Origin of the sequence: Citrobacter sp. Cpo090, assembly GCF_030332665.1 — a bacterium.
In the GTDB taxonomy this organism is placed as follows: Bacteria; Pseudomonadota; Gammaproteobacteria; order Enterobacterales; family Enterobacteriaceae; genus Citrobacter; species Citrobacter portucalensis.
In genome coordinates, this window is sequence record NZ_JAOWHK010000030.1 from 1 (window position 1) to 114715 (window position 114715).

At 52.4% G+C, this 114715-nt stretch carries 107 protein-coding genes, 1 rRNA gene, 1 pseudogene and 1 other annotated feature (1 of these 110 cut by a window edge); of the genes and pseudogenes, 71 read left to right on the top strand and 38 right to left on the bottom strand.

Going from position 1 to position 114715, the window contains the following annotated elements:
• Positions 1–10: 10 nt before the first annotated feature.
• Positions 11–1552 (bottom strand): 16S ribosomal RNA (locus OGY83_RS12800).
• Between the two features lie 478 nt (positions 1553–2030).
• On the opposite strand from OGY83_RS12800, the gene OGY83_RS12805 reads away from it, so the two are divergent.
• Both OGY83_RS12805 and mdtD read left to right on the top strand, forming a co-directional pair.
• Positions 2031–2735, top strand: coding sequence for a FadR/GntR family transcriptional regulator (locus OGY83_RS12805; protein WP_079938796.1), 705 nt, complete (start codon positions 2031–2033; stop codon positions 2733–2735).
• A 1-nt stretch (position 2736) separates the two neighbouring features.
• Positions 2737–4164 (top strand): multidrug transporter subunit MdtD, encoded by a 1428-nt coding sequence (mdtD, locus tag OGY83_RS12810; protein WP_194212617.1) that lies wholly within the window; start codon positions 2737–2739, stop codon positions 4162–4164.
• Here the strand turns inward: mdtD and rbsR are convergent.
• From rbsR to kup, 7 genes are all read right to left on the bottom strand, one after another.
• A complete protein-coding gene (rbsR, locus tag OGY83_RS12815) occupies positions 4130–5122 on the bottom strand; it encodes a ribose operon transcriptional repressor RbsR (RefSeq protein WP_123269079.1) in 993 nt (330 codons plus the stop codon). The two genes, mdtD and rbsR, sit on opposite strands and share 35 nt — an antisense overlap.
• A gap of 3 nt (positions 5123–5125) precedes the next feature.
• Positions 5126–6055 carry a ribokinase gene (rbsK, locus tag OGY83_RS12820; RefSeq protein WP_003023758.1) on the bottom strand — a complete coding sequence of 310 codons (930 nt, stop codon included), beginning with the start codon at positions 6053–6055 and terminating at the stop codon, positions 5126–5128.
• A 141-nt stretch (positions 6056–6196) separates the two neighbouring features.
• The gene (rbsB, locus tag OGY83_RS12825) at positions 6197–7087 is read right to left on the bottom strand and encodes a ribose ABC transporter substrate-binding protein RbsB (RefSeq protein WP_003023760.1); all 891 of its coding nucleotides are present in this window, start codon (positions 7085–7087) and stop codon (positions 6197–6199) included.
• Between the two features lie 24 nt (positions 7088–7111).
• Positions 7112–8077, bottom strand: a complete 966-nt coding sequence (gene rbsC, locus OGY83_RS12830; RefSeq protein ID WP_003826999.1) for a ribose ABC transporter permease — start codon at positions 8075–8077, stop codon at positions 7112–7114.
• A gap of 5 nt (positions 8078–8082) precedes the next feature.
• A complete protein-coding gene (gene rbsA / locus OGY83_RS12835) occupies positions 8083–9588 on the bottom strand; it encodes a ribose ABC transporter ATP-binding protein RbsA (RefSeq protein ID WP_286636004.1) in 1506 nt (501 codons plus the stop codon).
• Between the two features lie 7 nt (positions 9589–9595).
• On the bottom strand, positions 9596–10015 hold the full coding sequence (rbsD, locus tag OGY83_RS12840) for a D-ribose pyranase (protein ID WP_079938802.1): 420 nt from the start codon (positions 10013–10015) through the stop codon (positions 9596–9598).
• A gap of 192 nt (positions 10016–10207) precedes the next feature.
• Positions 10208–12076: a low affinity potassium transporter Kup gene (kup, locus tag OGY83_RS12845; RefSeq protein WP_003827003.1), complete on the bottom strand. Its 1869-nt coding sequence runs from the start codon at positions 12074–12076 to the stop codon at positions 10208–10210.
• A gap of 329 nt (positions 12077–12405) precedes the next feature.
• Here kup and ravA point away from each other — a divergent pair, with 329 nt between their 5' ends.
• Together ravA and viaA are read left to right on the top strand one after the other, a co-directional pair.
• Positions 12406–13902 (top strand): ATPase RavA, encoded by a 1497-nt coding sequence (ravA, locus tag OGY83_RS12850; protein ID WP_286636005.1) that lies wholly within the window; start codon positions 12406–12408, stop codon positions 13900–13902.
• Positions 13896–15347 carry an ATPase RavA stimulator ViaA gene (gene viaA, locus OGY83_RS12855; protein WP_286636006.1) on the top strand — a complete coding sequence of 484 codons (1452 nt, stop codon included), beginning with the start codon at positions 13896–13898 and terminating at the stop codon, positions 15345–15347. The genes ravA and viaA overlap by 7 nt, the downstream gene beginning before the upstream one ends.
• A 3-nt stretch (positions 15348–15350) precedes the next feature.
• On the opposite strand, the gene asnA is transcribed toward viaA, so the two are convergent.
• Positions 15351–16343: an aspartate--ammonia ligase gene (gene asnA / locus OGY83_RS12860; protein WP_286636007.1), complete on the bottom strand. Its 993-nt coding sequence runs from the start codon at positions 16341–16343 to the stop codon at positions 15351–15353.
• 151 nt (positions 16344–16494) lie between these two features.
• Between asnA and asnC the strand changes: the two genes are divergently transcribed.
• From asnC to phoU, 20 genes are all read left to right on the top strand, one after another.
• Complete coding sequence (asnC, locus tag OGY83_RS12865; RefSeq protein WP_003023780.1) at positions 16495–16953, top strand: transcriptional regulator AsnC; 459 nt, start codon at positions 16495–16497, stop codon at positions 16951–16953.
• A gap of 88 nt (positions 16954–17041) precedes the next feature.
• On the top strand, positions 17042–17491 hold the full coding sequence (mioC, locus tag OGY83_RS12870; RefSeq protein WP_003827013.1) for an FMN-binding protein MioC: 450 nt from the start codon (positions 17042–17044) through the stop codon (positions 17489–17491).
• Positions 17492–17863: 372 nt separating this feature from the next.
• Complete coding sequence (mnmG, locus tag OGY83_RS12875; protein ID WP_079938809.1) at positions 17864–19753, top strand: tRNA uridine-5-carboxymethylaminomethyl(34) synthesis enzyme MnmG; 1890 nt, start codon at positions 17864–17866, stop codon at positions 19751–19753.
• A gap of 102 nt (positions 19754–19855) precedes the next feature.
• Positions 19856–20479, top strand: a complete 624-nt coding sequence (rsmG, locus tag OGY83_RS12880; protein WP_079938810.1) for a 16S rRNA (guanine(527)-N(7))-methyltransferase RsmG — start codon at positions 19856–19858, stop codon at positions 20477–20479.
• 614 nt (positions 20480–21093) lie between these two features.
• Positions 21094–21474 carry a F0F1 ATP synthase subunit I gene (atpI, locus tag OGY83_RS12885; protein ID WP_191213664.1) on the top strand — a complete coding sequence of 127 codons (381 nt, stop codon included), beginning with the start codon at positions 21094–21096 and terminating at the stop codon, positions 21472–21474.
• Positions 21475–21481: 7 nt separating this feature from the next.
• A complete protein-coding gene (gene atpB, locus OGY83_RS12890; RefSeq protein WP_003023792.1) occupies positions 21482–22297 on the top strand; it encodes a F0F1 ATP synthase subunit A in 816 nt (271 codons plus the stop codon).
• Between the two features lie 46 nt (positions 22298–22343).
• Positions 22344–22583, top strand: coding sequence for a F0F1 ATP synthase subunit C (gene atpE / locus OGY83_RS12895; protein ID WP_003023794.1), 240 nt, complete (start codon positions 22344–22346; stop codon positions 22581–22583).
• A gap of 59 nt (positions 22584–22642) precedes the next feature.
• Positions 22643–23113 (top strand): F0F1 ATP synthase subunit B, encoded by a 471-nt coding sequence (atpF, locus tag OGY83_RS12900; protein WP_003827022.1) that lies wholly within the window; start codon positions 22643–22645, stop codon positions 23111–23113.
• Between the two features lie 14 nt (positions 23114–23127).
• Complete coding sequence (gene atpH / locus OGY83_RS12905; RefSeq protein WP_003827024.1) at positions 23128–23661, top strand: F0F1 ATP synthase subunit delta; 534 nt, start codon at positions 23128–23130, stop codon at positions 23659–23661.
• Positions 23662–23673: 12 nt separating this feature from the next.
• The gene (atpA, locus tag OGY83_RS12910) at positions 23674–25215 is read left to right on the top strand and encodes a F0F1 ATP synthase subunit alpha (protein ID WP_003827026.1); all 1542 of its coding nucleotides are present in this window, start codon (positions 23674–23676) and stop codon (positions 25213–25215) included.
• 50 nt (positions 25216–25265) lie between these two features.
• A complete protein-coding gene (gene atpG, locus OGY83_RS12915) occupies positions 25266–26129 on the top strand; it encodes a F0F1 ATP synthase subunit gamma (protein WP_003023804.1) in 864 nt (287 codons plus the stop codon).
• 26 nt (positions 26130–26155) lie between these two features.
• Positions 26156–27538: a F0F1 ATP synthase subunit beta gene (gene atpD / locus OGY83_RS12920; RefSeq protein WP_003023806.1), complete on the top strand. Its 1383-nt coding sequence runs from the start codon at positions 26156–26158 to the stop codon at positions 27536–27538.
• Positions 27539–27558: 20 nt separating this feature from the next.
• Entirely contained in the window at positions 27559–27978 is a 420-nt protein-coding gene (locus OGY83_RS12925) for a F0F1 ATP synthase subunit epsilon (RefSeq protein ID WP_003023809.1), read from the top strand.
• 672 nt (positions 27979–28650) lie between these two features.
• Positions 28651–30021: a bifunctional UDP-N-acetylglucosamine diphosphorylase/glucosamine-1-phosphate N-acetyltransferase GlmU gene (gene glmU / locus OGY83_RS12930; RefSeq protein ID WP_008786550.1), complete on the top strand. Its 1371-nt coding sequence runs from the start codon at positions 28651–28653 to the stop codon at positions 30019–30021.
• A gap of 226 nt (positions 30022–30247) precedes the next feature.
• Positions 30248–32077 (top strand): glutamine--fructose-6-phosphate transaminase (isomerizing), encoded by a 1830-nt coding sequence (gene glmS, locus OGY83_RS12935; RefSeq protein ID WP_003827031.1) that lies wholly within the window; start codon positions 30248–30250, stop codon positions 32075–32077.
• Positions 32078–32405: 328 nt separating this feature from the next.
• A complete protein-coding gene (gene pstS, locus OGY83_RS12940) occupies positions 32406–33446 on the top strand; it encodes a phosphate ABC transporter substrate-binding protein PstS (protein ID WP_003827033.1) in 1041 nt (346 codons plus the stop codon).
• Between the two features lie 192 nt (positions 33447–33638).
• The gene (pstC, locus tag OGY83_RS12945; protein WP_008786549.1) at positions 33639–34598 is read left to right on the top strand and encodes a phosphate ABC transporter permease PstC; all 960 of its coding nucleotides are present in this window, start codon (positions 33639–33641) and stop codon (positions 34596–34598) included.
• The gene (gene pstA / locus OGY83_RS12950) at positions 34598–35488 is read left to right on the top strand and encodes a phosphate ABC transporter permease PstA (RefSeq protein ID WP_079938814.1); all 891 of its coding nucleotides are present in this window, start codon (positions 34598–34600) and stop codon (positions 35486–35488) included. The genes pstC and pstA overlap by 1 nt, the downstream gene beginning before the upstream one ends.
• 46 nt (positions 35489–35534) lie before the next feature.
• Positions 35535–36308 (top strand): phosphate ABC transporter ATP-binding protein PstB, encoded by a 774-nt coding sequence (gene pstB / locus OGY83_RS12955; RefSeq protein WP_003023821.1) that lies wholly within the window; start codon positions 35535–35537, stop codon positions 36306–36308.
• A 14-nt stretch (positions 36309–36322) separates the two neighbouring features.
• Positions 36323–37048: a phosphate signaling complex protein PhoU gene (phoU, locus tag OGY83_RS12960; RefSeq protein WP_003023824.1), complete on the top strand. Its 726-nt coding sequence runs from the start codon at positions 36323–36325 to the stop codon at positions 37046–37048.
• Between the two features lie 121 nt (positions 37049–37169).
• On the opposite strand, the gene yieH is transcribed toward phoU, so the two are convergent.
• Positions 37170–37835, bottom strand: coding sequence for a 6-phosphogluconate phosphatase (gene yieH, locus OGY83_RS12965; RefSeq protein ID WP_123269074.1), 666 nt, complete (start codon positions 37833–37835; stop codon positions 37170–37172).
• Positions 37836–38002: 167 nt separating this feature from the next.
• On the opposite strand from yieH, the gene adeP reads away from it, so the two are divergent.
• Positions 38003–39340, top strand: coding sequence for an adenine permease AdeP (gene adeP / locus OGY83_RS12970; RefSeq protein ID WP_003827042.1), 1338 nt, complete (start codon positions 38003–38005; stop codon positions 39338–39340).
• A 56-nt stretch (positions 39341–39396) separates the two neighbouring features.
• On the opposite strand, the gene OGY83_RS12975 is transcribed toward adeP, so the two are convergent.
• The 4 genes from OGY83_RS12975 to OGY83_RS12990 all read right to left on the bottom strand — a co-directional run bounded on the left by OGY83_RS12975 (position 39397) and on the right by OGY83_RS12990 (position 43016).
• A complete protein-coding gene (locus OGY83_RS12975) occupies positions 39397–39963 on the bottom strand; it encodes an NADPH-dependent FMN reductase (RefSeq protein ID WP_286636008.1) in 567 nt (188 codons plus the stop codon).
• Between the two features lie 30 nt (positions 39964–39993).
• Entirely contained in the window at positions 39994–40740 is a 747-nt protein-coding gene (locus OGY83_RS12980; RefSeq protein WP_079938824.1) for a 4'-phosphopantetheinyl transferase family protein, read from the bottom strand.
• A 166-nt stretch (positions 40741–40906) separates the two neighbouring features.
• Complete coding sequence (yidZ, locus tag OGY83_RS12985) at positions 40907–41866, bottom strand: HTH-type transcriptional regulator YidZ (protein WP_286636009.1); 960 nt, start codon at positions 41864–41866, stop codon at positions 40907–40909.
• Complete coding sequence (locus OGY83_RS12990; RefSeq protein ID WP_286636010.1) at positions 41835–43016, bottom strand: MFS transporter; 1182 nt, start codon at positions 43014–43016, stop codon at positions 41835–41837. The genes yidZ and OGY83_RS12990 overlap by 32 nt, the downstream gene beginning before the upstream one ends.
• A 184-nt stretch (positions 43017–43200) precedes the next feature.
• Here OGY83_RS12990 and OGY83_RS12995 point away from each other — a divergent pair, with 184 nt between their 5' ends.
• Positions 43201–45252 carry a lipase family protein gene (locus OGY83_RS12995; protein ID WP_286636011.1) on the top strand — a complete coding sequence of 684 codons (2052 nt, stop codon included), beginning with the start codon at positions 43201–43203 and terminating at the stop codon, positions 45250–45252.
• On the top strand, positions 45239–46006 hold the full coding sequence (locus OGY83_RS13000) for a hypothetical protein (protein WP_286636012.1): 768 nt from the start codon (positions 45239–45241) through the stop codon (positions 46004–46006). The genes OGY83_RS12995 and OGY83_RS13000 overlap by 14 nt, the downstream gene beginning before the upstream one ends.
• A 68-nt stretch (positions 46007–46074) precedes the next feature.
• Here OGY83_RS13000 and mnmE read toward each other — a convergent pair whose 3' ends face one another.
• The 6 genes from mnmE to OGY83_RS25305 form a co-directional block, all read right to left on the bottom strand.
• Positions 46075–47439 (bottom strand): tRNA uridine-5-carboxymethylaminomethyl(34) synthesis GTPase MnmE, encoded by a 1365-nt coding sequence (gene mnmE / locus OGY83_RS13005; protein WP_003844431.1) that lies wholly within the window; start codon positions 47437–47439, stop codon positions 46075–46077.
• A gap of 105 nt (positions 47440–47544) precedes the next feature.
• Positions 47545–49191 (bottom strand): membrane protein insertase YidC, encoded by a 1647-nt coding sequence (gene yidC, locus OGY83_RS13010; protein ID WP_125363078.1) that lies wholly within the window; start codon positions 49189–49191, stop codon positions 47545–47547.
• A gap of 2 nt (positions 49192–49193) precedes the next feature.
• The gene (gene yidD, locus OGY83_RS13015) at positions 49194–49451 is read right to left on the bottom strand and encodes a membrane protein insertion efficiency factor YidD (protein WP_003023846.1); all 258 of its coding nucleotides are present in this window, start codon (positions 49449–49451) and stop codon (positions 49194–49196) included.
• Positions 49415–49774 (bottom strand): ribonuclease P protein component, encoded by a 360-nt coding sequence (gene rnpA, locus OGY83_RS13020; RefSeq protein ID WP_003844432.1) that lies wholly within the window; start codon positions 49772–49774, stop codon positions 49415–49417. Before rnpA ends, yidD begins: the two co-directional genes overlap by 37 nt.
• Before the next feature lie 17 nt (positions 49775–49791).
• The gene (rpmH, locus tag OGY83_RS13025) at positions 49792–49932 is read right to left on the bottom strand and encodes a 50S ribosomal protein L34 (protein WP_003023858.1); all 141 of its coding nucleotides are present in this window, start codon (positions 49930–49932) and stop codon (positions 49792–49794) included.
• A gap of 228 nt (positions 49933–50160) precedes the next feature.
• Positions 50161–50316: a hypothetical protein gene (locus tag OGY83_RS25305; RefSeq protein WP_418219453.1), complete on the bottom strand. Its 156-nt coding sequence runs from the start codon at positions 50314–50316 to the stop codon at positions 50161–50163.
• A 222-nt stretch (positions 50317–50538) separates the two neighbouring features.
• Here OGY83_RS25305 and dnaA point away from each other — a divergent pair, with 222 nt between their 5' ends.
• The 5 genes from dnaA (at position 50539) to yidA (ending at position 57725) form a co-directional block, all read left to right on the top strand.
• Positions 50539–51942 carry a chromosomal replication initiator protein DnaA gene (gene dnaA, locus OGY83_RS13030; protein WP_003827078.1) on the top strand — a complete coding sequence of 468 codons (1404 nt, stop codon included), beginning with the start codon at positions 50539–50541 and terminating at the stop codon, positions 51940–51942.
• Between the two features lie 4 nt (positions 51943–51946).
• Entirely contained in the window at positions 51947–53047 is a 1101-nt protein-coding gene (dnaN, locus tag OGY83_RS13035; RefSeq protein WP_003023863.1) for a DNA polymerase III subunit beta, read from the top strand.
• Between the two features lie 138 nt (positions 53048–53185).
• Positions 53186–54259 (top strand): DNA replication/repair protein RecF, encoded by a 1074-nt coding sequence (recF, locus tag OGY83_RS13040; RefSeq protein ID WP_267454391.1) that lies wholly within the window; start codon positions 53186–53188, stop codon positions 54257–54259.
• Between the two features lie 28 nt (positions 54260–54287).
• Positions 54288–56702 (top strand): DNA topoisomerase (ATP-hydrolyzing) subunit B, encoded by a 2415-nt coding sequence (gene gyrB, locus OGY83_RS13045; protein WP_079938829.1) that lies wholly within the window; start codon positions 54288–54290, stop codon positions 56700–56702.
• A gap of 210 nt (positions 56703–56912) precedes the next feature.
• Positions 56913–57725: a sugar-phosphatase gene (gene yidA, locus OGY83_RS13050; RefSeq protein WP_003023871.1), complete on the top strand. Its 813-nt coding sequence runs from the start codon at positions 56913–56915 to the stop codon at positions 57723–57725.
• Positions 57726–57769: 44 nt separating this feature from the next.
• On the opposite strand, the gene OGY83_RS13055 is transcribed toward yidA, so the two are convergent.
• Positions 57770–58339: a YidX family protein gene (locus tag OGY83_RS13055; RefSeq protein ID WP_491700941.1), complete on the bottom strand. Its 570-nt coding sequence runs from the start codon at positions 58337–58339 to the stop codon at positions 57770–57772.
• 82 nt (positions 58340–58421) lie between these two features.
• Complete coding sequence (gene cbrA / locus OGY83_RS13060; protein ID WP_286636013.1) at positions 58422–59567, bottom strand: colicin M resistance lipid reductase CbrA; 1146 nt, start codon at positions 59565–59567, stop codon at positions 58422–58424.
• A 99-nt stretch (positions 59568–59666) separates the two neighbouring features.
• Here cbrA and OGY83_RS13065 point away from each other — a divergent pair, with 99 nt between their 5' ends.
• Entirely contained in the window at positions 59667–60893 is a 1227-nt protein-coding gene (locus tag OGY83_RS13065) for a YidR family protein (RefSeq protein WP_079938837.1), read from the top strand.
• A 1-nt stretch (position 60894) separates the two neighbouring features.
• Here the strand turns inward: OGY83_RS13065 and OGY83_RS13070 are convergent, their stop codons facing one another.
• Positions 60895–61227, bottom strand: coding sequence for a YceK/YidQ family lipoprotein (locus tag OGY83_RS13070; RefSeq protein WP_003023879.1), 333 nt, complete (start codon positions 61225–61227; stop codon positions 60895–60897).
• Positions 61228–61465: 238 nt separating this feature from the next.
• Positions 61466–61538, top strand: a sequence feature (ROSE (Repression Of Heat Shock gene Expression) occurs in the 5'-region of heat shock genes and acts as an RNA thermometer to modulate expression.).
• Between OGY83_RS13070 and ibpA the strand changes: the two genes are divergently transcribed.
• The 4 genes from ibpA (at position 61532) to OGY83_RS13090 (ending at position 65204) form a co-directional block, all read left to right on the top strand.
• Positions 61532–61945, top strand: coding sequence for a small heat shock chaperone IbpA (ibpA, locus tag OGY83_RS13075; RefSeq protein WP_003023882.1), 414 nt, complete (start codon positions 61532–61534; stop codon positions 61943–61945). It overlaps the preceding feature by 7 nt.
• 92 nt (positions 61946–62037) lie before the next feature.
• On the top strand, positions 62038–62466 hold the full coding sequence (gene ibpB / locus OGY83_RS13080) for a small heat shock chaperone IbpB (protein ID WP_003827096.1): 429 nt from the start codon (positions 62038–62040) through the stop codon (positions 62464–62466).
• Between the two features lie 135 nt (positions 62467–62601).
• Positions 62602–63432, top strand: a complete 831-nt coding sequence (dinD, locus tag OGY83_RS13085) for a DNA damage-inducible protein D (protein ID WP_191227983.1) — start codon at positions 62602–62604, stop codon at positions 63430–63432.
• A 110-nt stretch (positions 63433–63542) separates the two neighbouring features.
• On the top strand, positions 63543–65204 hold the full coding sequence (locus tag OGY83_RS13090) for a putative transporter (RefSeq protein WP_286636014.1): 1662 nt from the start codon (positions 63543–63545) through the stop codon (positions 65202–65204).
• Between the two features lie 2 nt (positions 65205–65206).
• Here the strand turns inward: OGY83_RS13090 and OGY83_RS13095 are convergent, their stop codons facing one another.
• On the bottom strand, positions 65207–65923 hold the full coding sequence (locus OGY83_RS13095; RefSeq protein WP_191234440.1) for a GntR family transcriptional regulator: 717 nt from the start codon (positions 65921–65923) through the stop codon (positions 65207–65209).
• Positions 65924–66146: 223 nt separating this feature from the next.
• Between OGY83_RS13095 and OGY83_RS13100 the strand changes: the two genes are divergently transcribed.
• The gene (locus OGY83_RS13100; protein WP_191234441.1) at positions 66147–67766 is read left to right on the top strand and encodes an alpha-glucoside-specific PTS transporter subunit IIBC; all 1620 of its coding nucleotides are present in this window, start codon (positions 66147–66149) and stop codon (positions 67764–67766) included.
• Positions 67763–69085, top strand: coding sequence for a 6-phospho-alpha-glucosidase (locus OGY83_RS13105; RefSeq protein ID WP_191234442.1), 1323 nt, complete (start codon positions 67763–67765; stop codon positions 69083–69085). The genes OGY83_RS13100 and OGY83_RS13105 overlap by 4 nt, the downstream gene beginning before the upstream one ends.
• On the opposite strand, the gene OGY83_RS13110 is transcribed toward OGY83_RS13105, so the two are convergent.
• The gene (locus tag OGY83_RS13110; RefSeq protein ID WP_286636016.1) at positions 69082–69975 is read right to left on the bottom strand and encodes an AraC family transcriptional regulator; all 894 of its coding nucleotides are present in this window, start codon (positions 69973–69975) and stop codon (positions 69082–69084) included. The genes OGY83_RS13105 and OGY83_RS13110 overlap by 4 nt on opposite strands.
• Before the next feature lie 166 nt (positions 69976–70141).
• Between OGY83_RS13110 and OGY83_RS13115 the strand changes: the two genes are divergently transcribed.
• From OGY83_RS13115 to OGY83_RS13135, 5 genes are all read left to right on the top strand, one after another.
• The gene (locus tag OGY83_RS13115) at positions 70142–71857 is read left to right on the top strand and encodes a solute:sodium symporter family transporter (protein ID WP_286636018.1); all 1716 of its coding nucleotides are present in this window, start codon (positions 70142–70144) and stop codon (positions 71855–71857) included.
• On the top strand, positions 71854–73347 hold the full coding sequence (locus OGY83_RS13120) for a sulfatase-like hydrolase/transferase (protein ID WP_191234445.1): 1494 nt from the start codon (positions 71854–71856) through the stop codon (positions 73345–73347). Before OGY83_RS13115 ends, OGY83_RS13120 begins: the two co-directional genes overlap by 4 nt.
• A gap of 98 nt (positions 73348–73445) precedes the next feature.
• Positions 73446–73793 (top strand): YidH family protein, encoded by a 348-nt coding sequence (locus OGY83_RS13125; RefSeq protein ID WP_003023888.1) that lies wholly within the window; start codon positions 73446–73448, stop codon positions 73791–73793.
• Positions 73783–74145: a DUF202 domain-containing protein gene (locus OGY83_RS13130; RefSeq protein WP_194212580.1), complete on the top strand. Its 363-nt coding sequence runs from the start codon at positions 73783–73785 to the stop codon at positions 74143–74145. Before OGY83_RS13125 ends, OGY83_RS13130 begins: the two co-directional genes overlap by 11 nt.
• Positions 74142–75254 carry an anaerobic sulfatase maturase gene (locus OGY83_RS13135; RefSeq protein WP_286636019.1) on the top strand — a complete coding sequence of 371 codons (1113 nt, stop codon included), beginning with the start codon at positions 74142–74144 and terminating at the stop codon, positions 75252–75254. Before OGY83_RS13130 ends, OGY83_RS13135 begins: the two co-directional genes overlap by 4 nt.
• A gap of 12 nt (positions 75255–75266) precedes the next feature.
• On the opposite strand, the gene dsdA is transcribed toward OGY83_RS13135, so the two are convergent.
• Together dsdA and dsdX are read right to left on the bottom strand one after the other, a co-directional pair.
• On the bottom strand, positions 75267–76589 hold the full coding sequence (dsdA, locus tag OGY83_RS13140) for a D-serine ammonia-lyase (protein WP_286636021.1): 1323 nt from the start codon (positions 76587–76589) through the stop codon (positions 75267–75269).
• A 17-nt stretch (positions 76590–76606) separates the two neighbouring features.
• A complete protein-coding gene (gene dsdX / locus OGY83_RS13145) occupies positions 76607–77944 on the bottom strand; it encodes a D-serine transporter DsdX (RefSeq protein ID WP_003827107.1) in 1338 nt (445 codons plus the stop codon).
• A 230-nt stretch (positions 77945–78174) separates the two neighbouring features.
• Here dsdX and dsdC point away from each other — a divergent pair, with 230 nt between their 5' ends.
• Both dsdC and OGY83_RS13155 read left to right on the top strand, forming a co-directional pair.
• A complete protein-coding gene (gene dsdC / locus OGY83_RS13150) occupies positions 78175–79101 on the top strand; it encodes a DNA-binding transcriptional regulator DsdC (RefSeq protein WP_003827110.1) in 927 nt (308 codons plus the stop codon).
• 78 nt (positions 79102–79179) lie between these two features.
• Positions 79180–80262 (top strand): cellulase family glycosylhydrolase, encoded by a 1083-nt coding sequence (locus OGY83_RS13155; protein ID WP_286636023.1) that lies wholly within the window; start codon positions 79180–79182, stop codon positions 80260–80262.
• Here OGY83_RS13155 and emrD read toward each other — a convergent pair.
• The 3 genes from emrD to tisB form a co-directional block, all read right to left on the bottom strand.
• Positions 80189–81373, bottom strand: a complete 1185-nt coding sequence (emrD, locus tag OGY83_RS13160) for a multidrug efflux MFS transporter EmrD (protein WP_123269060.1) — start codon at positions 81371–81373, stop codon at positions 80189–80191. The genes OGY83_RS13155 and emrD overlap by 74 nt on opposite strands.
• A 191-nt stretch (positions 81374–81564) precedes the next feature.
• Entirely contained in the window at positions 81565–82398 is an 834-nt protein-coding gene (locus tag OGY83_RS13165) for an EamA family transporter (protein WP_048227355.1), read from the bottom strand.
• A gap of 123 nt (positions 82399–82521) precedes the next feature.
• Positions 82522–82611 (bottom strand): type I toxin-antitoxin system toxin TisB, encoded by a 90-nt coding sequence (gene tisB / locus OGY83_RS13170; protein WP_003023909.1) that lies wholly within the window; start codon positions 82609–82611, stop codon positions 82522–82524.
• 522 nt (positions 82612–83133) lie between these two features.
• Between tisB and ivbL the strand changes: the two genes are divergently transcribed.
• The 3 genes from ivbL to ilvN all read left to right on the top strand — a co-directional run bounded on the left by ivbL (position 83134) and on the right by ilvN (position 85322).
• Positions 83134–83232 (top strand): ilvB operon leader peptide IvbL, encoded by a 99-nt coding sequence (gene ivbL, locus OGY83_RS13175; RefSeq protein ID WP_003827118.1) that lies wholly within the window; start codon positions 83134–83136, stop codon positions 83230–83232.
• A gap of 107 nt (positions 83233–83339) precedes the next feature.
• Positions 83340–85028: an acetolactate synthase large subunit gene (gene ilvB / locus OGY83_RS13180; RefSeq protein ID WP_286636024.1), complete on the top strand. Its 1689-nt coding sequence runs from the start codon at positions 83340–83342 to the stop codon at positions 85026–85028.
• A 3-nt stretch (positions 85029–85031) separates the two neighbouring features.
• Complete coding sequence (gene ilvN / locus OGY83_RS13185; RefSeq protein ID WP_003023914.1) at positions 85032–85322, top strand: acetolactate synthase small subunit; 291 nt, start codon at positions 85032–85034, stop codon at positions 85320–85322.
• Between the two features lies 1 nt (position 85323).
• Here ilvN and OGY83_RS13190 read toward each other — a convergent pair whose 3' ends face one another.
• Positions 85324–86109, bottom strand: a complete 786-nt coding sequence (locus tag OGY83_RS13190; RefSeq protein WP_003827122.1) for a DeoR family transcriptional regulator — start codon at positions 86107–86109, stop codon at positions 85324–85326.
• 324 nt (positions 86110–86433) lie between these two features.
• On the opposite strand from OGY83_RS13190, the gene rbsK (OGY83_RS13195) reads away from it, so the two are divergent.
• The 7 genes from rbsK (OGY83_RS13195) to uhpT all read left to right on the top strand — a co-directional run bounded on the left by rbsK (OGY83_RS13195) (position 86434) and on the right by uhpT (position 94841).
• A complete protein-coding gene (gene rbsK, locus OGY83_RS13195; RefSeq protein ID WP_003827124.1) occupies positions 86434–87354 on the top strand; it encodes a ribokinase in 921 nt (306 codons plus the stop codon).
• 27 nt (positions 87355–87381) lie between these two features.
• Entirely contained in the window at positions 87382–88698 is a 1317-nt protein-coding gene (gene fucP / locus OGY83_RS13200) for an L-fucose:H+ symporter permease (RefSeq protein WP_079938846.1), read from the top strand.
• An 11-nt stretch (positions 88699–88709) separates the two neighbouring features.
• Positions 88710–89723 (top strand): aldose 1-epimerase family protein, encoded by a 1014-nt coding sequence (locus OGY83_RS13205; protein WP_286636025.1) that lies wholly within the window; start codon positions 88710–88712, stop codon positions 89721–89723.
• A gap of 153 nt (positions 89724–89876) precedes the next feature.
• The gene (gene uhpA / locus OGY83_RS13210; RefSeq protein ID WP_003023923.1) at positions 89877–90470 is read left to right on the top strand and encodes a response regulator transcription factor UhpA; all 594 of its coding nucleotides are present in this window, start codon (positions 89877–89879) and stop codon (positions 90468–90470) included.
• Complete coding sequence (uhpB, locus tag OGY83_RS13215; RefSeq protein ID WP_286636026.1) at positions 90467–91969, top strand: signal transduction histidine-protein kinase/phosphatase UhpB; 1503 nt, start codon at positions 90467–90469, stop codon at positions 91967–91969. Before uhpA ends, uhpB begins: the two co-directional genes overlap by 4 nt.
• 9 nt (positions 91970–91978) lie before the next feature.
• Positions 91979–93307 (top strand): MFS transporter, encoded by a 1329-nt coding sequence (locus OGY83_RS13220; RefSeq protein WP_123269055.1) that lies wholly within the window; start codon positions 91979–91981, stop codon positions 93305–93307.
• A 142-nt stretch (positions 93308–93449) separates the two neighbouring features.
• Positions 93450–94841, top strand: a complete 1392-nt coding sequence (gene uhpT, locus OGY83_RS13225) for a hexose-6-phosphate:phosphate antiporter UhpT (protein ID WP_047407748.1) — start codon at positions 93450–93452, stop codon at positions 94839–94841.
• Positions 94842–94888: 47 nt separating this feature from the next.
• Here uhpT and OGY83_RS13230 read toward each other — a convergent pair whose 3' ends face one another.
• Positions 94889–95794 (bottom strand): LysR family transcriptional regulator, encoded by a 906-nt coding sequence (locus OGY83_RS13230; protein ID WP_265639068.1) that lies wholly within the window; start codon positions 95792–95794, stop codon positions 94889–94891.
• A gap of 105 nt (positions 95795–95899) precedes the next feature.
• On the opposite strand from OGY83_RS13230, the gene OGY83_RS13235 reads away from it, so the two are divergent.
• From OGY83_RS13235 to nepI, 3 genes are all read left to right on the top strand, one after another.
• Positions 95900–96352, top strand: a complete 453-nt coding sequence (locus OGY83_RS13235; RefSeq protein WP_003827141.1) for a DUF1198 family protein — start codon at positions 95900–95902, stop codon at positions 96350–96352.
• A gap of 99 nt (positions 96353–96451) precedes the next feature.
• Entirely contained in the window at positions 96452–96976 is a 525-nt protein-coding gene (locus tag OGY83_RS13240; RefSeq protein ID WP_123269052.1) for an SRPBCC family protein, read from the top strand.
• 141 nt (positions 96977–97117) lie between these two features.
• Positions 97118–98311, top strand: coding sequence for a purine ribonucleoside efflux pump NepI (gene nepI, locus OGY83_RS13245; RefSeq protein ID WP_003827145.1), 1194 nt, complete (start codon positions 97118–97120; stop codon positions 98309–98311).
• A 46-nt stretch (positions 98312–98357) separates the two neighbouring features.
• On the opposite strand, the gene gmuD is transcribed toward nepI, so the two are convergent.
• Both gmuD and OGY83_RS13255 read right to left on the bottom strand, forming a co-directional pair.
• Positions 98358–99740: a 6-phospho-beta-glucosidase GmuD gene (gene gmuD / locus OGY83_RS13250; RefSeq protein ID WP_286636029.1), complete on the bottom strand. Its 1383-nt coding sequence runs from the start codon at positions 99738–99740 to the stop codon at positions 98358–98360.
• Between the two features lie 94 nt (positions 99741–99834).
• The gene (locus tag OGY83_RS13255; protein WP_123269050.1) at positions 99835–100128 is read right to left on the bottom strand and encodes a YicS family protein; all 294 of its coding nucleotides are present in this window, start codon (positions 100126–100128) and stop codon (positions 99835–99837) included.
• A 130-nt stretch (positions 100129–100258) separates the two neighbouring features.
• Here OGY83_RS13255 and OGY83_RS13260 point away from each other — a divergent pair, with 130 nt between their 5' ends.
• The 10 genes and pseudogenes from OGY83_RS13260 to nlpA all read left to right on the top strand — a co-directional run bounded on the left by OGY83_RS13260 (position 100259) and on the right by nlpA (position 110161).
• Positions 100259–100675 (top strand): GNAT family N-acetyltransferase, encoded by a 417-nt coding sequence (locus OGY83_RS13260; RefSeq protein WP_079938856.1) that lies wholly within the window; start codon positions 100259–100261, stop codon positions 100673–100675.
• Between the two features lie 90 nt (positions 100676–100765).
• Positions 100766–103564, top strand: a complete 2799-nt coding sequence (gene dagR / locus OGY83_RS13265; protein ID WP_123269049.1) for a transcriptional regulator DagR — start codon at positions 100766–100768, stop codon at positions 103562–103564.
• A 120-nt stretch (positions 103565–103684) separates the two neighbouring features.
• Entirely contained in the window at positions 103685–104110 is a 426-nt protein-coding gene (locus OGY83_RS13270; RefSeq protein WP_079938862.1) for a PTS sugar transporter subunit IIA, read from the top strand.
• A 12-nt stretch (positions 104111–104122) separates the two neighbouring features.
• Positions 104123–104608 carry a PTS sugar transporter subunit IIB gene (locus OGY83_RS13275; protein ID WP_003023959.1) on the top strand — a complete coding sequence of 162 codons (486 nt, stop codon included), beginning with the start codon at positions 104123–104125 and terminating at the stop codon, positions 104606–104608.
• Between the two features lie 25 nt (positions 104609–104633).
• Positions 104634–105383: a PTS mannose/fructose/sorbose/N-acetylgalactosamine transporter subunit IIC gene (locus tag OGY83_RS13280; RefSeq protein ID WP_003023960.1), complete on the top strand. Its 750-nt coding sequence runs from the start codon at positions 104634–104636 to the stop codon at positions 105381–105383.
• Positions 105380–106240, top strand: a complete 861-nt coding sequence (locus OGY83_RS13285) for a PTS system mannose/fructose/sorbose family transporter subunit IID (RefSeq protein ID WP_005121522.1) — start codon at positions 105380–105382, stop codon at positions 106238–106240. Before OGY83_RS13280 ends, OGY83_RS13285 begins: the two co-directional genes overlap by 4 nt.
• 3 nt (positions 106241–106243) lie before the next feature.
• Positions 106244–107353 (top strand): D-glucosaminate-6-phosphate ammonia lyase, encoded by a 1110-nt coding sequence (gene dgaE, locus OGY83_RS13290; RefSeq protein WP_286636031.1) that lies wholly within the window; start codon positions 106244–106246, stop codon positions 107351–107353.
• Positions 107340–108083 carry a 2-dehydro-3-deoxy-phosphogluconate aldolase gene (gene dagF, locus OGY83_RS13295; protein ID WP_286636033.1) on the top strand — a complete coding sequence of 248 codons (744 nt, stop codon included), beginning with the start codon at positions 107340–107342 and terminating at the stop codon, positions 108081–108083. Before dgaE ends, dagF begins: the two co-directional genes overlap by 14 nt.
• A gap of 210 nt (positions 108084–108293) precedes the next feature.
• A pseudogene (locus OGY83_RS13300) lies at positions 108294–109219 on the top strand (Rpn family recombination-promoting nuclease/putative transposase).
• A 123-nt stretch (positions 109220–109342) separates the two neighbouring features.
• Positions 109343–110161 (top strand): lipoprotein NlpA, encoded by an 819-nt coding sequence (gene nlpA / locus OGY83_RS13305; RefSeq protein ID WP_123269047.1) that lies wholly within the window; start codon positions 109343–109345, stop codon positions 110159–110161.
• A 28-nt stretch (positions 110162–110189) separates the two neighbouring features.
• On the opposite strand, the gene OGY83_RS13310 is transcribed toward nlpA, so the two are convergent.
• Positions 110190–111092, bottom strand: coding sequence for a carboxylate/amino acid/amine transporter (locus tag OGY83_RS13310; RefSeq protein ID WP_003827166.1), 903 nt, complete (start codon positions 111090–111092; stop codon positions 110190–110192).
• Positions 111093–111117: 25 nt separating this feature from the next.
• Complete coding sequence (locus tag OGY83_RS13315) at positions 111118–112062, bottom strand: LysR substrate-binding domain-containing protein (RefSeq protein WP_079938873.1); 945 nt, start codon at positions 112060–112062, stop codon at positions 111118–111120.
• 146 nt (positions 112063–112208) lie between these two features.
• On the opposite strand from OGY83_RS13315, the gene OGY83_RS13320 reads away from it, so the two are divergent.
• Positions 112209–112985 (top strand): SDR family NAD(P)-dependent oxidoreductase, encoded by a 777-nt coding sequence (locus OGY83_RS13320; protein WP_286636036.1) that lies wholly within the window; start codon positions 112209–112211, stop codon positions 112983–112985.
• A 39-nt stretch (positions 112986–113024) separates the two neighbouring features.
• Here OGY83_RS13320 and OGY83_RS13325 read toward each other — a convergent pair whose 3' ends face one another.
• Together OGY83_RS13325 and OGY83_RS13330 are read right to left on the bottom strand one after the other, a co-directional pair.
• A complete protein-coding gene (locus tag OGY83_RS13325) occupies positions 113025–113330 on the bottom strand; it encodes a putative quinol monooxygenase (protein ID WP_079938875.1) in 306 nt (101 codons plus the stop codon).
• Position 113331: 1 nt separating this feature from the next.
• Positions 113332–114339, bottom strand: a complete 1008-nt coding sequence (locus OGY83_RS13330) for a zinc-binding alcohol dehydrogenase family protein (protein ID WP_191234457.1) — start codon at positions 114337–114339, stop codon at positions 113332–113334.
• Between the two features lie 104 nt (positions 114340–114443).
• On the opposite strand from OGY83_RS13330, the gene OGY83_RS13335 reads away from it, so the two are divergent.
• On the top strand, positions 114444–114715 hold the 5' end (the start) of the coding sequence (locus tag OGY83_RS13335) for a LysR family transcriptional regulator (protein ID WP_286636039.1). It continues 631 nt past the right edge of the window; the window shows 272 of its 903 coding nt (coding positions 1–272); its start codon is at positions 114444–114446; the stop codon falls past the right edge of the window.

Consider the following 114715-nt stretch of genomic DNA (forward strand, 5'->3'; position numbering starts at 1 on the left):
TTCTTTAAGGTAAGGAGGTGATCCAACCGCAGGTTCCCCTACGGTTACCTTGTTACGACTTCACCCCAGTCATGAATCACAAAGTGGTAAGCGCCCTCCCGAAGGTTAAGCTACCTACTTCTTTTGCAACCCACTCCCATGGTGTGACGGGCGGTGTGTACAAGGCCCGGGAACGTATTCACCGTGGCATTCTGATCCACGATTACTAGCGATTCCGACTTCATGGAGTCGAGTTGCAGACTCCAATCCGGACTACGACATACTTTATGAGGTCCGCTTGCTCTCGCGAGGTCGCTTCTCTTTGTATATGCCATTGTAGCACGTGTGTAGCCCTACTCGTAAGGGCCATGATGACTTGACGTCATCCCCACCTTCCTCCAGTTTATCACTGGCAGTCTCCTTTGAGTTCCCGGCCGAACCGCTGGCAACAAAGGATAAGGGTTGCGCTCGTTGCGGGACTTAACCCAACATTTCACAACACGAGCTGACGACAGCCATGCAGCACCTGTCTCAGAGTTCCCGAAGGCACCAAAGCATCTCTGCTAAGTTCTCTGGATGTCAAGAGTAGGTAAGGTTCTTCGCGTTGCATCGAATTAAACCACATGCTCCACCGCTTGTGCGGGCCCCCGTCAATTCATTTGAGTTTTAACCTTGCGGCCGTACTCCCCAGGCGGTCGACTTAACGCGTTAGCTCCGGAAGCCACGCCTCAAGGGCACAACCTCCAAGTCGACATCGTTTACGGCGTGGACTACCAGGGTATCTAATCCTGTTTGCTCCCCACGCTTTCGCACCTGAGCGTCAGTCTTTGTCCAGGGGGCCGCCTTCGCCACCGGTATTCCTCCAGATCTCTACGCATTTCACCGCTACACCTGGAATTCTACCCCCCTCTACAAGACTCTAGCCTGCCAGTTTCGGATGCAGTTCCCAGGTTGAGCCCGGGGATTTCACATCCGACTTGACAGACCGCCTGCGTGCGCTTTACGCCCAGTAATTCCGATTAACGCTTGCACCCTCCGTATTACCGCGGCTGCTGGCACGGAGTTAGCCGGTGCTTCTTCTGCGAGTAACGTCAATTGCTGCGGTTATTAACCACAACACCTTCCTCCTCGCTGAAAGTACTTTACAACCCGAAGGCCTTCTTCATACACGCGGCATGGCTGCATCAGGCTTGCGCCCATTGTGCAATATTCCCCACTGCTGCCTCCCGTAGGAGTCTGGACCGTGTCTCAGTTCCAGTGTGGCTGGTCATCCTCTCAGACCAGCTAGGGATCGTCGCCTAGGTGAGCCGTTACCCCACCTACTAGCTAATCCCATCTGGGCACATCCGATGGCAAGAGGCCCGAAGGTCCCCCTCTTTGGTCTTGCGACGTTATGCGGTATTAGCTACCGTTTCCAGTAGTTATCCCCCTCCATCGGGCAGTTTCCCAGACATTACTCACCCGTCCGCCACTCGTCACCCAAGGAGCAAGCTCCTCTGTGCTACCGTTCGACTTGCATGTGTTAGGCCTGCCGCCAGCGTTCAATCTGAGCCATGATCAAACTCTTCAATTTAAGTTTGATGCTCGTGAATTAAACTTCGTAATGAATTACGTATGTTCACTCAGAGACTTGGTATTCATTTTTCGTCTTGCGACGTTAAGAATCCGTATCTTCGAGTGCCCACACAGATTGTCTGATAAATTGTTAAAGAGCAGTGCCGCTTCGCTTTTTCTCAGCGGCGCGGGGTGTGCATATTACGCCATCCCGCTACGAAGTCAAGCATTTAATTTCACTTTCTTCGCCGAAGTTCTCAGTGGAACCCCGCTGACCCGGCGGCTTGTAATCCGTTGTTCCGTGTCAGTGGAGGCGCATTATAGGGAGTTATTTCAGGCTGACAAGGGGAAATTTAAAATAACTTTCTGAGTGCGTATTTTTTCACCAAAACAACCATTAACATGCCATAAAATAAGCAAATTGCCGTTTTTGCAGCCGCAATCACACTTCCAGGTGGCATACTAATGAATAAGAAAAAGAGTAAGGAAGAACATTCATGCCGTTAAATGCCCAACAGCTAGCCGCACAGAAAAACTTGTCCTACGTTCTGGCCGAAAAGCTGGCTCAGCGAATATTAAAAGGTGAATACGCGCCGGGCGCTATATTGCCTGGCGAAATAGAGCTGGGCGATCAGTTTGGCGTGAGTCGCACTGCGGTAAGAGAGGCGGTAAAAACATTAACGGCAAAAGGTATGGTATTACCGCGCCCACGTATTGGTACACGCGTTATGCCGCAAGCAAACTGGAACTTCCTCGACCAGGAGCTACTCACCTGGTGGATGACGGAAGATAATTTCCCGCAGGTTATTAAACATTTTCTGGTGATGCGTATCAGTCTGGAGCCTCAGGCGTGTTTACTGGCGGCGACCATAGGTACGGCTGAACAGAAAGCGCATCTCAACACGCTAATGGAAGAGATGGTCGAGCTGAAAAGAAACTTCAGACGTGAACGCTGGATTGAGGTTGATATCGCCTGGCATGAGCACATCTATGAAATGAGTGCGAATCCGTTCCTTATTTCCTTTGCATCTCTGTTCCATTCGGTTTACCAGACCTACTTTACCTCTATTACCTATAACGATGTGGTGAAACTAGATTTGCACCAGGCCATTGTCGATGCAATAGATGATAGCGATGGCGATCGCGCCTTTGCTGCCTGTCAGGCATTGCTGATAGCACCGAACGTGTTACCGGATAAATAATATGTCGGAAAAGAAATCACGCAGTATGGCCGGGCTACCGTGGATAGCAGCCATGGCCTTTTTTATGCAGGCACTAGACGCCACTATCCTCAATACCGCCCTACCCGCAATAGCACATAGTCTTAACCGCTCTCCACTCGCCATGCAGTCGGCCATTATCAGCTACACCCTGACGGTCGCAATGCTTATCCCGGTGAGTGGATGGCTTGCAGACAGGTTCGGCACTCGGCGCGTCTTTATGATTGCCGTTAGCCTGTTTACACTGGGATCGCTGGCCTGTGCGCTGTCCAGTTCCTTAAGCGAGCTGGTGATTTTCCGTGTCATTCAGGGTATCGGTGGCGCCATGATGATGCCCGTTGCCCGTCTGGCACTGTTACGCGCTTACCCCCGCAGCGAACTGCTTCCGGTGCTTAACTTCGTCACCATGCCTGGACTTGTGGGGCCAATTTTAGGTCCGGTATTGGGCGGTGTACTGGTTACATGGGCCAGTTGGCACTGGATCTTCCTGATTAATATTCCAATTGGCATTGCCGGTATCTTCTATGCCCGCAAATATATGCCGAACTTCACCACGCCACGCCGCGGTTTTGATATGACCGGTTTCTTTCTGTTTGGTTTAAGCCTGGTGTTGTTTTCCAGCGGCGTTGAATTGTTCGGTGAGAAGCTTGTCGAGACCTGGGTCGCACTCGGTATTATTCTTGCCAGTGTGTTGTTACTACTCGCCTATATTCGCCATGCGCGTCGTCACCCAACGCCGCTTATATCGCTTCCGATATTTAAGACTCGGACATTTTCTGTTGGGATCGCCGGAAACCTCGCCACTCGCCTGGGTACAGGGTGTGTGCCCTTCTTAATGCCGCTCATGCTGCAGGTAGGCTTTGGATATCCGGCTCTGATAGCCGGTTGCATGATGGCGCCAACGGCGTTGGGTTCAATTCTGGCAAAATCCATGGTGACGCAGGTTCTGCGCAAACTCGGCTACAGGACCACACTGGTGGGTGTTACGGTATTTATCGGCCTGATGATTGCGCAGTTCGCTTTGCAATCTCCTGCCATGCCGGTCTGGATGCTAATCCTGCCGTTGTTCATTTTAGGTATGGCGATGTCCACCCAGTTTACTTCAATGAATACCATCACTCTGGCGGATCTGACCGATGAAAACGCCAGCAGCGGCAACAGCGTATTGGCCGTTACTCAGCAGTTATCAATCAGTTTAGGGGTTGCCATCAGCGCCGCCGTGCTGCGTATCTATGAAGGTATGGAAGGAACCAATACGGTCGAGCAGTTCCACTACACCTTTATGACGATGGGCGCTATCACGGTAGTATCCGCGCTAATGTTCATGCTGCTAAAAGCCAAAGATGGACGTAACCTGATCAAAGATCGGCACAAACCTAAACCGACCCCCGCTCCATCAGAACAGGAGTAAGTTGCAAACGCTGTTGCTGTAATGCGGGCTGCGCCATCCGGTGAATTAATACATCGATGGCCAGTTCGCCCAGTTCATCTTTTGGTTGATGGATGGTCGTCAGGGGCGGCGTCATATAGCGCGCCAGCTCGATATCATCATACCCCACCACCGCCATATCCTGCGGAATGCGCAATCCCGACTGGTACAGAGCCTGATACGCGCCAACCGCCATTGCATCATTGCCGGTAAAAACGGCCTGCGGTCGCTGTTTATGCGACAGCAACGTTTGCATAGCTTCAAAGCCGCCACCAAACTCAAAGTCACCGGTAATCTCGTAGCCTTCCGGGACAGGCAACCCCGCCCGCTTCATTGCTGCCCGATATCCTTCCAGACGCAAACGCGCCGGGGTTTTATCCAGCGGGCCAGTGATGCAGGCAATGCGCGTAAAACCTTTTTCGATAAGATGTTGTGTGGCTAAATCCCCGCCCAGCAAGGAGTTATCCTGAATCAGATCGCTTTCACCATCAAAAGGCGACCAGTCCATCATCACGGTCGGTATAGAAGGATAACGCTGCATTATCTCTCTGGAAGGCTGATGTGTTTCCGTGCAGAGCAGCAGCAAGCCGTCCACGCGTTTTTGCATCAGCGTTTCCAGGTTACGGTTCATGCGCTGTTCATCGCCTTCGGTATTGCACAGTACCAGGCTGTAGCCGCGCTCAAAACAGCTACGTTCAACGCCGCGCACCAGCTCAGAATAGAAGGGGTTGGTACTGGCAGTGATTAACATGCCAATCGTGCGAGTCTGGTTTAACTTGAGGCTACGCGCCAGCGCGGAGGGCGCGTAGTTAAGCGCTTTAATCGCAGCTTCTACTTTGTCAGTGACAGCCTCACTGACAAAGCGATCTTTATTAATGACGTGAGAAACCGTCGACGTGGAAACACCCGCCAGGCGGGCGACGTCCTTCATTGTAGCCAAGCGTTACCTCTGTTGACTTAAAAACGCTTCTATTTCTTCGCGCCACGGAACGGAAGGCTGTGCGCCTTTACGAGTAACCGCAATCGCCGCAGCAGCATGCGCAAAACGGATCGCTTCAGGCAGCGGAGTCTCTTCCAGTAACGCTGTAATTAACGCGCCATTAAAGGTGTCTCCAGCGGCAATAGTATCAACGGCTTCCACTTTAAAACCGGGCACACGCTGACCTTCGCCATTAACGCTGGCCCATACACCGCGACTACCTAAGGTAATCAGTACAGTATGGATACCTTTAGCGTGCAATGCCTGCGCCGCCTTGGCCGCGTCTTCATCGTTTTCGACCCGGATCCCCGTCAGCTTTTCAGCCTCGGTTTCATTCGGGGTAATAATATCCACCAGCGCCAGCAGTTCATCAGAAAGTTCACGTGCCGGTGCAGGGTTCAGGGCGACCATGGTCTTATTTTGATGTGCAATCTTTGCCGCAGCCAGTACGCTTTCGATCGGCGATTCTAACTGCATAAGTAAGGCGGACGCCTGAGCAATACGCTCATGCTGTGCTTCCACCAACGCTGGCGAAAGAGCTGCGTTCGCTCCAGCATGAATTCCGATAACGTTCTCACCTTCACCATTCACAAAAATCAACGCCACACCGGTCGATTCCCCCGAAATTACGCTAATCGGCGCAATATCGATGTTGTCTTTGGCTAACTGTTTACGCACACTTTCGCCAATATCATCATCGCCCGTACAGGCAATGAATGCGATATTCGCGCCACTACGACCCGCAGCAACAGCCTGATTCGCGCCTTTACCGCCAAATGCGACCTGATAATGGCTACCGGTTACGGTTTCACCAGGAGTAGGGAAAGAGTTAAGGTTAAGGATGTGATCGGCATTGATGCTGCCAAGAACAACGAGGTTGCCTGCGGTTTTCATATTTGGTGTTCCAAGTCAAAGTGCGCCACCGGGTTAGGGTGGCGCGTGCCCTGCTTTTCTTTTTACGCTTTCATCTGCAGAACCGAGTTCAGGGATGGCGTATTTATGTCTCCATCAGGCCGCGAGCGACCTGAATCGGTATTACTGCTTGATGACCAGCTTCAGGTCAACCGGATATTTAGCCTGAACCTTCTCGCCTTTCAGGACCTTATCCGCAGTCTCAACGCCTTTCGCGCCGATCTGATCCGGCAGCTGAGCAATAGTCGCAGCCAGTTTGCCATCATTTACTGCTTTTTCGCCATCTGGAGTGCCGTCAAATCCAACCACCATCACATCAGATTTACCCGCGGTTTGCAGTGCGCGCAGCGCACCCAGCGCCATTTCATCGTTCTGGGCAAATACGGCTTGCACATCAGGATGCGCGGTCAGCAGGTTCTGCATGACGTTCAGACCTTTGGTGCGGTCGAAGTCTGCCGGCTGACTGGCCAGTACGTTAAATTTGTGTGCCGCAACGGCCTGCTGGAAACCTTCGCCACGCTCACGCGCCGCTGAAGTACCGGCAATACCCTGCAGTTCGATAACTTTCGCGCCTTCACCTGCTTTCTTCGCGATGTAATCACCCGCAATTTTGCCGCCCAGCACGTTATCAGACGCAATGTGGCTTACCACTTCACCTTTGGAGGCAACACGGTCAAGGGTAATAACCGGAATTTTTGCCTGGTTAGCCATTTTCACAGCGTTACCAACGGCATCAGAGTCGGTCGGGTTGATCAGCAGAATTTTAGTTCCACGAACCGTTAAGTCCTGAACGTTAGCCAGCTCTTTCGCCGGGTTGTTCTGCGAGTCCAGAATCACCAGGTTGTAACCCAGCTTATCCGCCTCTTTTTGCGCCCCATCCTTCAGAGAAACAAAGAACGGGTTGTTGAGGGTGGAGACCACCAGCGCAATGGTATCTTTCGCCATCGCATTCGCGCTCACGGTGGCGCTTAGCGCAACAGCAGAAACCAGGGTAGCCAGTTTTTTCATGTTCATATTTAAGATGTCCTGTAATCGTTGTTACTGCTTTTTGTTGTCTACCAGTACCGCCAGCAAAATCACCACCGCTTTGACGATCATCTGGTAATAGGAGGATACACCTAACAAATTCAAACCATTATTGAGGAAACCAAGAATCAATGCGCCGATCAGCGTCCCAACAATACGTCCTTTACCACCCGCCAGGCTGGTACCGCCTAACACTACCGCTGCGATAGCATCCAGCTCATAGCCAGTACCTGCCGTTGGCTGCGCAGAGGAGAGGCGCGCTACTTCAATGATGCCCGCCAGCGATGCCAGCAGACCGCACAGTGAGTAAACGATAATTTTGATTTTACTGACGCTGATACCGGACAAACGCGTTGCCGCTTCGTTACCACCCAGCGCATAGATATAACGACCCAGACGAGTGTGGTGCAACATGTACCACGCCGCGAGGAAGACAATCCCCATGATCCACACTGGCGTAGGGATGCCTAACGGACGACCAATACCAAACCAGCCAAACAGATCGGCATTGTCAGTAAACCCGGTATTAACCGGACTGCCGTTGGTGTACACCATGGTCACACCGCGCAGCAGCAGCATCATCACCAGCGTTGCAATAAACGCCTGCACCCGGCCTTTCGCAACAATCACTCCGGTTACTGCGCCAATGGCAGCGCCAAGCGCCAGGGCCGCAGCAACAGCCACCAGCGCATTGACCTCAATCCCTACAATCGAAGCCGCTACCGCGCCGGTAAGCGCCAGCAAGGAACCGACTGACAGATCGATACCCGACGTCAGGATAACCAGCGTCATACCGACGGCCATGATGGCGTTCACCGACGTTTGCTGGAGAATGTTGAACAGGTTATTAACGGTAAAAAAGTTAGGGCTCATGGTGGAAACAATCGCGATCAGCACTAACAGAGCGATGAGCGACTTTTGCTCCAGAAGCCATGCTTTAGTGAAATAACGGCGACCAGAAACAGCCTGGGTAGTCATCTTTTTTACTCCTGATTCACGCGATTAAGCTTGCCCACAGCGGCAGCCATTAATACTTCCTGAGTGGCCTGCTCGCGAGTGAACTCACCGCCGAGATGCCCTTCATGCATAACGATAATTCGATCGCTCATGCCCAATACTTCTGGCATCTCTGAGGAGACCAGAATGATGCTCAGCCCATCGGCCTTAAACTGGTTGATAAGCTGATAGATTTCTTTCTTGGCACCAACATCAACACCGCGCGTTGGTTCATCAAGGATCAGGACTTTTGGCCGGGTCATCAGACCGCGCGCAATCGCCACTTTCTGTTGGTTACCACCGGAAAGCAGGCCGATAGCCTGTTCCATTGATGGTGTTTTAACATTGAACAGACGAATAAAATCACCCACCGCCTGCTGCTCATCTTTATGTTTAAGGCTTCCACCGGCGCGGCTGAAATAACGCAGCGCGGTTAGTGACATGTTCTCTTTCACCGACATGCCCAGCACTAAACCATCGCGTTTACGGTCTTCAGAAATATAGACGATGCCGTTAGCCAACCCATCCTGCGGCGAACGGGTGACAACTTCATGGCCATCAAGCGTGACGTAGCCGCTGGTGCGTGGAAGTGCGCCGTACAAGACTTTCATCAGCTCGGTACGTCCAGCCCCCATCAGCCCCGATACGCCAAGGATCTCGCCTTTACGCAGCGTGAACGAGACATCGTTTACGCCAGGGCCGCACAGGTTATCGACCTTCAGGCGAATATCACCCGGTCCTTTTTCCAGGCGCGGGTACTGATCTTCCAGCTTACGTCCCACCATCATTTCAATCAGCGAGTCTTCGGTAAGCGAGGCGACTTCACGCTCGGCAATAAACTGCCCATCGCGGAAGACGGTTACGTCATCGCAAATCTCGAAGATCTCTTTCATGCGGTGAGAAATATAGACAATGCCGCGTCCCTGGGATTTCAGTTCGCGGATGACGCGGAACAGGGATTCGGTTTCGGTATCGGTGAGGGCATCCGTCGGTTCATCCATAATGATGACCTTCGATTCAAAGCTCAGCACTTTGGCAATTTCAACCATCTGCTGATCGCCAATCGACAGCTCACCAACCAGTTTGTCGCTTTTAAAGCGCAGATTCAGTTTGGCGAGCAGCAGATCGGCTTCGGCATACATCTTCTTCCAGTCAATTTTACCAAAGCGATTCACAAACTCACGGCCAAGAAAAATGTTCTCAGCGATGGTGAGTTGCGGGATCAGGTTCAGCTCCTGGTGGATGATGCCGATTCCAGCTTCCTGGGAGGATTTAGGGCCATTAAAGGTGGTTTCTTTCCCCAGCCACAATAAAGAACCAGCATCACGGGTATAGATCCCAGTCAGCACTTTCATCATGGTGGATTTGCCCGCGCCGTTTTCGCCCACCAGCGCCATTACACGGCCTGGATAGACATTCAGCGCGGCGCCGGACAGCGCTTTTACGCCCGGGAACGCTTTATCGATCCCTTTGAGTTGCAGTAATGCGTTCATGATGGCCTCAGAACGTGACGCCAGCACAGAGAATGATATTCGCATACGGAGAACACTCTCCGCTGCGAATTACCGCCTGACTGTCTGCGGTTTGTTTTTTGAATTGTTCATGCGTGGTGTAACGAATTTCTATGGTGTTTCCCTGGTGTTGTTGCAGTTGCTCAATATGGTTGAGCAACGTTTCGTGGAGTTGCGGATTATGTTGTTTAATTTCCGACGCGAGAATGGCCGCCTCGACCTGCATTTCACGTGTAACCACATCAAGTACCTGCATAAAAGAAGGTACGCCCTGGGTTAATGCCATATCGATACGCGTTGTGCTGTTCGGGATGGGTAAACCTGCATCACACACCACCAGCGTATCGGTATGCCCCAGACGGGAGATCACCGTTGAAATTTCAGAGTTGAGTACCGTGCCTTTCTTCATTTTCTTTCCCCACTAGCGAAACGTTTCGCTGGAGATAAGTGTAGTGCGAAGAGTGGACATAAAACCACCGCGACGTTACGAAAATGTGATCGTCATCGAAACGTTTCGCAAGGATTATCATTTGATGAAATGAAAACTGGGAGGGGCAAAACAAAACGCCCCCTTTCGCGATGAAAGAGGGCGTCGATGAGATTAAATCTCGACCTGAGTACCAAGCTCAATAACCCGGTTCGGTGGGATTTCAAACTGGTCCGGCGCACGCAGCGCGTTGCGCTGTAGCAGCAGATACAGCTTGCCGCGCAGACGCAGGTACCATGGCCGCTTACCAACAATCAACGACTCATGCGACATGAAGAAGGACGTTTCCATCATCCGGCAGCTTAAGCCTTCCAGACCGCAGCGATGGAACACTTCCTCCACATTCGGCGTTTCGCGCCAACCGTAGCTGGCCACCACGCGCCAGAAGGTAGGCGATAACTGCTCAATCTGTACCCTACGCACGTTGTGAACATAGGGCGCATCTTCCGTGCGCAGCGTCAGCAGAATAACGCGCTCATGCAGCACCTTGTTGTGTTTGAGGTTATGCAGAAGCGCAAACGGGATGACGTTCAGTGCGCGGGACATATACACCGCCGTTCCCGGCACGCGTACCGGTGGCGATTTCTCCAGAGAAGCTATCATCGCCTCCAGAGAGTTACCGTGCTCATGCATGCGACGCAGCAGACGGAAGCGTTCGCTTTTCCAGGTGGTCATGATGGTGAACATCACCAGACCCAGCGTCAGAGGCAGCCAACCGCCGGAAATCAGTTTATCGAGGTTCGCGGAGAACAGCGGAACATCGACGCACAAGAACGCCACCAGGATCAGGAAGACGAAGTATTTATTCCAGTGCCAGTTTTTGCGCGCCACGGTGGTCGACAAAATTGAGGTCAGCACCATCGTTCCCGTCACCGCAATCCCGTACGCTGCGGCAAGGTTACTGGAGTGTTCAAAGCTCACTATCACGATAACTACCGCAAAATAGAGCATCCAGTTAACGAAAGGAATGTAGATCTGGCCCGATTCCATTTCCGAGGTATGGATGATACGCATCGGCGATAAATACCCAAGACGTACGGCCTGACGCGTCAGCGAGAAGACGCCGGAGATAACCGCCTGAGAGGCGATGACCGTTGCCAGCGCGGCGAGGATCAACAATGGGATTAATGCCCAGTCCGGCGCCAGCAGGAAGAACGGGTTTTTGATCGCTTCAGGATGCTTTAACAGCAACGCGCCCTGCCCAAAATAGTTCAGCACCAGTGAAGGCAATACCACGGAGAACCACGCCAGACGAATCGGCAATTTACCGAAGTGGCCCATATCCGCATACAGCGCTTCAACACCGGTAATCGACAGCACCACCGCACCCAGTGCGATAAATGACAGCGTTTTGAATTCGAGGAAGAAATGCACCGCCCAATACGGATTGAGCGCCTGCAGCACTTCCGGATTGCCAATAATACTGCGTACGCCTAACACCGCGAGCGTCAGGAACCACAGCAACATAATCGGCGCAAACAGCTTACCGACCATGCCGGTACCGTGTTTTTGAATCAAAAACAGCAGGGTCAGCACAATTATTGAGAGCGGAACTATCCAGGTATCCAGTTGCGGGGCAACGATCTCCAGACCTTCAATCGCAGACATCACCGAGATGGCTGGCGTAATCACCACTTCACCATAGAAGAAGCTGCCGCCTATCAATCCCATAATGACCAGCATGGAGGTTGTTCGCGCCGAGGTATTGCGCCCGGCCAATGACATCAGCGTCAGGATCCCGCCTTCTCCGGCGTTATCTGCGCGCATGACAAACGTCAGGTATTTTATGGAGACAACAAAGATCAGCAGCCAGAAAATTAGCGAGAGAAAACCAAACACGGCATCACGTTCAACGCCAAAACCAAACTGGCCGGACAAACATTCACGAAGCGTATAAAGTGGGCTGGTACCAATATCACCGTAGACAACCCCAATGGCCGCAAGGGTAATCGCAGACAATGATTGTTTATTATCAGTGCTCATAGACTCGTCTTTCGTTTATACACATCATCTTTCAAGCCACTCCGTGTGGGCTGCATTCGTTATTCCCCCCATCCCAGAAGAAAACTCCATTGCCGCCTTGGTGCAGCTTGATTGATTTGGTGTATATATAAGAAATGTGTGCGTCGTCCCTTGGCCCACAAAAAGGCGCACAGTATGCACGATTAATCACAAAATCGTACCCCTAAATGAGACCAGATTAATCTGGCTCAAAGAAAAATAAGCGCACCTTCAGTCTATTACTGCAATGGTGTGAAGCATCTATACTCGCAGTTTATGCAGTACATTTGGCGAAAGGACGCCACTTCATTATGGCTCACCCACATTTATTAGCGGAAAGAATTTCCCGTCTGAGCAATGCGCTGGAAAAGGGACTTTATGAACGTAGCCACGCCATTCGTCTGTGTCTGCTGGCTGCGCTCAGCGGCGAGAGTGTTTTCTTATTAGGCCCCCCGGGGATCGCAAAAAGCTTAATAGCCCGCCGACTGAAGTTTGCCTTCCAAAATGCACGCGCTTTTGAATACCTGATGACGCGCTTCTCTACGCCGGAAGAGGTTTTCGGCCCGTTGTCTATTCAAGCCCTTAAAGACGAAGGTCGCTATGAACGCTTAACGGCGGGCTATCTTCCTGAAGCTGAAATCGTTTTTCTCGATGAAATCTGGAAAGCAGGCCCGGCAATTCTTAACACCCTGTTGACTGCCATCAACGAACGTCACTTCCGTAACGGCGCGTATGAAGAAAAAATTCCGATGCGTCTGCTGGTGGCTGCTTCCAACGAACTGCCTGAAGCCGACAGCAGCCTGGAAGCGCTGTACGACCGTATGCTGATTCGTCTGTGGCTGGATAAAGTTCAGGACAAGGCCAATTTCCGCTCCATGCTGCTAAGTCAGCAGGATGAAAGTGATAATCCGGTCCCGGCATCATTGCAGGTGACGGATGAAGAGTATCACCAGTGGCAAAAGGACATTGGTGCGATCAAGCTTCCCGATCGCGTGTTTGAGCTCATTTTCACGCTGCGCCAGCAGTTGGACGTGTTACCGAATGCTCCTTATGTGTCCGATCGTCGCTGGAAAAAAGCGATCCGCTTACTCCAGGCCAGCGCTTTCTTTAGCGGACGTGATGCCGTAGTACCTATCGACCTGATCCTGCTGAAAGATTGCCTGTGGTATGACGCGCAAAGCCTGAATCTGATGCAACAGCAGCTTGATATATTGATGACCGGACACGCCTGGCAGCAGCAAGCCATGCTGACGCGCCTGGGCAGCATTGTGCAGCGCCGCATTCAACTCCAGCAGCAACAAAGCGACAAAACGGCGTTCACGGTAATCCGTCAGGGCGGAATGTTCAGTCGCCGCCCTCATTATGATTTACCGCCAGAAGCTACGTCTTCAGTCGTGACATTACTGCTACAAAAGCCTTTAAAGCTGCATGATATGGAAGTTATCCATATTGCTTTCGAACGCAGTGCGCTGGAACTGTGGCTAACAAAAGGCGGTGAAATCCGCGGAAAATTAAACGGGATCGGCTTTGCCCAAACACTGAATATGGAAGTCGATAGCGCACAGCATCTGGTTGTGCGCGATGTCAGTTTACAAGGTTCTCGCCTGGCGCTGCCGGGTACTTCGCAAGAGAGTATGCCCGCAGAGATAAAACAGGAGCTTGAAGCGCTCGATAACGAGTGGCATCAGCAGCACAGCGCATTCAGCGAACAGCAAAAATGCCTGTTTATTCATAGCGACTGGTTAGGCCGTATTGAAGCCAGCCTTCAGGATGTCGGGGCGCAAATCCGCCAGGCGCAACAATGCTGACCCTTGATACACTCAACATCATGCTGGCAGTTAGCGAAGAGGCGATGATCGAAGAGATGATCGTCGCCCTGCTGGCTTCTCCAAAGATGGTGGTCTTTTTTAAAAAATTCCCGCGCCTCAAAAAAGCGATCGCTGAAGATATACCGCGCTGGCGTGAATCTTTGCGTAGCCGCCTCAAAGATACCCATGTGCCGCCAGAGTTGGCAGAAGAGGTCATTTGTTATCAACAAAGCCAGCTTCTCTCTCATGCGCAGTTTATCGTTCAACTACCGCAAATATTATCGCTATTGCATCGACTCCATTCGCCCTGGGCAGGGCAAGCGCAGCAACTGGTCAATGACAACAGCACCTTTACGCCCGCCCTACATACGCTTTTTCTCCAGCGCTGGCGCCTGAGCCTGGTGGTGCAAACCACAACGCTTAATCAGCAACTGCTGGAAGAAGAGCGCGAACATTTGCTCAGTGAAGTACAGGAACGGATGACCCTTAGCGGGCAACTGGAACCTGTACTGGCGGAAAATGACACCGCCGCAGGCCGGTTGTGGGATATGAGCGCGGGCCAAATCAAGCGCGGTGATTATCAGTTGATGGTGAAGTATGGCGAATTCCTGACGCAACAACCCGAACTCCAGCGCCTGGCCGAGCAGTTAGGTCGTTCCAGAGAAGCGAAATCCGTGCCGCGTAAAGATGCGCCAATGGAAACCTTCCGTACGCTGGTGCGCGAACCGGCAACCGTCCCGGAGCAGGTGGATGGCATCCAGCAAAGTGACGATATCCTGCGCCTGTTACCGCCAGAACTGGCCACCTTGGGCATTACCGAACTGGAATACGAGTTCTACCGACGGCTGGTGGAAAAGCAACTGCTGACCTACCGCCTGCACGGCGAAGCATGGCGTGAGAAAGTAACGGAACGTCCGGTGGTGCATCAGGATTTTGACGAGCAGCCGCGTGGGCCTTTTATCGTCTGCGTCGATACCTCGGGATCGATGGGCGGGTTTAATGAGCAGTGTGCGAAAGCCTTTTGTCTGGCGTTAATGCGCGTCGCTCTTGCCGATAACCGGCGCTGTTTCATTATGCTGTTTTCAACAGAAGTGGTGCGCTATGAGCTGTCCGGCCCGGAGGGAATCGAACAGGCGATCCGTTTTTTGAGTCAGCGCTTTCGTGGCGGCACTGACATTGCCAGCTGTTTTCGCGCCATTATTGAACGCATGCAGGGTCGGGAATGGTTTGATGCCGATGCGGTGGTGATCTCAGATTTTATCGCTCAGCGATTGCCCGATGAAGTCGTCAGCAAAGTGGGGGAATTACAGCGGGTGCACCAGCACCGTTTTCACGCGGTGGCGATGTCAGCACATGGCAAACCCGGCATCATGCGCATTTTCGATCATATCTGGCGCTTTGATACCGGGATGCGAAGCCGCCTGCTCAGACGCTGGCGGCGTTAATTATTACAGCAGAGAGGCGACGCTTTCACGTACCTGGGCCGGCCATACGCCACACTGAACCTGACCAATGTGCGGTAATTGCAGCAACAGCATGGTCAGACGCGACTGCCCAATCCCGCCACCAATTGTCTGCGGCATTTCACCACGCAGCAGCGCCTGGTGCCACTCCAGACTCAGGCGATCTTCATCACCGGTCAAAGACAGCTGGTGTTTCAGGGCGTCAGCATCCACACGGATCCCCATAGAAGACAGCTCAAATGCATCTTCCAGTACCGGGTTCCAGACCAGAATATCCCCGTTCAGACCGGCGTGACCCAGCTCGGACGCTGAACTCCAGTCATCATAATCCGGCGCACGTACGTCATGACTGTGACCGTCACTGAGCTTACCGCCGATTCCCACCAGGAATACCGCGCCCAGCTCTTTAGCGATCGCACGTTCACGACCTTTTGCATCAAGATCCGGATAACGAGTTAACAGCTCCTGGCTATGAACAAAGTGGATCTGCTCTGGCAGGAACGGTGCCAGACCAAACTCTTTGCTAACCGCAGCTTCAGTGGCCTTAATTCCCGCCCAGATAGCCTCTACCGTGCTTCTCAGAGTGGAGAATTGACGCTCACCGTCGCCCATCACGCGCTCCCAGTCCCACTGGTCAACGTACACTGAGTGCAGCGGGGAGAGGCGATCTTCATCGGGACGCAGGGCTTTCATGTGCGTGTACAGCCCTTCGCCTGCGCTAAAGTCGTGTTGTCCTAACGTTTGACGCTTCCACTTCGCCAGTGAATGAACCACTTCGAATTGAGCGTCTGGCAATGCTTTAACCTTCACCTGCACCGCTTTTTCACAACCCGACAAGTTATCCTGCGTGCCATCTCCAACGCGGCTGAGGATCGGAGCCTGAACTTCGATCAGGCCTAAACGCTCTTCCAGCTGGCGAGAAAAATGAGATTTTACGAAGCTAATTTGACGTTGTTTGGCAATGTAAGCGGTTTTCATTATGTGTACTCCTGTGTCCTGTTGCCTATGATTAAGCAACAGAATGGAGGTAATATTCAATAATCAACAAACAAAAAGCCGACTTCGATTTTGATTCGTTAAAAATTACGTCTAAAATAGAGAGAATCATTAATCTACATAAGAAAAACCTATGGAAAATTATCAGATCGACAATCTGGACCGCGGCATTCTTGACGCCTTAATGGAAAATGCTCGTACCGCCTACGCAGAATTAGCCAAACAGTTCGGCGTCAGCCCAGGAACAATTCACGTTCGCGTAGAAAAGATGAAACAGGCCGGGATTATTACCGGCGCGCGGATTGATGTTAGTCCCAAACAATTGGGTTATGACGTCGGCTGCTTTATCGGCATCATCCTGAAAAGTGCGAAAGACTATCCGTCAGCGCTGGCCAGACTGGAAAGCCTCGATGAAGTGACCGAAGCGTATTACACCACCGGACACTACAGCATCTTTATTAAGGTGATGTGCAAGTCGATCGACGCATTGCAGCAGGTACTTATCAACAAGATCCAAACAATTGACGAAATTCAGTCCACGGAAACTCTGATCGTCCTGCAAAACCCGATCATGCGTACCATCAAGCCATGATCGGGTTTTTTAATCCCCTATTTTTCCACAGGTAGATCCCAGCTCGCTCACAGCGTACAATACGCCCTCTTTATAAAGGTGGGCGATCATGGCAGACATCACTCTTATCAGCGGTAGTACGCTTGGCAGTGCGGAATATGTAGCAGAGCATCTGGCTGAAAAGCTGGACGACGCCGGTTTTTCCAGCGAAATACTGCATGGGCCAATGCTTGAAGAGGTTCCGACTGACGGGATCTGGCTGATTATCAGCTCCACGCACGGTGCGGGAGACATTCCTGACAATCTGCAACCTTTATATGATGCGTTACGCGAGCAAAAGCCGGACCTGTCACAAGTGCGCTTTGGTGCAATCGGGATCGGTAGTCGTGAATATGACACCTTTTGCGGCGCAATCGACAAGCTGGAAGCCGAATTGAAGGCCTGTGGGGCAAAACAGATCGGCGAAACGCTCAGGATCAACGTGCTGGAACATGAAATTCCGGAAGATCCGGCTGAAATTTGGCTGGGATCGTGGCATCCGTTGCTCAGAGATTTGTAAAGATCGTGCTTTTTTATGTGGATAACTCTGGTTAAAAGCTTGGATCAACCGGTAGTTATCCCAAGAACAACTATTGTTCAGTTTTTGAGTTGTGTATAACCCTTCATTCTGATCCCAGCTTATACGGACCAGGATCACCGATCATTCACAGCTAATGATCCTCAGCAACCTGTTGATCTTACTTAAAGGATCGTCCTTATCCACAGAAAGGTGCGATCCTAATAAGAGATCACAATAAAACAGATCTCTAAATAAAAAGATCTTCTTTTTAATACCCAGGATCCCAGGTCTTTCTCCATCGACTAAAGTTGAGTAGAATCCACGGCCCGGGCTTCAATCCATTTTCACACCGCGTTATGCGAGGCAATTACCATGTTTTATCAGGATCCTTTTGACGTCATCATCATTGGCGGGGGTCATGCAGGCACCGAGGCCGCAATGGCCGCGGCGCGAATGGGTCAACAGACTCTGCTTTTGACACACAATATCGACACTCTGGGGCAGATGAGCTGCAACCCGGCAATCGGCGGTATTGGGAAGGGACACCTGGTAAAAGAAGTGGATGCGCTTGGTGGGTTAATGGCAAAAGCGATCGACCATGCGGGTATCCAGTTTAGGATACTAAACGCAAGCAAAGGGCCAGCCGTTCGCGCTACCCGAGCTCAGGCCGATCGTGTGCTCTATCGTCAGGCGGTACGCACCGCACTGGAGAATCAACCCAATCTGATGATCTTCCAACAGGCGGTTGAAGATCTGATTGTTGAAAACGATCGTGTCGTGGGCGCAGTGACCCAAATGGGACTGAAGTTCCGTGCCAAAGCGGTCGTATTAACCGTGGGGACTTTCCTCGACGGCAAAATTCATATTGGTCTGGACAACTACAGCGGTGGCCGCGCTGGCGATCCGCCGTCAATCCCGCTGTCACGCCGTCTGCGTGAACTGCCGCTGCGCGTCAGCCGCCTGAAAACGGGTACACCGCCGCGTATCGATGCGCGCACGATTGATTTCAGCGTGCTCGGCCAGCAAAACAGCGATAACCCGATGCCGGTCTTCTCATTCCTGGGCGATGCTTCTCAACATCCGCGCCAGATGCCGTGTTACATCACGCATACCAATGAAAGAACCCATGACGTGATCCGCAATAACCTCGATCGTAGTCCGATGTATGCTGGCGTGATCGAAGGTATCGGTCCACGCTACTGCCCGTCGATCGAAGACAAAGTGATGCGTTTTGCCGATCGTAACCAGCATCAGATCTTCCTCGAACCGGAAGGACTGACCTCTAACGAAATTTACCCGAATGGCATCTCCACCAGCCTGCCGTTCGATGTGCAGATGCAAATTGTCCGCTCCATGCAGGGGATGGAAAATGCCAGAATCGTCCGCCCAGGCTACGCGATTGAGTATGATTTCTTCGATCCGCGCGACCTGAAACCCACTCTGGAAAGCAAATTCATCCAGGGTCTGTTCTTTGCGGGCCAGATTAACGGTACAACAGGTTATGAAGAAGCCGCCGCGCAAGGCATGCTGGCAGGTCTGAACGCTGCACGCTTGTCTGCTGAGAAAGACGGCTGGGCGCCGCGTCGCGATCAGGCTTATCTTGGCGTGTTGGTGGACGACCTGTGTACGCTGGGCACCAAAGAACCGTACCGTATGTTCACATCTCGCGCTGAATACCGTTTGATGCTGCGTGAAGATAACGCCGATCTGCGTCTGACCGAAATTGGTCGTGAACTGGGTCTGGTGGACGATGAGCGCTGGGCTCGCTTCAACGAGAAGCTGGAGCGCATCGAGCAGGAACGCCAACGTCTTAAATCAACCTGGGTGAATCCGTTAGCGGAGTCCGCAGCAGAAGTGAATGCTCACCTGGCGACACCTCTGTCACGTGAAGCGAGCGGTGAAGATCTGCTGCGTCGCCCGGATATGACCTATGCTCAGTTGACCTCTTTATCTGCGTTCGCACCCGCGCTTGACGATGCTCAGGCCGCGGAACAGGTTGAGATTCAGGTGAAATACGAAGGGTATATCGCCCGTCAGCTGGAAGAAATTGAAAGACAACAGCGCAATGAAAACACCTTGTTGCCTGCAACGCTGGATTATCGTCAGGTCTCTGGCTTGTCGAATGAAGTTATCGCTAAGCTGAACGATCACAAACCCGTCTCGATCGGTCAGGCATCGCGTATTTCCGGCATAACGCCTGCCGCCATCTCCATTCTGCTGGTATGGCTGAAAAAACAAGGTATGCTGCGCCGCAGCGCTTGATAACACTATTTTGGCGGGGGCGCTTCGCTTGCCCGCCGTACAAATTTGTAGGCCCGATAAGCGAAAGCGCATCGGGCATTTGATTATTAACAGGTAACGACCGTGCTCAACAAACTCTCTCGTCTGCTGGCTGATGCCGGTATTTCTCTTACCGATCACCAGAAAAATCAGCTGATTGCGTATGTCGATATGCTGCACAAATGGAACAAAGCGTACAACCTGACGTCGGTGAGGGATCCCAACGAAATGCTGGTGCGCCATATTCTGGACAGCATTGTCGTTGCACCGTATCTGAAGGGTGAGCGTTTTATCGATGTAGGTACGGGACCGGGCCTGCCGGGAATTCCGCTCTCTATCGTGCGCCCAGAAGCGCATTTCACACTGTTGGATAGTCTGGGAAAACGTGTTCGTTTCTTGCGTCAGGTGCAGCATGAGCTTGCGCTTACTAACATCACTCCAGTACAAAGCCGCGTTGAAGAATTTCCTTCAGAACCGCCGTTTGATGGGGTGATTAGCCGCGCTTTTGCGTCACTCAATGATATGGTGAGCTGGTGTCATCATTTGCCGGGCCAGGATGGGCGTTTTTATGCGCTAAAAGGGCAGTTGCCTGCAGATGAAATTGACTCGCTGCCAGCAGAATTCAGCGTTGAGTCCGTCGAAAAATTACGCGTTCCGCAGCTGGATGGTGAACGTCATCTGGTGGTTATTAAGCCAAACAAAATTTAATTTTCATCAAAAAAAATAGAGAAAAAACGGGTGCTCAGGTGTTAAAAGTCATAAGGAATAGTGTGGTTAAATGTCGTTACATTTCACCAGTGCCTTACGGTTTTGCATCATAACTATAACGTCCCGTTTTTTGTTAAAAGCGAAACAAGTCAGCTGTGAAAATATCAGTCTGCTAAAAATAGAACGTAAGAATCACCGCTCTTGTTAATTTTTTATTATAAATGTCAATGAGCGGTTTTTTTGTTGTTAGGCGTTGTTTTTGAAATAGTGGCTATTTTTACGCTTAAATATCAAAAAGATGAAAAGGCATCATTTGCCACGTAAATAAATTATGCGAAGGTGAATATGTTCAATATGTGATCTGGTGCACGCTTTGGCGCCAGTGTTTTCGCGGCATTTGCAGTTTTGCATGATCGTTCACAGTTTGCCTAAAAGTAATAAATGTGGGGCAGCGAAAAATATTTAAACATTTATTCACTTTTTAGCTACTTATTGTTTGAAATCACGAAGGCGCACCGTATAATTTGTCCGCTTTTTGATGCTTGACTCTAAGCCATAAAGAACGTTTTATACGACACGCGGCATACCTCGAAGGGAGCAGGAGTAAAAACGTGATGTCTATGTCGCTCTTGAGTCGAAACGTTGCTCGTAAGCTTTTGCTCACACAGCTTCTGGTAGTAATGGCAAGTGGATTGCTGTTTAGCCTCAAAGACCCTTTCTGGGGCATCTCCGCGTTGTGTGGAGGATTGGCAGTGCTACTGCCGAATGTGTTGTTTATGATATTTGCCTGGCGTCACCAGGTACATACACCAGCGAAGGGCCGAGTAGCCTGGTCGTTCGCTTTCGGCGAAGCCTTTAAGGTCTTAGCGATGCTGGTGTTGTTGGTGGTGGCGTTGGCTGTTTTGAAAGCGGTATTCATGCCGCTGATCGTTACGTGGGTTTTGGTGCTGGTGGTTCAGATACTGGCGCCGGCTGTAATTAACAACAAAGGGTAAAGGCATCATGGCTTCAGAAAATATGACGCCGCAGGATTACATAGGACACCATCTGAATAACCTTCAGTTGGACCTACGTACATTCTCGCTGGTGGATCCGCACAACCCCCCAGCCACCTTCTGGACGCTCAATATTGACTCCATTTTCTTCTCGGTGGTTCTGGGTCTGTTGTTCCTGCTTATGTTCCGTAGCGTAGCCAAAAAGGCGACCAGCGGCGTACCAGGTAAATTTCAGACCGCGATTGAGCTGGTAATCGGCTTTGTGCATGGTAGCGTGAAAGACATGTACCATGGCAAAAGCAAGCTGATTGCTCCGCTGGCCCTGACGATTTTCGTCTGGGTATTCCTGATGAACTTGATGGATTTGCTGCCTATCGACCTGCTGCCGTACATCGGTGAGCATATCTTTGGCCTACCGGCTCTGCGTGTGGTTCCGTCTGCTGACGTGAACATCACCCTGTCGATGGCGCTGGGCGTATTTATCCTCATTCTGTTCTACAGCATCAAAATGAAAGGCATCGGTGGCTTCGCGAAAGAGTTGACGCTGCAGCCGTTCAATCACTGGGCGTTCATCCCTGTCAACTTAATCCTTGAAGGGGTAAGCCTGCTGTCCAAACCAATCTCTCTTGGTCTGCGACTGTTCGGCAACATGTATGCCGGTGAGCTGATTTTCATTCTGATTGCTGGTCTGTTGCCGTGGTGGTCACAGTGGATCCTGAATGTGCCTTGGGCCATTTTCCACATACTGATTATCACGCTGCAAGCCTTCATATTTATGGTTCTGACGATTGTCTATCTGTCGATGGCATCTGAAGAGCATTAATTTACCAACACTACTACGTTTTAACTGAAACAAACTGGAGACTGTCATGGAAAACCTGAATATGGATCTGCTGTACATTGCTGCCGCTGTGATGATGGGTCTGGCGGCAATCGGTGCTGCGATCGGTATCGGCATCCTCGGGGGTAAATTCCTGGAAGGCGCAGCGCGTCAACCGGATCTGATTCCTCTGCTGCGTACTCAGTTCTTTATCGTTATGGGTCTGGTGGATGCAATCCCAATGATCGCTGTAGGTCTGGGTCTGTACGTGATGTTTGCTGTCGCGTAGTAAGCGTTGCTTGAATTAAGAGCAATATCAGAACGTTAACTAGATAGAGGCATTGTGCTGTGAATCTTAACGCAACAATCCTCGGCCAGGCCATCGCGTTTGTCCTGTTCGTTCTGTTCTGCATGAAGTACGTATGGCCGCCTTTAATGGCTGCCATCGAAAAACGTCAAAAAGAAATTGCTGACGGCCTTGCTTCTGCAGAACGAGCACATAAGGATCTTGACCTTGCAAAGGCCAGCGCGACCGACCAGCTGAAAAAAGCGAAGGCGGAAGCTCAGGTAATCATCGAGCAGGCGAACAAACGCCGCGCTCAGATCCTGGACGAAGCTAAAACTGAAGCAGAGCAGGAACGTACTAAAATCGTGGCACAGGCGCAGGCGGAAATTGACGCCGAGCGTAAACGTGCTCGCGAAGAGCTGCGTAAGCAAGTTGCTATCCTGGCTGTTGCTGGCGCCGAGAAGATCATCGAACGTTCCGTGGATGAAGCTGCTAATAGCGACATCGTGGACAAACTTGTCGCTGAACTGTAAGGAGGGAGGGGCTGATGTCTGAATTTATTACGGTAGCTCGCCCCTACGCCAAAGCAGCTTTTGACTTTGCCGTTGAGCACCAAAGCATTGACCGTTGGCAGGATATGTTGACGTTCGCCGCTGAGGTGACAAAAAACGAACAAATGGCAGAGCTTCTCTCTGGCGCGCTGGCGCCGGAAACGCTCGCTGAGTCGTTTATCGCCGTGTGCGGTGAGCAGCTGGACGAAAGCGGCCAAAACCTGATTAGGGTTATGGCTGAAAATAACCGTCTGAATGCGCTCCCGGATGTTCTTGAGCAGTTTATTCACCTGCGTGCAGCCAGTGAGGCTATCTCTGAGGTAGAAGTCACTTCTGCCAATGCACTGAGTGATGAACAGCTTACGAAGATTAGTGCTGCGATGGAAAAACGTCTGTCACGCAAAGTTAAGCTGAATTGCAAAATCGATAAGTCTGTAATGGCAGGCGTAATCATCCGAGCGGGTGATATGGTCATTGATGGCAGCGTACGCGGCCGTCTTGAGCGCCTTGCAGACGTCTTGCAGTCTTAAGGGGACTGGAGCATGCAACTGAATTCCACCGAAATCAGCGAACTGATCAAGCAGCGCATTGCTCAGTTCAGTGTTGTGAGCGAAGCTCATAACGAAGGTACTATTGTTTCTGTAAGTGACGGTGTTATCCGCATTCACGGCCTGGCCGATTGTATGCAGGGTGAGATGATTTCCCTGCCGGGTAACCGTTACGCTATCGCACTGAACCTGGAGCGCGACTCCGTAGGTGCAGTTGTGATGGGTCCATACGCTGACCTCGCCGAAGGCATGAAGGTTAAGTGTACGGGTCGTATTCTGGAAGTTCCGGTTGGCCGTGGCCTGCTGGGTCGTGTGGTGAACACTCTGGGTTCCCCGATTGACGGTAAAGGTCCGGTTGATAACGATGGCTTCTCGCCAATCGAAGTTATCGCACCAGGCGTAATCGAACGTCAGTCCGTCGACCAGCCAGTACAGACCGGTTATAAATCTGTTGATGCCATGATCCCAATCGGTCGTGGCCAGCGTGAGCTGATCATCGGTGACCGTCAGACAGGTAAAACTGCGATGGCAATCGATGCCATCATCAACCAGCGTGATTCCGGCATCAAATGTGTGTACGTGGCTATCGGCCAGAAAGCGTCCACCATTTCTAACGTGGTTCGTAAACTGGAAGAACACGGCGCACTGTCCAACACCATCGTTGTTGTGGCGACCGCGTCTGAATCTGCTGCACTGCAATACCTGGCGCCATATGCCGGTTGCGCAATGGGCGAATACTTCCGTGACCGCGGTGAAGATGCACTGATCGTTTACGATGACCTGTCTAAACAGGCCGTTGCTTACCGTCAGGTTTCCCTGCTGCTGCGTCGTCCGCCAGGACGTGAAGCATTCCCGGGCGACGTATTTTACCTCCACTCCCGTCTGCTGGAACGCGCATCCCGCGTAAACGCGGAATACGTTGAGAAGTTCACCAATGGTGAAGTTAAAGGTAAAACCGGCTCCCTGACCGCTCTGCCGATTATCGAAACCCAGGCGGGTGACGTTTCTGCGTTCGTTCCGACCAACGTAATTTCCATTACCGATGGTCAGATCTTCTTGGAAACCAACCTGTTTAACTCCGGTATTCGTCCGGCAGTTAACCCGGGTATCTCCGTATCTCGTGTAGGTGGTGCAGCGCAGACCAAGATCATCAAGAAACTGTCCGGTGGTATTCGTACCGCTCTGGCACAGTATCGTGAACTGGCAGCGTTTTCTCAGTTCGCTTCCGACCTGGATGAAGCTACGCGTAAGCAGCTGAGCCACGGTCAGAAAGTAACTGAACTGCTGAAGCAGAAACAGTATGCGCCAATGTCTGTTGCACAGCAGGGTGTGGTGCTGTTTGCGGCTGAACGCGGTTACCTCGAAGATGTGGAACTGGCGAAAATCGGTAGCTTCGAAGCCGCTCTGCTGGCTTACGTTGACCGTGACCACGCTCCGCTGATGCAAGAGATCAACCAGTCCGGTGGCTATAACGATGAAATCGAAGGCAAGCTGAAAGCTATCCTCGATTCCTTCAAGGCAACCCAGTCCTGGTAACGTCTGGCGGTCTGCTTTAGGGCGGACCGCAAGGCATTGAGGAGAAGCTCATGGCCGGCGCAAAAGAGATACGTAGTAAGATCGCAAGCGTCCAGAACACGCAGAAGATCACTAAAGCGATGGAGATGGTCGCCGCTTCCAAAATGCGTAAATCGCAGGATCGCATGGCGGCCAGCCGTCCTTATGCAGAGACCATGCGCAAAGTGATTGGTCACCTTGCGAATGGTAATCTGGAATATAAGCACCCTTACCTGGAAGAACGCGACGTTAAACGCGTGGGCTACCTGGTGGTGTCGACCGACCGTGGTCTGTGCGGTGGCTTGAACATTAACCTGTTCAAAAAGCTGCTGGCGGATATGAAAACATGGTCCGATAAAGGCGTTCAGTGCGATATCGCAATGATCGGCTCTAAGGGCGTGTCTTTCTTTAATTCCGTTGGCGGTAACGTGATCGCTCAGGTAACCGGTATGGGGGATAACCCTTCCCTGTCCGAACTGATTGGTCCGGTTAAAGTGATGCTGCAGGCCTACGATGAAGGTCGTCTGGACAGACTGTACGTTGTCAGCAACAAATTTATTAACACCATGTCTCAGACGCCAACCATCACCCAACTGCTGCCTCTGCCGGCATCAGATGATGATGAATTGAAGCGTAAATCCTGGGATTACCTGTATGAGCCAGACCCGAAAGCGCTGCTGGATACCCTGCTGCGTCGTTATGTCGAGTCTCAGGTTTATCAGGGCGTGGTAGAAAACCTGGCCAGCGAGCAGGCCGCACGTATGGTGGCGATGAAAGCCGCGACCGACAATGGCGGCAGCCTGATTAAAGAGCTGCAGTTGGTATACAACAAAGCTCGTCAGGCCAGCATTACTCAGGAACTCACCGAAATCGTCGGTGGTGCATCCGCGGTATAACCAGGTTAATTCGTAGAGGATTCAAGATGGCTACTGGAAAAATTGTCCAGGTAATCGGCGCCGTGGTTGACGTCGAATTCCCTCAGGATGCCGTACCGCGCGTGTACGATGCTCTTGAGGTTATGAATGGTAAAGAGAGCCTGGTGCTGGAAGTTCAGCAGCAGCTCGGCGGCGGTATCGTACGTACCATCGCCATGGGTTCTTCCGACGGTCTGCGTCGTGGTCTGGAAGTAAAAGACCTCGAACACCCGATCGAAGTCCCGGTAGGTAAAGCAACTCTGGGTCGTATCATGAACGTCCTGGGTCACCCTATCGACATGAAAGGCGATATCGGTGAAGAAGAGCGTTGGGCTATCCACCGCGCAGCACCTTCCTACGAAGAGCTGTCCAGCTCTCAGGAACTGCTGGAAACCGGCATCAAAGTTATCGACCTGATGTGTCCGTTCGCTAAGGGCGGTAAAGTCGGTCTGTTCGGTGGTGCGGGTGTAGGTAAAACCGTAAACATGATGGAGCTGATCCGTAACATCGCGATCGAACACTCCGGTTACTCCGTGTTTGCGGGCGTAGGTGAACGTACTCGTGAGGGTAACGACTTCTACCACGAAATGACCGACTCCAACGTTCTGGACAAAGTATCCCTGGTATATGGCCAGATGAACGAGCCGCCGGGAAACCGTCTGCGCGTTGCGCTGACCGGTCTGACCATGGCTGAGAAGTTCCGTGACGAAGGTCGTGACGTTCTGCTGTTCGTCGATAACATCTATCGTTACACCCTGGCCGGTACAGAAGTATCTGCACTGCTGGGTCGTATGCCATCAGCGGTAGGCTACCAGCCGACCCTGGCGGAAGAGATGGGTGTTCTTCAGGAACGTATCACCTCTACCAAAACCGGTTCTATCACCTCCGTTCAGGCGGTATACGTACCTGCGGATGACTTGACTGACCCATCCCCAGCAACCACCTTTGCTCACTTGGATGCAACCGTGGTACTGAGCCGTCAGATCGCATCTCTGGGTATCTACCCGGCAGTTGACCCGCTGGACTCCACCAGCCGTCAGCTGGATCCGCTGGTTGTTGGTCAGGAACACTACGACACCGCGCGTGGCGTACAGTCCCTGCTGCAGCGTTATCAGGAACTGAAAGACATCATCGCCATCCTGGGTATGGATGAACTGTCTGAAGAAGATAAACTGGTGGTAGCACGTGCGCGTAAGATCCAGCGCTTCCTGTCCCAGCCGTTCTTCGTTGCGGAAGTATTCACCGGTTCTCCGGGTAAATACGTTTCCCTGAAAGACACCATCCGTGGCTTTAAAGGCATCATGGAAGGCGAATACGACCACCTGCCAGAGCAGGCGTTCTACATGGTTGGTTCTATCGACGAAGCCGTAGAAAAAGCCAAAAAACTTTAACGCCTTAATCGGAGGGTGATATGGCAATGACTTACCACCTGGACGTCGTCAGCGCAGAGCAACAAATGTTCTCTGGTCTGGTCGAGAAAATCCAGGTAACGGGTAGTGAAGGTGAACTGGGTATTTTCCCGGGTCACGCACCGCTGCTCACCGCCATTAAGCCTGGTATGATCCGCATCGTTAAACAGTTCGGTCATGAAGAGTTTATCTATCTGTCCGGCGGCATTCTCGAAGTGCAGCCTGGCAGCGTGACCGTACTGGCTGATACCGCGATTCGCGGACAGGATCTCGATGAAGCGAGAGCCCTGGAAGCGAAGCGTAAGGCTGAAGAGCACATTAAGAGCTCTCATGGTGACGTGGATTACGCTCAGGCATCTGCGGAACTGGCCAAAGCGATCGCGAAACTGCGCGTTATCGAGTTGACCAAAAAAGCGATGTAACACCGGCTTGAAAATCACAAAGGCCAGTCTGGTTTCCAGGCTGGCTTTTTTTATGGATTTGTTTCAGTAAAAGTGGAACTAAAAAGCTGTTTTATTATTTCGTGATTTACATCACAAAAAATGTTGATCGGTTAAAAAATGAGGCGTAGACTCTTTTTATGTGATGTGTGTCACATAATTAACTCAGATAAAAACAGGATACCAACATGAAATTGTTTAACAAAATCATCGCCCTTTTCAGCAGCATGGACGTTTAGTCGTTCCCTACCTGCTCTGTGGCGCGATGCTTAATACGGTTTATCTGCTAGCGCCATCCGTTATAAAATCCCCCTCCTTCTCTGTATCATTTGTTCTCTATCTTTCTCCCTCTATTTTCCCTACCCGTTTTTCTGCTTCTCACTGAATCACATAAATAAAATCGTACTATGCTGATGTAATGCTTTATTCATGCGGTAAAAAAATAGCAAAAACATTAACCTAAGGCTTTAATAAGAGCAGACTCCGGGTTTTTGGGAGACAAAAGATGCCGAAATAGATGAAAATAGAGAGCTATCAGAGGGGAAATTTCCCCGATTGAACGTTTTATCTTCGGTCCATTTCACGCTGAAAAAAATGTAGTATTTTCAATGTGAAACGGTATAAATTCGTTCTCAAATTACAGTCAGGACGTGTATGTTGAATAATGCTATGAGCGTCGTGATCCTTGCCGCAGGCAAAGGCACGCGTATGTATTCCGATCTCCCTAAAGTGCTGCACACCCTCGCAGGAAAACCGATGGTTCAGCATGTCATTGATGCTGCTAATGAATTAGGTGCGACTCACGTACATCTTGTCTACGGACACGGTGGCGATCTGCTTAAACAGACTCTGAAAGATGGCAATCTGAATTGGGTTCTGCAGGCTGAGCAGTTAGGTACCGGCCATGCAATGCAGCAGGCGGCGCCATTCTTTAGTGATGACGAAGACATTTTAATGCTCTATGGCGATGTGCCGCTGATCTCTACCGATACCTTACGTCGCCTGCGTGAAGCCAAACCGCAGGGCGGTATCGGTTTGTTAACGGTAAAACTGGACGATCCATCCGGATATGGGCGTATTACCCGTGATAACGGCAAAGTTACTGGCATTGTTGAGCATAAAGATGCAACCGACGAGCAGCGTCAAATCCAGGAAATCAACACTGGCATTCTGATTGCCAACGGCGCTGACATGAAGCGTTGGCTGTCTAAACTGACCAACAACAACGTGCAGGGTGAATACTACATCACCGATATCATCGCGATGGCGTATCAGGAAGGACGTGAAATTGCTGCGGTACATCCGGCACGAATCAGTGAAACGGAAGGGGTAAATAACCGTCTTCAGTTATCCCGTCTGGAACGTGTTTATCAGTCCGAGCAGGCAGAAAAACTGCTGCTGGCGGGCGTGATGCTGCGCGATCCTGCACGTTTTGATCTTCGCGGTACGCTGATTCACGGGCGCGATGTTGAAATTGATACTAACGTTATCATTGAAGGTAACGTAACCGTTGGGGATCGCGTCAAGATTGGCGCTGGCTGCATCATCAAAAACAGCGTGATTGGTGAGGGTTGTGAGCTTAGCCCGTACAGCGTGGTGGAAGATGCCCATCTGGAAGCCGCTTGCACCATCGGTCCATTCGCGCGTCTGCGCCCGGGTGCTGAGCTGCAGGAAGGCGCACACGTGGGCAACTTCGTCGAAATGAAAAAAGCGCGTCTGGGTAAAGGCTCTAAAGCCGGTCATCTGACCTATCTGGGTGATGCGGAAATTGGCGATAACGTGAATATTGGCGCGGGTACGATTACCTGCAACTACGATGGCGCCAATAAGTTTAAAACCATTATTGGTGATGATGTGTTTGTGGGTTCTGATACTCAGCTGGTGGCGCCTGTCACCGTGGGTAAAGGTGCGACGATTGCCGCCGGAACCACAGTAACGCGTAATGTCGCCGATAACGAACTGGTATTAAGCCGTGTACCTCAAGTCCATAAACAGGGCTGGCAGCGTCCGGTGAAGAAGAAGTAATTTATTTTTGCCGGATGGCGGCCTACGTGCGATGACGTTCTGTAGGCCTGTTAAGCGTAAGCGCCATCAGGCAGACAAGAGATGAGGGGATAATATAATCCTCCGCTCAACAAGCAGTACCTATAAAAATAACCCCACTCTCTACAAGGCTCGGGGCGCCCGGAATACGGGTATCAGGTTGACCGACAACGACAGGCAAAATGCCTAAATTCGGAATCAAAAAAATATGTGTGGAATTGTTGGCGCTATCGCGCAGCGTGATGTAGCTGAAATCCTTCTCGAAGGTTTACGTCGTCTGGAATATCGTGGTTATGACTCTGCTGGTCTGGCCGTTGTCGATGCTGAAGGCAACATGACCCGTCTGCGTCGTCTGGGTAAAGTGCAGATGCTGACTGCTGCTGCGGAAGAACATCCGCTGCATGGTGGTACAGGTATCGCTCACACCCGCTGGGCGACACACGGTGAACCTTCAGAAGCGAACGCGCATCCCCATGTTTCTGAACACATTGTTGTGGTGCATAACGGCATCATTGAAAACCATGAACCACTGCGTGAGCTGTTGAAAACGCGTGGCTACACCTTTGTTTCTGAAACCGACACCGAAGTGATTGCTCACCTGGTGCACTGGGAGCTGGAACAGGGTGGTACGCTGCGTGAAGCCGTGCTGCGTACTATTCCGCAGCTACGTGGTGCCTACGGCACAGTGATCATGGATACCCGTAACCCGGAAACCCTGCTGGCGGCACGTTCTGGTAGCCCGCTGGTGATTGGGCTGGGTATGGGTGAGAACTTTATCGCTTCCGATCAGCTGGCACTGCTGCCGGTAACCCGTCGCTTTATCTTCCTGGAAGAGGGCGACATCGCGGAAGTGACCCGTCGTTCGGTCTCTATTTTCGACAAGTCTGGCGCGGAAGTGAAACGTCAGGATATCGAATCTAATCTGCAATACGATGCGGGCGAAAAAGGTATTTATCGCCACTACATGCAGAAAGAGATCTATGAACAGCCGAACGCAATTAAAAACACGCTGACCGGGCGCATTAGCCACGGTGAAGTGGATTTAAGCGAGCTGGGTTCTCATGCCAACGAGCTGCTGTCTCAGGTTGAGCATATCCAGATTATCGCCTGTGGTACGTCGTACAACTCCGGTATGGTGTCCCGCTACTGGTTTGAATCGCTGGCTGGCATTCCTTGTGATGTCGAAATCGCTTCCGAGTTCCGCTATCGCAAATCTGCCGTGCGTCGTAACAGCCTGATGATCACCCTTTCCCAGTCTGGTGAAACGGCGGATACCCTGGCGGGTCTGCGCTTATCTAAAGAGCTGGGCTATCTGGGCTCGCTGGCTATTTGTAACGTACCGGGATCTTCTCTGGTACGCGAATCCGACCTGGCGATGATGACCAATGCCGGTACCGAAATCGGCGTGGCCTCCACGAAAGCCTTTACCACCCAACTGACTGTTCTGCTGATGCTGGTGGCGAAACTGTCTCGTCTGAAAGGCCTGGATGTGGCCATTGAGCAGGAAATCGTTCACGGTCTGCAGGCACTGCCGAGCCGTATTGAGCAGATGCTGTCTCAGGACAAACGAATTGCCGCTCTGGCTGAAGGTTTCTCTGACAAACACCATGCGCTGTTCCTGGGTCGTGGCGATCAGTACCCGATTGCGCTGGAAGGCGCGCTGAAGCTGAAAGAGATCTCTTATATTCACGCTGAAGCATATGCCGCAGGCGAACTGAAACACGGTCCGCTGGCGCTGATTGATGCCGATATGCCGGTTATCGTGGTTGCGCCGAACAACGAACTGCTGGAAAAACTGAAATCCAACATTGAAGAAGTTCGCGCCCGTGGCGGTCAGCTGTACGTCTTTGCTGATCAGGATGCTGGCTTTACCAGCAGCGAAAACATGCACATCATCGAGATGCCGCATGTGGAAGAGGTTATTGCACCTATCTTCTACACCGTTCCGCTGCAGCTGCTGGCGTATCATGTGGCGCTGATTAAAGGCACCGACGTGGATCAGCCGCGTAACCTGGCGAAGTCGGTTACCGTAGAGTAATCCGTACTGAACTGAACATGCCCTGCTATAAGCGGGGCATTTTTTTAACTTGTTCTGTTTTTAATCAATTATCCCGCCTGTTTTATGTGACAAACCGTCATCTTCAGCTACTGTTTGCAGTGTCATAAAAAGAAAATTTTAGCGAAATGTTATTGTCATAGTAATGGATAACATTTTGTTTTAAATGTATTTCTTTCTAAAAAACTCTCTGTGTTTTTCATTGTCATAAAACTGTCATATTTCGTACATTTAACTGTCACCTGTTTGTCCTATTTTGCTCACAGTAGCAACTCAAACAACGATTTACGAAAACCGTGCAGGAGACATTATGAAAGTTATGCGTACCACTGTCGCAACTGTTGTCGCCGCGACCTTATCCATGAGCGCGTTCTCTGCGTTTGCAGCAGCGAGCCTGACAGGTGCAGGTGCAACCTTCCCTGCGCCAGTGTATGCCAAATGGGCAGATACCTATCAGAAAGAAACCGGTAGCAAAGTAAACTACCAGGGTATCGGCTCCTCCGGTGGTGTAAAACAAATTACGGCCAATACCGTTGATTTCGGCGCTTCTGATGCCCCGCTGTCTGACGAGAAACTGGCGCAAGAAGGCCTGTTCCAGTTCCCGACCGTTATCGGCGGTGTGGTGCTGGCAGTCAACATCCCTGGCCTGAAATCCGGTGAGCTGGTGCTGGACGGTAAAACGCTGGGCGACATTTACCTCGGCAAAATTAAGAAGTGGGATGACGAAGCCATCACCAAACTGAACCCGGGTCTGAAGTTGCCTTCGCAGAATATCGCCGTTGTGCGTCGCGCTGATGGTTCCGGTACTTCCTTCGTCTTCACTAGCTACCTGGCGAAAGTGAACGAAGAGTGGAAATCTAAAATTGGTTCCGGCTCCACCGTAAACTGGCCGACCGGTCTGGGCGGTAAAGGTAACGACGGTATCGCCGCGTTCGTACAGCGTCTGCCGGGTTCTATCGGCTACGTTGAGTACGCTTACGCTAAGCAGAACAACCTGGCGTACACCAAGCTGGTCTCTGCTGATGGCAAACCGGTAAGCCCGACCGAAGAAAACTTTGCCAACGCCGCTAAAGGCGCTGACTGGAGCAAAACCTTCGCTCAGGATCTGACTAACCAGAAAGGTGACGATGCGTGGCCAATCACTTCCACCACCTTCATCCTGGTCCATAAAGAGCAGAAGAAGCCTGAGCAGGGCGTTGAAGTGCTGAAATTCTTCGACTGGGCATACAAAAATGGCGGCAAACAGGCTAATGACCTGGATTACGCCAGCCTGCCGGACAGCGTGGTTGAGCAGATTCGTGCTGCATGGAAGACCAACGTGAAAGACAGCAGCGGTAAAGCGCTGTACTAAATACCCGTCATACTTCGAGCCGCAGCTGTGTTGGCTGTGCTTGTTCACCCCAGTCACATAGTGAATCTATGCTCCTGGGTATTCACAAGCTTGCCGCCTTGCTGCAACTCGAATTATTTAGGGTATGGCATTACGTTAGCCGGGAAGCACGATAAAATGCGTGCTTCCTGGCCCAAACTTAAAGAGTGATTTATGGCTGCAACCAAGCCTGCTTTTAACCCACCGGGTAAAAAGGGTGACATGATATTCAGCGCGCTGGTAAAACTGGCTGCGCTGATTGTGCTATTGATGTTGGGTGGCATTATTGTTTCTCTTGTTATCTCCTCCTGGCCAAGCATTCAGAAATTTGGTTTCTCCTTTCTGTGGACCAAAGACTGGGATGCGCCGAACGATATCTACGGCGCGCTGGTACCGATTTACGGTACGCTGGTCACCTCGTTTATTGCATTGCTGATTGCCGTTCCGGTGAGTTTCGGCATTGCGCTGTTCCTGACAGAACTTGCACCCGGTTGGCTGCGTCGCCCGCTGGGTATCGCTATTGAACTGCTGGCGGCTATTCCGAGTATCGTATACGGCATGTGGGGTCTGTTTATCTTTGCCCCGCTGTTTGCGACGTACTTCCAGGAGCCGGTCGGAAACATCCTTTCCAACATTCCGTTTGTTGGCGCACTGTTTGCCGGCCCGGCGTTTGGTATCGGTATTCTGGCGGCTGGTGTGATCCTCGCCATCATGATCATCCCGTACATTGCTGCGGTTATGCGTGATGTGTTCGAACAAACGCCGGTGCTGATGAAAGAGTCGGCCTACGGCATCGGCTGTACCACCTGGGAAGTTATCTGGCGTATCGTCCTGCCGTTCACCAAAAATGGTGTGATCGGCGGTGTGATGCTGGGTCTGGGCCGTGCGCTGGGTGAAACCATGGCGGTGACCTTTATCATTGGTAACACCTACCAGCTCGATAGCGCCTCGCTGTACATGCCGGGCAACAGTATTACCTCTGCGCTGGCGAATGAATTTGCCGAAGCGGAATCGGGGCTGCACGTTGCTGCATTGATGGAGCTGGGTCTGATTCTGTTTGTGATCACCTTCATCGTACTGGCGGCGTCTAAGTTCATGATCATGCGCCTTGCGAAGAACGAGGGGGCACGCTAATGGCTACGCTTGAAATGCAAAACACCACTGCGCTGGCGGAGTCCCGCCGTAAAATGCAGGCACGTCGCCGTCTGAAGAACCGCATCGCGCTGACGCTCTCTATGGCGACCATGGCATTCGGTCTGTTCTGGCTGGTGTGGATCCTGATGTCCACAATCACCCGCGGTATCGACGGTATGTCGCTGGCGCTGTTCACCGAAATGACGCCTCCGCCGAATACGGCGGGTGGTGGTCTGGCGAACGCCCTGGCCGGTAGTGGACTGTTAATTCTGTGGGCGACCGTGTTTGGTACACCGCTTGGCATTATGGCGGGTATCTACCTGGCAGAGTACGGACGTAAGTCCTGGCTGGCTGAGGTCATCCGCTTTATCAACGACATTCTGCTGTCTGCGCCATCAATCGTGGTCGGTCTGTTCGTTTACACCATCGTGGTAGCAAAAATGGAGCACTTTTCAGGCTGGGCGGGCGTTATCGCGCTGGCGCTGCTGCAGGTGCCCATTGTTATCCGTACCACGGAGAACATGCTCAAGCTGGTGCCGGATAGCCTGCGTGAAGCCGCCTATGCACTGGGTACGCCGAAATGGAAGATGATTTCTGCGATCACCCTGAAGGCATCTGTCTCAGGCATCATTACAGGGGTTCTGCTGGCTATTGCACGTATCGCAGGTGAAACGGCTCCGCTGCTGTTTACGTCGCTCTCCAACCAGTTCTGGAGCACCGACATGATGCAGCCTATCGCCAACCTGCCAGTCACTATCTTTAAGTTTGCGATGAGCCCGTTTGCTGAGTGGCAGCAACTGGCCTGGGCCGGGGTACTGATTATTACCCTGTGCGTACTGCTGCTGAACATTCTGGCGCGCGTCATTTTCGCGAAGAAGAAACACGGTTAATTTTTACGGCGTGGCTGATGCGGCGCCGGATGAGGAAAAGATTGAAATGAGTATGGTTGATACTGCCCCAGGTAAGATTCAGGTTCGTGATTTGAACTTCTACTATGGCAAATTCCATGCCCTGAAGAACATCAACCTGGATATTGCTAAAAACCAGGTAACGGCGTTTATCGGGCCGTCAGGCTGTGGTAAATCGACGCTGCTGCGTACGTTCAACAAAATGTTTGAACTGTACCCGGAGCAGCGTGCGGAAGGTGAAATCCTGCTGGATGGCGACAATATTCTCACCAATACCCAGGATATCGCTCTGCTGCGTGCCAAAGTGGGCATGGTATTCCAGAAGCCAACGCCGTTCCCGATGTCCATCTACGACAACATCGCTTTTGGCGTACGTCTGTTTGAGAAACTCTCGCGTGCGGATATGGACGAGCGTGTGCAGTGGGCATTGACCAAGGCCGCATTGTGGAACGAAACCAAAGATAAATTACACCAGAGCGGGTACTCTCTCTCGGGTGGTCAGCAGCAGCGTCTGTGTATTGCGCGTGGTATCGCCATTCGCCCGGAAGTGCTTCTGCTTGATGAGCCATGTTCAGCGCTCGACCCTATTTCTACCGGGCGTATCGAAGAGCTGATCACTGAGCTGAAAGAGGATTACACCGTCGTTATCGTTACCCACAACATGCAGCAGGCTGCGCGTTGTTCCGATCACACGGCATTTATGTACCTGGGCGAGTTGATTGAGTTCAGCAACACGGACGATCTGTTCACCAAGCCCGCGAAGAAACAAACTGAAGATTACATCACCGGTCGTTACGGCTGATTCAGGAGCTTGTTGTGGATAACCTTAACCTTAATAAACATATTTCCGGCCAGTTCAATGCAGAGCTGGAAAGCATCCGTACCCAGGTGATGACCATGGGCGGCATGGTCGAGCAGCAGCTTTCTGATGCAATCACGGCGATGCACAACCAGGACAGCGAGCTGGCAAAACGCGTCATTGAAGGCGATAAGAACGTCAACATGATGGAAGTGGCGATCGACGAAGCCTGCGTGCGTATCATTGCCAAGCGTCAACCGACAGCGAGCGACCTGCGTCTGGTGATGGCGATTATCAAAACCATCGCTGAGCTGGAACGTATTGGCGACGTGGCGGACAAAATTTGCCGTACCGCGCTGGAGAAGTTCTCGCAACAGCACCAGCCGCTGCTGGTAAGCCTGGAATCACTGGGCCGCCACACCGTACAAATGCTGCATGACGTGCTGGATGCGTTTGCGCGTATGGATCTGGACGAAGCAGTGCGTATTTATCGCGAAGATAAGAAAGTTGACCAGGAATATGAAGGCATCGTGCGTCAGCTGATGACTTATATGATGGAAGACCCACGTACCATTCCAAGCGTGCTGACCGCGCTGTTCTGCGCACGTTCCATCGAACGTATCGGTGACCGCTGCCAGAATATCTGCGAATACATCTTCTACTTCGTGAAGGGACAAGACTTCCGTCACGTGGGCGGCGATGAACTGGATAAGCTGCTGGCGGGCAAAGATCCGAAAGAATAAGCGGCTTGTTGCGTTCGCCGGGATCCCCCGGCGTCGCTATTGTAGGCCGGATAAGGCGTTACGCCGCATCCGGCATTCTGCGCCATTTACCTGATGGGGCTTTGCTTATCAGGCCTACTGTTTAATCGACGATATCCCAACCCCGCGCCTTCCACAATTCCGGCAACTGTGCCAGATCGGTAAACGTCGTCACTTTTGGATGATCAATCGGTTTGTTGTGCGGATCGGCGCAGAAGTAGAACACTTCCATCCCGGCTGCAATCCCCGCCTGCGCGCCTGCGCTGGAATCATCAACCAGAATGCAGTTCTCAACGTTAACGTCCATCGCTTTCGCCGCATGGAACATCAGGGCCGGATCGGGCTTCCAACGCTGAATATCGTAGCCGCTGAACAGTAAATCAGGGAAATGGTGCAACATGCCCAGCTTACCCAGCGAATGCTGCATTTTGCTGACCGGACCGTTAGATACCACACACATTGGTACGGCCATGCTGTCCAGTAGCGCATTGGCACCGGCAATCACCTCCAGTTCCGTATCGAACAGACGTGCGACCTCAGCGCGGTAAACCGGTTCTAAATCGGCTTTTGCCAGTTCGACACCGTGCTCTTCGTTGATAATGTCGATGATCTCGTACAGCTTTACCCCCTTGAAGCGTTTGAAAATTTCTTCAAGATCGAGCGTAATGCCAAACGCCTGGAACATGCTGACATACGCGCGAGAACAAATTACTTCACTGTCGACAAGGGTACCGTCACAGTCAAAAAATACGGCTTCTATCTGGGACATGTCATTTCCGTTTTAACAAGTTTAACGTTTTCGTAATGCATTATTGGGTGACGCAATCGTTGCCGTATAAGCAAAATCAATGAAAAAAGTTGCTCATAACCCAACCCTATTGTCGCATTTTGGTATAGGATAGCGACGAATTTTCCCTCCTTGTTCGGAAATTGATAATGAGTCAACAACACACAACCCAGGCTTCTGGTCAGGGGATGCTGGAACGCGTGTTCAAACTGCGCGAACATGGCACGACGGCACGGACCGAAGTGATCGCCGGTTTAACCACCTTCCTGACGATGGTGTATATCGTTTTTGTTAACCCGCAAATTCTTGGCGTGGCTGGCATGGATACCAGCGCTGTCTTTGTTACCACCTGCCTTATTGCTGCATTTGGTAGCATCCTGATGGGCCTGTTTGCCAACCTGCCGGTCGCACTTGCGCCTGCTATGGGCCTGAACGCATTCTTCGCTTTCGTGGTCGTTGGCGCGATGGGCCTGTCATGGCAGATTGGTATGGGCGCTATCTTCTGGGGCGCGGTAGGCCTGCTGCTGCTGACGATTTTCCGCGTACGTTACTGGATGATTGCCAATATCCCGGTTAGCCTGCGCGTAGGCATCACCAGCGGTATTGGTCTGTTCATCGGCATGATGGGGCTGAAAAACGCTGGTGTTATCGTCGCCAACAAAGACACGCTGGTGTCTATCGGTAACCTGACGTCTCACAGCGTACTGCTTGGTATTCTGGGCTTCTTTATCATCGCGATTCTGGCGTCACGTAACATTCACGCGGCGGTGCTGATTTCTATCATTGTAACCACGCTGCTGGGCTGGATGCTGGGCGATGTCCATTACAACGGTATCGTTTCTGCGCCACCGAGCGTGATGTCCGTTATCGGACATGTCGATCTGGCCGGTTCGTTTAACATTGGCCTGGCGGGTGTGATTTTCTCGTTCATGCTGGTTAACCTGTTCGACTCCTCCGGTACGCTGATTGGCGTTACTGATAAAGCCGGTCTGGCGGATGCGAAGGGCAAGTTCCCGCGCATGAAGCAAGCGCTGTATGTGGATAGCGTGTCGTCAGTTACCGGGGCGTTTATCGGGACTTCTTCCGTTACTGCGTATATCGAATCTTCTTCCGGCGTTTCTGTCGGCGGACGTACCGGTCTGACCGCTGTGGTCGTTGGTCTGCTGTTCCTGCTGGTTATCTTCCTGTCTCCGCTGGCAGGAATGGTACCGGGTTATGCTGCCGCGGGTGCGTTGATTTACGTTGGTGTCCTGATGACATCAAGCCTGTCGCGTGTGAAGTGGGATGACCTGACAGAAGCGGTTCCGGCGTTTATTACCGCCGTGATGATGCCGTTTAGCTTCTCGATTACCGAAGGTATTGCGCTGGGCTTTATCTCTTACTGCGTGATGAAGATTGGTACCGGACGTTTCCGCGACCTCAGCCCGTGCGTCATCATTGTCGCACTGCTGTTTGTGCTGAAGATTGTGTTTATCGACGCGCACTAATCGCTGTTTATTTGCCCATATATAAACAAGCCCGGCATATCGCCGGGCTTTTTCTTTTACGCTTTCACGCGCTGAATGTAGTCGCCAAATGCGGTCAATTGACCGGTCAGATGGTCTAGCGTGCTTTGGTCAATCACTTCACCCGTCTGCGGATCCACTTTGTTCTGAATGACGCCGCCCATAAATTCCGGCTTGTTCATTACCATGGCGTCGAGGAATACCAGGATCTGACGCAGATGGTACTGACAGCGCGCGCCACCAATAGCGCCCATGGAACTGGTCTGGATCAGTACCGGCTTACCGGATAATGGCTGATCGGGCAGGCGGGACAGCCAGTCGATGGCGTTCTTCAGTCCGCCCGGAACAGAATAGTTATACTCTGGTGTGACGATGACGACACCGTCAGCCTTTCTGATTTGCTCAGCCAGCGTTTCTACGCAGGCCGGAAAACCTTCTTCCTGCTGGAGGTCGGCATCGTACAGAGGGATATCACCAATCGATGGCAACGCGTTCACTTCCATTCCCGCTGGAGCAATCTTGGGCAGCGTACGGGCAACCATTCCATTAAACGAACCTTTGCGCAGACTTCCCAGTAACGTAACAACATTCAATGTTTCAGACATGGTGACTCCTGTTTCATCATGAAGGTTAAATCAAAGCGTATGGCTCTTCGCTGCACATAATTGAGAGAACCGGATCAGGCGACCCGTTGGCTCATTGGCGCGAGTCTGGATATCAGGCAAACTTTTCCAGTCCTGTTTACCATCAAACTCCCAAACTTTGAGTTTTTCAATGGTTGGCGTAACCGCAACCGACCACACCAGTACATCTTCCGCATCGCAAATGGCTTCAACCTGCGCCACATGGGCACATTTCAGGCGCCCTGCGCCGGGTAAAAGCTGGAGTTCGCGCGGATCGTCATTGCACACATCGCCGGTGAGTTTGAGTACGCTCTGGCGCAACGTAATGAGCTGCGCGCGTGCTTCGTTGGGGTCGTTTTGGTTGTTGATCCACAGATTTTCGTTGCTGGAGAAGCGCCACGTTTCCGCTGCATTCGGATTGTGAAACCCGTGGGTAGCCCGCTGAAGTTCCATATCCAGGCCGCATGTTCCTTCAGTCGTTAGCACAACGCCGACGATATTCCCGGCATAAGAAATCGAAAATCCCGGCAGGTTCTTATCGCGAAAAACGGGCTTACCTTTGGCCTGAGTAACAATTTCGGGCAGCGTGCCGGTGCCGTAAAGCATAAACATCAGTTCAGCGAGAAGACTTCGGGAAGCCAGGAAACGTGTCCGGCGATGAGCGGGTAGATCTCTTGCTTCGATATGACATGGAGAAGGGAGGCGAGCTGAAACCAGGTGTCCCTCCGTAAGAATCCCTCTGGCAAAATGTGTCGCCATTTGTCGCTCCGTGATTAATGGTCCGTGATTATTACCAGAGTAACATTTACACGGCTTCCGGGCAGGCTTTGCTGCCCAAAAAGTAAGCGGAAATGGGATACATTACGCGATATTTACATTTCTGTTGCCAGAATGGTCGATTTAGCAACACCAAAATGACGGATCGTCAGGACATATCGCGATAAAGCGCCTTGATCGTGTCTTTTAGCCAGACGATCTTAGGATTGTGGCTGTTGCGTTTATGCCAAAGAAGGGTGAACGGGACGCGCATTTTTTCCAGTTGCGCTGTATCAAATGGCATCGGTCGCGCCACGAGCGGGAGCTGGTGGAGTTGGTTATAACGCTGACAATAGACCGGTGCGGTGGCTATCAGCGCGTGATCCGGCTGCGCGGCCATAAACAGCGATTGCTCAAAACCAGGCAGACATAACGCGATATTGCGTGCGCGCCCCATTTCTTGCAGGACTTCATCCAGCGCCCATGTATCGCTTTGCTCCCAGCTAATGCTGATGTGCGGATAGCGCAGAAAGGTGTCCAGATTCCACTCTTCCTGCAGTGCGGGATGATCTTCACGTAGCCAGACGCAGGGCAGATCGGAAAACAGCACTTCATGGTCGATCGACAATGGCAACAAACTCAGCAGTTCGCGCGAACGCGGATGGCTTTCGCGCCCGGTAAAGCCAATATCCACTTCACCGCGAATAATGGCATCCAGCGAATCATAGTCCCAGTTGCGTATTTTGATCGTCGCCTGGGGATAGCGCTGGTAAATCTGCCGGGAGAGCGAGTTGAACATGATCATCACTAACGGCGTTTCGGCCACCAGATCAAACTTCAGCCCGCGCGGAGACTCATGGTGCGGCTTATCGAGCAGCTGATTGCCCATCTGCATCCATTCAGCCAGGTTCTGCTCCATGCTGACCATCAGCGGCGTCGGCGATAGCCCCAGCGGGGTGTTCACAAACAAGGGATCGTCAAACCAGGCCCGCAGCTTCGACAGCGATTTACTGACCGCCGACGGTGTGACGTTCATCCGTTTGGCGGTTTTAGTGACGCTGCGCTCCTGCATCAACAGCTGCAGGCAGAGCAATAAATTAAGATCGAGACTGCTGAGGGATTTCTTCATGAGTTGGCGCGGACCGGTTAGGTGCAACAGTGATAATCAGCATGACACTCACTATGCTACAGCCAATCAGAATCCCGATCAGCATATTCAGCGCATCAAGGCCGAGCACTGCCGCCAGCCATATCCACAACGAGGAACCGCAAACCTGCGCAATACCTAGTGCCGAGCTGGCGACTCCCGCGCGCAGCGAGAACGGCCCCAGCGCCTGGCTCATTGCAACACCGAAGCCGACCGAGAATCCAGCGCAGATTAACGTCAGCCCGAAAAGCGTTACTGCATGTGAAGTGGCAAGGGTTAACACCACGCCCGCACACAGAAACAGCACCTGTGAGGTCAGCATCAGAACGCGAGGCTTAAACACGCTCAGAGCAAATGGCGTCGAGAAAGAGACCGCCATACTGATGCCTGCGGTCATGGCCATCGTAGTGGCGTACTCACCACGGTCGAAGCCCATCACTTCCATCAGCAGTACCGGAGACGTATTCACGAAGGTCAGGATCACCGACACGCTGAGGGTGGTAATGGCCAGACGGCTTAAGAAAAAACGGTTTACCAGCGATTCGGTTGTGTGGTTTTTTTCCGCCGTCGCCATAAGCGTTGCTGGACGCGATTCTCGCAGGACAAACACCGACAGCAGGCAAACAGCCACACCCATTCCCATCATCGTGTAGAACAGGCTCTGCCATGGGTATTTGAGCATGATCAGATGCCCCATCACCGGAGCCAGCACCGGCACGATACAGGTAATACCGTTCAACAACGACAGTACTTTCGCCCGACGGCGATCGTCAAGTGTGTCGCGCAGGATGGCGAAAGCCACCACGTAGCAGCAGCCCGCGCCTACGCCCTGAATAAAGCGGCCTATGAGAAACGGCGTTCCGCTTTCGGCAAACGAACACAGTGCAGAGGCGAAAATAAAAATGAGGGAACCGACAATGGCGACAGGTTTGCGACCTGACTGGTCGGCAATTTTTCCGGCGAACAGCATCGCCGTCGCCATTCCCGCCAGATAAACCGAAAACGCGATATGCAGTTGCGCCTCGCTGGCCTGTAAATCGGCAGCAATACGGGGCAGCCCTACCAGATACATATCAATCCCGGCAGGATAAAGAAGAACCAGGGCGAAACTGCAGATTAGAAAGCGTGTCATAGCGACCTCATGAGAAATGTGGCGCTAAGCATACGGTCAGAGAGTCAACTGCACGAGTTGCCATTTGGACAACAGTGATTTCCTGTTAGGAAAATATTATTAATTCGGAATGTATTTATATTGGTTAAGAAATGTGCGAGATAAGATGAATTAAATATAACCATACAAAGTAAAAGGTATTGGTGTGGATATTATTGGTGATAATACTTGTGTTACGAGTATAAACCCGAAAGGAAAAATCGTTTACTGTCGTGGAGAGCAGCATAAATACTGGCTTGAACTGCAGTTCGTCGATGAGAACAACATTCCTGTATGCGGACTTAATGTAAGGCTGGAATATCGTCCGCTGACATCATCAGTGTGGCATCAGCATGAAAACAGCTACAGCCCAACGCCTCCCCCCAACCCTCCGGCGGGCGTTACCGACAATCAAGGATTGGTCCGGTTTGATGATCTTTACTGGATAACTGTAGACGTTAAGACGGATGGGCAGCAACTGGCTGACGAGATGACACTGCGGCCACTGGGCGTCAGGCGTAATCCTAATAGCCAGCCAGAGAGTAAAAATATTTTCTGGTCGGGCCTCCGTGACAATAGCTGGCGATCGAATGTACAGGAAATAACAGAAGCGGCTAATCATGTGTATCACTATGTCACTATCGGGGAATTATGCGACCGCCTGCCGTTGATTGAAGGCTGGGATGAACCGGAGGCTCCGGAATTCCATTTCCCACCGAATCGCTCCTTGAAGGGGACGGAGATCCCCTGTGAGTTGCTGGAAAAAAGACACGTTATTGAAATTTGTCCATTTCGGGCATGGGTATTGGCATTGCACGACACAAAAGACTATGACTTCGCCAACGCACTGAATCTCGGCATTATGGCTGACCTGGTTTATGCGGCAGAAAAAGATAATAAAACTATCAACTATTTCTTCCGGAAAAAGTGTCAGGATCTATCATGCATTCCTCAGTTTGCTGAATTTCCTTCCTGGTACCACACGCTGGCGGTCGATGTTCCTTTTCATGACCGCTATCTCCCACCAGTGTATCTGAGCACGAAAGATAGTGATCAACCGGAGGGGGACACCCGGCTCTTTACGGTGGAATGTGGCACACATGTGCTGGTTGCATGGTGCGGGACTGATAGCCTGTTGAATGTGCTAACTGATTTATCATTTGCACCAAAATGTTGTTTGCCGGAACTGGCCGGGGCGGGAAATGTTCATGGAGGATTTCTGGAGGCTTATGAGCTGGCCAACAGGAAATTTGAGGATAATTTGAATGCGGTTAATCGGGCTTTAGAGCAAGGAACGAAGACGCTATTTATTTGTGGTCACAGCTTGGGGGGAGCTTTGGCATTACTTTATGCTGCCGAGATGAAAGTCAGTTATCCCATACTGTATACCTACGGAATGCCGCGTACATTTACCCGTGCGGCAATATCTTTTCTGGACAGCATTACCCATTACCGGCACGTCAACGACAATGACTCAATTACACAAATCCCTCCGGATGCTGATTTGGATAACGCTTTTTATAAAAAATGGGGACTGCTGGGAGACAAGCTGGGGTTTGACTGGTCACTGACGACTGCTGCCGGTCTTGGGGGCGCAGTTCGTGATATGACTTATCAGTCTGTGGGACTTGTAGATAAAAAAGATCCTTACTGGCATCACGGTAAAACGGTGGTTTTTTTCCTGGCTGAGCAGTGTTCAATGCGGGTTGCCAGCCCGAACCACAAAACTCTACTTGATGGACAGATCTACACGCGCCATTTTGTGGGGGTGAAACTATATCTGGTTCCTTCTCTGAATGATGAATGTCTGAAATCTAGCGGTAAGCATCAGGAAACGTTCATCCAGTGCCTCGCACCGCATGCTCTGACAAAGACCTTTCCGAAAAATACCAATCCAACGCTGAACGGTTTAGGTACGGACCCGCAAAACCATTCGATGGCGCACCGCTATTTGCCCTACATCCATAATCAACTGCTTGAACTGGCAAATCCGGAGCTAAAGATGAGAAGAAAAGAAATGCGGATGCGCTTTCGCGATGAGGTTGAGAAAAGTGCATCCAGTAACGGGCAGCCAGATGAGATCCAGCGTAACCGTGAATTTCTGATGCTTCAGGATTTACTGCCGATAGCCCTGCAACTCACGGAGTCTGATGAAATTGGCCGCAATGCCCTGACCCGTTTCGCGGCGGCGACGGAGGAAAGCGTTGAATTATTTTAAGATAACTACCGTTATTATGTTAACTATTGCACCACTTTGCGGTTGTGGAGATAACACAGATCAGACACTTTCCCCTCCTGATAATGCCCGACGTGTCAGCGTGTTATTCCGGATGCCAGAGGGCATCACTCTAATGCCGATGCAGATTCTTTACCGCTCTGAAAAGTGTATGGATAAAAGCTATAACTCCAGCTTTGAATCTTATCCTGTGCGGGGATACAACGGTTTTACGCAGCCTTTCGTCCGGCAGGGTATGGGGGGGCTGTGGCAGACCAGTATTGCCATTGATGGTGGCGGGCCGTGCCAGTGGCAGCTAAATTCACTGAGAGTAAGTTTCAGGATTGCGGATAATATTCCACTGGTGAAAGGAAAAGAAGTCATTGAAACCAGTTATATCTTTGATTTTGGAGATTATGGCCTCAGTGATGGATATGGGACAGGGAGGGCAAAAGAGGTCAGTGGAGATCTTGACTTAAAAACGGATTATTTCCCTGAAGTATTTATTAGCCATTTATTTAATCAAACAACATTGAAATTATTTGGTGGAAATACCGGCCCTGAAAAATGGCGAAGGCGTTTTCGGCTTAGGAATACTCAAAACATCCTTATTGAGCCAGTCATTCATTTCGATAAAGTTGTTACATTGACACCTCCAGATGCTCCAGGCAAACTTACGGCAACTTATCCCGATGGCAGTAGTGAAAAGATCCCGCATATTTATCCCAGCTATGAAAAATTGCTGTCGATGAAATGATGATTTATGTAGTTCCCGCCAGAGAATGTGCTGGCGGGATTTTTTATTAATGGCCAATTTCTGAAGAATTACTTACCAATACAGAAGCTGGAGAAAATCCGTCCCAGCAGATCGTCGGAGGTAAACTCTCCGGTGATTTCACTGAGGTTCTGCTGCGCCAGACGTAGCTCCTCTGCCAGCAATTCTCCGGCCCATGCTCCGAGTAGTTGGGCTTTTCCTTGTTCGAGATGCTCCGCCGCTTCTGCCAGCGCCTGCAGGTGACGACGACGCGCCAGGAAGCCGCCTTCCATATTGGTTTCAAAGCCCATGCTCTGTTTGAGATGGTTACGCAGTACGTCAACGCCTTCACCGGTTCGTGCTGAGAGACGAACCAGTGAGTGGCCATTTACTTCGCTAAGGCCCAGCGTCTCACCGGTAATATCCGCTTTGTTACGCACCACGGTGATCGGCAGTTTGGCTGGCAGACGGGCAATAAAGTCTGGCCAGATGTCAGCCGGGTCCACGGCGTCGGTGGTGGTGCCATCAACCATAAACAGTACGCGGTCGGCCTGTTCAATTTCCTGCCAGGCACGTTCGATACCGATGCGTTCAACTTCATCGCTGGCATCACGCAGACCGGCGGTGTCGATGATGTGCAGCGGCATGCCGTCGATATGAATATGCTCACGCAGTACGTCGCGGGTCGTCCCGGCAATGTCGGTGACAATGGCCGCCTCACGGCCAGCCAGCGCGTTCAGCAGGCTCGATTTCCCGGCGTTTGGACGCCCGGCGATCACCACCTTCATCCCTTCGCGCAGCAGGCTGCCCTGACGCGCTTCCGCACGCACGGCATCAAGATCGCTGATAACGCTGTTGAGTTGCGCTTCAATCTTGCCGTCAGACAGGAAGTCGATTTCTTCATCCGGGAAGTCGATCGCCGCTTCGACATAGATGCGCAGGTGAGTGAGCGCTTCCACAAGATGATTTACCCGTGCGGAAAATGCGCCCTGCAACGAGTTCAGCGCCGAGCGAGCGGCTTGCTCTGAGCTGGCATCGATCAGGTCAGCAATTGCCTCTGCCTGGGCTAAATCGAGCTTATCATTGAGAAACGCTCGCTCGGAGAATTCACCCGGCCTGGCAATACGCAGTCCGGGAATGGTCAGAATACGTTTGAGCAGCAGGTCAAGAATTACCGGACCGCCGTGGCCCTGAAGCTCTAAAACGTCTTCACCGGTAAAGGAGTTTGGGCCGGGGAACCACAGGGCAATCCCCTGATCCAGCGTGCTGCCATCCGCGTCTTTAAACGGCAGATAATCGGCATAACGTGGTTTGGGCAGTTTCCCCAGTACAGTTTCTGCGACCTCACGCGCTTTCAGGCCGGAGATACGCAGGATACCCACGCCACCACGTCCCGGTGGGGTGGCCTGAGCGACGATGGTGTCGTTATGGCTCATGGTTTGTCTCTTCTTAATGCAATAAAAAAGGCGGTCTAATGACCGCCCTTTACTTTATATTCCGTCTGCCGGATGGCGGCTTCGCCTAATCCGGCCTACACCGAATCAGGAGTTTTTCTTCTCGCGGCTATGCAGGCCACGTTTCTCCAGACCACGGTAAATCAGCTGCTGCTGAATAATGGTTACCAGGTTGCTGACGATATAGTACAGCACCAGACCTGACGGGAACCACAGGAAGAACACGGTGAAGATGACCGGCATAAAGGTCATGATCTTCTGCTGCATCGGGTCGGTTACAGTGGTCGGAGACATCTTCTGAATGAAGAACATCGTCACGCCCATCAGAATCGGCAGGATGTAGTACGGGTCCTGTGCAGACAGGTCATGGATCCACAGAGCGAACGGCGCATGACGCAGTTCAATGGAGCCCATCAGCATGTAGTACAACGCCAGGAAGATTGGCATCTGGATGATCAGCGGGAAGCAGCCGCCCAGCGGGTTAACCTTCTCAGCTTTGTACAGGGCCATCATTTCCTGGCTCTGACGCTGTTTGTCATCGCCCAGACGCTCACGCATAGCCTGAATCTTCGGCTGCAGCATACGCATCTTCGCCATGGAGGTGTACTGCGCTTTGGTCAGCGGGTACATGATGCCACGAACGATAAAGGTGATAACGATGATGGAGAAGCCCCAGTTACCCAGGAAGCTATGGATCCACTTCAGCAGTTTAAACAGCGGCTGAGAAATGAACCACAACCAGCCGTAATCCACGGTCAGATCCAGGTGCGGTGCAACGGCCGCCATTTTATCCTGAATTTCCGGGCCGACCCACAGGGTGCTGGTCATCGCGCCAGTCTGGCCAGGCTGTACCAGTACCGGCTGTGATTTATAGCCGATAGCGGCAATGCCGTTACCCAGGTTAGCGGTATAGAAGTTATTGGTGCCGTCGTTACGCGGAACCCATGCCGTTGCGAAATACTGTTGCAGCATTGCGACCCAGCCGTCTTTAGCATTGACGTTCAGGTTTTCGTTTTCAGCAATGGTGTCGAATTTGTATTTCTCATACTTCTCATCCGGCGTGGAGTACGCCGCGCCACGGAAGGTGTGCAGCGCAAAGTTGCTGCTACCGGTGTCGCGATGAGATGGCAGATTGATGGATTGCTTCAACTGACCAAAGGTGGAGACTTCCAGCGGTTTTTCGCCGGCGTTCTGCACGCTGTAGTTAACGTTGACAGCATATTCACCACGCTTGAGTACAAACGTTTTAGTGAATGTGTTACCCGCTGCGTCAGTATAGGTCATCGGGATCTGCAGTTCGTTCTGACCGTCAGCCAGTACAAACGCGTCTTTATCGACGTTGTACAGCGGACGTGGGCCGTTAGCCGGGTTATCCGGGCCGTCACGACCTGTCAGGCCACTCTGTGCCTGGTAGATGAACTGTGGCGTGGTTTCCAGTAACTGGAACGGTTCGGTAGAACCGAGTTCTTTCGGGTAAGCTGGCAGTGAAGCCTGTTCCACATCACCACCACGGGTGTTGATGGTCAGATCAAGCACGTCAGTTTTAACCGTAATCAGTTTCCCCTGGCCACTGGCCGGTACGCCCTGGTCTGCGGCGCTACCCGCTGCGGTGGTCGTTGTCTGCGTGGTCTGTTGGGCCTGAGGTTGCGGGTTTTTATCCTGCTCCCAGGCTTGCCAGATCATGAAAGACACGAACAGCAAAGCGATGACTAAAAGATTGCGTTGCGAATCCATCGTTAGTGTTCTCTGGTATCAAATGGTCCGGGCGGGACGGGATCGTCACCACCAGGGTGTAAAGGGTGGCATTTTAATACGCGTTTCACCGTCAACCAACTGCCTTTTATCACTCCAAACCTGCGCAATGCCTCAATTCCGTAGCTCGAACAGGTTGGAGTGAAACGGCAATGCGGCCCAAGCAGCGGACTGATCAGGCGTTGATAGACCCGAATGAGGGCTATCAGGACCCGCGAGCCAGGCGACAATGGCGACGCCATAATTTTTCCAACGCTTCCGAGAGAGCACGGTTATCGAGGTCAGCAACCCCTTTTTTCGCCACCACCACGAAATCCATTGCTGGAAGCTCGTGCTGACGTAAACGGAAGCTTTCACGCGTCAGACGTTTAATCCGATTGCGTTCATGCGCACGTTTAACATTTTTCTTGGCGACTGTAAGACCGATACGGGGATGCCCCAGCGAATTCAGGCGGCCGAGGATGGTGATTTGCGGCGTGCCAGCCCGTTGTGGCTGCTGGAAGACGAATGTGAAATGAGTGGGAGTTAACAAACGTAACTCCCTGGGAAATGCGAGCTTAACCACTCAGGGGCTAGCTTTTATTACTTAGAAACGGTCAGACGAGAACGGCCTTTAGCACGACGACGTGCCAGAACCTGACGACCATTTTTATTAGCCATACGAGCACGGAAGCCGTGAGAACGGTTGCGCTTCAGTACAGACGGTTGAAAAGTGCGTTTCATGGCGATTTCTACCTAAACTTGAATAAATTCACTGACTTTTGCGTATACCCGAACGAATTTCGAACGACTTACGCCACAGTGTGGGTGATTAAAGAGGCCGGATTGTAATAATTGTACACTCCGGAGTCAATTCTCTTTCCTTATTTCCCGCTTTTTTCCGCATGGTTTCGCGTAAAAAACAGGCAGCGTTGACGCCGTAAGGCGACCGTTACTCGCTGGGGGTAAGAATTATACGGGCTGGTGGATAAAGCGCAAGGATCGCTCGGGATCTTTATTAGATCGTTTAAGCAGTAAAGCATCTTTACTCATTAATTTTTTCAATATGCGCGCTAAAACCTGCAGCACTTCTCCAGGATCGTTTACACTTAGCCGATTCTGGATCATCCTGTGGATAAATCGGGAAGAATCTGTGAGAAACAGAAGATCTCTTTCTCAGTTTACGCTATGATCCGCGGTCCTGATCGTTTCAATGGATCCTGATCGGGTAAAAATTGCAGATAGCAATTCGCACGTCACCCTTTGCATAGGGTCTTGTCGATGTGCGTCAACAATCATGAATGTTTCAGCCTTTGTCATTTATCGACTTTTGTTCGAGTGGAGTCCGCCGTGTCACTTTCGCTTTGGCAGCAGTGTCTTGCCCGATTGCAGGATGAGTTACCAGCCACAGAGTTCAGTATGTGGATACGCCCGTTGCAGGCGGAACTGAGCGATAACACGCTGGCTTTGTATGCGCCAAACCGTTTCGTGCTCGATTGGGTAAGGGATAAATACCTTAATAATATTAATGGATTACTCAATAATTTCTGTGGAGCGGATGCCCCACAGCTGCGCTTTGAAGTCGGTACTAAACCCGTCACGCAAACGCTGAAAACGCCGGTCAACAACGTTGTTGCGCCCGCCCACGTGGCTCAGCAAGTGCAACCACAACGTGCAGCTCCGGCGGCGCGTCCAGGCTGGGATAACGTCCCGGCTCCGGCAGAACCTACCTATCGTTCTAACGTCAACGTCAAACACACGTTTGATAACTTCGTTGAAGGTAAATCTAACCAGCTGGCGCGCGCGGCGGCACGTCAGGTTGCGGACAATCCTGGCGGCGCCTACAATCCGTTATTCCTTTATGGCGGTACGGGTCTGGGTAAAACCCACCTGTTGCACGCTGTCGGTAACGGCATTATGGCGCGTAAGCCAAACGCTAAAGTGGTGTATATGCACTCCGAGCGTTTTGTGCAGGACATGGTCAAAGCCCTGCAAAACAACGCGATCGAAGAGTTTAAACGCTACTACCGTTCCGTTGACGCTCTGCTGATTGACGATATTCAATTCTTCGCGAATAAAGAACGATCGCAGGAAGAGTTTTTCCACACCTTTAACGCCCTGCTGGAAGGCAATCAGCAGATCATCCTGACCTCGGATCGCTATCCGAAGGAGATCAACGGCGTTGAAGATCGTCTGAAATCCCGTTTCGGCTGGGGACTGACTGTCGCGATCGAACCGCCTGAACTGGAAACGCGCGTTGCGATCCTGATGAAAAAAGCCGACGAAAACGACATTCGTCTGCCGGGTGAAGTCGCGTTCTTTATTGCCAAGCGTCTACGCTCTAACGTACGTGAGCTGGAAGGTGCACTGAACCGCGTGATCGCCAACGCCAATTTTACCGGCCGGGCGATTACTATCGATTTCGTGCGCGAAGCGCTGCGCGATCTGCTGGCTTTGCAGGAAAAGCTGGTCACCATCGACAATATTCAGAAGACGGTGGCGGAGTATTACAAAATCAAAATTGCGGATCTGCTTTCTAAGCGTCGATCTCGCTCGGTAGCTCGTCCGCGCCAGATGGCGATGGCGCTGGCAAAAGAGCTCACTAACCACAGTCTGCCGGAAATTGGCGACGCGTTTGGTGGGCGTGACCATACTACCGTGCTTCATGCCTGCCGCAAGATTGAGCAGTTGCGTGAAGAAAGCCATGATATTAAAGAAGATTTCTCCAATTTAATCAGAACATTATCTTCGTGACGCTATGAAATTTACCGTTGAACGTGAACATTTATTAAAACCGCTTCAGCAGGTCAGCGGCCCGCTGGGTGGACGTCCTACACTGCCTATTCTCGGAAACCTGCTGCTGCAGGTTGCTGACGGCACGCTTTCGCTGACCGGTACCGATCTCGAGATGGAGATGGTGGCGCGCGTGGCGCTAATCCAGCCTCATGAACCTGGTGCGACCACCGTTCCGGCGCGTAAATTCTTCGATATTTGCCGTGGATTACCGGAAGGTGCGGAAATTGCCGTTCAACTGGAAGGCGACCGTATGCTGGTGCGTTCTGGCCGCAGCCGTTTCTCGCTGTCTACGCTGCCTGCCGCCGACTTCCCGAATCTGGACGACTGGCAGAGCGAAGTCGAATTCACCCTGCCGCAGGCGACGATGAAGCGCCTGATTGAAGCCACGCAGTTTTCGATGGCGCATCAGGACGTACGTTACTACTTAAACGGCATGCTGTTTGAAACCGAAGGGGAAGAGCTGCGTACCGTGGCGACCGACGGTCACCGCCTGGCTGTCTGTTCAATGCCTGTTGGTCAGCCGTTACCTAGCCATTCGGTAATCGTACCGCGTAAAGGCGTGATTGAACTGATGCGTATGCTCGACGGCGGCGATAACCCGCTGCGCGTGCAGATTGGCAGCAACAACATTCGTGCGCACGTTGGTGACTTCATCTTTACCTCTAAGCTGGTTGATGGCCGTTTCCCGGATTATCGCCGCGTATTGCCGAAGAATCCGGACAAACATCTGGAAGCCGGTTGCGATATCCTCAAACAGGCGTTTGCTCGTGCGGCGATCCTCTCTAACGAGAAATTCCGCGGCGTGCGTCTGTATGTCAGCGAAAATCAGCTCAAAATCACTGCCAACAACCCGGAGCAGGAAGAAGCGGAAGAAATTCTGGATGTTTCCTATCCTGGTACAGAACTGGAAATCGGCTTTAACGTGAGCTACGTACTGGATGTTCTGAATGCGCTGAAGTGCGAAAACGTACGTATTCTGCTGACCGATTCCGTATCGAGCGTACAGATTGAAGATGCAGCCAGCCAAAGCGCGGCCTATGTTGTCATGCCTATGCGCTTGTAAAAAATATCGGGCTATCTTACTTGTTATTCTGGCTCCGGGCAGTGCTCGCAATCCTCACGTACTTCAGTACGCTCCGGTTGCTGTGCGCTGGCCGTAACCAGACTAACTGCGACGATAACGCCCTGGTTATGAGTTGATATGTCGCTATCCCGACTGCTAATCAAAGATTTCCGCAATATCGAAAGCGCGGATCTCGCTTTATCCCCCGGCTTTAACTTCCTGGTTGGCGCGAACGGCAGCGGCAAAACCAGCGTACTGGAAGCTATCTATACGCTCGGCCACGGTCGGGCGTTTCGTAGTTTGCAGATTGGCCGCGTGATTCGCCACGAGCAGGAGTCGTTTGTTTTACACGGGCGTTTGCAGGGTGAAGAACGTGAGACGTCGATTGGCCTGACGAAAGACAAGCTGGGCGACAGCAAAGTGCGCATTGACGGCACTGACGGGCACAAGGTCGCGGAACTGGCGCACCTGATGCCGATGCAGCTGATCACGCCTGAGGGGTTTACTTTACTCAATGGCGGCCCCAAATACAGAAGAGCATTCCTTGACTGGGGATGCTTTCACAATGAAGCCGGATTTTTCACCGCCTGGAGCAACCTGAAGCGACTGCTCAAGCAGCGCAATGCAGCACTGCGCCAGGTGAGTCGTTATGAGCAACTGCGCCCGTGGGATAAAGAACTGATCCCACTGGCGGAACAAATCAGCACCTGGCGCGCGGAGTACAGCGCCGGTATCGCGCAGGATATGGCGGATACCTGCCAGCAGTTTCTTCCTGAGTTTTCTCTCTCCTTCTCATTCCAGCGCGGCTGGGAGAAAGAGACGGATTATGCCGAAGTGCTGGAACGCAGTTTTGAACGCGATCGCATGTTGACCTACACTGCGCACGGCCCGCATAAGGCGGATTTCCGCATTCGCGCCGACGGTGCGCCGGTGGAAGATACGTTGTCGCGTGGGCAGCTAAAGCTGCTGATGTGCGCCTTACGTCTGGCGCAAGGGGAGTTCCTGACCCGTGAAAGCGGGCGGCGCTGCCTGTACCTGATAGATGATTTTGCCTCTGAACTGGATGACGCGCGTCGCGGACTGCTGGCCAGCCGCTTAAAAGCCACGCAATCTCAGGTCTTTGTCAGCGCAATCAGCGCTGAACACGTTATAGACATGTCCGATGAAAATTCGAAGATGTTTACCGTGGAAAAGGGTAAAATAACGGATTAACCCAAGATAAAATGAGCGAGAAACGTTGATGTCGAATTCTTATGACTCCTCCAGTATCAAAGTCCTGAAAGGACTGGATGCGGTGCGTAAGCGCCCGGGTATGTATATCGGCGACACGGATGACGGCACCGGTCTGCACCACATGGTATTCGAGGTGGTAGATAACGCTATCGACGAAGCGCTCGCGGGTCACTGTAAAGATATCGTGGTAACGATTCACGCTGACAATTCCGTGTCCGTTACCGATGATGGCCGTGGTATCCCAACCGGTATTCACCCGGAAGAGGGCGTTTCGGCAGCGGAAGTTATCATGACCGTTTTGCACGCAGGCGGTAAATTCGATGATAACTCCTATAAAGTTTCCGGCGGTCTGCACGGCGTGGGTGTTTCCGTCGTTAACGCCCTGTCACAGAAACTGGAACTGGTGATTCGTCGTGAAGGCAAAGTGCATCAGCAAACTTACGTGCACGGTGTGCCGCAGGCGCCGCTGGCGGTAACTGGCGAAACTGAATTGACGGGGACTCAGGTCCGTTTCTGGCCAAGCCATGAAACCTTTACCAACGTCGTTGAATTTGAATACGACATTCTGGCTAAGCGTCTGCGCGAGCTGTCATTCCTGAACTCCGGCGTCTCTATTCGTCTGCGCGACAAGCGCGACGGCAAAGAAGACCATTTCCACTACGAAGGCGGCATCAAGGCGTTTGTTGAATACCTCAACAAAAACAAAACGCCGATCCACCCGAATATCTTCTACTTCTCCACCGAAAAAGACGGTATCGGCGTTGAAGTTGCGCTGCAGTGGAACGATGGTTTCCAGGAAAACATCTACTGCTTCACCAACAACATTCCGCAGCGTGACGGCGGTACTCACCTTGCAGGCTTCCGTGCGGCGATGACCCGTACCCTGAACGCCTACATGGACAAAGAAGGCTACAGCAAAAAAGCGAAAGTCAGCGCCACCGGTGACGATGCCCGTGAAGGCCTGATTGCCGTTGTTTCTGTGAAAGTACCGGATCCGAAGTTCTCCTCGCAGACCAAAGACAAGCTGGTCTCCTCTGAGGTGAAATCGGCGGTAGAACAGCAGATGAACGAACTGCTGAGCGAATACCTGCTGGAAAACCCGTCTGACGCGAAAATCGTCGTCGGTAAAATTATCGATGCTGCGCGCGCCCGTGAAGCTGCACGTCGCGCACGTGAAATGACCCGTCGTAAAGGCGCGCTGGACTTAGCCGGTCTGCCGGGCAAGCTGGCGGACTGTCAGGAGCGCGATCCGGCTCACTCTGAACTCTACCTGGTGGAAGGGGACTCCGCGGGCGGCTCTGCGAAGCAGGGACGTAACCGTAAGAACCAGGCGATTCTGCCGCTGAAGGGTAAAATCCTCAACGTTGAGAAAGCGCGCTTCGACAAGATGCTCTCCTCTCAGGAAGTCGCGACGCTGATCACCGCGCTTGGCTGCGGCATCGGTCGTGACGAGTACAACCCGGATAAACTGCGTTATCACAGCATCATCATCATGACCGATGCGGACGTCGACGGCTCGCACATCCGTACGCTGCTGTTGACCTTCTTCTATCGTCAGATGCCGGAAATCGTTGAGCGCGGCCACGTATACATTGCGCAGCCACCGCTGTACAAAGTGAAAAAAGGCAAGCAGGAACAGTACATTAAAGATGACGAAGCGATGGATCAGTACCAGATCTCTATCGCTCTGGATGGCGCATCGCTGCACACCAACGCCAGCGCACCAGCCCTTTCAGGTGAATCGTTAGAGAAACTGGTTTCTGAATACAACGCGACGCAGAAAATGATTGGCCGTATGGAACGTCGTTTCCCGAAAGCGCTGCTGAAAGAACTGGTTTATCAACCGACGCTAGATGAAGCCGATCTCGCTGATGAAGCGAAAGTCACTGCCTGGGTTTCTCAGCTGGTTAACGTGCTGAATGAAAACGAAATGCACGGCAGCACCTGGAACAGCTTTGTGCGTAAAGACGCTGAACTGAACCTGTTCGAGCCGGTGATTCGCGTCCGTACCCACGGTGTGGATACCGATTATCCGCTGGAGCATGAATTTGTGACCGGTGGCGAATACCGTCGTATTTGTACGCTTGGCGAGAAGCTGCGCGGACTGATCGAAGACGATGCGTTTATCGAACGTGGCGAGCGTCGCCAGCCGGTTGCCAGCTTCGAGCAGGCGCTGGAATGGCTGCAGAAAGAGTCTCGTCGTGGCCTCGCTATCCAGCGTTATAAAGGTCTGGGCGAGATGAACCCGGAACAGCTGTGGGAAACCACCATGGATCCGGAAAGCCGTCGTATGCTGCGCGTTACCGTGAAGGATGCTATTGCTGCCGACCAGCTGTTCACTACGCTGATGGGCGATGCCGTTGAACCGCGTCGCGCATTTATCGAAGAGAACGCCCTGAAAGCGGCGAACATCGATATTTAAGCCAATCTGTAGGCCGGATAAGGCGGTTTACGCCGCCATCCGGCAAGACGTTGTATTGTGCCTGATGACGCGTTGCTTATCAGGCCTACAAACGACAACCAATCTACAAAAAGGGGAATCTCGATTCCCCTTTCTATCCCCCTTTTCGTAGCTGTTTTTTGAGCGGAATCGCGTTAGCATGAGGACGGACTCATTTAATCCGGGGAACTCATGGCTATCAAACTTATTGCTATCGACATGGATGGCACACTTCTGCTGCCCGATCACACCATTTCACCTGCGGTCAAAACGGCGATTGCCGCGGCGCGCGCGCGTGGCGTGAATGTGGTGCTGACCACGGGACGCCCGTATGCCGGCGTTCACAGCTATCTGAAAGAACTACATATGGAACAACCCGGTGACTACTGCATTACCTACAACGGTGCGCTGGTGCAGAAAGCAGGGGATGGCAGTACCGTGGCGCAAACCGCGCTGAGCTATGATGATTATCGTTACCTGGAGCAGCTTTCACGGGAAGTAGGCTCACATTTCCACGCTCTCGATCGCAATACGTTGTATACCGCGAACCGTGATATCAGCTACTACACGGTGCACGAATCGTTTGTCGCGACCATCCCGCTGGTGTTCTGTGAAGCCGAGAAAATGGATCCTGCAACCCAGTTCCTGAAAGTTATGATGATTGATGAGCCGGAGATCCTTGATAAAGCTATCTCGCGTATACCTGCGGAAGTAAAAGAGAAGTACACCGTGCTGAAAAGTGCGCCGTATTTCCTCGAAATCCTCGATAAACGCGTCAATAAAGGGACAGGTGTAAAATCGCTGGCCGATGCGTTAGGTATTAAAGCCGAAGAGGTGATGGCGATAGGCGATCAGGAAAACGACATCGCGATGATTGAATACGCAGGCGTGGGCGTTGCCATGGACAACGCTATTCCATCAGTCAAAGAAATCGCCAACTTCGTGACGAAATCCAACCTTGAAGATGGCGTCGCGTATGCCATTGAGAAATTTGCGCTGAATTAAGAAAATATGGGCAAGTGCCTTGTTACATTTGCCCATTTAAATATTTATTGGTGATAATAATTAAAAAATAATATTTGTAATGGAGAGGTTACGACATCCAGAGTGATAGTAATGGGCAGCAGTCCGTTTGTGACGAATTCGGGTATATGTGAGGTTTTATATTCGTAAAAACCCACGGTAAATGGATGATAAAACGTAAGCATCTGCGAGTAATCCTGTTTGGTGCTTTTTTTATGGATTGTCCCTTCCAGTTTGGATAGATTTTTAGTGCAGTATTGCGCTGAGCAGTCAAAACCGTAGCCCGTAAGCACTTGTTTAACGTCCTGCGTTTCCCCTGTGTATTTAAGCGTTAATACGCCTTTAAATCCCTTTTTATTGTCGCTGATGATGAATTCGGCGATATCAACGGCCTGTAAATTATGACGGTCGATTTGCGGATCTTGCAGCAACTTCACCACGCTTTCGGCACCACTGGTTATCAGATAATCAAACGTTTTGCCGACAAAGACATAGCCTTCATTACCATCATTATCTTTACCTGACGATAAGCCAATAACGGTGTCTGTTTTCCACTTTTCCCTTGTTGTTTGTGGATCGCCTGCTTTGAGCCACATAAAGCTCAGGCACCCTGATAACATAACGCTAAGCGATGATACGACCAGCGATTTTACCAACCAGCTATGTTTTATGTTCAACTTAATCCCTTAAAAAAACGCGCCGTAATGTCATGGCCATACTACGCGATTTATCACGCTTTTCTTTTGCTGGCGGGTGACTTTCAGATTTTGCCAAGGGAATATGCGCCACGCCGCTGCGCATTATCCATTTACGGGAAAACGCCGATGTCAGGGCGCGACTTTTCAGGATTTTGCCAAACAGTTTAAGGCGTAGCTTGCGGGTGGCTTTACGGTAAGCGTGATTCATATCTGGCGTATCCCGCAGCAGTACCGATTTGAGGATCTCCGCGCTGTCCAGCGCATAGCTAATCCCTTCCAGCGAGCTGGCGCTGATAAAACCGGCCGCTTCGCCAATCAAAAATGCGTTGTCCTCTCCGCAGACGAAGTCTTTCCAGCGTGAGGGGAATAGCACCGTACATTTTTCACTTTTCACCGGTTTGCCGAACTGGAAATGGAACGCTTCCAGCTTCTCTTTCAGCGCGTCAAAGCGTGCCTGGCCGTCCTTCATGGGGTAGGCGCCACCAAAGATAAAATAGCCATCTTTGCTGATACTCCAGGAATAACAGTCAGTTGCATCGTTATCAAAAATACAGGAATAGAACGGTACGGGATGTTTTTCCGCAAACCATTGTTGAATAGCGACATATTGACGGATTTGGTGTTGGGGATAGAGATGACGGCGTACCAGTGAATTCGCACCGTCTGCCCCCACCAGATAACGCGCGGTGATCTGCTGCTCCCAACCGTCGGCGCGGAAGATAACATGCCATTTATCGCCCTCGCGCCAGATTTTCCGGCACAGGCTGTCGTGGTACACCTGCACATCATCAGGGATGAGAGATTTAAGCCATAAATCAAAAGCATGGCGGTTGATATTAATGTAACTGCGCTGGTAGTTACGCGTCAAAGAAGCGGCAACATCAACCGTTTTAACGCTAAAAATCTGCGGGTTAGCGATGACATCAACGGGTAAGGTTATCCCATCGCGGATAAACGAACGCTGGGCGTCCGGGGCCAGCAGACCGCCGCAGGGTTTAGTGAAACCTTCGTTACCGCACTGGCGTTTTTTATCCAACGCAATCACGCGCATTTTTCCGCTCAACTGCCGCGCCAGCGCTGCGCCTGCCGGGCCTAATCCGATAATCGCTACGTCAAAATGTTCCATCTTTCTGTCCGCAAAAATGAAGATGGCGATACGCTAAAGCCTGAAAGTGAAGTGCTTGTGAAGTATGATTGCTGAAATCGTCTTGTATCAGGGCATCCCATGAAGCAAATCACCTTTACGCCGCGTAATCATCAGCTTACCAATATCAACACCTGGACACCGGACAGCCAGTGGCTGGTCTTTGATGTACGTCCTTCCGGCGCCTCTTTTACTGGTGAAACAATTGAGCGCGTCAATATCCATACTGGCGAGCTGGAGGTGATTTACCGAGCTACTCAGGGATCGCATGTTGGCGTGGTGACCGTTCATCCAAAGTCGGAAAAATATGTATTCATTCACGGGCCTGAAAATCCCGATGAAACATGGCATTACGACTTCCATCATCGTCGTGGGGTGATTGCTTCGCAGGCGGAGGTGGTTAATCTGGATGCGATGGATATTACCGCGCCGTACACGCCAGGCGCGCTGCGCGGCGGCACTCATGTGCATGTTTTTAGCCCGAACGGCGAGTTTGTTAGCTTCACTTATAACGACCATGTACTGCATGAGCGTTCTCCGGCGCTCGATTTACGCAACGTCGGCGTGGCTGCACCGTATGGTCCGGTGAAGGTCTCCGCGCAGCATCCGCGTGAATACAGTGGCAGCCATTGGTGCGTGCTGGTGAGCCAGACGACACCAACGCCAAAACCGAGTAGCGATGAGATTAACCGCGCCTATGAAGAGGGCTGGGTAGGCGAAAACAGGCTGGCGTTTATCGGCGATACGCTATCAGCCACTGGCGAGAAAGTACCGGAGCTGTTTATTGTCGATTTGCCACAGGATGAAAGCGGCTGGAAACAGCCGGGGGACGCGCCTCTGGAGGGGACTGACATGACCATGCCTGCGCCGCCATCCGGTATTTGCCAACGCCGTCTGACGTTTACCCATGAGCGCGGCTTTCCGGGGCTGGTGAACCAACCTCGCCACTGGGTACGCAGTAATCCAAAGGCATCTGAGATTGCGTTTTTAATGCGTGATGACAATGGTATTGTGCAGCTATGGCTGATTTCCCCACAGGGGGGAGAGCCGCGTCAGCTTACCCAGTGCGCTACGAATATTCAGTCAGCCTTTAACTGGCACCCATCGGGGAAGTGGCTGGGGTTTGTACTGGAGAACAGAATAGCCTGTTGTGATGTTCAAACGGGCGAGATTGATTTTTTAACGGAACGTCATGGTAACCCACCATCGGCCGATGCGATCGTCTTCTCCCCTGATGGTAGACAGGTTGCGTGGATGGAAGACGTCGAGGGTTTTCGCCAGCTGTGGGTGACTGAAACCGGGCGTTAATTTATGGAGCGGACATTTCTGCCGGAGGAATAACGGCGTTCGTGGCCTGGGTTCTCTCCTCGCTCTTTTCTACGCGGGATCTCACCGAGTTATCTTTGCGAAAGAGATCCCATGGTAGCAATACCGTATCGAGCACCGCGGTGAAAGGCATATCCAGAATTGCCAGCGACTTGGTTCCCCAGTTAGTATCACTTTCGCTAATCATTGTGGCACTGGCTCGCGTGCCAGGATACGTCCCTTCTTTGCCACCGGTATGCGACATGATGCTGGAACAGCCGCTTACAAACGCCATCCCACTACACATCGTCAGTGTTACCAACATTTTTTTAATCATCATTTATTCATCTGTATTTATCGTGTTTGCATGGTGAGTTAAAGCGATCCGTTGCGAAAATAACATCACCATTTCGTCGCACTGTGGCGGCCATCGCGATTTAACGAGAACAACTGCTCCCCCCAGTGTATGCAATAGACAACAAACTGCAAAAAAAGTCAGATGAATACGCTTGAAAAGTTTGTATTAAGACCCATTTTTAGAGTGTAGACAAATGAAGGGCATGCCTGATGGGTGTCCTGGCTACCTGACCTGTCCATGATGGAAGGTCAATTATTCTCGCTGATTTCAGGAGCTATTGATTATGCGTAACTTTGATTTATCCCCGCTGTACCGTTCTGCTATTGGTTTTGACCGTCTGTTTAACCTGCTGGAAAACAATCAGGGCCAAAGCAATGGCGGCTACCCTCCGTACAACGTTGAGCTGGTAGACGAAAACCATTACCGCATTGCAATTGCCGTTGCCGGTTTTGCTGAAAGCGAACTGGAAATTACTGCCCAGGACAATCTGCTGGTGGTAAAAGGCGCCCATGCGGACGATCAAAAAGAACGTACTTACCTGTATCAGGGTATTGCCGAGCGCAACTTTGAACGCAAGTTCCAGTTAGCGGAGAACATTCATGTTCGCGGCGCAAACCTGGTAAATGGTCTGCTGTATATCGATCTTGAGCGCGTGATTCCTGAAGCGAACAAACCGCGCCGCATCGAAATCAACTAATTCTGTAGGCCGCTTCAGGCGGCCTTGCTAAGTCATCGGCTTGCCGTCAGGGAGCCGAAAGGTACCTACTCGCTTCTTAGAAGGAGATTATTATGCGTAACTACGATTTATCCCCACTGCTGCGTCAATGGATCGGTTTTGACAAACTGGCCAATGCCTTGCAAAACACCGGTGAAAGCCAGAGCTTCCCGCCTTATAACATCGAAAAGAGCGATGATAACCACTACCGCATTACCCTTGCGTTAGCCGGTTTCCGCCAGGAAGATCTGGATATTCAACTGGAAGGCACGCGCCTGACCGTGAAAGGTACGCCGCAGCAGCCGGAAAAAGAGACCAAATGGTTGCATCAGGGGCTGGTCACTCAGCCGTTCAGCCTGAGCTTTACGCTGGCTGAAAATATGGAGGTCTCCGGCGCAAGCTTCACTAACGGCTTGCTGCATATTGATTTGACCCGGAATGAACCTGAAACCATTGCTCCACAACGTATCGCCATCAGCGAACGTCCCGCATTAGACAGTTAAATAGCTCCATGCCTTTGCCCCGCCAGAAATGACGGGGCTTTTTTGTGCGTCAGCCCACATGAAACTGACTTGTTGCAACGAGTGTTTCACTGTAAAAACATCCAGTATTAATGCTCTTAACGAGGGAATGTTTTTATGAGTGAACATCAGCCATTTGAAGCGATGAAACAGTTTGATGATGCCGGGGTTGAATATTGGTCTGCCCGGGCATTAGCACCATTACTTGAATATAAAGAATGGCGTAATTTTCAGAAAGTTATATTGAAAGCTATGGTGTCATGCGAGGTAAGCGAGCAATTGGTTGCTGACCATTTCGTTGAGACTAACAAAATGGTTGAGCTAGGTTCTGGAGCCTCCAGAGCCCTTGATGATTTTCATCTCTCCCGCTACGCATGTTATCTGGTCGTGCAAAATGGTGATCCCGCGAAACCTGTTATTGCGGCAGGGCAAACCTACTTTGCTATTCAAACCCGGCGTCAGGAGTTGGCCGATGATGCTGCTTTTAAATCTCTGCGTGAGGATGAAAAGCGTTTGTTCTTACGCAAGGAACTAAAAGAGCACAATAAGCATCTGGTTGAAACAGCACAACTGGCTGGTGTAGAGACCACTTTCGATTTTGCTATCTTTCAAAACCATGGTTACAAGGGGCTTTATGGTGGTTTAGATCAGCGAGCGATTCATGAACGTAAAGGGTTGAAGAAAAGCCAGAAAATTCTCGATCACATGGGGTCTACAGAGCTTGCGGCAAATCTGTTTCGGGCAACGCAGACGGAAGACAAACTGCGCAGAGACTCTGTTAACACCAAACAACAAGCTAATCAGACTCATTACGAAGTTGGACGTAAAGTTCGTCAGACTATTCATGATCTGGGTGGCACGATGCCAGAAGCGCTGCCATTGCCAGAAAAAAGCATTCAGCAATTACAAATTGGCGTGAAGAAAAACAGTAAAGAAAGCCCTTCGTAAGCGCACCAGGGCGCTCTGTAGCATGATAATGTGCGCCACTCTGCATTCATGCCTGAACGGTTCAGTCATAATCCTCGTTAAATGAAATGTTATTCACAGGGAACAGGATAATGAGTGATATAGCATTGACGGTCAGTGTTCTGGCATTGGTGGCAGTTGTCGGGTTATGGATCGGCAACATAAAAATACGTGGTGTGGGTTTTGGCATCGGAGGCGTGCTGTTCGGCGGTATTATCGTCGGGCATTTTGTCGATCAGGCAGGGATGACCCTGAGCGGCGACATGCTGCATTTTATTCAGGAATTTGGCCTGATTCTTTTCGTCTACACCATCGGTATTCAGGTGGGGCCGGGCTTTTTTGCTTCTCTGCGCGTTTCGGGCCTGCGGCTGAATCTGTTTGCTGTGCTGATTGTCATCATGGGTGGCCTGGTCACCGCGCTCCTGCATAAAATTTTTGCCATTCCTCTTCCCGTAGTGCTGGGAATATTTTCCGGTGCGGTCACCAATACCCCGGCGTTAGGCGCGGGGCAGCAGATTTTGCGCGATTTGGGTACGCCTGGCGATGTGGTGGATCAGATGGGGATGAGCTATGCCATGGCCTATCCTTTCGGCATTTGCGGAATTTTACTCACCATGTGGCTGATGCGCCTTATTTTCCGCGTTAACGTCGATGCTGAAGCCCAGCAGCATGAATCCACGCTGACCAACGGGCACGCGCTGATTCAGACGATGAACATTCGTGTGGAAAACCCAAACATCAACAATATGGCGATTCAGGATGTCCCGATTCTGAACAGCGATAAAATCATCTGCTCGCGTCTTAAACGTGAAGAGACATTGATGGTGCCGTCACCGGGGACGATTATCCAGATGGGCGATCTGCTACACCTGGTTGGTCAGCCTGGTGATTTGCACAATGCGCAGGTAGTGATTGGGCAGGAGGTTGATACATCGCTGTCGACGCGAGGTACCGACTTACGCGTTGAACGCGTGGTGGTGACCAACGAGCAGGTGCTGGGTAAACGTATTCGCGACCTGCACTTTAAGGAACGTTACGACGTGGTTATCTCCCGTCTGAACCGTGCGGGGGTTGAGCTGGTAGCCAGCAGTGACGCCAGCCTGCAATTCGGCGATATCCTTAATCTGGTGGGGCGTCCTTCGTCCATTGATGCTGTTGCCAATGTTGTGGGTAACGCGCAGCAAAAACTGCAGCAGGTGCAGATGCTGCCGGTATTTATCGGTATCGGGCTGGGTGTTCTGCTGGGTTCAATCCCGCTGTTCATCCCGGGGTTCCCGGTGGCGTTGAAACTGGGGTTGGCCGGCGGGCCGCTGATTATGGCCTTGATCCTGGGGCGTATTGGTAGCATCGGTAAGCTGTACTGGTTTATGCCTCCCAGCGCTAACCTTGCGCTGCGAGAGTTGGGGATCGTGCTGTTTCTCGCGGTGGTTGGTCTGAAGTCAGGCGGTGATTTTGTTCATACCCTGACGCAGGGAGATGGCCTGAGCTGGGTGGGCTACGGTATTTTCATTACCGCGATTCCGCTCATTACCGTGGGCTTGCTGGCGCGAATCTTCGCCAAAATGAACTATCTGACGCTGTGCGGCATGTTGGCTGGTTCAATGACCGATCCCCCGGCTTTGGCGTTTGCTAACAACCTGCATGCCACCAGCGGGGCGGCTGCGCTCTCCTACGCCACCGTTTACCCGCTGGTCATGTTCTTGAGGATTATCACCCCGCAGCTGCTGGCGGTGCTCTTCTGGGGGCTGGGTTAGCGTCAGGACTGGTCCGGGTGGACGCGCCGTAAGTGGTAGTCCACCTGGTACTCGCTGGCGTTTCTGAACATGACTGAATAATTTAGAAATTCCCCGCTATCGCTGTATGACAACGAGGTAATGCGTAATAACGGCGTCTGTTCAGGTACGTTCATCTGTGCGGAGAGCTGCTTATCGGCAAGTACGGGGGTCAGACTTTCATAGTTGCCGCTGATTGTTATCCCGCACTCTTTCTCGATATAATCGAATTTTGATCCTTCCAGATGTGCCAGTGACAGATTACGGAATAATTTTACCGGCATGTAGCTGTCTTCAAGCATCAGCGGTTTGCCGTCCACATAGCGAACACGGCGTGAGAAGTGGATACGTTCATTAATCTGGATACGCAGCTGACTGGCAATTGCCGGTGGTGCGGGCATCACTTCAAAAACCAGTACCTCACTGGTGACTTCTTTTCCCTGTCTCTTCAGCACTTCCGCCAGTCCGGTTAGATTGGTGGTTTCATGATGGACATCTTTGCGCGCTACATAAGTTCCACTCCCATGACGGCGTACGACCAATCCCCAGCCAATCAACATATCAATTGCTTTACGGATCGTCATTCGTGACACCGCAAACTCTTCGGCAAGCTTTTTTTCGCCAGGTAGCGGGCTACCGATGTTGTAATCAGAAGAATTCAGTCGAATTCGTAGTCGTTCCGCAATTGATTTGTAGATCACTACCAGACCTCTTTTTTCTTTTAATCACCGCACCATAGACCTTTTGATGTCTAACTTTTACGTAAAAAGTAGACCTCATTGTCGAAATTAAAACCATGAAAGCGATCACGAATCGTAGCGGCATACCATGTCCGTAGGATCGCAACTTTCTATTCTCATATCAGGCCAGCAATGATGAAAAAAAAGGCCTCTCCCCTACTGGTTGTTCTATGAGGATGTGAAAATGCTCAGTCAAATACAACGCTTTGGCGGCGCGATGTTCACCCCGGTGCTGCTGTTTCCCTTTGCTGGTATCGTCGTGGGTATCGCTATTATGTTGCGCAACCCGCTCTTTGTGGGCGAAGCGCTTACCGATCCCAACAGTTTGTTCGCACAAATCGTTCATATCATCGAAGAAGGTGGCTGGACGGTATTTCGTAATATGCCGCTAATTTTCGCCGTTGGTCTGCCTATTGGTCTGGCAAAACAGGCTCAGGGACGTGCTTGTCTGGCGGTATTGGTCAGTTTCCTGACGTGGAATTACTTCATCAATGCCATGGGCATGACATGGGGACATTTCTTCGGTGTGGATTTTAGCGCAGACCCGACTGCTGGCAGTGGTTTAACGATGATGGCTGGAATTAAAACGCTTGATACCAGCATCATCGGCGCAATTGTCATTTCCGGTATTGTTACTGCTCTACATAACCGTTATTTCGATAAACCCTTGCCAGTATTTCTCGGTATTTTTCAGGGGACATCGTTTGTGGTGATCATTGCCTTCCTGGTGATGATTCCCTGCGCCTGGCTGACGCTGCTGGGTTGGCCAAAGGTGCAGATGGGGATTGAATCTCTGCAAGCTTTTCTGCGTTCTGCAGGTGCGCTGGGAGTATGGGTGTATACCTTCCTGGAGCGTATTTTAATTCCGACCGGGCTGCATCATTTCGTCTATGGGCCATTTATTTTCGGCCCTGCCGCGGTGGAAGGCGGCATCCAGGTCTATTGGGCGCAACATTTGCAGGAATTCAGTCAAAGTACTGAATCGTTGAAAACGCTGTTCCCTGAAGGTGGGTTTGCCCTGCACGGCAACTCGAAAATCTTTGGTTCATTAGGCATTGCTCTGGCGCTCTACTTCACCGCCTCCCCAGAAAACCGGGTGAAGGTGGCAGGACTATTGATCCCCGCTACGCTAACGGCTGTGCTGGTTGGGATTACCGAACCGCTGGAGTTTACCTTCCTGTTTATCTCACCCTTACTGTTTGCTGTACATGCCGTGCTGGCGGCTTCCATGGCGACGGTAATGTATCTTTGCGGCGTGGTAGGCAACATGGGCGGCGGTCTGCTTGATCAGTTCTTACCGCAAAACTGGATCCCAATGTTCCACAACCATGCAGGAATGATGTTCACCCAGATAGCGATTGGTCTGGCCTTTACCGTGCTCTATTTTGCCATCTTCCGCGCCCTGATCCTGCGCTTCAACCTGAAAACGCCAGGGCGAGAAGACAGCGAAATCAAACTCTATACCAAAGCTGATTACAAAGCTGCTCGTGGGCAAACTACCGCCGCAGCGCCGGAGACCAAATTGGGTCAGGCCGCGGGTTTTCTCCAGGCTTTAGGCGGCGCAGGCAATATCGAGAGTATTAATAACTGCGCTACTCGCCTGCGTATTGCGCTTTACGACATGGCGCAAACGCAAAGCGATGACGTCTTCAAAGCGTTGGGTGCACACGGTGTTGTGCGCCGCGGCAACGGCATTCAGGTCATTGTTGGTTTGCACGTTCCTCAGGTACGTGACCAGCTCGAAACGCTAATGAAATCTTCTTTATCAAACGAACAGATCCCCATGACGGAGGCAGTATCATGAAAAAATTCTCAGTGGTTATCGCAGGTGGTGGTAGTACCTTTACGCCGGGCATCGTGCTGATGTTGCTGGCAAATCAGAATCGTTTCCCGCTTCGTGCGCTGAAATTTTATGACAACGATGGCGCACGCCAGGAAGTGATTGCTGAGGCGTGTAAAATTATCCTCAAAGAACAGGCACCGGAGATTGAGTTTAGTTACACCACCGATCCTAAAGCAGCATTTACCGATGTCGATTTTGTGATGGCGCATATCCGAGTGGGCAAATACCCAATGCGCGAACAAGATGAAAAAATCCCATTACGTCACGGGGTGTTAGGTCAGGAAACTTGCGGGCCGGGCGGGATTGCCTACGGAATGCGTTCTATTGGCGGCGTGCTGGAACTGGTGGATTATATGGAAAAATATTCACCAAACGCCTGGATGCTTAACTATTCCAATCCGGCGGCAATTGTTGCTGAAGCCACGCGTCGGCTGCGTCCAAATGCGAAAATCCTCAATATTTGCGATATGCCTATCGGTATTGAAGGGCGGATGGCGCAGATCGTTGGCCTTAAAGACCGCAAACAGATGCGTGTGCGTTACTATGGACTGAACCACTTCGGCTGGTGGACATCGATTGAAGATCTGCAGGGTAACGATCTGATGCCGAAGCTGCGTGAATATGTGGCGCAGTATGGTTATGTTCCTCCGTCAAATGACCCGCACACAGAAGCAAGCTGGAACGATACCTTTGCGAAGGCAAAAGATGTACAGGCGCTGGATCCGGATACCATGCCGAATACATATCTGAAATACTATCTATTCCCGGATTACGTGGTGCAGCACTCTAATCCGAAGCGCACGCGCGCCAATGAGGTGATGGACCACCGTGAAAAACAGGTGTTCGGTTCCTGCCGCGCAATCATTGAGGCGGGCAATTCTGCCGCTGGTGAGCTGGAGATTGACGAACATGCTTCTTACATTGTCGATCTGGCGGCGGCTATTGCCTTTAATACTCAGGAAAGAATGTTGCTGATTGTACCGAACAACGGGGCTATTCATAACTTTGATGATGAAGCGATGGTCGAGATCCCGTGCCTGGTAGGGCATAACGGCCCAGAACCGTTGACGGTGGGTGATATACCTCAGTTCCAGAAAGGGCTGATGAGCCAGCAGGTAGCGGTTGAGAAGTTGGTGGTTGATGCCTGGGAGCATCGTTCTTATCAGCGTTTGTGGCAGGCTATCACCTTGTCGAAAACCGTGCCGAGCGCGTCTGTTGCAAAAGCGATTCTTGATGATCTGATCGAGGCCAACAAAGCGTACTGGCCGGAATTGCACTAATCCTGTTGACCGGCATCCTTTGGGTGCCGGTCCGCATGTTTCAATACCGCCGACGGCGCATAACCAAACTTGTGTTTAAAGGCTTTGCTGAAATGAAATGAGTCAAAAAAGTTAAGCATATCCGCCACCTGTCCGACTGTATTTCCTTCCTGCTTTAATAGTGACAGCGCTAGCTCCAGTCGGGCATCGAGATAATATTCTTTCGGCGTTTTACCGGTGTAACGTAAAAACAGACGACGTAGCCAGGCTTCGCTACAGGGGATAGTGGCCGCCATATCTGCCACGCTCCACCGCCTTTGCAGGCTGGCATGCAGAGTGGCAATCAGTTTTTCAATCTGTATTCTCTGTGGGTCTTTTTTACCTTCGGCGTAAATAAGACAAATCCATTGATAAATTATTTTTGTGAGAAAGGCTACGGCTAGATTATTTTTTATTGAGTCTTGTGATGTAATTAATCGCGAGACCTCGGCCAGCTCCTGATTATAAATATCTCCATTATAAATAATGCTTTGTTGGCGTAGCGGAATATCCATTACGCTGGTTGGCGTGAACTCCATCCAGTATTGTTCCCATACTAATCCTTCACAATGATAAGACTGGATGTCTGTTGGTTTTAAAAAAATTATACAGTTGCCGGTGAGGGTTATGTGTTCGTCACTTTTTAGCAGGATTTTCCCACAGCCCTGGACGGTATAGACAGCAACCCATGAATTAGCTATCAGTGGCTTTTTCTTATCGCGTGGCCAAATAACCCGGTAATGTTCGTCGGCATAGGTGTGCCACAGCGAGATCAATGAAATTCCGCTTGAGATCACATTTTCGTTAATCAACAGGGGAATATTGTACGTAGTTTCGTTTTTTACATGCGAACTTTGCATCTTTCCATTCATTTTAATTTCCCGCCGGAGAATTATGCCCACAACCTGAACTTAACAGAAAAAATCCGTTCAGGGATATGACGTTTTTATTTTAGGAAATCTGACTGCCTGACCCGGTGCGTAATACCTCCAATTTTCCCTACCGCTGCCGGGACATAATGATAAAAAGGGCTATGAGATGAATACGCTACAAATTCTAAGCTTTGTGGGTTTTACGCTGCTGGTGGCGGTAATCACCTGGTGGAAAGTACGTAAGACGGATACCGGATCGCAACAAGGTTATTTTCTTGCCGGGCGTTCATTGAAAGCGCCGGTGATTGCCGCGTCATTGATGTTAACTAACCTTTCCACCGAACAGTTGGTTGGTCTGTCCGGTCAGGCTTACAAAAGCGGAATGTCGGTCATGGGCTGGGAAGTCACCTCTGCGGTGACGCTTATCTTTCTGGCGCTGATCTTTCTGCCTCGCTATCTGCAACGTGGTATCGCTACGATCCCTGATTTTCTGGAAGAACGTTACGATAAAACCACGCGGATCATTATCGACTTTTGCTTTCTTATTGCCACTGGTGTCTGTTTCCTGCCGATTGTGCTTTATTCAGGGGCGCTGGCGCTAAACAGCCTTTTTCACATCGGTGAATCACTGAATATTTCTCAGGGTGCAGCAATCTGGCTGCTGGTTATTTTGCTGGGCCTTGCCGGGATTATTTATGCGGTGATCGGCGGATTACGTGCGATGGCGGTGGCTGATTCCATCAATGGTATAGGGCTGGTGATTGGTGGATTGATGGTTCCTGTATTTGGCCTGATTACGATGGGAAAAGGCAGTTTTTTACAAGGTGTTGAGCAACTGACCACCATGCATGCGGAGAAATTAAACTCGATTGGCGGGGCCAACGATCCGCTGCCGATTGGTGCGGCCTTTACCGGTTTGATTCTGGTGAATACCTTCTACTGGTGTACCAATCAGGGCATCGTGCAACGTACGCTGGCTTCCAAAAGTCTTGCCGAAGGGCAGAAAGGGGCATTGCTCACAGCGGTATTGAAAATGCTCGATCCGCTAGTGCTGGTATTACCGGGTTTAATTGCTTTTCATCTGTACCAGGATCTGCCGAAGGCGGATATGGCATATCCGACGCTGGTAAATAACGTACTGCCTGTCCCTTTGGTGGGTTTTTTCGGTGCCGTTTTATTCGGTGCGGTAATCAGTACGTTCAATGGATTTTTAAACAGCGCCAGTACTTTATTTAGCATGGGCATATACCGACGACTTATTAATCAACACGCCCAGCCGGAACAGCTGGTTCGGGTTGGGCGTAAGTTCGGATTCTTTATTGCGGTAATTTCCGTACTGGTAGCTCCGTGGATCGCTAATGCGCCGGAAGGACTCTATAGCTGGATGAAACAGCTCAACGGTATTTATAACGTACCGTTGGTGACCATCATCATCATGGGATTCTTTTTCCCGCGCATCCCTGCGCTGGCAGCGAAAGTCGCCATGGGGCTCGGTATCGTCAGCTACATCACCATTAACTATCTGGTGAAGTTCGACTTTCACTTCCTTTACGTTCTGGCCTGTACCTTCTGCATTAACGTGGTGGTCATGCTGGTTATCGGTGTTATCAAGCCGCGTGCCACGCCGTTTAAATTCCATGATGCTTTCGCGGTAGACATGAAGCCGTGGAAAAACGCCAAATTTGCCTCTGTCGGTATCCTGACCGCGATGCTCGGCGTCTATGCCGGACTGGCGCAGTTTGGGGGGTACAACACTCAATGGCTGACGATTCTCTGCTACTCAATTACGGCGGCAGTGATGGTGTATTTGATTTTCAGCAGTTGGCAGTCGCGCCGTATCTCTACTGCACAATGTGTCTCTGACGCTAAGGATAAAGCATGACCCGCCCTAATTTTCTGTTCATTATGACCGACACCCAGGCGACCAATATGGTCGGCTGCTATAGTGGTAAGCCACTGAATACTAATAATATTGATAGCCTGGCGGCGGATGGTATTCGCTTCAATTCCGCTTATACCTGCTCACCGGTGTGCACCCCGGCCCGTGCAGGGCTGTTTACCGGTATTTATGCCAACCAGTCCGGCCCGTGGACCAATAACGTTGCGCCGGGGAAAAATATCTCCACCATGGGGCGCTATTTTAAGGATGCGGGCTATCACACCTGTTACATCGGCAAGTGGCATCTCGACGGGCATGATTACTTTGGTACCGGCGAGTGTCCACCCGAGTGGGATGTTGACTACTGGTATGACGGGGCCAATTACCTTGCGGAACTGACGGACAAAGAGATCGGTTTGTGGCGTAATGGCCTGAACAGCGTGGAGGATTTGCTGGCCAACAATATCGATGAAACCTTCACCTGGGCGCATCGTATCAGCAATCGGGCGGTTGATTTCCTCCACCAGCCAACGCGTGATGACGAACCCTTCCTGATGGTGGTTTCCTACGATGAGCCGCATCACCCGTTTACCTGTCCAGTGGAGTATCTGCAGAAATATCAGGGTTTTTACTACGATCTGGGCGCGAAAGCGCAGGATACCCTGTGCGATAAGCCTGAACATCATCGCCTGTGGTCACAAGCGATGCCGTCTCCGGTGGGTAACGACGGACGTTATCACCATCCACTCTATTTTGCCTGCAACGACTTTGTTGACGATCAGATTGGCCGGGTGATTGATGCCTTAACGCCAGAACAACGGGAGAACACCTGGGTCATTTATACCTCCGATCATGGCGAGATGATGGGAGCGCATAAACTCATCAGTAAGGGAGCGGCAATGTATGACGACATCACGCGAATTCCGCTGATTATGCGCCCGCCACAGGGAGAATCTATGCAAGTAGACACGCCGGTTAGTCATATCGATCTGCTGCCGACGATGATGGCGCTGGCGGGTATTGAGAAGCCACAAATTCTGCCGGGTGAAAACATCCTTAATATTGAAAAGCCACGCGGCGTGATGGTGGAGTTCAACCGTTATGAGATTGAGCATGACAGTTTTGGTGGATTTATTCCCGTTCGCTGCTGGGTGACAGACGACTGGAAGCTGGTGCTGAATCTGTTTACCAGCGATGAGCTTTACGACAGACGGAACGATCCCGATGAGCTACACAACCTGATAGATTCGCCACAATTGGCCGACGTTCGCGGCCAGATGCACGACGCGTTGCTGGACTATATGGAAAAAATCCGCGATCCGTTCCGCACCTATCAGTGGAGTTTGCGTCCCTGGCGTCAAGACGCCGTACCGCGCTGGATGGGCGCTTTTCGCCCACGCCCGCAAGACGGCTATTCTCCGGTAGTACGCGATTACGACACCGGTTTACCAACCCAGGGTGTAAAAGTGGAAGAGAAAAAGCAGAAGTTCTGACTACAATGCCACCTGATGCAAATACCCACATTTGCACTTACTTGTAGGCCGGATAAGGCGCTAGCCGCCATCCGGCAATGACAGCCAGAGGAGTTTAGATGAAGATTTCCCGCCTTGGAGAAGCCCCGGATTATCGCTTCTCGCTGGCAAATGAACGTACCTTTCTGGCGTGGATCCGCACCGCGCTCGGATTTCTGGCGGCGGGGGTTGGCCTTGATCAACTGGCTCCGGATTTTGCCACGCCGGTCATCCGTGAGGCGCTTGCCTTGTTGCTGTGTCTGTTTGCCGGCGGTCTGGCGATCTACGGCTACCTGCGCTGGCTACGTAACGAAAAGGCGATGCGACTGAAAGAGGACTTGCCCTACACCCACAGCCTGCTGATTATCAGCGTTATGCTGACTATTGTGGCGGTGATTGTCATGACTCTGGTGCTGTATGCCGGATAGCCGCAAATCGCGACGTATCGCCGACCCCGGGTTACAACCGGAGCGAACATCGCTGGCCTGGTTTCGTACCCTGCTGGGTTATGGCGCGTTAATGGCGCTGGCGCTGAAGCACAACTGGCATCAGGCGGGCTTCCTGTTTTGGGTTTCAATTGTGGTGCTGGCGATGGTGGGAATCGTACTTTGGCGCTATACCCGCAGCCGTAATCTGATGGATGTTACACATAGCGATTTTTCTGAATCTCGCGCGGTGCGTGACAAATTTATGATCTCCCTCGCGGTGTTATCCCTCGCAATACTGTTTGCTGTAACGCATGTTCGCCAACTTATTGCATTTATCGGGAATTTAGCATGACAGGATGTCAGGTCATGGCCAAGCCGGCCAGCTCTCGTTGTAACCTTGATTGTCGTTACTGTTTTTACATTGATAAACCCACTCAACCCGAAATGGATGATGCCACCTTAGAGACGTTTATTCGCCAGCATATCGCCGCGCAGCCGGGTTCTGAAGTGATGTTCGCCTGGCAGGGCGGGGAGCCAACTCTCTGTGGCATCGATTTTTTTCGCCGCGTAGTGACCTTGCAAAAACAATACGGGCAAGGGAAGCAAATCCATAACGCTTTCCAGACCAACGGGGTTTTGCTCAACGACGAATGGTGTCAGTTTTTACGCGATAACGGCTGGCTGGTTGGCATTTCCCTGGATGGCCCCGCCGAGTTGCACAATGCTTATCGCCTTAACCGTAGCGGAAAACCAACTCACCATAAGGTGATGGACGCCATTGCCAGGCTGCGTGAGCATCAGGTGGAGTTCAATCTGCTGGTGGTGGTTAATTCTCTGAACAGTCAGCGACCTGGGCAGATGTATCGCTACCTTCGCCAGCTTGGCACACCCTTTTTGCAGTTCATTCCACTGGTTGAATATGATGAAAAAGGTGAGCTTACCGCTGAATCCGTCCCGCCGCAGGCGTGGGGAAACTTCCTGAATTCCGTCTTTGATATCTGGGTCAGAGAAGATATTGGCCGCGTATTCGTCCAGTTATTTGATTCAACTCTGGGCGTATGGTGCGGGCACCCGGCGCAGATGTGTTCGCTAAGTTCCACATGCGGGCATGCGTTTGCCCTGGAAGCGAATGGCGATCTGTATCAATGCGATCACTATGTCTACCCTGATTATCGCCTGGGTAATATTCATCACACGTCGCTAAGTGAGCTCAATGCCAGCCCGCAGGCAATGGAGTTTGGTCAGTCCAAGAAGACCACGCTGAGCGCGGAATGTCAGGCGTGTTCGCTGTTACGCTTTTGCCATGGTGATTGTCCAAAGCATCGCGACAGCCGTGGAAAGAGTGCGATTTGCGGCGGATACAGCGCTTTCTTCAACCACACCGCACCGCATATGCGGGTGATGCGTGACCTGCTTAAGCAGCATCGCTCACCGATGGAGCTGATGGCGATGCTGCGTTAAGCTCAGTGGTATTTAACGTCCTTTGGCCAGATACTGCGCCATTTCAGATTCCGGCACCATTCCGCCGCCGGTCGCCCACACCAGGTGGGTGGCGTTATTGAGCTGGTTCGCGCTGAAGCCATGCATGTGCTGATAGTCCGTAGAGGCGCAAACGTGTTGCGGACCTGCCATCCCTGCCAGTGCTGACGGTTCGAGGCGAATACCTTCTTCCTGCGCCAGCCAGCCCAGCATGTCGTACATAGTCTGATCGTCCAGGGTGTACAGACCGTCGAGCAAACGTTCCATTGCCCGGCCAACAAAGCCAGACGCACGGCCGACAGCCAGCCCATCAGCCGCCGTCAGGTTGTCGATGCCAATGTCCTGCACGGAAATCGTATCGTGCAACCCGGTATAAATCCCCAGCAGCATGCAGGGGGAATGGGTTGGTTCGGCGAAGAAGCAGTGCACGTTATCGCCAAACGCCAGCTTCAGGCCAAACGCCACTCCGCCAGGGCCACCGCCGACGCCGCACGGCAGGTAAACAAACAGCGGATGGTCTGCATCCACCACGCGCCCCTGCTGGGCAAACTGCGCCTTCAGGCGCTGTCCCGCTACCGCATAGCCTAAAAACAGCGTGCGGGAGTTTTCATCATCGATAAAGAAGCAGTTTGGATCGGACTCCGCCGCCTTACGGCCCTGTTCAACCGCCACACCGTAATCTTCTTCATACTCCACGACCGTCACGCCGTGACTGCGCAGTTTGGCTTTTTTCCATGCGCGAGCGTCGGCAGACATATGCACCGTCACCTTAAAGCCGATACGGGCGCTCATAATGCCAATCGACATGCCGAGATTACCGGTGGAGCCTACCGCGATGCTGTACTGGCTGAAGAACTGTTTGAACTCGGGCGAAAGGAGAACGCTGTAATCGTCTTGTGTGGTCAGCAGACCGGCTTCCAGCGCCAGTTTTTCCGCATGGGTCAGTACTTCATAAATGCCACCACGGGCTTTAATCGAACCAGAAATTGGCAGGTGACTGTCTTTCTTCAGCAGAATTTCGCCATTGATGTGCTGCCCGTATTCTTTCTCCAGCCGCTTTTGCATGGCCGGAATCGCGACCAGCTCAGATTCAATAATGCCGCCGGTGGCCGCAGTTTCTGGGAATGCCTTTGCCAGATACGGTGCAAAGCGCGTCAGACGGGCGTGAGCATCCTGAACATCGTGCTCTGTCAGGCCAACGTACGGTAAACCTTCCGCAAGAGAGGTGGTGCCAGGGTTAAACCAGGTTGTCTCCTTGAGAGCAACCAGATCTTCCACTAAAGGATACTGGGCGATAAGTGTTTGAATGTTTTCCATAGTCAGTCTCTTTGCGCTTAGATAATAAAGGAAAGCAGGAATGTGCAAGCCAGTGCAATCACGGACGCGATAAATGTCGCGGTCGTATAGTATTTAAACGTTTCATTCAGGGTGGCACCGCAGTATTGCTTCACCAGCCAGAAGAGGGAATCAGTGACGATCGTGCAGCCAATAGCGCCGGAACCGATAGCAATGGCGATGATCTCCGGGCTGACGTTGGGATAGAGCGGCAGCATCGGTGCAACGATTGCCGTGGCGCCCATCATCGCCACCGTGGCGGAACCCACCGCGGCATGCAGGATTAACGCCACCAGCCAGGCCAGCAGAATCGGGTGCATATGCATGTTCGAGAGGATCAGTGCAAGCGTATCCGCCAGCCCACTGCTCTTGAGGATAGCGTTGAACGCGCCGCCTGCGCCGATAATCAGCAGAATATTAGCAATGGAGCCAAAACCGTTTTCTGTGTGAGTCAGCAACGTACCCATACCGATGTGCTGGCGCAGGCCGAGGATGTAATAGGCCACGAAAACGGCAATAAACATCGCGGTGATCGGGTTACCAATAAACTCCAGCAGCGTATACACCGTGCTGCCTTTCGCCATGTTCAGCTCAGCAACGGTTTTAACCAGCATCAGGCCAATCGGCAGCAGAACGGTAAACAGCGTAGCACCCAGCGACGGTAGCGTACTTTCGTCGCGTACTTTAAGGTCGGAAAACTCAGCCGGAACCGGTTTAAACGGCAGACGGTTACCCAGGAATTTCAGGTACAGCGGACCGCCGATAAGCGAAGCCATCAAACCAACCAGTAAGCCGTAGACAATCACCGTGCCAATGTCCGCGCCCAGCTTGTTCGCCACGAACAGGGCAGCCGGATGCGGCGGGACGACGCAGTGCACCGCCATCAGCGCCGTACACAGCGGGATCGCCAGCTTCAGCAGTGAGGTATTGGTCTTTTTGGCAATCGAAAAAGCCAGCGGAATCAACAGCACCACGCCGACTTCCACAAACAGCGTGATCCCGCAAATCAACCCAACCAGTACCATTATGACGTCGGCGGATAGCCAGCGGCAGCGCTGGAGCGTCAGGCCAATGCGTTCAGCCGCGCCGGACACTTCCATCATTTTGCCCAGAATGGTCCCAAGGCCGATAACCGCGGCGAGGAAGCCCAGCGTACCGCCGATGCCACTCTCAATGGCATTGACCATATCCAGCGGCCCCATACCCATCATCGTACCCACGAAGAAGCTGGCTAACAGCAGCGCCAGAAACGGGTGGAATTTGAACTTCACGATGGTCAAAACGATTAACACGATGCTTATCAGCAGCGTGCTCACAACCCAGATTTGAGAGTGCATAACTCACCTTGCCCTGTGATTAATATAGGGTTATTGGACAAAAATAAGGCATGGTCTGACAAACGATATAAATCTCCCTTCACATGAGCCAGATTGCATCAAATGAGTGATTTATGTCTAATTGCGCTTTGTTTATGCGATATGGTTCACTCTGATTCATCTTTGAGCTGATTTTTGCAGCGAACTTTTTTACACTCCGCCGAAGAGGAATCAGGATGAAAGAGGTGAGTATGGATCCCCTGCGCGAGGTCAGAAACCGGCTGCTCAACGGCTGGCAGTTGTCAAAGCTGTATACGTTTGAAGTGGCGGCCCGGCATCAGTCGTTTGCGCTGGCGGCAGACGAGCTGTCATTGAGCCCCAGCGCCGTCAGCCATCGCATAAATCAGCTTGAAGATGAGCTTGGCATCCAATTATTTGTTCGTTCTCATCGCAAAGTGGAACTCACTCACGAGGGCAAGCGGGTATTTTGGGCGCTGAAGTCGTCGCTGGATACGCTCAACCAGGAGATTCTTGATATTAAGAATCAGGAGCTCTCGGGGACGCTCACCGTCTACTCACGGCCTTCTATCGCCCAGTGCTGGCTGGTTCCGGCGCTCGGCGACTTTACCCGTCGCTACCCGTCAATTTCGCTGACCATGCTGACCGGGAACGACAACGTCAATCTGCAGCGTGCGGGAATCGATCTCGCCATCTATTTTGACGATGCCCCCTCCGCGCAGCTCACGCATCACTTCCTGATGGATGAAGAGATCCTGCCGGTGTGCAGCCCGGACTACGCTCGTCGCCATGACCTTACCGGTTCGCTGGTGAATTTGCCGCACTGTACGTTGCTGCACGACAGACAGGCCTGGAGTAACGATTCCGGGACCGATGAATGGCACAGCTGGGCGCAGCATTTTGCGGCGAATTTGCCGACATCGTCGGGGATTGGTTTTGATCGTTCTGATTTAGCGGTGATTGCGGCAATGAACCATATCGGCGTGGCGATGGGCCGAAAACGACTGGTGCAAAAACGCCTCGACAGCGGAGAATTGATTGCGCCTTTTGGCGATATGGCGCTGAAATGCCATCAGCATTACTACATCACCACGCTGCCCGGCAGGCAGTGGCCGAAAATCGAGGCGTTTATTGGCTGGCTACAGGAGCAGGTTAAATAAGCGGGTCGCGAATATTTTTTACGCTTTCTCTCTACACGGAAAGTGAAAAAGCGTGCTAAATACGTGATATCACTCCTGATGATTTGCGTAAGGACGACCGTGTTAAAGCCGATTGTTTCCCTTTTACTGTTGGCCAGCGCCACCGTGTGTGCCGCGCAACCTGCGTTGACGGCGGCGCAGTATGTGCAGCAGCTTGGGGTTGGGATGGACGTAGATTGGGCGCGTACCGATCGGGGCATCCGTGAATTCGATCCGCTGGTGGTGCGGGATTATAAGGTGAAAGGGTTGACCCACGTGCGCATTCGCGTGGCGGGAGAGCCTACGGAGGCGCGGCTCATTCATCTGCGCAAGCTGGTGGAGGCCTGCGAGCAGTATGGCGTGATCCCGATAATTGCCTATCAGGCTGATGAGTATAAAAAAGACCCCAGTGCCAGTAACGAAAAAGAGGTGGTTAACTGGTGGGTGGCGGTGGCGCATTACTTTGGCCAAAGCTCGCCGTTGCTGGGTTTCGACCTGATATACGAACCCTCTGATAAGCTCACCCATAATCAGGCGTCACTCAATAGGGTGTATGACAAAACCATCCGTACTATCCATGCCATCGACCCGCAGCGAATGATTTTCATCGCGCCGCGACTGCGTGCTGCGCCGGAAGATTTGTTTAACCTGAAACTACCGCCGCAAAGCCAGAATACGGTGCTGGCCCAATGGCATATTTTCCCGTGGGGACCGCTGAAAAATAACGGTAAATACCCGTGGACCTCAGGAACAGCGGCAGAAAAGGCCGCCATTCGCGCCCGAATCAACAGCGCCATTCACTGGCAGCAGAAAACCGGTCATGTTAGTTGGGTAGGAGGCTGGTCGGCGGGAGAAACCATCAGGAACGCGCCTTCAGCATCACAAATGGCGTTTGCCCGCTTTATGGCGTGCGAGCTAAAGAAAGCGAAAATTCCCTATGCTATCAATGCGGATACGCAGTTCTATGATGGCGAGGAGGGGGCCTGGCGTCCGGCGCTGGAGCCGTTGTTGACGACGATGATTGCGCCAGAATGTGAAAAGCCCGGCGAGAAGCCGGGCCATCATACGCTTAAACCGCCTGTCCCTGATGCGACACGCGTGACGCCAGCGGGAGCCAGCAAACAAAAATCAACAGCCCCATAAGGGTCATCAGCAGGCCCAGACTGGCTTGCCCGGTCTGCGGCAGCATGGCAGAGAACCACGCCAGCACGCCGGAACCAATGTTCTGTAATCCCCCGACCAACGCACCAGCAGTACCGGCCAGGAACGGGAAAGGCTCCATTGCGCCGCTGGTTGCCAGCGGAAACAGCATCCCGGCACCGAAGAAAAACAGTGCGGCGGGAACCAGCAGCGTCCAGACGTTCATCACGTCAAGCAGCCCCGGGATCCACATCATCAAACCGGCGACCAGACAGCAGATAACCGACTGCCACATCAGCGTCGAGAAACGCTTGTTCGGGCGACCGGCGAACCAGGCACCAAAAAAAGCCGCCGGGATGGGCAGAATAAACAGGATGCTGACCACCATGCTGCTTAAGCCGAGCCGTGCGCCTAACAATACCCCGGAACAGGCTTCGAAGACCGCAACGCCCGCCAGACCGCCGATCAGCATCAGCACGTAACAGGTGAAAGAGCTGTTGCCAAACAGGGTTTTGTAGCTGGCGATAAGTCGTGGACGCGGTGCACCTGCGGGGCGCGTTTCCGGCATCCAGCGCGCCATGCTAAACGTGACGCCTGCGCACAGCACCAGCAGGAAGATGTAACAGGCGCGCCAGTTCCACAGGGTATCCAGCATACCGCCAATCAGCGGAGCCAGCAGTGGGCTGACAAGAATCCCCATGTTTAACAAGCTGTTAGCGTGGCGTAACTGCGTGCCTTCGTATAGATCGCGCGGTAAGGTTCGCGCCATCACACCGCCGACGCCCGTTCCCATCCCCTGTATTGCGCTGGCGATAATCAGTACCGTCAGGCTGTGGGTGGTTATGGCGACCAGCGTAGCCAGCATAAAAATGGACATCCCGGCGAGGATCACCGGGCGGCGGCCAACGCGATCGGAAAGTGGGCCGTAAATCAGTTGTGACAGGCCGTAGGTCAACAGATAGGCGGCCATCACGCTTTGCACCGCCCCTTCGCGAACGTTCAGTTCACGCGCCATATCAGCAATCGCGGGGATATAAATGGTTTGCGCCATCTGACCTACCGCCACCAGTAATACCAACATCAACAACAAATTGACGCTTCTATGCCTTTTCATTTCGCTGATTACTTTTAAAAAAGAGAAAAAAGAAGAATAAGGTGCTGCACTTTCCCGTAAATGCGCGTGGAATCTACCACATCAGAAAAAGAAGGCCAGATAGTAGGCTGGAATGTTTACGCGATGATCGGCAGGAAATGTAAACAAAAAGCGGCAACAAATGTTGCCGGATTGCATCGGGTTTACAGAGGTCATGATAAGCGTAGCAAAACCGCGCCTATGGCAATGCCTCCAGCCGCAACAAGACGTATTCCGGCAACCTTCTCTTTCAGCAGCAGCCACGCGAGCAGCGCGCCAAACAGGATGGAGGTTTCACGCAGCGCCGCGACTACCGCCAACGGAGCCTGGGTCATGGCCCACAGCGCCAGGCCGTAAGAACCCATTGTGCCAATCCCGCCAAGAATACCTTTCTTCCACTGCTGCACCAGATAGCGTGACGCTTCCCGGCGTCGGGCAATCATCGCCCAACCCAGCAGGCAGGAACCGTTCAGAAAGAAGGTCCACAGTGTATAACCCAGCGCGGTTTCTGATAAACGTACGCCGGTGCCATCAACCAGCGTATATCCGGCGATGAAGCAGGCGTTAATGAGCGCCAGCACGATCCCGCGTTGTGAGCTGCTGCGTCCGTTAAACGCCATACCGAGGATCGCCAGACAGATTGTGGCAATCCCCACCCAGGCCAACATAGAAAGGCTATCGCCAAGAAACAGGACGCTGATAATCGCGACCAGCAGTGGCGCTGTGCCGCGCATTAACGGATAGGTCTGGCTCATATCCGAAACCTGATAGGTTTTGGCGACCAGGACGGTATATACAATTTGCAACGCAGTTGAGACGGCCAAAAACGGCAGGCTGGCGGCGGAAGGTTGCGGCGCGAAGGGTAAGCAAATCAACGCCATAATTGCGGCAGAACCGCTGACACCGATCGCTGAGTACAGTTTATCGTTTCCAGCTTTAACAATGGCATTCCAGCTGGCATGCAGCAGCGCGGCGAACAGCAAAATGCAGAAAACAGAAAGCGTCATGGTGGAATTCTTCCCTGAGAATGTCATAAAAACGTAACATATTGGCGCGACACAAGCACCAGGGAGAAGGTGAAAGGGGAGCGGAGTGTTACCCGCCCCCCTTAGGTGCGACTTGAATCCAAATTACTTAACGTATTTCAGAACGGCATCAAGTAGTTGCAGTGCTGCAACAATGAGTTTGAGGATAAGAATAGCGATATCCACGAGGCTCATACGCTCTCCTTTTGGTACAAGGAGCACGGTGCTGACGTACCTCGCCGCTGCCTGTTGCCAGCACCTTTGTTGACATAACACAGTGTGCTCACACGGGGGTTAAGGCGCTGACGGCACCACCCGTTTCAGCCAGGACTTTGATGCGCCGGTTTACGATGCGGCCCCCGCATAACACATTGCGTACCGAGACATTATAGATAAATACTGTATAAATTAACAGTATTTTGTGGACGTTACGCCTTTCATATTCCATACTCAAAACCATCAAAATTCGTGCCGAAATTGCGTGTTCTTCGTAGAACGCGTATACTTTTTTCGTTGACATAACACAGTGTGTTCGGCGGCTACCAACCGCACCGCGCTAAAAAAAACCTCGCTCCGGCGGGGTTTTTTGTTTTTCAGCAATGCGCGACGAAATGTGATCGTTGACGCATTTTTATGCAGATGAAAATTTTTCCATTGTCACGCTGAAAAACCTGTGTTTGTATAAATCCAGTTAATCAACAAACAGACAGGTCCCTAATGAACCCTTCCATGCTGACTGCGACCCTACTAAAAACTGCGCCATCTCGCGCAGCGGTCGTCGTGCGTGTGGTGGTGGTCGTCGGCAATGCGCCGTAGGGTCCGAATCAACACACGATTCCAAAACCCCGCCGGCGCAAACCGGGTGGGGTTTTTCGTTTCAGAGACCTGCCCGGAGCAAAGGCCCAGAATAAAAGGACTGGAGCATGGCAAGTTCGGGCATAACATCCAAGCGTACGCGTTTTACGGGCGCAGAATTCATAGTTCATTTCCTGGAACGCCAGGGTATTCAGGTTGTTACCGGTATTCCCGGCGGATCGATTCTTCCCGTCTATGACGCCTTAAGCCAAAGCACGCAAATCCGTCATATCCTGGCGCGCCACGAGCAGGGGGCAGGGTTTATCGCGCAGGGAATGGCAAGAACCGATGGCAAACCCGCCGTCTGTATGGCCTGCAGCGGACCGGGCGCAACCAACCTGGTGACCGCCATTGCCGACGCACGTCTGGATTCCATCCCGCTGGTGTGTATCACCGGGCAGGTTCCGGCCTCAATGATCGGCACCGACGCTTTCCAGGAAGTCGACACCTACGGCATCTCTATCCCCATCACTAAGCACAACTATCTGGTCCGCCATATCAGTGAATTACCGCAGGTCATGAGCGATGCGTTCCGCATTGCGCAGTCCGGACGTCCAGGCCCGGTGTGGATAGACATTCCTAAGGATATTCAAACCGCCGTTTTTGATATTGAAGAGATGCCGGAGCCCGCGCAGAAAATGGCGGCACCAGCGTTCAGCCAGGACAGCATTCGCGATGCCGCAGCCATGATTAACGCCTCACAGCGTCCGGTGCTGTACCTCGGCGGCGGCGTGATTAACGCACCTGAGCGCGTGCGCGAACTGGCAGAAAAAGCGACGCTGCCCACCACCATGACCTTAATGGCGCTCGGTATGCTGCCGAAAGCGCATCCGCTGTCGTTAGGCATGCTGGGCATGCACGGCGCGCGCAGCACTAACTTTATTCTGCAAGAAGCGGATTTATTGATTGTTCTGGGCGCACGTTTTGATGACCGGGCGATTGGTAAAACCGAGCAGTTCTGCCCGAACGCCAAAATCATTCACGTGGATATCGACCGCGCGGAGCTGGGTAAAATCAAACAACCGCACGTGGCGATTCAGGCGGATGTCGATGAGGTGTTGGCGCAATTGATCCCATTAATTGACGCGCAGCCGCGAGAGTCGTGGCATCAGATGGTGGCTGATTTACAACGCGAATTCCCTTGCACTATTCCGCAGGAAAGCGACCCGCTCAGCCATTATGGGCTGATCAACGCCGTGGCTGCCTGCGTGGATGACAGCGCTATTATCACCACCGATGTAGGCCAGCATCAGATGTGGGCGGCACAGGCATACCCGCTGAACCGTCCGCGTCAGTGGCTGACCTCCGGCGGTCTGGGAACTATGGGCTTTGGCCTGCCAGCGGCGATTGGTGCAGCGCTGGCCAACCCGGACAAAAAAGTGCTGTGCTTCTCCGGCGACGGCAGCCTGATGATGAATATTCAGGAAATGGCGACCGCCAGCGAAAATCAGCTGGATATTAAAATCATCCTGATGAATAACGAAGCGTTGGGTCTGGTGTATCAGCAGCAGAGTCTGTTCTATAAGCAGGGTGTTTTTGCGGCGACCTATCCGGGAATGATTAATTTTATGCAAATCGCCGCCGGGTTTGGTCTTGAAACCTGCGATTTGAATAACGAAGCGGACCCACAGGCAGCATTGCAGGAGATTATTAATCGCCCTGGGCCTGCGCTGATCCACGTGCGCATCGATGCCGACGAAAAAGTGTACCCGATGGTGCCGCCGGGTGCGGCAAACACAGAAATGGTGGGGGAATAAGCCATGCAACAGCAGACTCATGACAACGTAATCCTGGAACTCACCGTACGCAACCATCCGGGCGTAATGACTCACGTTTGCGGGCTATTCGCCCGCCGCGCATTCAACGTGGAAGGTATTCTCTGTCTACCGATTCAGGACAGCGATAAGAGCCGCATCTGGCTATTGGTCAACGACGATCAACGTCTTGAGCAGATGATAAGCCAGATCGACAAGCTGGAAGATGTGGTGAAAGTGGCCCGTAACCAGTCCGACCCGTCGATGTTTAACAAAATCACCGTGTTCTTTGAGTGAATTAGTCGCCGTCTGAATCCGGGGTGATCACTTTGACAGAGCCGTTCCGGCAGTGGGTTGCGTAATCTGCCGGTAACGGACGGTCGCTTATCAGTACGTCAAAGGTGGAAAGTGGACCAATGCTGGCGGGGGCGACCTCATCGAACAGGGCGTGGCGCGTCAGCAGAATTTTGCGTAATCCGCGTTCCATCGCTTTGCGTTTTGTGGCCAGATCGTCCGGATTGAACCAGCTAACGCCGAAATGCTCATGGACTCCGCTGGCGGAGATAAAGACTTTCCGTGGGTTGAGTGCATCCAGCGGGGAGGGATTGCTGGTGTCGTAAAAGGCGTCACTTTTCGCCCGGTAGGTCCCCCCGCAAAGAATCGCTGTGGCGTTGGGCTTTTCATTTAGCGCTACGAACACCCGGTGCGAGTAGCAAATCCCGGTAAAGGAAATATCGTCCGGGATCATGCTGACCACCAACGGCATTTCCGCACCATTATCAAAAAAGACCAGATCATTTTCACTTACCAGTCCCGCAGCCAGAATGGCAACCGGTAAATCGTCGCGGTGATACTGTTTTTGCGCTGGGAGTGGCGCGTTAACGATGGCGGCAGGTTTGTTCACCATCACAATGTAACCACCGAGCAGCGTGAGCGGTAACGGCTCGTCATCCTGACTGAGATCCCGACGAATAGTCATCACGGAAACTTCCAGCATTCGTGCCGCCTCTTTCAGATGGATTCGGTCGGTCTTCTTCAACAATTCCATCAGACGTCGAATACGTTCTTTTTGCTTAGTTTCCATGTGCTTCTCCATGAATCATGTTCCCATGTTCCTTCAGTAACATTTTTGTGTTTCTGAGAACATGGCATTGCCGCATTACTATACGTCTGACTATTCGGAAATAAAAGCGTGTTTTTTCACGTTTTATTGATTATATCCAGTTAACTTTCAGTCAATTGTAAGCAACTTCATCATTTGTAGTGTGATGTGGATGCAACATTTAGCGCAATAAATAAACAATAAAATGATCTTCCAATCGCGATCCTAGTCACAAATGATACGAAAGTAACATGATAATGTTATTTTAATATCATTGTTGTGTGATTGTTTCTGAGAGGTAGTAAAATGGATATCGCGGTTATTGGCTCCAACATGGTGGATCTCATCACCTACATCAACCAGATGCCCAAAGAAGGGGAAACGCTGGAAGCGCCGGCGTTCAAAATTGGCTGCGGGGGCAAAGGCGCAAATCAGGCCGTTGCGGCTGCTAAGCTCAATTCCAAAGTGCTGATGCTGACAAAAGTCGGTGATGATATTTTTGCGGATAACACCATTCGCAATCTCGAATCCTGGGGAATTAATACCACCTATGTCGAAAAGGTACCCTGCACCAGCAGCGGTGTCGCACCGATCTTTGTTAATGCGAACTCCAGCAACAGCATTCTGATTATTAAAGGAGCGAACAAATTTCTCTCCCCGGAAGATATCGATCGTGCGGCGGAAGATCTGAAAAAATGTCAGCTTATTGTCCTGCAACTGGAAGTACAGCTGGAAACCGTTTATCACGCGATTGAATTTGGCAAAAAACACGGTATTGAAGTGTTACTAAATCCCGCCCCTGCATTACGGGAATTAGATATGTCTTATGCCTGTAAATGTGATTTTTTCGTGCCGAATGAAACCGAGCTGGAAATATTAACCGGCATGCCAGTGGATACTTATGACCATATTCGTGCAGCGGCACGTTCTCTGGTTGATAAAGGTCTGAACAATATTATTGTCACCATGGGTGAGAAAGGTGCGCTGTGGATGACGCGTGACCAGGAAGTCCATGTTCCGGCGTTTAAAGTGAACGCTGTCGATACCAGTGGCGCAGGCGACGCTTTCATCGGTTGTTTTGCTCACTATTATGTTCAAAGCGGTGATGTGGAAGCCGCCATGAAAAAAGCTGCTCTCTTCGCTGCTTTCAGCGTTACCGGGAAAGGTACTCAATCATCTTATCCAAGCATCGAACAATTTAATGAGTTTCTTACCTTAAACGAATAATACTCCTGCACTGTAAAAGGTAGCACTATGAACGATAAAAACATCATTCAGATGCCTGACGGCTATTTGAATAAGACCCCTCTGTTCCAGTTTATTTTGTTATCCTGTTTATTCCCGTTATGGGGATGCGCAGCCGCATTAAATGATATTCTGATTACGCAATTCAAAAGCGTATTTTCACTCAGCAACTTTGCCTCGGCATTAGTTCAGAGTGCCTTTTATGGCGGTTATTTTTTAATTGCGATTCCGGCATCTCTGGTGATTAAAAAGACCAGTTATAAAGTCGCCATCTTAATGGGGCTGACCCTTTATATTGTTGGGTGTACGCTCTTTTTCCCGGCATCGCACATGGCCACCTACACCATGTTCCTTGCGGCGATTTTCGCGATTGCGATCGGTCTGAGCTTCCTGGAAACAGCAGCTAACACCTACAGTTCAATGATCGGACCAAAAGCGTATGCCACTTTACGCCTGAACATCAGTCAGACTTTTTATCCCATTGGTGCGGCTGCCGGTATTTTGCTGGGTAAATACCTGGTCTTCTCTGAAGGCGAAAGCCTGGAAAAACAGATGGCCGGGATGAACGCCGAGCAGATCCATAACTTTAAAGTGTTGATGCTGGAAAATACCCTTGAGCCATACAAGTACATGATTATGGTGCTGGTTGTGGTGATGGTGTTATTCCTGCTGACCCGCTTCCCGACCTGTAAAGTCGCGCAAACCACGAGTCATAAACGCCCGTCAGCGATGGATACATTACGTTATCTGGCCAGCAATGCCCGTTTCCGTCGTGGAATTGTGGCGCAATTCCTTTATGTGGGGATGCAGGTCGCGGTGTGGTCATTCACCATCCGTCTGGCGCTGGAATTAGGCGATATCAACGAGCGCGACGCCTCAACCTTCATGGTCTATAGCTTCGCCTGCTTCTTTATCGGCAAGTTTATCGCCAACATTTTGATGACGCGCTTCAATCCGGAAAAAGTGCTGATTCTCTATTCCATTATTGGTGCGCTGTTCCTCGTCTATGTTGCGCTGGCGCCAAGCTTCAGTGCGGTGTATGTCGCAGTGCTGGTGAGCGTCCTGTTTGGGCCCTGCTGGGCGACAATCTATGCGGGTACGCTTGATACCGTGGATAACGAGCATACCGAAATGGCAGGTGCCGTCATTGTCATGGCGATTGTCGGCGCGGCGGTGGTTCCGGCGATTCAGGGCTATGTGGCCGATATGTTCCATTCATTGCAACTCTCGTTCCTGGTCTCCATGTTGTGCTTCGTGTACGTCGGGATCTACTTCTGGCGTGAAAGCAAAGCGCGCAACAACCTGGCTGAAGCGACAGTTTCCTGAGGAAAGCGATCATGACAACACGTATAACGCTGTGGCGGGAACTCTTTGCAGAGCATCCGCGAATCTTACTGAAGAATAGCGACTTCACGGTTACCGCATTTCGTTACGCCAGCGGCGTGGAAGGGCTGAAGGTAGAAAACAGTCGCGGGCACTTGGTTATTCTGCCCTGGATGGGACAGATGATCTGGGATGCTCAGTTTGATGGCCATGACCTGACCATGCGTAACATGTTTAGTCAGCCGAAACCGGCGGCGGAAGTGGTGGCGACCTACGGCTGTTTTGCCTTCCACTCAGGTCTGTTGGCTAATGGCTGCCCATCGCCAGAAGATTCACATCCTTTGCACGGTGAAATGGCTTGTGCCGCGATGGATGACGCCTGGCTGGAGCTGGAAGGTGAGAATTTGCGCGTGGGCGGACGCTATGAGTATGTGATGGGATTCGGTCATCATTATCAGGCGCATCCTGCGGTGGTAATGCACAAAGCGAGCGCGCTGTTTGATATTCAGATGGCGGTTACCAACCTTGCCTCAGTGGCAATGCCGTTGCAGTACATGTGCCATATGAACTATGCCTACGTTCCGGAAGCCACCTTCAGCCAGAATATTCCTGATGAGGCCATGAAGCTGCGTGAGTCGATACCCGCGCATGTTAAGCCTACCGAGCAGTGGCTGGCGTTTAATCAGCGGATTTTGCAGGGCGAGGCTTCTCTGGCGCGGCTCACTGAACCCCATTTTTACGATCCGGAAATTGTCTTCTTTGCTGACCAACTGGACAGGTACACCGATAAGCCAGAATTTAGCATGATCGCCCCCGATGGCACCACGTTCGTTGCGCGTTTCTCCAGCGCGGAGCTAAATTATGTGACGCGTTGGATCCTCTATAACGGCGATCAACAGGTTGCGGCATTCGCCTTGCCTGCAACTTGTCGACCTGAAGGATTCCTGGCAGCACAACGCAATGGCACCTTGATTGAAATAGAACCGCAGCACACCCGGACATTTACCGTCACGACAGGCATAGCCTGATCGCTCAAGGCTTGAACAGCGACGCGCTTATCGTTAAGGTAAGCGCTTTTGCTGGATGGCGGCATTAATGCCTTATCCGGCCTACAATGGCACCCGCCCGTAGGCCTGATAAGCGCAGCGCCATCAGGCATGTCTTAGCGCCAGGATGAACCCATGATTACCGTTGCCCTTATTGACGACCACCTAATCGTCCGCTCCGGCTTTGCCCAACTGCTGGGGCTGGAACCTGATTTGCAGGTGGTGGCTGAGTTTGGCTCAGGCAGTGAGGCGCTGGCGGGATTACCGGGACGCGGCGTGCAGGTGTGTATCTGCGACATCTCAATGCCTGATATCTCCGGTCTTGAACTGTTAAGCCAGTTGCCAAAAGGAATGGCGATTATCATGCTCTCTGTCCACGACAGTCCGGCGCTGGTGGAGCAGGCGCTCAACGCGGGCGCACGTGGTTTCCTTTCTAAACGCTGTAGCCCGGATGAGCTGATCGCGGCGGTGCATACCGTGGCGACCGGCGGCTGTTACCTGACGCCGGACATCGCTGTCAAACTGGCGGCTGGTCGCCAGGATCCGCTCACCAAACGCGAACGTCAGGTGGCGGAAAAACTGGCGCAAGGTATGGCGGTCAAAGAGATTGCCGCTGAACTGGGTCTGTCGCCGAAAACGGTGCACGTGCATCGCGCCAACCTGATGGAAAAGCTGGGGGTCAGCAACGACGTCGAACTGGCCCGCCGGATGTTTGACGGCTGGCAATGAACACGCTCTGTTCCCGGTTAATCACCGTTGTTGCCTGCTTCTTTATCTTCTCTGCCGCGTGGTTTTGCCTGTGGAGCATCAGCCTGCATCTGGTTGAGCGCCCGGAGCTGGCGGTACTGCTGTTTCCGTTTGGCCTACGTCTGGGGCTGATGCTGCAATGTCCACGCGGCTACTGGCCGGTATTGCTGGGCGCGGAATGGCTGCTTCTTTTCTGGCTGGCGCAGGAAGTGGCGCTGGCCCATTTGCCACTTTTGATGATCGGCAGCTTCCTCACTTTACTCCCGGTGATGTTGATTTCGCGATACCGCCATCAGCGGGACTGGCGCACGCTGCTGTTGCAGGGCGCGGCGCTGACGGCGGCGGCATTGCTGCAATCGCTGCCCTGGCTTGGGCAAGGCGAAGTGGCGTGGAACGCGCTGTTGCTGACGCTCACCGGCGGATTAACGCTGGCGCCGATCTGCCTGGTGTTCTGGCACTATCTGACCAGCACGACCTGGCTGCCGCTGGGCCCGGCGGTGGTGTCGCAGCCGGTGAACTGGCGCGGACGGCATCTGGTCTGGTACCTGCTGCTGTTTAGCGTCAGCCTGTGGCTACAGCTCGGTTTACCCGCCGAGCTTTCGCGCTTCACGCCGTTTTGCCTCGCGTTGCCGATCATTGCGCTGGCCTGGCACTACGGCTGGCAGGGGGCACTGATTGCCACGCTGATGAACGCCATTGCGCTGATTGCCAGCCAGACCTGGCACGATCATCCCGTCGATCTGTTGCTCTCGCTGCTGGTGCAAAGCCTGACAGGGCTGCTGCTCGGTGCGGGTATTCAGCGTCTGCGCGAACTTAACCAGTCGCTGCAAAACGAATTAGCGCGCAACCATCGTCTGGCGGAACGCCTGCTGGAAACTGAAGAGAGCGTGCGCCGTGATGTGGCGCGCGAACTGCACGATGATATCGGCCAGACCATCACCGCCATTCGCACTCAGGCGGGTATTGTCCAGCGGCTGGCGCCGGAAAACGCAGGAGTGAAGCGCAGCGGGGCGCATATCGAACAACTTTCTCTCGGCGTATACGATTCGGTGCGTCGCCTGTTAGGCCGTCTGCGACCGCGCCAGCTGGACGATCTCACGCTGGAGCAGGCCATCCGCTCACTGATGCGCGAAATGGAGCTGGAAAGCCGTGGCATCGTCAGCCATCTCGACTGGCGAATTGATGAATCTGCACTTAGCGAAAGCCAGCGGGTGACGCTGTTTCGCGTTTGTCAGGAAGGGCTGAACAACATCGTGAAGCACGCCAACGCCAGCGCGGTGACGCTCCAGGGCTGGCAACATGATGAACGGCTGATGCTGGTGATTGAGGACGATGGCAGCGGCCTGCCGCCTGGGTCGAATCAGCAGGGATTTGGCCTTACGGGGATGCGTGAGCGGATTAGCGCCCTCGGCGGATCGCTCTCGATTTCCTGTACACACGGCACGCGGGTCAGCGTGTCGTTACCCCAGCGATATGTGTAAGGCGTGGTCATGTTTTCGTTTTTAAAAGCTCCGGCCAGTGCGCCGCTCATTACTGATAAGCGTGAGGTGGATGCCCGCTACCGCTACTGGCGGCGGCATATCCTGACCACCATCTGGCTCGGCTACGCGCTGTTCTATTTCACACGCAAGAGCTTCAATGCCGCCGTACCGGATATCCTCACCAGCGGCGTGCTGACTCGCAGCGATATTGGGCTGCTGGCGACGCTGTTTTACATCACCTACGGCCTGTCGAAGTTTGTTTCCGGTATCGTCAGCGACCGATCCAACGCTCGCTATTTTATGGGCATCGGGTTGATTGCCACGGGCGTGGTAAACATTCTGTTTGGATTTTCCACCTCGCTATGGGCCTTTGCGGTGCTGTGGGCGCTGAACGCCTTTTTCCAGGGCTGGGGATCGCCGGTCTGCGCGCGTTTATTGACCGCGTGGTATTCGCGTACCGAGCGCGGCGGCTGGTGGGCGCTATGGAACACCGCACACAACGTCGGCGGGGCGCTGATCCCTATCGTGATGGCGGCTACGGCGCTGCACTACGGCTGGCGCGCCGGGATGATGATCGCCGGGCTGCTGGCGATTGTGGTGGGGATTTTTCTCTGCTGGCGGCTGCGCGACAGGCCGCAGGCGATTGGTCTGCCGCCGATTGGCGACTGGCGGCATGATGAACTGGAAATTGCCCAGCAGCAGGAAGGCGCAGGGCTGAGCCGCAAAGAGATCCTCACCCGCTATGTGCTGTTGAATCCTTATATCTGGCTGCTGTCACTGTGTTATGTGTTGGTGTACGTGGTCCGTGCCGCGATCAACGACTGGGGCAATCTGTACATGTCGGAGACGCTCGGCGTGGATCTGGTGACCGCCAATACCGCCGTGACAATGTTTGAACTGGGCGGATTTGTCGGTGCGCTGGTGGCGGGTTGGGGTTCGGACAAGCTGTTTAACGGTAACCGCGGTCCAATGAACCTGATTTTTGCCGCCGGAATTTTGCTCTCAGTTGGCTCGCTGTGGCTGATGCCGTTCGCCAGTTACGTGATGCAGGCCGCGTGCTTTTTCACCACTGGATTCTTCGTCTTCGGCCCGCAGATGCTGATCGGCATGGCGGCGGCGGAGTGTTCGCACAAAGAGGCGGCGGGCGCGGCAACCGGATTTGTCGGGCTGTTTGCTTATCTGGGAGCATCGCTTTCCGGCTGGCCGCTGGCGAAGGTGATGGAGGTCTGGCACTGGACAGGATTCTTTGTGGTGATCGCTATTGCGGCGGGGATTTCCGCGCTATTGCTGCTGCCGTTTTTAAACGCCCAGGCCCCGCGCGATCTCAACGAAGCGTGATGCACCTCACCTTTTTGCTCTGAGTGGGGCAAAACTAAGAAATTTTCCCGGTTTCACCTGGACGCTGTCTCAGGCGCGTCCCCCGGCTGATTTTTACAATGCCTGCCATTCGCAGGTATAAAAATTAGCTCGGGAGTGTCAAATGCTGGCCTTTCTCAACCAGGTGCGCAAGCCGACCCTGGATCTGCCGCTCGATGTGCGGCGCAAAATGTGGTTCAAACCGTTCATGCAGTCCTATCTGGTGGTCTTTATCGGCTACCTGACCATGTACCTGATCCGCAAAAACTTCAACATCGCACAGAACGACATGATCTCCACCTACGGGCTGAGCATGACGCAGCTGGGGATGATTGGCCTGGGCTTCTCTATCACCTACGGCGTGGGTAAAACCCTGGTTTCCTACTACGCGGACGGCAAAAACACCAAGCAGTTCCTGCCGTTTATGCTGATCCTCTCGGCTATCTGTATGCTCGGCTTCAGCGCCAGCATGGGTGCAGGTTCAACCAGCCTGTTCCTGATGATCGCTTTCTACGCGCTGAGCGGTTTCTTCCAGAGTACTGGCGGCTCATGTAGCTATTCCACCATTACCAAATGGACGCCGCGTCGTAAGCGGGGTTCTTACCTCGGCATGTGGAATATCTCCCACAACCTCGGCGGTGCGGGTGCGGCGGGCGTGGCGCTGTTTGGCGCTAACTATCTGTTTGATGGTCACGTCATCGGTATGTTTATCTTCCCGTCGATAATCGCCCTGATTGTTGGCTTTATCGGCCTGCGCTACGGCAGCGACTCCCCGGAATCTTATGGTCTTGGTAAAGCTGAAGAGCTGTTCGGTGAGGAGATCAGCGAAGAAGACAAAGAAACCGAAGAAAACGAGATGACCAAATGGCAGATCTTTGTTGAGTACGTGCTGAAAAACAAAGTGATCTGGCTGTTATGTTTCTCGAACATCTTCCTGTACGTGGTGCGTATCGGTATCGACCAGTGGTCCACCGTCTACGCTTTCCAGGAGCTGAAGCTCTCCAAAGAAGTGGCAATTCAGGGCTTTACCCTGTTTGAAGTGGGCGCGTTGGTTGGCACGTTGCTGTGGGGTTGGCTCTCTGACCTGGCTAACGGTCGTCGTGCGCTGGTGGCCTGCGTAGCGCTGGCGTTGATTATCGCTACTCTGGGCGTTTATCAGCACGCCAGCAACCAGTACGTTTATCTGGCTTCGCTGTTTGCGCTGGGCTTCCTGGTGTTTGGTCCGCAGCTGTTAATCGGTGTAGCAGCCGTCGGTTTTGTACCGAAAAAAGCGATCGGCGCAGCCGATGGGATTAAAGGCACCTTCGCCTATCTGATTGGTGACAGCTTCGCCAAGTTAGGTCTGGGGATGATTGCCGACGGCACGCCGATTTTCGGCCTCACCGGCTGGGCGGGCACTTTCGCCGCGCTGGATGCTGCCGCCATCGGTTGTATCTGTCTGATGGCCGTCGTGGCCGTATTTGAAGAACGTAAAATTCGCCGCGAGAAAAAGATTCAACAATTGAAAGTAGCTTAAGTTAAGTGTGCATTGGTAACTTTTGCCCGCCTTAATGGCGGGCTTTTTTATGCTCTAAACTGGCTGGTTTCATGTACCAGATTGCGCAGCCACTGATGAGCGGCATCGCGGTGCGTGCGTTCATGCCAGGCCATGCTTTTTGTAAAACCGGTTATGGGCAGCGGGGGCGGTAATACGTGCATACGGGTGTCGTCATACGCCAGACGGGCAGGAACAACGGCAATCATATCGCTGATAGCGAGGATGTCCGGCAATACCAGGAAGCTGCTAACTGACAAACCAATCTGCCGTTGGCGTCCGACGCTTGCCAGTGCCTCATCGGTGACGCCCCAGAAACTTTCACCCTCATAAGAAACCAGCACATGCTCCAGCGCGCAGAAGCGATCGAGCGTCAGCGGTCCCCCCGCATCAGGATGCGCATGACGCATGAGACAAACGTACTCTTCATCATATAACGCCCGGCTATGCAGGTTGTCGGGCGTGGAATCCGGCGTCAGCAACGCCAGGTCGATTTTCCCCTGCTCAAACTGTGTGGTGAGCAGCACTGGCTCAACCGGGATCACTCGTACATGAATGCCCGGTGCGCGCACGCGAAGCGCGGCAATAAATGGCACGATAACCGCTTTGAGCGCGTAATCCGTAGCGGCGACGGTAAAGGTGAGCGCTGCGGTGAGCGGGTCAAATTGTGTCGGTTTAAGCAGGATATCGATATCGCTGAGGATTTGTTTGACCGGGGCGGCCAACTGTTGGGCACGCAGCGTCGGAACAATACCATGCGGTGTGCGACTAAACAGCGGATCGTCAAAATAGTCGCGCAGGCGGTTGAGCATACCGCTTACCGCAGGCTGGGTGAGCGACAGCCGCTGCGCCGCCCGGGTTACGCTGCGTTCATCCAGCAGGGCATCCAGCGTTTTTAACAGATTGAGATCGAGCGTTCTGATATCAGATTTCATGATGTCTGCCTGCGAGTTCGATAAGTCACATTATGACACGTTCAGTCGTCGACAGAGGTGAATTTGCCGCTATGATGGGCGTCCTGTCTGGTAATGGATGTGCGCATGATTTGGATAATGCTGGCCACGCTGGTGGTTGTTTTTGTGGTGGGATTTCGGGTGCTAACGTCCGGGTCGCGGCGGGCAATTCGCCGTCTGAGCGAGCGGCTGAACATTGATGTCGTGCCGGTAGAATCGATGATCGATCAGATGGGAAAAGTACAGGGAGAGGCTTTTTTACAGTACCTCCATCGTCCTGATGAATCGCATCTACAAAATGCTGCCCAGGTGCTGTTGATCTGGCAAATCGTTATTGTCGACGGCAGTGAGCAGAACCTGTTGCAATGGCACCGTTGGCTGCAAAAAGCCCGGCTGGCTGCACCGATTACCGACGCGCAGGTGCGTCTGGCGCTCGGTTTTCTGCGCGAGATGGAGCCGGATATGCAGGAGCTTAATGCGTTCCAGATGCGCTATAACGCCTTTTTCCAGCCCGAGGATGGCGTGCACTGGCTGCACTGATATCAAAATTTATGATGACGACTATTTTGAATCGTCATTATCTTTATATCTTACGCGAAAGCATGATGTACCTCGTTAACTCACACGACGAGGTACATCATGAATCAAGCGACTCAACAACGTGCAATTATCTGGCCTGCAGCGTATCTGCCGGGGACGACTGATAACTTTGCCTCAAATGAAATTATCGTTGCCGGACTGAGCGCCCGTGCCGTCTGGGCACAGTTTAATGACACAACGCGCTGGCCGACGTATTACAGCAACGTGGCGGATATCCGTTTTCACGGCGGTTCCGGTCCATTGTTAAGCATGGATGCCCGTTTTCGTTTTACGACTTTTGGTTTCCCCATCGAAGCGCAAATCACCGAGTATGTGCCGCCGGTTGACGGCCAGGCCGCGCGTGTTGCCTGGCATGGCTGGGCGGAAGGCGACGCCACTACACGTCTGGATGTGATCCACGCCTGGCTCTTTGAGGATTTACCCGGCGGGCGCGTACGTATTCTGACCCAGGAATCACAAATTGGCGTTCCGGCACAAGAACTGGCACGTACGCTGCCCAATCCGATGATCAACGGTCACCAGGAGTGGATAACCGGCCTGGCCCGGGCTGCGCGTGACGCTTAATTGAGCCAGAAAGGGCACTCTGTCCTGGGCCGGATAAGGCAAAGCCGATCTCTGGTGAATAGTTGTCAAAACGTTAATTACGTCACAAATTTAATGTTACACTGCGTAACTTTTCTACAATAACCCCACGCAGGTAACAAAATGAGTGAAGCTGTTGAACAAAAATCCCGCGCTGAGGCAAATTCCCGACCTAACTGGTCGGCGGTATTTGCCGTGGCGTTCTGCGTTGCCTGCCTGATAACCGTTGAATTTCTCCCCGTTAGCCTGTTAACGCCGATGGCTCAGGATCTGGGGATTTCTGAAGGTGTGGCGGGGCAATCGGTGACCGTGACGGCATTTGTCGCCATGTTTGCCAGCCTGTTTGTGACGCAAATTATTCAGGCGACCGATCGCCGCTATGTGGTGATCCTGTTTTCGGTGCTACTGACGCTCTCCTGCCTGCTGGTTTCCTTTGCTAACTCTTTTTCGCTGCTGCTCGTTGGCCGCGCCTGCCTCGGTCTGGCGCTTGGCGGCTTCTGGGCGATGTCGGCGTCGCTGACCATGCGTCTGGTTCCTGCACGTACGGTGCCGAAAGCGCTGTCGGTTATTTTTGGCGCGGTCTCCATCGCGCTGGTAATTGCCGCGCCGCTGGGGAGCTTTTTGGGCGGCATTATCGGCTGGCGCAACGTGTTTAATGCGGCGGCGGTAATGGGCGTGCTGTGCACGATTTGGGTGGTGAGAGCGTTGCCTTCGCTGCCTGGTGAACCTTCGCATCAGAAACAAAACATGTTCAGCCTGTTGCAGCGTCCAGGGGTGATGGCCGGGATGATTGCCATCTTCATGTCCTTTGCCGGGCAGTTTGCCTTCTTTACCTATATTCGCCCGATCTATATGAATCTGGCGGGTTTTGACGTTGATGGCCTGACGCTGGTGCTGCTGAGCTTCGGTATTGCCAGCTTTGTCGGTACGTCGTTCTCGTCGATGATTTTGAAGCGTTCGGTCAAACTGGCGTTAGCCGGTGCGCCACTGGTGCTGGCGCTCAGTGCGCTGGTTCTGATCCTGTGGGGCAGTGACAAAGTGGTGGCGGCGGGTATTGCGATTATCTGGGGACTGTTGTTTGCGCTGGTACCGGTCGGCTGGTCGACGTGGATCACCCGTTCGCTTGCCGATCAGGCAGAAAAAGCCGGATCCGTCCAGGTCGCCGTGATCCAGCTTGCCAATACCTGCGGGGCAGCGGTGGGAGGCTATGCGCTTGATACCCTCGGACTGCTGTCGCCCCTGATGATTTCCGGCAGCCTGATGCTGCTGACGGCGCTTCTGGTGGCCGCAAAAGTTCGTATAAAAGATATGCAATAAACTAAAGAACGGTATGCCGGATCGCTATCCGGCATCCTGGTTGGTTTTAGTTAAAACCGTTATTTTCAGCGGTATGGGCAAACCATTCGCCGCTCTTTTTCACCGTGCGTTTTTGCGTTGCTAAATCTAACTGAACAAAACCGTAGCGGTTTTTATATCCGTTGAGCCATGACCAGTTATCAATAAAGGTCCACATATGGTAGCCAAGACAATTACAGCCTTCGCTAATTCCTTTATGTAGCCATTTAAGATGCTCTGAAACAAATTCAATACGGTAGCTGTCGTTGATTTGCTCTTGCTGAATAAAACGCTGCTCATTCTCGACACCCATACCGTTTTCAGAAATAAAACAGCGCGGGTTGCCATAATTATCACGCAAATTGGTAATAATATCGTAAATACCCGGCTCATAAATTTCCCAGCCACGGTAGGGGTTCATTTTACGTCCCGGCATTTCGTAATAATCAAACAGCCACTCCGGCATAAACGGTGCATCCGGGTTGACGGCGCTATCGCGACATTTCACGCGACGCGGCTGATAGTAGTTGATGCCGAGCAGGTCGATTTTTCCCTCGGCGATTAACTGGCTGTCGCCTGGCTGGCATGCCGGTAATTGATCGTACTCTTTCAGCAGTTCAACCAGATCCGCCGGATATTCACCCTTTAGCACCGGGTCGAGGAAGCTGCGGTTAAACAGCAGATCCGCATAGTGCGCGGCTTTCACATCCGCCGGATTTTGCGAGCGCGGGTAGGACGGCGTTAAATTCAGCACCACGCCGATTTCACCGTCAAGGTTTGCAGCGCGATATGCCCGAACCGCCATCGAATGTGCCAGTACGGTGTGATACGCCACGGTGGCTGCACGTTTGAAATCCACCACATTAGGGTAATGGAAGTCACACAGATAACCGCCTTCAACCGGGACAATGGGCTCGTTAAAGGTAAACCAGTGCTTCACCCGGTTACCGAACAATGTAAAACACGTCTGTGCGTAGCGGCCAAACGCCTCAACCACTTCACGGTTTTCCCAGCCGCCTTTCTCCTGCATCACCATTGGCATGTCAAAGTGGAACAGGGTGATAAATGGCGTAATACCTTGCGCCAGCAGCTCGTCGATGACGTTGTTATAGAACTCGACGGCTTCAGGATTAACCTCGCCGGTACCGTCCGGGATCAGGCGCGACCAGCTCAGAGATGTACGGAAGCTGTTGTGCTTCAGCTGTTTGAGCAGTGCGATGTCCTGTTTCCAGTGCTGATAAAAGGTCGAGGTAATTGCCGGGCCAACGGCCTGATGGAAACGACCTGGCTGACGGTCGAACCACACGTCCCACGTGGTCTGGCTTTTGCCGCCGTTCAGGCTATCCCCTTCGGTTTGTAGTGCCGAGCAGGCACTGCCCCACCAGAAGTTTTCTGGAAAACGGTATCGCATTGTTGTTGCTCCATTGCTATTTATACGTTCTGGCAACAATACGTGTTTTTGCGATACAGAAACCGGTTACAGTACTCATTTTTCAACCAGATGCCTATAAATCCGGACATTCAACTTTGCCAAGGGCTTCCCAGTAGTTGTTCTGATTGTTTCTTTGAATTGCCAGAATGGCTTCGCGGATGTGCTGCTGATTACGCGTATCAGCCATAATCGTTTTTTCCCACACCTCATCAGATGGCGACCCTTGCGGGGTACAAATCTTACGTAAATCCTTCATAACAGTATTCTTTTCGTGTACAGCCTGCAGACTGCCATACGCCGAGTCGGCTTGCGCCAGACCGGGTAGCGCGAAAAGGACGGCAATAATCGGAAAAATAATTCGTTTCATGATAATAATCCTTGTTGTCTATGCGCATCATCTCAAGAGTAAGTGTAGACGGCATACGATTCACTCAGCACCCTGTGTTAATGTCTAAAAATAAATCAGCCAGAAGTTTTAGTTATTTCAGGAGGATAGGATGCAAATTCAGATTACAGATACGATTACCGAAGATGATCAAAATGCCCTGCTTGCCGGATTGCGCGCTTACAATCGCCAGTTCCTGAGAACCACCAATTTTGGTGACCTGGCGGTGTATTGGCGTGATGATCGCAATGAAATTCTGGGCGGGCTGATCGGCAAAATCAAAGGTGAATGGCTGTGTATAGATTTTCTGTGGATGCATGACTCGCTGCGTAAAGGCGGTTATGGCACACAATTGATGCAGGCCGCCGAACAGACGGCGCGTGAGAGAGGATGCCTGCATGCGCTGGTGGATACCATGAGTTTCCAGGCGCTGCCGTTTTATCAGAAAAACGGCTATCAGCTGCAAATGACCCTCGATAACTTCCCGGAAACCGGTTCCGCACGCCATTATTTGTCGAAAACGTTTTGATGACCGGAAGGTCTGGATGCCGCCTCACTTTCTTGCGTAGCAGAATAGTGTATGTTCTGAACAATCATTTATTTCTTAAGCGGTAAAGAGATGAGACGGATTGAGATAATACTGGGAGAGCTGGAACGGCTGACGCGAGGACTGAATCTTGCCCATCTGGCGCAGGAAACGGCGTTCACGGCGGAGGCCATCGGCTTTAACCTCGGGCTGGCGCGCAACTCAGTCAGTAAAGATCTCAATCAGCTCTGGAACGACGGCCTGGCGATTAAAAGCCGCGGGCGTCCGGTATTCTTTCTGCATCGTCAGGCAATTGAAACGCTGTTGGGGCGCAAACTGGATGAGTCCGAGCGTGAAGTGCAAACCGTTGCTGACCTGTTGCCTGTTCAGGAAAACCAGGCAACAGACGATCCCTTTTCCGGCCTGATTGGTTACGATCGCAGCCTGCGTGATGCGGTGGAAAAAGGCCGCGCGGCGGTGCTGTATCCCCACGGACTGCATGTTCTGCTGACCGGTCCCTCCGGCGTGGGTAAAACCTTTTTTGCCGAACTGATGCACCGTTTCGCTTGCGAACGTGCAGCGGGAACGCCTCCACCGTTGGTCTATTTTAACTGCGCGGAATACGCGCATAACCCGGAACTGCTCTCTTCGCACCTGTTTGGTCATCGACAGGGGGCGTTTACCGGCGCAAACGAGAATAAACCCGGTTTGGTCGAACAGGCTGATGGTGGCTATCTGCTGCTTGATGAAGTGCATCGCCTGCCGTATGAAGGTCAGGAAAAGCTGTTTTCTATTCTTGACAAAGGTGAATACCGGCCACTGGGTTCCAGCGCTGTGGCGCGGTCTATTTCAGTTCGCCTGATATGTGCGACCACCGAACCGGTAAGCTCGGCGTTGCTGCGCACCTTCCAGCGACGTATTCAGGTATGTATCGATCTCCCCGGTATCCGCCAGCGTTCGGTGGAAGAGCAGGTTGAACTGATTGTTGGTTTCTTACAGCGTGAGAGCCGCAAAATCGAGCGTACGATAAGCATCGACCGTACCCTGCTGCTCTGGCTGCTGAATAAGCCGCTGGAAGGCAATATTGGTCAGCTCAAGAGCGACATTCAGTTTCTCTGCGCCCAGGCCTGGGCCTCGGGGATGACGGAGCACAGCGATACGCTACAGCTGGATAAACGTCTGACCGAGATCCCCTTTAACGCCACGCCGGAACAACGTCTGCTGGTTGGGGCGCTGTTCGAAGGCAAAGAACACCTGAGCATTGATGCCCGTACGTTGCCGGCACTGAAAAATTCGCTGGCCACCGGAGCTGAAATTGAGGAGAGCGATCTCTTTTACAGCTTCCTGACCCGGGAATACATCAACCTGCGTAACAGCAATGTACCGCCAGCCGAAACGCTGGCAATCCTCAAAAACAAGCTCAGCTCGATTTTTGAATATGGTCTCTATAGCCGCGACAGCGTGGCGCATCCCCCGCGCTATGGCGATCAGATTGAAGAGCGGGTCACGCTGCTGATTGGCTGCGTTGAGCAGGTGCTTGGTTTTACGCTGCCGGAAAATCTGGTTAACCCGCTGCGTAAACACTTTCTGGCGCTGATTGGCTACGTGCAGCGCGGCCTTATTCCGCAACTTTATTCTTCCAGCCTGATCCTCGATCGCTGCAAAGATGAATATGAAAACGCCACGCTGTTATGCCGAAAAATCAATGAACTGCTGCATATTCAGTGTCCGGCGACGGAAGTGGTCTGGCTGTGCCTGTTCCTCAAAGAGTGCCGTCATTACCGCCAACGGATTGACGCCAGTCCGGACTGCGGGGTGATTTTGATTGCCCACGGCGCGACGACCGCCACAAGCCAGGCGCAGTACGTGAATCGCGTGTTGGAGCGCGAGGTGTTCAGCGCTATTGATATGCCTTTCGAGCAGTCGGTGCATGACACGCTGGAAGCCCTGACGCAGATGATCCAGACCCGGCAATATCGCCGATTGATCCTGATGGTGGATATTGGCTCACTGGTCCATTTTGGCAGTACGATCAGCAAATTATTCCAGATAGACGTTCTGCTGATGCCCAATATCACGCTCACCAGTCTGCTGGAGATAGGGCTGGATTTGAGCTACGAAACCAGTGACTTACCGCAGCTGGCGGCGTTGATGCAGAGCAAAAATATTCCCTGTCAGCTCTGTACGCCGCAGCAGGAAAACAGCGGTAAAGTGCTGGTTATCTCCTGCATCACCGGGATGGGAACGGCAGAAAAAATCAAAAAGGTGCTGGAAGAGAGCTTCGGCGAACTGATGTCGCAGGATACGCGGATGGTGATCCTCGATTACAACGAAGTTCGCAGCCTGGAGCGCGTTCAGCAGGCGATTAACGCCAGTGAGCGTCTGGCAGGCATAGTGGGTACTTTCCAGCCGGGACTGCCGGATATTCCATTTATCTCGCTCGAAGAATTGTTCTCTGAGCAAGGCCCCGAGCTGGTGCTCAGCCTGCTGACGCCGGATCTCTCCAGCAGTGAACGCCGACTGGAGATGGAGCGAAGCGCGATGCGCTTTATCAGCGCGTTGACCATGGAGAGCATCATTAACCATATTTCGGTGCTCAACCCGCAGCGTATTCTGAAAGAGATGGAAGGCGTGTTGAATCATCTGACCACCGCGCTTTCGCTGAAACCGAGCCGCCAGGTGACACTGCGCTTCCTGATCCACTGCTGCTGTATGGTCGAGCGTATCGTGATTAACCGCAAACCGTTACAGATGGCGCTGGAGAACAAGCCGGATCTGGATGTTCGCGCGTTTAGTGTCATTAAATCTGCTTTCCTGCCGATTGAAGAGGCCTATGCCATTCGCTTATCGGACGCGGAATATTTTTATATCTACGAATTGCTGTATAGCTAATCCCTTGCCCGGTGGGGCTTTGCGCCCCGCCTGCACCCACTACTCCCCCGCGTGACACAAATTCTGGCACAGCCTTTGCTCTGTTTACCTATGTCTATGTAATCGAGCCAGGAGGCCATTTTGACTACCACTGAATCCTTGCCCCAGATCCTGCTGCTGACCCATGGCGGCTGGGGGCAACAGCTTTGCAACAGCCTGCGCATGGTGATGGGTGAAATCAAAGGCGTGACGGAAATTGCGCTGATGCCTGTTGATACGCTTGGCGAGTTTTATCAGCGCGTCGAAGCCGTAGTGAAAGCTATGCCGGAAGGCTCACTGATCCTGACCGATTTTATTGGCGGCACCACGTCTAACGTGGCGGCACGGCTGAGCGCCGATTACCCGGTGGCTGTCATTTCCGGGCTCAACGCCTCTTTGTTACTGGAGGCGCTCGACAAACGCGAGCATGGCCAACTGACCACCTGCGTGGCCGAACTGGTCGAGGCCGGGCGTAGCAGCTGCCTGGACGTTGTTGCCCACGTACGTCAATTACAACAATCACAATAAGGAATAAACATCATGGCAAACATCGTCTTATGTCGTATCGATAGCCGTCTGATTCATGGACAAGTGGTGACCAAATGGGTTGGGCAATCTCAGGCAAACCGGATTGCGGTGGTCAGCGATGAGCTGGATGCCGATCCATTTATGAAAAATATCTACCTGATGGCCGCGCCGCCGAACATCAAAGTGGATTGTTTCGGTAACCAAAGTTTTGCGGCAGCCTGGAAAGAAAACCAGCTTGGTGACGGCAAAGTGCTGGTGCTGTTCCCCTCTCTGGCTGCGGTTCAGGAAGCGGTTCAGTTGGGATTTGATGTCACCACCATTCAGGTCGGTGGGCTGGGCGGTGGGCCAAATCGCAAAGCAGTATTCCAGAACATTACGCTGGATGAAAAAGACGTCGGCATCCTGAGCGACCTGAAAAATCGTGGGATTCAGGTGTTCTTCCAGACTATCCCGGAAGATAAGCCGCAGTCGCTGGACGATATCCTGAAAAAATTCTAATTCTTTGATAACAGGGTACTTAATTATGGATACTTTAGTCTTCGCAAGCCTGATGGGGTTGTATTACTGGTTTGCCCGTTTACGCCTTGGCTACACCTTCTCCGCCATGCTGCTACAACCCGTCGTGATTGCCGTATTCGTTGGCCTGCTGTTAGGCAACATGGAAACGGCAATGATCATCGGCGCAGGTATGCAGCTGGTTTATCTCGGCGTGACCTCCACGCCAGGTGGCAACGTCCCGTCGGATCCCGCGCTGGCTGCCTGCATTTCAATTCCTATCGCCGTGAAGGCCGGAATGGACCCGAACCTGGCTATCGCACTGGCGATCCCGTTTGGCGTGATCGGCGTGTTCCTCGACCAGTTGCGCCGCACGTTAAACGCAGCGTGGGTGCATATGGCCGACAAGCATGCGGAAACGGCAAACATGGCGGGCATTATGCGCTGTGCGTTCCTCTACCCGGCGTTGCTCGGACTGGTACTGCGTTTCCCGGTGGTCTTCGCCGCTAACTATTTTGGTCAGGACGTTGTGGAAAGCTTCCTTAAGCTGATGCCGCACTGGCTGACGCACTCCTTTGAAATTATGGGCGGCATTCTGCCGGCGCTGGGCTTCGCCATCACCATAATGGTGATCGGTAAAAAGAGCCTGTTGCCATGGTTTATCGGCGGTTTCTTTGCGGTGCTGTACCTGAAGGTAGACATCATGGCGATGGCAATCTTTGGTACCTGCGTGGCCTTCCTGATTAAAGGTCTGGCGAAAAATGAAGGAGCAGCATGATGAGCAGCGACGTAATGCAGCATGAACTGGTGGAGCGCGCGCGAGAAAGCGGCACGCTGACCAAAGCAGACATCACCAAAGCCTGGTTTATCTACTGGCTGGGCGCGGAAGTTTCCAGCTCCTATGAGCGTTTGCAAAGCCTGATTTTCTGCGCCTCGATGACGCCGATCATCAAAAAACTCTACCCGCAAAAAGAGGAGCAGGTGGAAGCACTGAAACGTCATCTGAACTTCTTCAACTCAGAGCAGACGTTCGGGGCGGTGATTCAGGGGATCTCCATCGCGATGGAGGAGCAGAAAACGCGCGGCGAGCCAATCAGTGACGCCTCAATTACCGGGATAAAAACGGGCTTGATGGGTCCACTGGCCGGGATGGGGGACTCCATTATCTGGGCCGCCGTGATGCCGCTGTTAATTGCTATTTTCATCCCGTTTGCCGCCAATGGCAGCGCGATGGGCGGAATTGTACCGTTAATCCTCTATCCCGCCATTACGCTGGCAATTAGCTACGGCATGGTGCACAAAGGTTATACGCTGGGGCGTGACTCGATAATTGGGCTGCTGCAGGGAGGGCGAATAAAGGAGCTTATCTACGGCGCGAACGTGCTGGGCTTGATCATGATGGGTGCGCTGTCGGCAAGTTACGTCAAGATCACCACGCCGTTAAAACTTAGCGCCCTGAAAGGCTCTGAAGTGGTGGTTCAGCAAATCCTCGACTCTATTGCCCCCGGCCTGTTGCCGCTGGCGGCGGTGTTCGCCATTTATTTCTATCTGGTGAAGAAAGGACCGCGTTACACCACGATTTTACTGTCGATTGTCGCGCTCAGCGTGGTCTGTTCGCTGCTGGGAGTGCTGTAAGCCATGACACAGAACATCTACCAACAATTGGGGCTAAAACAGGTCATTAACGCCTGCGGCAAGATGACGATTCTGGGCGTTTCCAGCGTGGCGCCGGAAGTGATGCAAGCCACCGCGCGAGCTGCTTCAGCCTTTGTTGAAATTGATCGACTGGTGGATCGCACCGGAGAACTGGTTTCCCGCTACACCGGGGCTGAAGACAGCTATGTCACCTCCTGTGCATCGGCGGGTATTGCTATCGCTGTTGCCGCCGCTATTACTCGCGGTGACCAGGCGCGAGTCACGCTGATGCCGGATAGCTCAGGTATGGCCAATGAAGTGGTTATGCTGCGCGGGCATAACGTTGACTACGGTGCACCCATCACCAGCGCCATCCGTTTGGGCAGTGGGCGGGTGGTGGAGGTTGGCTCAAGTAATCTGGCGGCCCGCTGGCAGCTGGAGAGCGCGATTACCGACAACACCGCCGCGCTGCTGTACGTGAAGTCGCACCACTGCGTGCAGAAAGGGATGTTGAACATTGCGGATTTTGTGCAGGTCGCGCAGGTTCACAACCTACCGCTGATTGTCGATGCCGCCGCCGAGGAAGATTTACACGCCTGGGTGGCGAGCGGGGCGGATATGGTGGTCTACAGCGGGGCAAAAGCTTTTAACGCGCCGACCTCCGGATTTATCACCGGGAAGAAACAGTGGATTGCCGCGTGTAAAGCACAGCACCACGGGATTGCCCGTGCGATGAAAATCGGCAAAGAGAATATGGTTGGACTGGTGTATGCCCTGGAAAACTACCATCAGGGACAAACCGTGGTCACTGCCGAAGCGCTCCACCCTGTGGCGCAGGCGATTTCAGAGATTCGCGGACTGGATGCGGATATTGAGCAGGACGAAGCCGGGCGCGCCATCTGGCGGATTCGTATTCGGGTGAATGCGCAGGTGCTGGGAATGGATGCTTACGCCGTAGAAGCGCAACTGCGAGAGGGCGCTATCGCGATCTACGCTCGCCGTTACAACCTTCATCAGGGCGTATTTAGTCTTGACCCGCGTACGGTCGCAGAAGGGGAAATGGCGCTGATCGTGGCCCGACTAAAGGAGATTGCAGAACATGCAGCACATTAATTTTTATCGCAATAAAGTGGCTATTAACGTGCTGGCGAAGGATATCGCCAATGCGCGGGAAATCTATGATGCTGCCGAAGGCCACGCGGTGATCGGCATTCTTTCGGCGCAGTTCTCCTCGGTTGAGGAAGGGGTTAAGGAAGTAAAACGCTGGATGGCCGACGTGCCGTCGATTTCCGTGGGGTTGGGGGCGGGCGATCCGGCGCAGTATTACAAAGCGGCGATGATTGCCTCACAGGTCCATCCGGCACACGTCAACCAGACCTTTACCGGCTGTGGGTTTGCGGCAGGCGCCTTGGCGGCAACGGGCGGTGAACAGACCCATATCAACGCGTTAGTCAGTCCCACGGGCACGCCGGGGGAAGTGTTGATCTCGACCGGGGTCAGCAGCAGCCAGGGCATGCCAGCCCGCGTTTCCTGCGATGCAGCGGTCCGTATGATGTTGGATTCAGGAGCCCATGCGGCGAAGTTCTTCCCGATGGGCGGTGAGCAGTCGCTGCCTGAGCTATACGCACTGGCGACGACCGCTGCACGTAACGGCATGACGCTGATTGAGCCGACCGGCGGTATCGATCTCGATAACTTCGGCGTTATCCTGCAATCCTGTCTGGAGGCGGGAGTACCGCGCGTCATGCCGCATGTTTACAGCTCGATTATCGACCCACAGACAGGCAAGACCCGGCCTGCAGATGTCGTCAGGTTGATGGAGATAGTCAAAGCCCTGGTGTGATGTCGCCATTGCCGGATGGCTCATAAAAAATGCCCGGAGGTGATCACGCTTACCGGGCATTTTTGCGAACGCTATTCCCTGAAAATGAATACATTGCAAAAGCATGTATTTATCCGCCAAGCCGCCTCGCAGATAGAAAAGTTCCCAGATGTTGTGTGTGCGACTGGCGAGTAAGGTTCCGTCATCTTGTTCTTCTGGTGACGGACCGCCATGAAAAAACCAACAACTTCTACGCCGCATGATGCGGTATTTAAAAAATTCTTAAGCCATCCAGAAACGGCACGGGATTTTCTTGATAGCTATCTCCCCGCACCATTACGTGAACTTTGCGATCTGAACACACTGAAGCTGGAGCCAGGGAGTTTTATTGAGGAAGACCTGCGTGCCAGTTATTCCGATGTTCTGTGGTCGCTAAAAACGAGAACCGGTAAAGGCTATATCTACGCGTTGATTGAACACCAGAGTTCACCGGATGCCCATATGGCATTTCGGATGATGCGTTACGCCATTGCCGCGATGCAGAATCACCTTGATGCCGGGCACAAAACGCTGCCGCTGGTGATTCCGATACTTTTTATCATGGCATCGCCAGCCCGTACCCTTTTTCACTGTGCTGGCTGGATGAATTTGATGATCCAGGAACTGCGCGGCAGCTTTATGGCGCGGCCTTCCCGCTGGTCGATATCACGGTGGTCTCTGATGATGAGATTATGCAGCACCGGCGAGTGGCGCTCCTGGAACTTGTCCAGAAGCATATACGCGAGCGCGATTTGATGGTGCTGGTCGATAAACTGGTTGCCCTATTGATTAAGGGACACGCTAATGACAGTCAGGTAGAAACGCTATTTAATTACCTGGTGCAGTCTGGCAGCGCATCGCGTTTTGAGGCGTTTATTCGACAGGTTGCCCTGCGCGTTCCACAGCATAAGGAGATATTAATGACGATTGCAGAATGCTTACGTGAGTCGGGTCATCGCAGTGGCCTGCAGGAGGGACTGCAAAAGGGTTTGCTAGAGGGCAAAAAGGACGAAGCGTTGCGGATAGCCCATGCCATGCTTGAGAAGGGGATCGATCGTGAACTGGTGCTAGTTATTACCGGGCTTTCCATTGATGAGCTAACGGCGCATTCCGGCTAATTATCTCTTTTCTCGTTATGCTTTTTTCTTCTTGCTGATGCTTTTTCGTTTTTTAAACCGCAGCGACCTTCCCGCTATAGTCATTTCATTACTCATCAGGCGGTTATTGCAAAAGGATAAAACGTGAAGCTGAAGATACCTTATTTCGGGGCCGGGGCGGCGGTATTACTGGCGGGATTATTGCTGGCAGGGTGCGATCAACAGAGCAGTGATGCAAAGCATATAAAAGTGGGTGTAATTAACGGCGCAGAGCAGGATGTGGCGGAGGTCGCGAAGAAAGTCGCTAAAGAAAAATATGGCCTGGAGGTGGAGCTGGTGGGGTTTAGCGGTTCTCTGCTGCCCAACGATGCCACCAATCATGGTGAGCTGGATGCTAACGTCTTCCAGCACCGTCCGTTCCTCGAACAAGATAATAAAGCACACGACTATAAGCTGGTTGCGGTGGGCAATACCTTTGTGTTCCCGATGGCTGGTTATTCGAAGAAAATCAAAACTGTCGCCGAACTAAAAGACGGTGCAACAATAGCGATACCTAACGACCCGACCAATCTGGGTCGGGCGCTGTTGCTACTGCAAAAAGAGAAGTTAATCACCCTTAAAGCGGATACTGGCCTGCTGCCAACAGTGCTGGATATTACGGATAATCCGCGGCATTTGAAAATTATGGAACTGGAAGGTGCGCAGCTGCCGCGCGTATTGGACGATCAGAAAGTGGATGTGGCGATTATCAGTACCACCTACATCCAGCAAACCGGGCTTTCCCCGGTACATGACAGCGTATTTATTGAAGACAAAAACTCACCGTACGTGAACATTCTGGTGGCGCGAGAAGACAACAAAGATGCCGAGAATGTGAAAGAATTCCTGCAATCTTATCAGTCACCGGAAGTGGCGAAGGCGGCAGAAACTATCTTTAACGGCGGCGCGGTTCCGGGCTGGTAATCATGACCCTTTGCCGCGCCGGTTGGCGCTAAACCGCTCTGGCGCGGCGACGTGAGTCCATTGAGATAAGTATTACCGAAGAGAGGATCAAAAGCGTGCCCAGCCAGTCTGGCAGGGTAAAAGTAATACCTAACAACAGCAGGGACAGCAACGCGCTGCTCAACGGTTCTGCGCAGCTTAAAATGCTCGCTTTCGGTCCGCCAATCATCTGCGCGCCTTTCAAATACAGGCTAAATGTCAGCGATGTGCCGATGACCACCAGATAGAAAAACGCCAGAATCAAACTGCCATTCACTACGAAATTAGTGCCCTGCCCGGCATAAAACGGCAGCAGGATCATGCCGCCGATTAACATACTCCAGCCGACGACCGGCAGCGTGCCGTAGCGCGCGATAAGCGTTGATGGGTAGGTGGTGTAGAACGCGGCGGCAAACGCCGAGGCAATTCCCCAGAAAAGCGCGGCAGGTGAGATAGACAGCGATGTCGGGTTACCGTGGGTGACCAGCAAGAAGGTGCCGATAAGCGAGGTGAAGATAGCGGTCAGCACTAAAATCCCCGGTCGCGCTTTGCGCACCACGGAGAACCACGCCACGATAATGGTCGGTGACAAAAATTGCAGCACCGTCGCGGTGGCGGCGTTGGATTTTTCAATGGTCAGCAGGAAGGTTAGCTGTACGGTGAGTGCGCCAACCACGGAAAAAATCAGCAGGCTGATGGCGTCTTTGCGATTTTTGATAATGGAGAACACTTTGTCGCCGTGAACGAAAGAGAGCATCAGCAGAATGAGCCCGGCGAAAATCAGGCGCGTCATGGTCAGAAACTGCGATGACATCTGGCTTTGCTCCATGATATATTGCGCGCAAACGCCTGAACTTCCCCACAATACTGCGGCAATCAGGACATTCATCATCCCTCTTCTGGTGGAACTCATCTTTCCCTCGGCATGTTGTTTTGTTTTATTTGTGTGCAGGCATCATAGCAGAGATGGTTGTGATTTCTGCCAGCACATCCGCAATCAGCCAGTCATTAAAGACTTTTACCTCCGGGCGCATTACCGCGTGCTGCGGCGTAACAATGTAGTAAGACCATGCCAGAGGCCAGCGGGTGTTGGGATGAAGCTGAACCAGTTGTCCGTCTGTCAGTAGTTGCTGCACCAATGCCCTGCGCACAATGGCGACACCCTGGCCGCTGAGCGCCGCCAGAATCACCGCGGAGGTAGAGTTGATGTGCAATCCACTGTCGCGAACGACAGGTGCCTGGGTGGCGGTCAGGACATCATTCCAGTCCGGGAAATTGGCGCCGGGGTGGGGAGTGTCATCATGGATAAGCTTCTGTCCGGCCAACCATTCACCACAGGATATTTTATCTACTGGCACAATACGTGGGCTACAGACCAGAACCGCTTCTTCATCCATCAGCCAGGTTTTATTTACCCCAGGCCAGTCGCCTTTGCCGCAACGTACGCCCAAATCCGCTTCGCCATGAGCAACATCCATCAGCTTTTCCGTCACGTTCAGGCGTAATTCTATGTTTTCATGCGCTTGTGAGAAACGGTTGAGGCGGCTCATCAGCCAGTTCATCACCAGTACCTGAGAGGCCGTGATGATCACCACCGAGCGCGCCCGCCGACCGCGTAACTTGTTCAGCCCGGATTCCAGACTATCCAGTCCCTGGGTTATCTCACGCAACGCGTCCTGTGCTTCGCTGACCAGCGTCAGGCGCTCTTTGCCTGAACGGGTACGATGCAGCAGCGGGTGGCCAACCCAGTCTTCCAGCGCACGTACCAGTTGCCCAACGGCAGCCGGAGTGACCCCCAGTTCCTGTGCCGCCCCGGTAAAACTGCCGTGGCGGGCAGTGGCCTCAAAAGCGTGTAACCATTTAAGCCGATTCAGCGATCGCATCAGATCATTTCCCGTTTTGTAAATATCCTCAGTATATGCCATCGAGATAGATTTTCTTTCTCGGATCGCTATTTCTTCTCATTCGTCAGCGCCTCAGGGTAGTGGCATTGTTAGCGCATTAACGAATACGTGAAACGAGGCTAGCGATGAACACATTATTTGTCGGTAAAAAACTGTTAGTGGTAGGCGGCACCAGTGGTATCGGATTTGAAACTGCAAAACTAATCCTCCAGGGTGGTGGTCGAGTGGTGTTGGTTGGCAATCGTGCCGAGAAAGCGGAACGGGCTCGTCGGGCGTTGGTGGAGCTGGGTGACGTCTCTGTCATTGTGGCGGATCTGATGTCAGAAGCGGGCGTTAAGCAGGTGATGGCAACGGTGAATACTGAGCACAAAGACATCAACCTGTTGGTCAATGCCGCTGGGGTTTTCTTCCCAAAACCTTTCACTGATCATGAAGTTGAAGATTATGAGCTGTACATGAGCCTCAACCGCGCGACGTTTTTTATTACCCGCGATGTCGTGCGTAATATGGTGGAGGCTAACATCCAGGGTGCCATTGTGAATATTGGTTCGATGTGGGCACAACAAGCAATTGGCGCAACACCTTCTTCAGCGTACTCAATGGCAAAAGCGGGCCTGCATGCATTAACTAAAAATCTGGCCATCGAGCTGGGGGCGAATGGGATTCGCGTCAATGCAGTCTCTCCGGCAGTGGTGCATACACCTATCTACGAAGGATTTATCCCGAAAGAAGACGTACAAGGTGTGATGAGCAGCTTTGACAGTTTCCATCCGATTGGTCGGGTCGGTACGCCGTGTGATGTGGCTGAATCCGTCGCCTTCCTGTTGTCTGATAAAACGGGTTGGGTGACCGGTGCTGTCTGGGATGTGGATGGTGGTGTTATGGCCGGGCGGAATATTTGATGTAAATCCCCCGCATAGCCGCGGGGGAGTGTCGAGACATTAAGGCGCAATCGGCGTCAGATAATCCAGCCGTAGCGGTTCGGCTAGCAGATCGTTCATTTGCAGAATGAACGCCTGGAAATGTGGCAGAGCGATATGCTCGTCAAGACCGGCCTGACCGCGCCAGGATTCGCGCACGTAGAACACATCCGGCGTGTCGCGTAACTGGAACAGGGCATATTCAATATTGCCCGGCTCCCGGTGCGTGGGCAGCAGCAGAGCTTGTAGCGCCTGCTTCAGTGCATCGATTTTCCCTGGTTTGGCTTTCAGTACCGCAATAATTGAAATCACGTCAGAATCAGACATGTTAAAACCCCTCCAGCACAATCTTGCCGACCGAGCGACCGGTTTCAATTTGTGCGTGGGCTTTTTGCAGATTTGCCGCAGTGATAGCACCAAAATGCTCGCCCAGCGTGGTGCGAAGAGTGTTGTTATCGATCAGCTGCGCCACGCGGGTCAGTAACTGATGCTGCGCAATGATGTCGTGGGTGGTAAACATCGAACGGGTAAACATAAACTCCCAGTGCAGCGAAATGCTTTTGGCCTTCAGCGGACGCGCATCGAGAGTTTGCGGATCGTCAATCAGCGCCAGTTTGCCCTGCGGCGCCAGGGCAGCAATAATTTGTGAATAGTGCTGCTCGGTATTGTTCAGGCTGGCAACATGCGTCACCTCTTTAATGCCTATCCGTGCCAGCTCTTCCGTCAACGGCTTGCTGTGATCAATCACATGATGAGCACCCGCTTCACGTACCCATTTCTGGCTCTGCGGACGTGATGCGGTGCCGATGACGGTCATTTTGGTCAGCTTACTGGCCAGTTGCGTCAGAATAGAACCGACGCCGCCAGCCGCGCCAACAATCAATAACACATCATCTTCATTGCCATTTTCCTCAACGCCCAGACGGTCGAACAGCATTTCCCAGGCGGTGATGGCGGTCAGCGGCAGCGCCGCAGCGGAAGCGTTATCCAGTGTTTTTGGCTTCAGCGCGGTAATACGTTCATCAACCAGTTGAAATTCACTGTTACTGCCAGCGCGGCCCAGCGCACCGGCGTACCAGACTTCATCGCCAGGTGCGAACAGGGTGACGGCTTCACCCACGGACTTCACCACGCCAACGGCATCCCAGCCCAGTACGCGCGGCACATCAGCGTTAAAACCTTCGCGGACCTTGGTATCCACGGGGTTGACGGAAATGGCTTTCACTTCAACCAGCAGATCATGCCCGGTAGCAACTGGCATGGGCAGGTCAATCTCTTGTAAAAATTCAATGTTATTACCGTCGGTCGCGGCGCGGGTAATGGCGATGGCTTTCATATTCTCTCCGGTCACAGGAATCAGTTGAATAATTCGATGGTAAACCGGTAACAGAACGGGAAAAATAGCCCTACGGCGACAGGACTTATACTCGGGGAGTGAAAATGTTCCGGCTTGAAGATCTCACGTTGTTTGTCCGCGCCGCGGCGCTGAATAGTTTTAGTGATGCTGCGCGCGAAGTCGGCGTGCAGCCTGCTCAGGTCAGTTCTGCTATCAAGCGCCTGGAGTCTACGTTGGCTATCCGCTTGTTCGCCCGCTCCACGCGCAGCCTGCGCCTGACGCCAGAAGGTGAAGTCTGGTTACCCTATGCCCGCCAGATGCTGGACGTGATGCATGCCGGGCTGCAAAAAATTCAGACCCCGGAAGATGAAGTTTC

What these genes read in the sequence shown, in the direction of transcription:
- mdtD (WP_194212617.1), top strand. Translation starts at nt 2,737, where the DNA reads ATGTCGGAAAAGAAATCACGCAGTATGGCCGGGCTACCGTGGATAGCA.
- OGY83_RS13100 (WP_191234441.1), top strand. Translation starts at nt 66,147, where the DNA reads ATGCTCAGTCAAATACAACGCTTTGGCGGCGCGATGTTCACCCCGGTG.
- OGY83_RS13205 (WP_286636025.1), top strand. Translation starts at nt 88,710, where the DNA reads ATGACAACACGTATAACGCTGTGGCGGGAACTCTTTGCAGAGCATCCG.
- OGY83_RS13135 (WP_286636019.1), top strand. Translation starts at nt 74,142, where the DNA reads ATGACAGGATGTCAGGTCATGGCCAAGCCGGCCAGCTCTCGTTGTAAC.
- dgaE (WP_286636031.1), top strand. Translation starts at nt 106,244, where the DNA reads ATGACACAGAACATCTACCAACAATTGGGGCTAAAACAGGTCATTAAC.
- atpE (WP_003023794.1), top strand. Translation starts at nt 22,344, where the DNA reads ATGGAAAACCTGAATATGGATCTGCTGTACATTGCTGCCGCTGTGATG.
- atpD (WP_003023806.1), top strand. Translation starts at nt 26,156, where the DNA reads ATGGCTACTGGAAAAATTGTCCAGGTAATCGGCGCCGTGGTTGACGTC.
- OGY83_RS13275 (WP_003023959.1), top strand. Translation starts at nt 104,123, where the DNA reads ATGGCAAACATCGTCTTATGTCGTATCGATAGCCGTCTGATTCATGGA.
- ilvN (WP_003023914.1), top strand. Translation starts at nt 85,032, where the DNA reads ATGCAACAGCAGACTCATGACAACGTAATCCTGGAACTCACCGTACGC.
- ivbL (WP_003827118.1), top strand. Translation starts at nt 83,134, where the DNA reads ATGAACCCTTCCATGCTGACTGCGACCCTACTAAAAACTGCGCCATCT.
- yidZ (WP_286636009.1), bottom strand. Translation starts at nt 41,866, where the DNA reads ATGAAGAAATCCCTCAGCAGTCTCGATCTTAATTTATTGCTCTGCCTG.
- OGY83_RS13320 (WP_286636036.1), top strand. Translation starts at nt 112,209, where the DNA reads ATGAACACATTATTTGTCGGTAAAAAACTGTTAGTGGTAGGCGGCACC.
- OGY83_RS13165 (WP_048227355.1), bottom strand. Translation starts at nt 82,398, where the DNA reads ATGACGCTTTCTGTTTTCTGCATTTTGCTGTTCGCCGCGCTGCTGCAT.
- OGY83_RS13065 (WP_079938837.1), top strand. Translation starts at nt 59,667, where the DNA reads ATGAAGCAAATCACCTTTACGCCGCGTAATCATCAGCTTACCAATATC.
- adeP (WP_003827042.1), top strand. Translation starts at nt 38,003, where the DNA reads ATGAGTCAACAACACACAACCCAGGCTTCTGGTCAGGGGATGCTGGAA.
- tisB (WP_003023909.1), bottom strand. Translation starts at nt 82,611, where the DNA reads ATGAGCCTCGTGGATATCGCTATTCTTATCCTCAAACTCATTGTTGCA.
- OGY83_RS13280 (WP_003023960.1), top strand. Translation starts at nt 104,634, where the DNA reads ATGGATACTTTAGTCTTCGCAAGCCTGATGGGGTTGTATTACTGGTTT.
- pstB (WP_003023821.1), top strand. Translation starts at nt 35,535, where the DNA reads ATGAGTATGGTTGATACTGCCCCAGGTAAGATTCAGGTTCGTGATTTG.
- yieH (WP_123269074.1), bottom strand. Translation starts at nt 37,835, where the DNA reads ATGTCCCAGATAGAAGCCGTATTTTTTGACTGTGACGGTACCCTTGTC.
- atpB (WP_003023792.1), top strand. Translation starts at nt 21,482, where the DNA reads ATGGCTTCAGAAAATATGACGCCGCAGGATTACATAGGACACCATCTG.
- rbsA (WP_286636004.1), bottom strand. Translation starts at nt 9,588, where the DNA reads ATGAACGCATTACTGCAACTCAAAGGGATCGATAAAGCGTTCCCGGGC.
- viaA (WP_286636006.1), top strand. Translation starts at nt 13,896, where the DNA reads ATGCTGACCCTTGATACACTCAACATCATGCTGGCAGTTAGCGAAGAG.
- emrD (WP_123269060.1), bottom strand. Translation starts at nt 81,373, where the DNA reads ATGAAAAGGCATAGAAGCGTCAATTTGTTGTTGATGTTGGTATTACTG.
- rbsB (WP_003023760.1), bottom strand. Translation starts at nt 7,087, where the DNA reads ATGAACATGAAAAAACTGGCTACCCTGGTTTCTGCTGTTGCGCTAAGC.
- glmS (WP_003827031.1), top strand. Translation starts at nt 30,248, where the DNA reads ATGTGTGGAATTGTTGGCGCTATCGCGCAGCGTGATGTAGCTGAAATC.
- OGY83_RS12925 (WP_003023809.1), top strand. Translation starts at nt 27,559, where the DNA reads ATGGCAATGACTTACCACCTGGACGTCGTCAGCGCAGAGCAACAAATG.
- OGY83_RS13130 (WP_194212580.1), top strand. Translation starts at nt 73,783, where the DNA reads ATGCCGGATAGCCGCAAATCGCGACGTATCGCCGACCCCGGGTTACAA.
- OGY83_RS13190 (WP_003827122.1), bottom strand. Translation starts at nt 86,109, where the DNA reads ATGGAAACTAAGCAAAAAGAACGTATTCGACGTCTGATGGAATTGTTG.
- atpA (WP_003827026.1), top strand. Translation starts at nt 23,674, where the DNA reads ATGCAACTGAATTCCACCGAAATCAGCGAACTGATCAAGCAGCGCATT.
- nepI (WP_003827145.1), top strand. Translation starts at nt 97,118, where the DNA reads ATGAGTGAAGCTGTTGAACAAAAATCCCGCGCTGAGGCAAATTCCCGA.
- dsdX (WP_003827107.1), bottom strand. Translation starts at nt 77,944, where the DNA reads ATGCACTCTCAAATCTGGGTTGTGAGCACGCTGCTGATAAGCATCGTG.
- OGY83_RS13090 (WP_286636014.1), top strand. Translation starts at nt 63,543, where the DNA reads ATGAGTGATATAGCATTGACGGTCAGTGTTCTGGCATTGGTGGCAGTT.
- dagF (WP_286636033.1), top strand. Translation starts at nt 107,340, where the DNA reads ATGCAGCACATTAATTTTTATCGCAATAAAGTGGCTATTAACGTGCTG.
- OGY83_RS13315 (WP_079938873.1), bottom strand. Translation starts at nt 112,062, where the DNA reads ATGCGATCGCTGAATCGGCTTAAATGGTTACACGCTTTTGAGGCCACT.
- OGY83_RS13330 (WP_191234457.1), bottom strand. Translation starts at nt 114,339, where the DNA reads ATGAAAGCCATCGCCATTACCCGCGCCGCGACCGACGGTAATAACATT.
- gmuD (WP_286636029.1), bottom strand. Translation starts at nt 99,740, where the DNA reads ATGCGATACCGTTTTCCAGAAAACTTCTGGTGGGGCAGTGCCTGCTCG.
- OGY83_RS25305 (WP_418219453.1), bottom strand. Translation starts at nt 50,316, where the DNA reads ATGATCCAGAATCGGCTAAGTGTAAACGATCCTGGAGAAGTGCTGCAG.
- OGY83_RS13105 (WP_191234442.1), top strand. Translation starts at nt 67,763, where the DNA reads ATGAAAAAATTCTCAGTGGTTATCGCAGGTGGTGGTAGTACCTTTACG.
- kup (WP_003827003.1), bottom strand. Translation starts at nt 12,076, where the DNA reads ATGAGCACTGATAATAAACAATCATTGTCTGCGATTACCCTTGCGGCC.
- gyrB (WP_079938829.1), top strand. Translation starts at nt 54,288, where the DNA reads ATGTCGAATTCTTATGACTCCTCCAGTATCAAAGTCCTGAAAGGACTG.
- OGY83_RS13155 (WP_286636023.1), top strand. Translation starts at nt 79,180, where the DNA reads ATGATTTGCGTAAGGACGACCGTGTTAAAGCCGATTGTTTCCCTTTTA.
- ilvB (WP_286636024.1), top strand. Translation starts at nt 83,340, where the DNA reads ATGGCAAGTTCGGGCATAACATCCAAGCGTACGCGTTTTACGGGCGCA.
- fucP (WP_079938846.1), top strand. Translation starts at nt 87,382, where the DNA reads ATGAACGATAAAAACATCATTCAGATGCCTGACGGCTATTTGAATAAG.
- pstS (WP_003827033.1), top strand. Translation starts at nt 32,406, where the DNA reads ATGAAAGTTATGCGTACCACTGTCGCAACTGTTGTCGCCGCGACCTTA.
- rbsK (WP_003023758.1), bottom strand. Translation starts at nt 6,055, where the DNA reads ATGAAAACCGCAGGCAACCTCGTTGTTCTTGGCAGCATCAATGCCGAT.
- OGY83_RS13325 (WP_079938875.1), bottom strand. Translation starts at nt 113,330, where the DNA reads ATGTCTGATTCTGACGTGATTTCAATTATTGCGGTACTGAAAGCCAAA.
- atpH (WP_003827024.1), top strand. Translation starts at nt 23,128, where the DNA reads ATGTCTGAATTTATTACGGTAGCTCGCCCCTACGCCAAAGCAGCTTTT.
- rpmH (WP_003023858.1), bottom strand. Translation starts at nt 49,932, where the DNA reads ATGAAACGCACTTTTCAACCGTCTGTACTGAAGCGCAACCGTTCTCAC.
- ravA (WP_286636005.1), top strand. Translation starts at nt 12,406, where the DNA reads ATGGCTCACCCACATTTATTAGCGGAAAGAATTTCCCGTCTGAGCAAT.
- OGY83_RS13255 (WP_123269050.1), bottom strand. Translation starts at nt 100,128, where the DNA reads ATGAAACGAATTATTTTTCCGATTATTGCCGTCCTTTTCGCGCTACCC.
- OGY83_RS12805 (WP_079938796.1), top strand. Translation starts at nt 2,031, where the DNA reads ATGCCGTTAAATGCCCAACAGCTAGCCGCACAGAAAAACTTGTCCTAC.
- dnaN (WP_003023863.1), top strand. Translation starts at nt 51,947, where the DNA reads ATGAAATTTACCGTTGAACGTGAACATTTATTAAAACCGCTTCAGCAG.
- OGY83_RS13220 (WP_123269055.1), top strand. Translation starts at nt 91,979, where the DNA reads ATGTTTTCGTTTTTAAAAGCTCCGGCCAGTGCGCCGCTCATTACTGAT.
- yidD (WP_003023846.1), bottom strand. Translation starts at nt 49,451, where the DNA reads ATGGCGTCGCCATTGTCGCCTGGCTCGCGGGTCCTGATAGCCCTCATT.
- uhpA (WP_003023923.1), top strand. Translation starts at nt 89,877, where the DNA reads ATGATTACCGTTGCCCTTATTGACGACCACCTAATCGTCCGCTCCGGC.
- recF (WP_267454391.1), top strand. Translation starts at nt 53,186, where the DNA reads ATGTCGCTATCCCGACTGCTAATCAAAGATTTCCGCAATATCGAAAGC.
- dsdA (WP_286636021.1), bottom strand. Translation starts at nt 76,589, where the DNA reads ATGGAAAACATTCAAACACTTATCGCCCAGTATCCTTTAGTGGAAGAT.
- asnC (WP_003023780.1), top strand. Translation starts at nt 16,495, where the DNA reads ATGGAAAATTATCAGATCGACAATCTGGACCGCGGCATTCTTGACGCC.
- dagR (WP_123269049.1), top strand. Translation starts at nt 100,766, where the DNA reads ATGAGACGGATTGAGATAATACTGGGAGAGCTGGAACGGCTGACGCGA.
- mnmE (WP_003844431.1), bottom strand. Translation starts at nt 47,439, where the DNA reads ATGAGCCATAACGACACCATCGTCGCTCAGGCCACCCCACCGGGACGT.
- OGY83_RS13260 (WP_079938856.1), top strand. Translation starts at nt 100,259, where the DNA reads ATGCAAATTCAGATTACAGATACGATTACCGAAGATGATCAAAATGCC.
- OGY83_RS13235 (WP_003827141.1), top strand. Translation starts at nt 95,900, where the DNA reads ATGATTTGGATAATGCTGGCCACGCTGGTGGTTGTTTTTGTGGTGGGA.
- rbsC (WP_003826999.1), bottom strand. Translation starts at nt 8,077, where the DNA reads ATGACTACCCAGGCTGTTTCTGGTCGCCGTTATTTCACTAAAGCATGG.
- atpG (WP_003023804.1), top strand. Translation starts at nt 25,266, where the DNA reads ATGGCCGGCGCAAAAGAGATACGTAGTAAGATCGCAAGCGTCCAGAAC.
- OGY83_RS13240 (WP_123269052.1), top strand. Translation starts at nt 96,452, where the DNA reads ATGAATCAAGCGACTCAACAACGTGCAATTATCTGGCCTGCAGCGTAT.
- pstA (WP_079938814.1), top strand. Translation starts at nt 34,598, where the DNA reads ATGGCTACGCTTGAAATGCAAAACACCACTGCGCTGGCGGAGTCCCGC.
- yidC (WP_125363078.1), bottom strand. Translation starts at nt 49,191, where the DNA reads ATGGATTCGCAACGCAATCTTTTAGTCATCGCTTTGCTGTTCGTGTCT.
- uhpB (WP_286636026.1), top strand. Translation starts at nt 90,467, where the DNA reads ATGAACACGCTCTGTTCCCGGTTAATCACCGTTGTTGCCTGCTTCTTT.
- ibpB (WP_003827096.1), top strand. Translation starts at nt 62,038, where the DNA reads ATGCGTAACTACGATTTATCCCCACTGCTGCGTCAATGGATCGGTTTT.
- OGY83_RS13285 (WP_005121522.1), top strand. Translation starts at nt 105,380, where the DNA reads ATGATGAGCAGCGACGTAATGCAGCATGAACTGGTGGAGCGCGCGCGA.
- uhpT (WP_047407748.1), top strand. Translation starts at nt 93,450, where the DNA reads ATGCTGGCCTTTCTCAACCAGGTGCGCAAGCCGACCCTGGATCTGCCG.
- rbsK (WP_003827124.1), top strand. Translation starts at nt 86,434, where the DNA reads ATGGATATCGCGGTTATTGGCTCCAACATGGTGGATCTCATCACCTAC.
- OGY83_RS12990 (WP_286636010.1), bottom strand. Translation starts at nt 43,016, where the DNA reads ATGACACGCTTTCTAATCTGCAGTTTCGCCCTGGTTCTTCTTTATCCT.
- atpI (WP_191213664.1), top strand. Translation starts at nt 21,094, where the DNA reads ATGTCTATGTCGCTCTTGAGTCGAAACGTTGCTCGTAAGCTTTTGCTC.
- OGY83_RS13110 (WP_286636016.1), bottom strand. Translation starts at nt 69,975, where the DNA reads ATGAATGGAAAGATGCAAAGTTCGCATGTAAAAAACGAAACTACGTAC.
- pstC (WP_008786549.1), top strand. Translation starts at nt 33,639, where the DNA reads ATGGCTGCAACCAAGCCTGCTTTTAACCCACCGGGTAAAAAGGGTGAC.
- OGY83_RS13115 (WP_286636018.1), top strand. Translation starts at nt 70,142, where the DNA reads ATGAATACGCTACAAATTCTAAGCTTTGTGGGTTTTACGCTGCTGGTG.
- glmU (WP_008786550.1), top strand. Translation starts at nt 28,651, where the DNA reads ATGTTGAATAATGCTATGAGCGTCGTGATCCTTGCCGCAGGCAAAGGC.
- ibpA (WP_003023882.1), top strand. Translation starts at nt 61,532, where the DNA reads ATGCGTAACTTTGATTTATCCCCGCTGTACCGTTCTGCTATTGGTTTT.
- mnmG (WP_079938809.1), top strand. Translation starts at nt 17,864, where the DNA reads ATGTTTTATCAGGATCCTTTTGACGTCATCATCATTGGCGGGGGTCAT.
- OGY83_RS13230 (WP_265639068.1), bottom strand. Translation starts at nt 95,794, where the DNA reads ATGAAATCTGATATCAGAACGCTCGATCTCAATCTGTTAAAAACGCTG.
- dsdC (WP_003827110.1), top strand. Translation starts at nt 78,175, where the DNA reads ATGGATCCCCTGCGCGAGGTCAGAAACCGGCTGCTCAACGGCTGGCAG.
- rbsD (WP_079938802.1), bottom strand. Translation starts at nt 10,015, where the DNA reads ATGAAGAAAGGCACGGTACTCAACTCTGAAATTTCAACGGTGATCTCC.
- yidA (WP_003023871.1), top strand. Translation starts at nt 56,913, where the DNA reads ATGGCTATCAAACTTATTGCTATCGACATGGATGGCACACTTCTGCTG.
- OGY83_RS12975 (WP_286636008.1), bottom strand. Translation starts at nt 39,963, where the DNA reads ATGTCTGAAACATTGAATGTTGTTACGTTACTGGGAAGTCTGCGCAAA.
- dinD (WP_191227983.1), top strand. Translation starts at nt 62,602, where the DNA reads ATGAGTGAACATCAGCCATTTGAAGCGATGAAACAGTTTGATGATGCC.
- asnA (WP_286636007.1), bottom strand. Translation starts at nt 16,343, where the DNA reads ATGAAAACCGCTTACATTGCCAAACAACGTCAAATTAGCTTCGTAAAA.
- OGY83_RS13310 (WP_003827166.1), bottom strand. Translation starts at nt 111,092, where the DNA reads ATGAGTTCCACCAGAAGAGGGATGATGAATGTCCTGATTGCCGCAGTA.
- OGY83_RS12980 (WP_079938824.1), bottom strand. Translation starts at nt 40,740, where the DNA reads ATGGCGACACATTTTGCCAGAGGGATTCTTACGGAGGGACACCTGGTT.
- OGY83_RS13055 (WP_491700941.1), bottom strand. Translation starts at nt 58,339, where the DNA reads ATGTGGCTCAAAGCAGGCGATCCACAAACAACAAGGGAAAAGTGGAAA.
- OGY83_RS13070 (WP_003023879.1), bottom strand. Translation starts at nt 61,227, where the DNA reads ATGATTAAAAAAATGTTGGTAACACTGACGATGTGTAGTGGGATGGCG.
- cbrA (WP_286636013.1), bottom strand. Translation starts at nt 59,567, where the DNA reads ATGGAACATTTTGACGTAGCGATTATCGGATTAGGCCCGGCAGGCGCA.
- OGY83_RS13120 (WP_191234445.1), top strand. Translation starts at nt 71,854, where the DNA reads ATGACCCGCCCTAATTTTCTGTTCATTATGACCGACACCCAGGCGACC.
- OGY83_RS13125 (WP_003023888.1), top strand. Translation starts at nt 73,446, where the DNA reads ATGAAGATTTCCCGCCTTGGAGAAGCCCCGGATTATCGCTTCTCGCTG.
- mioC (WP_003827013.1), top strand. Translation starts at nt 17,042, where the DNA reads ATGGCAGACATCACTCTTATCAGCGGTAGTACGCTTGGCAGTGCGGAA.